This window comes from Paenibacillus sp. FSL E2-0201 (genome assembly GCF_037963325.1).
Classification (GTDB): Bacteria; Bacillota; Bacilli; order Paenibacillales; family Paenibacillaceae; genus Paenibacillus_AQ.
Window position 1 is genome coordinate 4,151,954 of sequence record NZ_CP150154.1, and the last position, 115,343, is coordinate 4,267,296.

Below are 115,343 nucleotides of genomic sequence, written 5' to 3' on the forward strand. Positions count from 1 at the left end.
GGATTAAAGGCTGAGGTTTGTCCATATACTTTAGCGCATTTCCAATTACGTTCAGTAATACCCGTTTTAATTTATCCAAATCTGCAAGAACCTCAATACGTTCGGAGGTGTGATTGTCTAGCTGAAATGAAACTCCTTTATTTTCGTTATTGTAGCGCATCTCTTCGATACAGTCCTCAAGGAATGCAGTAATATCAACAGCTTCGAACGAAAATGGAACCTGATTCAAATCCAGTTTGGAATATAAGAACAATTCATCAACCAATTTATCCATTCCAATAGTCTTGTTATAAATAATGTCGACGTACATGTCCATCTTCTCAGGTGTATTGGCGACGCCATCTCTTATGCCCTCAATAAAGCCTTTAATATTTGTGATCGGAGTCCGCAAATCATGTGAAATATTTGAGATTAACTCTTTTCGATTCTCCTCATATTGCAGACGAAGGTTCACTGACTCTTGTAACCTCTGTCTCATCATTTCGAACGCTTTATTTAACTCCCCTATCTCATCTTTGGATTGCAGGTTAAGCTCAAATTGAAGGTCACCCTCTTGAATTCGTTCTGCGGAGTCCCTTAACTTGTTCAGTGGTTTAATAACACTTCGTGTAATCCAGCGATATAATAGCAGATTCGCAACTACAAGCACGCCAATTAATATCAATGAAAAGATTGGTAGCAGCCTCCGTGTGAGTTCCGCAAATGGACTATGCTCTTTGATGACGAAAACACTGCCTTTCGCCCCATCTGAATATTTAAAGTCAAATTTGGCATAGCCATAAAATCTTTCTTTAATATTAAATGTGTTACGAATCTGATAGTTATTCAGATCGTAAGGTGGTAAAGCATCCTTTAATTCAGGTTGATTGAAGGTGCGTGATTCAAAAACGGGGTCATTCACTCGCCTTACAAATAGTCCTGCTTTCTCGGTCTTTAGCTTAAAATCATACTCCAGTAACAAATCCTTGTTCTGCAATTCATCGGGGTCATGCTTTGCTAAATACTTTAATTCTAAAAAAATCGATTCTTCTTGCTCTGACAACGGATTTAATTGATAGTGCACTTTATAAAAATCCCGAAGACTGTGAACATCTCCTGTAGAAGCAATTGTAAATAAAGCTGCCGTCATTACGATCATAAGTAAACTAACGACTAGCATTCCCGTATAAGATAACAGTAGTTTTATCCGAATTGACACGACTTCTCCCCTCTCACTAACAATGGAGCCGCTAAATAATCATCTCTGTATTTTAGTGAAATACTATCACATGGGGAGAGCGTTTGCTAACAGAAAAAAACTTCTACCAACACTTCGGCAGAAGTTTTTATAGAACTTAATTTACGCGAGATCATCAAATGATATATAGATTGATCTGATGATTTTCCTATTTCGGGTTGGTCGTGACTCCAGAGAATGTTTGGAATTCCAGCACTTTTCCCTTTTTTGAATATTTTCAAGTTTAATCTATATTGATACGTTTTCCAGTGATGAGAATACTTTATCGAAGCCTGCTTTAGAACGAGAAAATAATTCAGATGAACTTTGCGCGGAAGCCGGCGCCAGAACTTCTTGGGCGATCACACCGGTATACCCCATCTTTTTCAGGCTTACCAAGAATCCTGTGAGATCAATAGAACCTTCTCCTGGATACAATCGATCGAAATCTAACAATTCCTCTATCGGTAGAGGTTTAGCATCATTAATATGGACATATGCAATTTGATGCGGTTGTAATTTCAGCAGATCCTCACTCGTTAATCCATTCGTATGCCAATGGTAAGAATCCAATAACAATCCGATGTTCCTTACTTGAATCGTCTCCATCCAGCTCAACGTATCTTGCATCGTCCAAATCAGTGGATTTGCCCATTGTGTACGTAAGTGATGAGGGCCTACGAACTCTAATGCTAATGTAATTCCATAAGCGCCTAATATTTCCGCGCATAGTCTTAAACGTCTTGTGGCTGCAATCATAAAAGCTGCGACCGGAAGATCTGTTGAAGGTAAAATATATGTACAACATGTCGTACAATTTAATGCAGCAGCGGCCTCAGCCATTTGGGTAAGCGATTTCAACCCTTCCCTGAAGCTATCCTCTGTCGTGCGCCAATCTACCACTAAACCAAATGATCCTAGCATGATTCCATGGCTTTCTAGCAATTGAACAGCCCCATCCTTACCATACTGCTGCACTAACTCCAATGGATTTGCGTCTATCGACTGAAAGCCGAATTGGCTCGCAAGTCTGATATATTCTTCATTAGAACTGAGTTCACCCAAGCCTGCTGTTGTTAATCCTCTTATCATCGTCGTTCTCCTCCTTTATGACTAATTATCAAAATAGACAATAATTCTAGAAATATTATATTATGTCCAATAATTAATAGCGGTCTACTCGCTAAAGTATGATGAACATTAAGGTGATAAATATATAGGATATACCACATAAGCTGGTCGCGGAATATCCCGGTTGTTAATTTGATCAAACTTGCTGATTTAAATCAATTGCTCAATAAGAGTTTGCCTTGTTACCGCACCACAACTAACAGTACAATAATTCCGAGCCAAAACAGCCAGCTTACTGGGTGACCGAAATTTAATCCCCAGCCGACTCCGAGCCTTTTCTTGACGATTAGGTTTGGATCTTTGCTATTGAAATAAATCATACCTAATAACCATTTATCATCATCATGGACAGGTCTGACATTGGAGCTATCGGCAGATCTCTCCAAGCGGCTTTCGCTCTGACCAGCCCAGAACGTTAAGGCGAAGGCGTATAGGATGATAAGGGCTATTATGATTAGGATAATAGGGATAGCGAAATTCATGTTGAGCAGAGATATCATGTTTAGTTGCACGACGGAAAACAGGATAACTATTAAGAAGCTTGCTGTAATCATAAAATATGACCAAGTACGGCGGTAAGTTACGTCTTGTCTGATGGAACGATTAGGATCAGTGGGTTGAACCTGCTGCTTCACTCTGCGAATACTCCAATTCTCAAATATAAACAAAAGTGTTACCAACACTTGCATTATCGTAGGCATAAACACAGAACTATAAGATTTAGCTACATAGCCGTCTACGTTCCAACTGCTGTCGTAATGGATCGGAATCTGATCAGGAATCAGATCGTAGTTACGTAGCACAGTTACAATAGTAACACCAATAATTAAAACATGAATGAAGAACCAATTACTAGACAAGCCTATGTTTCTTTTCCGAAATTCAGTGTCCACTGCCATGATCGATGGTTCCAGAGCAATAGGCAGCATAGGTAGTAAACTTTTCATTTTGAAATGATAGCTAATGTTTATGACTAGGGAGATTACGACCATGGCGAGTGAATAAGTGACAATGATCCAACTTTGTTGCATGGAATGTTCGTCACCGTATATTAGACAGATGATACAAACAATGAATAGGATAGTATGCAAGGTAGTACTAATCCAAGCATATGACTTCCGCATCTGGCGCAGAGGCTCACTATGGAATTGTACAGGGCTGACGGTGACCCCAAAATTAATCGTCTCTCTTGATAAATAAGGCATGCTTACCATGAGTACAATGGCAGGTACAAATACAAAGATCATTACTATAACAGGCATTATCGTCATATCATTCGCCTCCTCTCATGCATAAGTATGTATTTGAAAACTCTATAGCATATCCTATTAACTTAGGATAGTTAATCGACTTGAACATAAATTTAATTATAATCGATTTTAGTGATTATAGGGCTTAAATTAACAATTTATCCAGTTTTTTTGCTATGCAGAGCTACTCATCTGACAACTGAATTATGGCAAGTACATCTATTTGAAATTCTGTGAGAAGGTAATGGACAGGTTTTCGGATGAAGGGTGGGATAACCAGCAGTAGCAAAATTGGGCGAAATGCTCGCCTCGGATCTGAATGGTGCGGATTGCTGCGTCAGAGTATAAATAAGTTCTTCCATGCATGTTTTATTGCATCAATTGGAAGATTATTAAGATTGCTAACTATACTTAAAAACAAAAAAATCCCACCAATATTTATATTAGCAGGAGTTTTATAAATTGATTCACGCGAACATCCCATCAATGGGAGGTACGTGTGGGTCAATAAGTAGCGACATTTAATAGATATGAGCAGGTTGTGGGATTGTTTACAAGAGCTGCTTCTGAACAAGGGATCAGTTCACCGGTTTATGTATGTTTTACACAGATATGTTGACTTATCCTTAATTAATTTATTGGTATCTTCGAGTTATTATGGAAATTTACACCTTTTCAACTTGTTGAATTATGCATTATTTTACAATAGTGCATGGGCCACTACCTTTTTCATTCGTTTTCCTCCCTTCAACGAAAAAAAGCCGATTGCGCTATAATTCAGGCATTCGGCTTTTAAAGAATATTTATTAGGAAAGAGAGCATTCGTTGAAGGACACTCTCTTGGACAAGTATTTTTTTCTTTCAAAAAATAGATTAATATCATCTTTGTATAAGATCTCTTGATTCCTCTAGTTTACAAAACGATCTGAAATATTGTGCACAAGAAAATCCAACCGAAACATCATCAATAAAAGCCAAAGCTACCAGTTCATTCGATGATGGAAGATTATCTTCACTTCATCTATGGTAATTCCTACTCCGTTAAAAGCATCATTGAGTTTAACTAGATCTTCTGCATCAGTTGTATTCGCCCATCGGATTTTGATTGTCTTATCATTCATGGTACGAACCCCCAGTAATACTAAAGATTAAAGTTTACAATATCTTTAGTGTATTTTCGTTAATTTCGTATAACGTTGTTGATTTCACGACAGACGTCCACCTTAGATAGCTCTTATCTTAGGTGGACGTCTGTGTTGGTGAACTTATTTCTACTGTATAATCATCTTCCAACCAAGGGCGTGTGCCCGCTGCGTGAAACTTGTGTTAGGAGATGTTATTGTCAACTTAAATTACTAATTATTTTATTTAGGTGTTGTATTATTTCATTTTTTGTATTAATTCTGTAATTATCTTAGGAATTCTTTTATAAGATTGCGGTAATCCATTTTTAGATATTCCACTTAACGCTTTCATTAGTATATTAATATCTTTGATTTTTTCTGAATTTTCTAACAAAAGCTTATTGGTTGTTCTTTCTTTTGAAGATATGTTTAATTCTTCCCAATATTGAGCTTTTCCTTGAGAAGTTGAAATAAGATCACACTCTAGATTATATTTCATGCACACAATATTATAATCTTCTAGAAAATTAAGAATTTCGGTATGTTTATTGTTTGATAAATAATCTTCAAATTTTACAACTGACGATTCTTTCTTTGTTAAGTTTTTTAGAAATTTCTTCTTATTCAAATTGCCCTTGTATTCAGGAAAACCATTTACATCTCTACTCTGATCTAATGAGTTATTCTTATAATTTGTAAAAAAATCTTTATCAACTACCATCATCCTTGGGATTTTTAATTGTTCTAATAGATAATAAGGATATCTAAAGTTTTTAACTCCTTCTAAGTTAAGAATTGAAATCCCATTTTTTATTGTGTCAATGTTATACCTCGCTAGTAGATGATCTATAACTTGTGCATCATTTTTACTTTCTGCTAATATAACAATTTTCGAAAAAAAGAACTCACTGTTTCTATAATTAAAAAACTGGTAGTAACTAAACTCTTTTATCCCGTTGTCTTCAAAAAAGCTTTTAGAAAGTTGATATAAATTACTTTGAACATTTTTTTTATTATCATACTCTCTTTTCACCAATATTACCTTATGATGATCTAATTGATCAATAATTATTGGAGAATGAGTTGTTAATAATAGCTGATTAATTTTCGAATTTTCTTTCATATTCAATATTAGTTCTTTCTGTGCTTGAGGATGTAAATTAATTTCTGGTTCCTCAATTCCAAAGACTACATTAGAATGCCTTAATTCTGCTAAAATTAAATGCATAGAAATGATTGACATACTTATTACGCCACTTCCGCAATCTTTTAGATTAAAGTCTCTGTTAAGATCGTTAATCTTCAATTCAATATCATTTAAAATAATAGAATAATCTATATTCCCTTTAAACTGCACCTTAAAAGTAAAATTATGGGTTAGTAAATAATATTTATCAATATTACTTGCTATATTTTTTAATATTCTTGATTCTATTACTCCTAATTCGTTTTTAAGTCTCGGTGAAATACTATCTCTACTTTCAGTTTTTGCTTTTAATGTTTCCTCTATTACTTTTTTAAATAAACTTTCTGTAGCAAAATCGACATCATCTATAGTTCGTTCTACTGGTATATATACGAATTGTATATATTTATCTATATAAATTAGAACTTCATGATTTTCCGACAAATTTTCAAAAGTTATACCTGATTTATAGCTGTATGTACGTTTTTTTGTTTTATAACTGTAGCGAAATCTAATTGTTAAATTAGAATTATTTATATAATCAGCAAACATTTCCTTGGTCTTGCCGCTAATTATACTAAACGTTATTATAATATCAGTATATTGAGTCTTTGATGCATGCCTATGATCCTCATCTTCAAATGCTTTCCTCTCGTCTTCGAAATTAAAGAAAGAATTTATAGCTCTTAAGAGTGCCGATTTACCCACATTGTTTTCTCCTACTAAAGCGACAATGTCCTCTACACTAACATGAGCTTCTTTAATAGACCTAAAATTTCTCACAATGATGTTATTAATTTTCATGAAATCCTCCATTCTATTGTCAAGCTCTTAATTTCGTCAAAAGTGTCTTCTGACCAAGAGAACCATTTGTGATGTGCGTGTTTCAGCAGATACGGTGACTTTTTCTTTGGCTAATCTATTGGGTAAATTTTCAGTTGTCATGGGACATCACTTGGTACACACCCTGATAAAAAGATAAAACTAATATACCTCACTGTAACAAAGCCATGCCTAAATAAAATATAAAATCAATTTTTAAGAATAAGTGATTTTGATTTTTTTAAGAGCTGCATTTATGATGTAAAGCTCATCATCTTGACTCACATTAAATAACGCAAAATTAACAATTTTTCTTGCATTCGCTTATATTGTCAAATTAGGCTCTTCCTTGAGCAACTTGGAATAATAAATTAGAGCGGCAAATGATTTGTAAATGTTTTTCTCTCAATGTGTTCATTGTATATTCCTTTTTGAGAACTTGATAAACAGTCCCATATGGTTTTTACTCTCCAGTCCTCCATATCAAACAATTGCTGCTTATCCCTATTTCTTTTCATAGTCATTTTAAAATGACTTTTCTTGAACTTAATACTGTATTTCTCTAGCCTCCAAATAAGAGTAGTTAGTTGTTTTGGAGTAAATGCACTATTTTCTTTAAAATATTTGATGAAATTCTCAATGTCAAAATCTTCATCCACTTTTGACAACTGAACAAGAGAATTAATTAAATCTCGTTTTTTTGCATCTGTCACCAGCTTATTTCTATCTTGATTAACTTTTTTCTTTGCGTCTTTATTAGTCAGCTTTTTACCTGATTGATCAAGAACACTAATTTCAAACTTGTTTACGCACTCAGAACCGATCTGTAATGTATTTTGATTATGAATATTAATAATTTCAAATTGGTATCGAATATTAGGATGATCACATAATTCACACACTTCATCAGGTGTTTCAACATCGTACATGTTCCCTTTATAAACCCACTCATCTAAAGCTCTACGAACATTATTTTTTTCCTTGCTAACAGGAAATATATTATTTTTCACTCTTTCTGTCCAACCCACGAACATCACCTTGCCCTCTGTGATTTCTTAAGGATTTTAGATTTATTGAAATAAAATTATTCTTAAATTCTCAACCTCTATGAATACCATTCTTCCGGTATTAACTTTTTTCCATTTCTCCATTCAACCACTTCATGAATACCTTCAATATCACCATAAATGTCACTATCTGCATGATCAAGAATGATGCACTGCCAGGCTCCCTTTTTAGACACAACCGATTCAGCGATGGTTTTGAACATACTCTTCACCGCACTAATATCCTCGTTATCATATTCAGGATCATAATCAACATCAGGATCAATTCTCTTTAATTTTGGAAAATAGACTTGACTTGGTTGATCAAATATTACAAAGCTAGGAACACAAGATGGTTCATGCTCTAGAAAGTATTCTTGCAAAGAACACATTAAGGCAATATGAAAAGAGACCCAATTTGATGCGCTACCAACTTCAGCAAGAAAATGCCAATGTTCATCATTACTCAAAACAGATATATTAAGATCCTTGACGCTAAATTTTGGAGCAATCTTTCGATATTTATCCTCTACATCAAGAGTCTTCAAGTGTTCCAAAATACGTTGAGATATAATTGCAGTTGCATTATCAATTCTTTGTAAGACTTTACCATGATCTACCTTCTTAATTAACTCACTATATTCTGTTTCGAGAATAGAAATTTGCTCCTGCAAATCTCCTCCATCAACAAGTCTTTCAAATGTTTCAATCGATGCTTTTAGATGACCTAGAAATAAAAACATATTTTTTTTGCGTTGGAATTCTTCCTGTGCACTTTTATCTCGAGCTATCAGCAAATCAAATCGTCTTTGTAATTTCTCTTTTTCATCTAGAAGGTTCTGTAAATCTAATTTGATTCTTTCCTCTTCCCTTGAAAATGAAGTAGGAATTTCTGCAACACTTCTAGATTGATCTTCATACTTTTTAAATGCAGCAATAACCTTCGGTAGCTCTGACCTGGATTTCGGATGTTCAGAACTTCCACATGCTGGACATGCCTGAGAATCTATTGCCACACTTTCTAACCATTGTGAAATATGAAGTCTATCTGCTCTTTTTCGCTGAGAATCTCCATAGCCAAGGAATCCTGATTTCAAACGTTTAACATCATTCAACCTTTTTTTCATTAAACCTATCTCAATACTAATTCGTTCCTCTTCAATCTCAAGCTCAACAACTTCTTTATTTGCTGTTTCGATATTATCAAGTTTGGTATTTGAATATTCAGGTATATTTTCAAATATTTGCTTAGCCGTAACTAACAAGTCATCCGGATCCGTCTCATCTGAAACTTCTTCTACTAAAATTCCGTATTCATGTGCTATTTTCAAATGACCAAGCATATTAGCCATCCATGAAGCTGAAACATTCTTGACTTTATCAAATTCTTTTTTTAGTTGATTTAATCTTTTTTCTACATACTGAAGGCGTTGCCTTGCTGTTAAAACGTCGATATTTTCAGCTCCCAATATAAATGGAAACCAATTTCTAAGTCTTTCTCGATGTTCATGAGCGTGTGTCTTATAAAATAAGATGTTTTGATTAGCCACAATGTCTTGGTTTTGAAAAACTAATGCCATCAAGTCTCGAAATCCGAGACGAGCTTGATAACTTTCTTTTTCATCCTCCCCTCCATTCAAACTGAAATATGGTACAGATGCAATTACATTTAAAATATGCTTTATACCATCAGATTTTTCATTTGGCTCCTCAATTATAGGGGGAATACTTACAACTGAACCTCTAGAGAGATAAAATTCATTTGACACCCTGTTCCCATTTGGAACTTTTCTTGAAATCAAAACTTGTTCATGTTCCGTTTGAATAAGGACACCATACCAAGATACATAATCACGTATTGTATCTATTGGAATAAAACAATCACTTGATGCAAGACAATAATCAATAATAGGTATAATGGCAGATTTCCCTGTACGAGATGCTCCTGTAATTACATTTACTTTCCCTAATTCAAAAGGTACTATTTGAGGAGCAAACCCCTGTGATTTTGGCCAAATAATTAATTTTAATATTTGAAATTTCATTAGAACACCACCTTAAGATATGCCTCGATAGCATGAAGATCATGTTTAGAAAACCATTTCCCCAATATCTCGGCTTTCTCTCCTTCTCGCTTTATTGTAGTTTTCAATGCTTTTCCACGACCAGGTTTATTTAAATTGCGAGGGTACAATTTCCCGCTTTCCATGTCCCACATTACCATTCCTTCCGCAATAGCAACATCAATTGCAGCAAGTGTATACTCTCTTTTATCTCTTATTCTTTGTTGAATAGATAATAATATATCGGAGTCTTTTGTATTTTCAAAACTCCTAACATACGATTGTAGATCTGCTCTTTGATTACTGATAGGTTTGAGTAAATCTTTGTTTGTTAAAATAGCAATGGCAACAAAATGTAGAAGACCAATAGGAGCATCTCCATGTGGGTGACCATCGCAATATCCTCGAGTGAATTTCCAAATAAAATAAGCTCCAATAATTGGTGTGTTCCAAAGTTTCACTTCTTCAACCAATTTTCCCAAGATCAAATCCCCTCTTCCTTAGGAAATATTTTATCCCAATTTGGATGCCAACCTAAAATTGAATCATCAGCTAATGCGTGATAAGCACCAGGGATCGTTGAAGGAGGTGGGGTCATATCTCTAATTGTTTCTGCTCTTGATTTGCAGTCAACTGAGTCTGTAAAATATATTGTGTAAACTCTCAAACCCATTAAAATGGAAGTAAGAGAAAGGTTGGGGAGAACACATGGGACTTTGGACAAAACAGCAGTTACGGGAATTTATTAAGGAAAACAATTTGGTAAGCGCACAGGATGCGCAGAATGCTCTAAAAGAGCTGTTTGCGGAGACGATTCAGGAGATGCTGGAAGCCGAAATGGATACTCATTTGGGCTATGGAAAGCATGAGGTGAAAGCGAAGCTCACGCCAAACAGCCGTAACGGAAAGAGCCGTAAAACCGTAGTCAGTGAGTATGGTGAGCAGGAAATCGCTATTCCTCGGGATCGGTTGGGCGAGTTTGAGCCCTTGGTCGTCAAGAAGCATCAGTCGAATGTAACGGGCATCGAAGAACAAATTATTGCGCTGTATGCGAAAGGGATTAGCACCCGAGAAATTCAGGACCATTTAGGGCAGATGTATGGTATTGAGGTATCTCCAACGCTCATTTCCAATGTCACGAACAAGATTGTGCCTCTCATTAAAGAATGGCAGAACCGGCCTCTGCAAGGGGTCTATGCCGTCGTCTATTTGGATGCGATCCACTTCAAAGTCAAGCAAGATGGGGCCATTATCAATAAGGCTGCCTACATGGTCATTGGCATTGATCTGGACGGAAACAAAGACGTGCTGGGGATGTGGATTGGTGAGAATGAGTCCTCCAAGTTCTGGCTGAGTGTGCTGAATGAACTGAAGAATCGCGGGGTTCAGGACATTCTCATTATCTGCGTGGATAACCTGTCCGGATTCTCTCAAGCGATTGCCGCCTGCTATCCTCAAACGGAAATCCAGAAGTGTATTATTCACCAAATCCGCAGCTCCACACGGTACGTGTCGTACAAGGATATTAAGAAGGTAACAGCCGACTTAAAGCCTATTTACAAGGCAGCTACCGAGGAAGGTGCCTTGCTTGAACTCGACCGTTTCGAGGAAGTTTGGGGAGCGAAATATCCCCTCATTATCCGTTCCTGGCGGACCAATTGGGACGAACTCGCTACCTTTTTCAAGTACCCGCCTGAGATCCGCAAACTGATTTACACCACCAATATGATTGAGAGTTACCACCGTCAGCTTCGTAAAGTGACGAAGGGAAAAAGCATCTTTCCCACAGATGAGGCGCTACTAAAAATGCTCTATCTGGCCACCGTCGACGTCACTCGGAAATGGACAGGACGTGTCCAAAACTGGGGGCAAATGCTGCTCCAGCTGTCGGTCTTTTTCCCCGATCGGGTCGGTCAACACTTGCGTTAAATTCGCGACTTCCCCCTCGGGGGAATCTGTGCTTAAAAGAGTTTACACAAAATTATTGACAGACCCAGTCAACTAGCAGTAATTGGCCTCGCTCGAAATCACCTAATTTCTTCTCTGTAATTTCTATTCTTTTTCTTTGATTTCCCCAAAATTTTGTCAATCTATCTTCAAAATCAAGAGCAATTTCATCGTCGATGATTTCATTCGCTATCCACTTCTCAAAGTTTATATCTGCTCTCAAATAATCGGAAATAGCATCAAGTATTTCATTTTCATCCAATTCAATTGACTCAAGTTGTCTTAAATATATTGGGCGGTTTTTAACATGTTTTTGAACATTATCGTGCTCTTTAGAATAATGCATCGTAAAATCAATAAGTTCTCTGCAACGAGAACGATCAAATATCACCTTAAACTGCCGGTCAAATTCTTCCCAACTAATGGTTGCGCATTTATGAGCCACTATCTTTTCTGTTATTACTTTTTGTACCCACCCACTAAGATTCTCCATGAGAAACTCAATTTGACCCTCTGGAACATGCTTTCTTTGGATCTCAATCCTCACTTCTTCATAGCCTGCACCATTTCCAATTTGCAGTTCAAATCGTTGAATTATTTTAAATAACAATGCCTCATTTCTATTCACTACAAAATCATAATAGGTCCATATATCATGATCTGATTTTATATCACCAAGCTTTTTCTTCGTGTATTCAAGAGCACTCTGAATGTCCGAGCGATATTCTGCAGAACTAAACTTATTAACAATACCTTCTCTTCCAGACCGATTAGTATATAGAAGAAATTTAGTTTTCTCTACATCAATGAACCCATCTTTTATTGCTTCTATCCAATTTGAAAATGTTTTCCACAAATCAGTTGATTTGTCTGTTAACGGATTACCTACTATTGAAGATTTATCTTCTTCGGCAAGCAGTTCTCCATCTGATTTCAAAGTTGCCACATCTCCTAATACTTCAACACAAACAACATCTTTAGGAGCACTCCTGAGTAGATGATAAAGTGCACGCGGATACTGCATAGAAAACCCTAATAACTGACCAGGTGCATTTGATTTCATATATATAAACCCCCATCAACTGATAATTATCTGGTTCCACCTAATTATTCCCACATTATACATTCTACAAAATAAGACTATTTCCTCTACAAAATTTAACGACTTCTATTCTATAGGTCATTTGATCTATGCATGTAAAATAGCGAACCTCTGGAGAAAATTCCAGAGACTCGCTATTTCTAACTATTCTCTACACATCCTTTACATATCACCTATAACAAACCGTCAACTCCACCCGATTCCCTTCCCTATCATACACAATCCGCTCCACTAGCTTCTTCAACGCCCTATTCTTCTCTTCACTTGTCACCGCAGCGCTCCACAACTCCCTAAACTCACCTATCCGATCATATATCTGCTCCACAGTCGGATAATTCCCTTCATCTACTACTACCTTCCGCAAATCCTTCAACTCTTCCTCCAGCTTCTGTATCTGCCTTAACCGGATAGCTTTACGCTCCAAAAACACTTGCTTCGTAAGCATATCCTCTTCATACGATTCATACAGCTTGTCCAATGCCCGCTTATGCTTTTTCAACTCCTGCTCTTTGACCTCAATGATCGTCTGCGTATCATTATAACGACTTCCATACAATTCAATCTCCCGTAAAATGTTTGGGTCTACATGAATAATCCGATCAAACAGAGCATTAAAAAAATCAGCATCCATTACCTTCCCGCGCTGATCGCATTTGCTGCCATCTTTGTACTGGTGATAGCACAATGCACTCCAGTGCTGTCCCTGCTTCTTGTTCTCACCTACTCTAAATCTCATCCGAGAACCGTATTTCTCACAATACAGCAAGCCTGACAAAGGAAAAATGTTACGCCTTGAATTGGGGTTCAGCATTCTGTTCTTAAGCAGCCGCTCCATAATCGCTTCATGTTCTTCCGGCGTTTTCAGCTTTTCATGTGTTCCCATGACTTTAATCCGCTCTTCTTCGGGTACAAGCTCCAGCTGACCACGCTTGGAACGGGTTTTTCCATAAGTAATGTAACCCAAATGGATTTCGCTTGCCAGCAACCGTTGAACCGTAATATTTGACCAGCCCTTGTTCTTTCCATCAGGCTTAATGTTGTATGGCGTGGGTATCTTGTTATCCGTCAACCAAATGGCGATATGACCAAGGTATGTTCCATTCAAATCCTTTCAACAATCGCTCGATAAATCGGACGCTTTGTTTCATCCACCAATACCGACCTTGTGTTCTTATCGTAGTAGTAAGGAAACGGCGGATTTCCGTTTGTCCACATGCCTTTCTTAGCTCCTACCTCTTTCCCCTGCTTCATTCTTCGCTTAATCGTTTTGTACTCTATTCGGGCAAAAATAGACATGAAATCAAAGGATACATCGTCATTGTCTATTTCCAGATCGTATATCTTGTTTGGTGTGATAATGACCGTTTCTGAGTTTAAGAATGTATCTTTAATGAGTGCCCAATCCTTGTTTTCTCCACGCCCTAAACGGTCAATATCCATGACCACTACTCCATAATAGAGCTTGTCTTCAACATGCCGAAGTAACTTCTGCATTTCCTTACGGGACTCGATCTTTTCCCCAGAGGCCAGTTCTTGTATAGCCTATAGGTCCAGTTTCGATTCTCGACCAATGTACCTGATGCTCAATGCTTGACTGCTCATTTTCACTTAAAAGCTGTTCTGGCATTGTTGTTCACCTTTCAGTCTAACCTGATTGCTTCCATGGATATTTCTGCTTGTAATCCTAATCTATTTTGCCATGAAATAAACCCCAAAAAAACCGAAGCGTATTTACACCCCGGTTCCTTTACTGACTTATTATATGCCATCATAAATAGAATCTTTATCACCACTAAATACATCAATCATCATTAATGCTCCTATTTTATAACCTTGGATAAAAGATAATGCTGAATGCAAAGAGCTTGAGTCACTCTGTAAATCGAATAACTTTTCGACTTGGTCAAAATCTTCCTCGGATAACCTCTCTTTGAGCATCTCCAAAAAATTAATGATTTTCTGATTAATCTTCTGCAATTCCGGATCACTTGGCTTAATTAACTCATTTGGACTCAATCTTCCATAATAAAAATCCTCCAAAATGATCACCATCATGCCTCCTTCCGCAACTAATACTCCTAACACGTATAAATTTTATGCGAAAATCGCATAAATAACAATATGCAATTTTCGCATAAAGTAAACTTGGCTTGGGTGATGAGCATTGTACACAAGAATCCGCGACTTACGCGAAGATAAAGATCTGACACAGCAGCAAATGGCTGAGCTTTTACATATTACACAAGCCACCTACTCCCGTTACGAGAATGGAAATCTGGATGTTCCGAGCGCCGTTTTAATTACGCTAGCTAATTTCCATAAAGTAAGCATCGACTATATTTTAGGTCAGACAGATAACCCTAAGCGCAATCCCAGCAAAAAATAATAATCCGCAGCACAAACAAGCTTCTGTGATATTCACAGGAGCTTGTTCACGTCTAGGCTAAAGCATAAATAATTACTTCAATGCTACAAACAAATCAATCTCATTCTCTAGACTTTCTGGTTTATATCTCTCATCCCAAATTTCAAAATCATAATCCTTTGGTTCATTTCCAGTTTCTCTAATCCATTGTCCATATACATAGTCATATGAACGACTGAGTTCGGATTCAAGTCCCTTATGTGTGTAAGTAACATACTTACTCTCACCGACAGCATGACCTATCATATCTAACGGAACATCTCCTTGTTTACTTACTTCGTAACAAAGAATATGTGTAAACTTATCGACCTGAGGATTAAAATCGGAATTCATAGGATAAATCTGCATTAAAATCACATTCTCATTTTTCTTGTTTTGAATTTCGTCTTTTCTTTCCATTAGACAATGATAAATGCTCTTACCAAGACCAGACTCAAACGCTTTAATATCTGCTTCAATTTCGTAACCTACAACATGAAAAGTGGGTAGTGTTACTACTTTAGCTTCCAGAAAATCTCCTCCATTCAATGAGTAGGATTATCACAACATTAATCATACAAAACTTCAATCATTTTTCTTGTCTTACATAAATAACTTCTGCCTGCTCAATAGATTGTGCGTCCAGTTGACTGGCCGTATTCTGAAAGGTCAGTATGGTGTTCGAGAGCAATTTATCAATGATAGAATGCACAGATTCATTGGATTCAACATCCAAATAGCCAACATGCGGCGTATTTTCTGCTTCCGCTGATAAACGGATTTTCAGTGCAGGGAAACCATCTATTCCTAGCGACCTGCAAAAACGAACAACCGCCGCACTGCTTGCCTCCGCTTTCGTTGCTAAATCATGTATGGTCCTTTAGCATTTGCAAGAATGTACTCCACTACTTTTTTCTCTGATTCTGGCAATTCAATTAAGTCGGTTTATCATTCTTCTTTTTAAGCTGCGCCTTCATTTGTGCGCTTTGTGCTTGTAATTGCTCAGCCGAAGTCGCTATTTTCCTAATCCTCATTTAGACTATATTGAGCAATCTAAATTTTGTATCACTTCTATGATTCCACACGTTCCTTTTATTGACGAATTTTTCTTTCAATATTAAACTGTAAATAAGAAATTAAATTCCAAAAAATCGTTTTTTTCATTTATTAAATTTATCCCAACATTACGGCGCAGGAGGAAATGAAAGATGACGACGACACCAAACATCATCGTAATGAACCATCCAACTAGAGAGCAGCTTGAAAATATTTACGATATTTTAGATGAATGCTTTTCCGTAGGCCGTGCTTTTTTCCAAGAAAGATTAGACCTAGACACCACATATGATCCAGATACAACATGGTTTGCGATGGTTGACGATAAGATTGCATCTAATGTACAAATTTTCCCGTTTCATATTAGAGTCGGTCAAGCGATCTTGAAAACGGGTGCAATGGGGAGTGTCGGTACAGATCTAAATTACCGCGGGCTGGGGCTTGCACATAAAATTCTTCATGCGCAGACCAACTATATGAAAGAAACCGATTATGATATAAGTTTGCTTTTGGCTAGCAAGCATGCGTTTTATGAAAAGGCTGGCTGGAGACTTATTCCGGAGACTGCTTTCGCAATTGAAAAACCTGCAAGTTTGGAGCAGCAGCAAAACAGTGATGAAATCATTCCTTTTGAAACATGTTATCTCGATGATATCCGTTTCATTTATGAACAATTCAATAAGAATCGTACCTACACCGTGATCCGAAGTAGAACGTATTGGAATGATTTATTGACCTGGCCGGAATGGAAGAAAGTTGACTGCTTGCTCCTTCGCAGAAATGGAAAAATCGTCGCTTATGGCATCATTGAAAAGAAAGATACTGAACAAGTATTTATTAATGAATTATTGTATTTGAACGAAGCCGAAAACGGCGTTGAAGCTTTGTTTCATGCCTTATGTCAGCTGCGCCAAAATGCAAAACAAATATTAGCGATGCTCCCAGAGGACCATAAGCTATATTCCTATTACCAACAGCATCAAGCAAATTCAATTCAAATCAATATGGCGATGTGGAAAATGATCAATCTCAGTTCAACTTTCCATAAGCTTCAGCCTGAATTAGAAGATCGCCTAAACCGTAGCAACATAATTGCAGACCAGGAGCTGCATATTGCACTTCGCAGCAATGAGGACTGTATCTACTTGGATTATAAGCAAAAGCGGCTTTCTGTTTCCGATGCTACTAATCATACCAATCCCTATACTTCAATAGAAGTAGATGAACGCGAGCTAATGACTTATATCATGTTCGGCTATAATGAAGCAGGCGCAGCAAAGGACAGTACTGAGCACGCTAACATCCTTCAAGCTCTATTTCCGAAACAACAAGCCGTGTTTTATTTGACAGATAAATTTTAAGCCATTTTTGATTCCTACCATTTTAAAATAAGGGTGTGTCGCAAGTCCAACTGCTCGGACTTATGACACACCCTTATTTTTGCTTAGCGACAAAAACTAGTCGTTGTTCATTTTTGATCTTCCTAACAGGACAGCACCGTAGGCTGCATCCTTAATCGGCAAAATCAGCTTTGTTTGCGGGTAGCTCTGTGCGAGCTTTCGCTCCAAGGCTTCTTTCACAAAGCGAGACTTTTGCAGCACACTTCCTGCAATCGCAATCGGACTTTTATATAGCTTAAGCCGTTCAATAACAGGCACAACAAGCTCATATAGATTGGCTGCACATTTCTCCGCTAACGCTATTGCATGTGCATCGTCCTTCTCGCATGCGGTCGTCATAATCGGTGCGAGCTGCGCAATATCTTTTTTCGTCGTATTTTTATCATAAACAAAGCCAATGATCTCTTTCACAGTGCTTAATCCAAGCTGCTCATATACCATCGCTGGGATGACCGTATCGGTTATTCTTCCGTCCTCCACTTGAACTAATACGGATAATAGATCGCGCCCAATGCTATAACCGCTTCCCTCGTCATCAATCAGATGACCAAAGCCTCCTGTGCGATGCTGCTCTCCTTTTTCATTGACCCCAAAGCAAATCGATCCTGTACCGGCAATGAGAATGATGCCTTGCATCGCATTTTGTGCCCCGTATAATGCGGCTTCTTGATCGCCTGTAATCGTTAATGGCCCGATATAACCGTTATTTCTCACATGCTGCTCCAAAAAATTAATGACCAGCGGATTACTTATTCCTGCCGCACCTATACATATATGAGCAATTTCTTGTAAATTACCGCAGTAGAGCTTCATTTGACTAAAAATTTCCTCAAAGGAGGCGGCAATAGCATCAGCATCACCACCGTTATAATTAATAGGCCCTACAGTAAAGGTGAATAAAGCGTCTTCCTGGTCATGCGTAATGGTGACAGCTGTTTTCGTGCCACCCCCATCAATTCCAACGATAAATGCCATACCTATGTCCCCTTGTTGTACTTTTTTCAAAGATAAGAATTTATATGTTTAACGCGATATATTATCCTTATTTTTCTCGCAGAAACGCTTGCCGTCCTTGAAAGGACGCCGAAGGCTTTTATGCTTGTCTACATCTGTATCGTAATATTGGCGGTGGGTACAACCTCACCATTTAGGATTGGAAGGAGTGATTTGAATGCATCAAGTGTATACTCAAATGCCGCAATTCCGCAAAACTCGCCTTCGATTAACGGTAAATCATACGGGCGACCTAATGTAATGGCCGTTACTTTGCAGCCTGCTGCCAGCAGCTTCTGAACAAGCGCAAGCTGACCTTTGTTTTCACGCGCATTGAACAAGCCGATTACAATATGCTTGTAGCCTTGTACCTTTGGCAGCGCAGCGTTGATTTGCTCCTCGCTCGGGTCAATGTCGATAATCTCATAAGCTGTATTAAAATGCTCCCCCATATATTGCGGAAAGCTAAGAGCCTGATTCAAGCTGCTGGACGCAAGATCGGTGCGGTATGAATAGGAACCCATAAATAACACTTGCTCGTCACCGGTATGAACGGGCTGGAGCTCACCTTTAATGAGGCAGATCGTTTCCGTACGCATTAGCTCATTTGCTCGGCGATGTACATCGCAGCCAACTAGTTCATAATCTAGCTCCTCAATCGTCGCATATTGTGCTTTATAAGCTAAAATTTTTGTAACAGCTGCATCAATTAGCGCTTCATCCAAATCACCGGTGGCTATAGCTTCTTCAATCAAATGAACTGCTTCCTTCACTGTCTCAGGAGTATGACTAATGAATACCAAGTCAATACCTGCTTTAACAGCTCCTAACGCTCCTTTTGCTGTACCATAGTATCGTTTGATCGCGTCCATTTCTAAACAATCCGATACAACTAACCCTTTATATCCTAATTTTCCTTTTAATATCTCTGTAATAATGGTATGAGACATAGTTCCGGGCACACCGGATTTTTCAATTTTCGGAAATAAAATATGTGCACTCATAATTGCTTGAGCGCCTTGCTCAATTGCGGCCTTAAACGGCAGCAGCTCAAGCTGCTCTAATTCCTCAAGTGTTTTTTCAATGGTAGGCAAGCCAATATGTGAATCGACATTTGTATCACCATGACCTGGAAAATGCTTAAGCGAGGACATGACGCCTCCATCGAGCAACCCCTTCATCATTTGAATTCCATACTGGGATACTGTTGCAACAGAATCACCATAGGAACGAACATTTATGACTGGATTCAATGCATTATTGTTAACGTCCATAACTGGAGCTAGATTAAAATTAATACCTAATGCTTTCAATTCTCTGGCAGTCATTCTGCCTGCTGCATACGAATTTTCAGGTCGTCCTGAAGAAGCAATTGCCATGGCTCCAGCAACATTGGTCGCGTCTTTAGGCATACGAGTGACTCGACCACCTTCTTGGTCGATCGTAATAAAACCTGGGATACCAGTATGTGTCGTGTACCATTGCTGCAGCTCAGTAACAAGCTCGCCTAATTGATATTTATTTTCGATATTATGTGAGAATAAAATAATATTGCCGACTTTATAATGCTCAATAACTTCCTTCAGCTCAGGAGTGATCTTGGTTGAAGGGAAGCCTGTTACGAACATTTGTCCAATCTTTTCGCGCAAGCTCATATGTTCTATTGTTCTCATCAATTTTTCACCTTCCTCTAGCGATATAAATGATACTGCTGTGTTATTTCTGCAAAATGCTTGCTTTCCGCTGCAAACTGTTCAAGCAGCTGCTTGGCTTGCATATTTTCCGTACGATACATGTTGTCTCCCCCCAGCAAATCGATAAATGGACGAGAGCCCTCCTTCACAGGAGGCAGGAATGAAAATTGCTGGTACAAATCTCTTATCGTAAATAATAAGGTTACCCCAACTTCTAAAGGCCTCAGCACTTGGAGATCTGTAATGTAAATTTGTACCCCGCCGCATAGCTCGCCACAATGTTTAGATGACGTTGGCTTGAAATGAACTGGATGAAAAAGCACACCTGGGATACCTTTTGCATTCATCTCATCTGCCAATTGCTGCGCTTGAATGAACGGAGCACCAATCATTTCAAACGGGAACGTTGTGCCTCTTCCTTCCGAGCAGTTCGTGCCTTCAAATAAACATGTTCCTGTATATAATAACGCTGTTTCATATCGTGGCATTCCAAGTGAAGGATGAACCCAAGTTAATCCTGTATCCGGGAAGGACATGCTCCGTTCCCAGCCTTCCAAACGAACGACATGCAGCGATGCATTCCAATTCATTTGATCATTTGCCATCGTTGCTACCTCACCTGCTGTTAAGCCGTATCGCACGGCTAGCTCGTAATTTCCAACAAATGATTTGAAGCCGGGCTTCAAGACATTCCCTTCTACCGTTACCCCGTTAAGCGGATTAACACGATCAAGAACAACAAATTCTACACCTGCATTTGCACAATCTTCAAGTGCATACAGCATCGTATAAATAAATGTGTAATAGCGTACACCAACATCTTGAATATCGTATACAATGATGTCTACTTCATTCAGCATTTCTTTTGTTAAACGCTTGGAGTCTTTACGGTACAAGCTATAGACTGGAACATTCGTAAAAGGATCCATGTAAGTGTCTACTACTGCCCCTGCATCCAAATCTCCGCGAACGCCATGCTCAGGTGAAAACATCGCAGCAAGATTAAAATTTTCATGTAATATAGTAATCGTTGATGCAAAATCCTTCGTAAGACCTGTCGGCGCTGTAATCAATCCTACGCGCTTACCTTCGAACAAATAACGATAATTCGTTATAGAATCAATCCCATTTAACACCATATGAAGCTGCCTCCTAGCTGCTTTTTTTGCATAAATGGATAGAACAAGGGAATGTTTCCTGCTATACATAGAAACACTCCCTCTTAGCTAGTTGAATAGTTACCAAAGACTAGACTGCCTAACCTTCACCGTTTCAGCAGGCACCATAAATGCTTCTGCATATGTCTTTCTTGCTTCACAGCCGCGAACAACTGCTAGTGCTTTATAGTAATCCATGTATTTGAAAGATTTGCTATTTGTCACAAACCAATGCTTGCTTAAAGCATCTATCCATAGATCAAATGCCGCTTGATCGAAATCCACATATACGTAAGGGACATAATCAACCGCATCCTCCCAGTTTTCGGAGTAATATAATCTTACTGCAAAGTGCGCGGGGAGCGCTCGTTCAAAGGATGATAGACTTGCGAAGAAACGGGCATCATTTACGATATGATGCGTTAGCGCATGGTCCTTATGCATACTGTTTTTCCAGTGTGTAATAATAATGTTAGGCTTCACGCGACGAATTACATCACAAACCTCCATACGAATTTCTTGATTGTCAGGCAACTCTCCGTCACAATAATCATCGAATACAATGGCTTCACCGCCTAGCATATCCGCAAAAACCTGTGCCTCTTTCACTTTTTGCTGACGATAATCCTTCATATCCTGTCCTGCCGGAACCCCTCGTTCACCCGCAGTTAACGCTAGTGTCACAATGCGATCTCCCTTTAAACTATGACTAGCGAGCACACCACCAGAAGCTAGTTCCACATCACCAACATGCGCTCCAATTGCTAATACTGTGAATTTTTCGCTCATCTTTAAAGTTCCCTCCGCAATATAGAAAATTGTTTTTCAATAGTAAAGCCCGCTTTTTGATAGATTCGAAGAGCCGGATTATTAATTCCAGTGAATAGAGAGATATATTGACAGCCCACATTTTGAAAAGCTTCAACCATTCTGAAAAATAATACACTGCCAAGGCCATGACCCTCATGCTCTGGGTGCACTCCGATACCGCAAAAAAATGCTCTTCCATCAGGCTGCGAAATAATTGGACCTGCAAAGCCCACAACCTCGTTGCCGTACACAGCTACTACAAGTGGTGCGCCAACCTTCACATAAGTAACAATATCCTTCTTCCACTGCGGATTTTGCAGGGCAGCAAGCGTTGCTTCAAGCCCTGTATGTAAATCAGGGACATAGGACGTAATGTAATAGTCCTTGCTATTTGCATTGGTTTCCTTATCTAAAATATCTTCGGGAACTATAAAGCTTCCGAGTTTTAAATACATGCCGCATTGCGTCGCTCGATCTTCGTAGCCTCTAGCCATTAAAGCTTCATATAATGGCTGGTCCTTACTGATGCCCGGGGCATTATTATGCTCATGCTGAGGTGCACTTGGTATACTCCACTTCAGCTTAACAGGGTTGAAAAACAATACATCCGCTTGTCTTTTCCCAAGTTCTTGGAATCTTTTTTCTAAACGCAATAGAAAAGCATCGTAAAGCTCCAGAGAAGCCACATGGGTATCTATAATAACACTCGTAATATAACCGGCCACATCTCCAAGAGGGAGATCGTCACCGCAGCAGCCAGCTGCAAAACCAACAATCCCTTTTTCGTCACAGCCTACCCATATACAGTCAGCGTCAAAATAAGGATGGTCGATGAATGTATCTTGAAACTCTCGCTCTGTAAATGGCTTATAATCATATTTTGTAGCCTCACGATTCCAAAGCTCTACAACTGCAGAGTGATCTTCAATTGAAAAGGTTCTGATTTGCATCATTTAAGCCTCCTGTGAACGTCCAATATAGGGCCAGGAAATTTTGCCCATTACTACTGGCTGTGAAGCTCCAGTTACTAGCGGGATATTGTTTGGTAAGCGCTCCATCGTGTAATACGCTAGCAGAGCAAAAGCAATTGCTTCCTTAGCATCACTATTACCACCAATATCCTCCTGCGTCAGCACCTGCACGTTATGCGGTGCAAATAAGTGCTGTAAATCACGCAAAAGCGTCTTGTTATAGCTTCCACCGCCGCCAATTAACAATTGCTCAGCCTGATGCTGTGGTGCAATATACCGTTCATAGCTATCGACGATGCTCCAGGCAGTTAAAAACGTAGCTGTCGCAACAACATCTTCTGCTTTCCAGTGATTAACATTCATCAATTCAATGATTTGTGCCACGTATTGTTGGCCAAACCGTTCTCTGCCTGTCGATTTTGGTAACGGCATCGTATAATATTTATCCTGCTGCATCCATTTCAATAGCTCATCAATCACTTGACCGCCCGCACCAATTTCGCCATCAACATCTATTGTCATTGGTGCAAATAATTGCGATACAAGGCCATCGATAATCATATTTCCAGGACCCGTATCAAAAGCAAATACCTCATCCGGTGAGGCATTTACAGGCAAAACAGTCACATTGCCTATTCCGCCAATATTTTGCATCAGAAGTGTTTTCTCTGGATTGTTAAACAATAAGTATTCGGTAAATGGTACTAACGGAGCTCCTTGTCCACCCATTGCCATGTCAGCAACTCGAAAGTCTGATATGCAAGGAATTCCTGTTCGATTCGCTATAACTGCACCATCCCCTATCTGAACGGTACAATGCAGATTATAGCCGCCCATAACCTTCTCTTCCGGAGCATGGTATATCGTTTGACCATGCGATCCTACTGCGAATATTTGCGAAGGCGAAAGGCCACATTTCCCTATAACGGATAATGTGGCTTGGGCGTATAATTCGCCAAGCCACATATTCATTGCGCCAACCTTATCAATCGTAGCGCTAGCGGGATCAAAAAGCTCAAATATGGAGTTTCTAACTTGCACCTCAAAAGGTGTGTTTTCAAAAGCCAGTAATTCAATCTCTACTCCACGCTCTTTTTCGGCTGATGGAAAAAGCTTAACTACTGCTGCATCAATACCATCTACTGATGTACCGGACATCAAGCCAACTAAGTATGTTGCATCAACTTTTGATTGTTTGTCCATTAACCTTTCACCGCTCCAACTGTTACCCCTTCAAGGAAGTATTTTTGTAAACTGAAGAACAAAATAAACATTGGCACTGCTGAAATGGTTGCCCCCGCCATCATCGGTGCAAAGTAAGTTGTATTCGCAAAGCGAAAGTTTTTCAAGCCAACCTGAATGGTTTGCATATCCATTGTATTCGTTACTAGGAAAGGCCAGAAAAAGTCATTCCATGCCGCCATGAACGTTAGGATTGCTAGTACTGCCATAATTGTTTTAGATAAAGGCATAATGATATACCAGAAGATTTTAGGCTGGGAACAACCTTCGATTTTAGCAGATTCAATAATTTCAACTGGAATGGAGGACATGAACTGCTTAACCAAGAAGATGTTGTATACCGTTACTATGCTCGGCATAATCAACGCCGTGTACGTATTTTGTAATTCAAAAATATTTACGATCAAAATATATAGTGGAACCTGTGTGACTTGAACAGGAATCATCATAGATCCCAGCAAAATAGCGAACAAAATGTTTTTTCCTTTAAATTTCATTTTTGCAAAAGCATATCCAGCGAGTGTAGCAAAAAATACGTTAGATACCGTAATACACGCTGCCACTATAAAGGAGTTCAATAACCAGTCCCATGTATGTGGGCTGAAGTTAAAGAAGAATTTATAGGAATCAAATGAAATCTTCGATGGTAAGATAGAATAGCTCATTGCACCAGCTTCTACCGGATCACCGAACGAGGAGATGACCATAAAGTATATCGGGAATATGGTAGCTGCGGCAAATAGGATAAGGAACGTAATGTTTGCGCCATTACGTATGAACAGATACCCTTTGCTTCTTAAGCTGTTGTTGTACAAATTCATAGTATTCTGCTCCTTTTCCTAGTATTCTACATCTTTACCTAAAAATTTGAATTGAAGGAATGATATAAATCCGATAATCGCCGCTAGTACTAATGATTGTGCCGCTGCCTCACCAAACTCAAAATATGTGAACGCATTGTTAAAGATTAACAAACCTACCATTGTTGTTGCATGGTCTGGTCCACCGCCTGTCATAAGATAAGCGTTTTGGAATACTTGGAAGGAACCGATAACACCAGTAACAAGTAGGAATAGCGTTGTTGGCTTAAGGAAAGGGACAACGATAAACCAAAGCTTTTGCAGGAAAGACGCGCCATCAATTTCAGCTGCTTCATAATAGCTGTTATCAATAGCGAGTAATGCGGCTATATAAATAATAATTGCTGTACCATGACTTGATAACCATGACATTAACACAAGTGAGAACATTGCAGTTGCACTGGAACCAAGCCAGTTTTGATTTTCAATACCTAAAAAACTCACGAGCTTATTGGCAATACCTGATTTTAACGGATCGAAGATCCACAGCCACACAACAGAAAGCGCTACACCAGATGCTACGGCTGGCAAGTAATATAGTGCTTTAAAGATCGTTTGTGTTTTTTTCTTGAAAGGAATAATCAAAATTGAAATTAAAAATGATAGAAGAATATTAAATGGAACAGTTAATAGCGTATATACTAACGTGTTTTTCAGCGCTTTCCAGAAAAGTTCATCTGAAAACGAGTTAACGAAGTTATCCATGCCGACAAAAGTGGATCCTAATGGACCATATTTTTGTAAGCTGATAATAAAAGCATTGATGACTGGATATGCGGTAAATAAAGAAAACGCAATAAGTGCTACTGCGATAAACGCGTATCCCCAACCTGAGTCACTTTCGAGTTTCAATTTTTTTCTTTTAGTCAACGTTTGATTCATTGGGTTGCACCTCTCTTCTAAAAACAGTACAAGCTCTAGCTAATTTAGAAGGAAAGCTGTACGTTCTAGCTACGCACAGCTTTCACATGTCAGCCTACGACAGACTAGTCAACTACAATACCATCTTTACCGAAAGATTTAATTGCAGCTGCTTTAACTGCATCATACATTTCTTGTGGAGCAATCTCATTTGCAAGTAAGGCTTGTAGTTTAGGAATAATAACTTCTGTTTCAATTTTTAATGCTTCAGCAGCCAGATCAGTAGGAATATCTGTACGAGCCGGAAGCGCTTTTGCCATCATAGCTTTACCTGCAGCAACGTTATCTTCGTTACGAGGGAATTTTTCAAGTACTTCTGCATTACGTGCAGATTCAGTAATTGGTGATAAGAACAGCTCATTACTGTAGTTAGCAGCAATTGAACCAGAAGACAAGAAATTCGTTGCTAGGGCAATATTTTTGATGTGCTCTTCAGATGGAGCTTTTTTACCACGAAGTGCGATATAACCATCAACGATTGAAGTAGGGACATAATCGGCACCGTTGAATGTTGGGACTGGAAGTGAAATATAATCAACTTCAATAGAATCTGCAACAGCTGAACCATCGTTCGCTTTAATCTTCTCATTGTTTAGACGAGCAGAGTTTTCAAATGCAGATAAACCTTTACCTGTGATCATCGTTTGACCTGTTAGGAACATGTTCCACCGTTTACCAGCATCGATAGAGCTTAGCTCTTTAGGCATAGAACCATCGTTGATCATTTCGCGAATAGATGTAAGTAGCCCCAAGAAGTTTTTGCTTGTATACGTATATTTAAGATCTTTATCGAAGTAATCTGGTAAACCTGCAGTTTTAGCAAGAATAGCCAGATAGTCTTTAGATGCTACACCAGATGTTGCGAACACGAAACCATAACGAGTAGTTTCACCTTTATCATTTTTCACTACACCTTTAGAAATTGCATTACGAAACTCTTCATAAGTCCAACCGTTTTGTTGAACGCTTTTCCAATCAATTCCGGCTTCTTCAAGGAATTGTTTGTTACCACCGATAGTGTGGATTTCCATATATGCTGGTAGACCGTATTGAGCGTCACCTAGTTGGAAATATTTCAATGGAACTTCGTCATAATCTGCCTTGGCTTCATCAGAAAGGGCACCGTTAAGGTCGATTAATACATTAAGTGCTGCATATTTCGAAATTCCTGAAGCACCGATAAAAGCAATATCTGGAGGAGAACCTGCATTTACTTGAGTATCAAGTTTTTGCGTCATATCTTCCCAGCTCGCTGGCTCGATTTTCAAAGTCAAGTTAGGATGTAGTGTATTAAATTCTTTTTCCATATCAGCAAAACGTGTTTGATAGTTCGCTGATATCGGAGGTAAAAGTGCTGTAATCGTATCCTTTTTAGGCTCAGAACCACCGTTACTAGTTCCTGTGTTACCGGAATCTGTAGAAGCTGGAGCGTTATTTCCGTTTCCTCCGCAAGCCGATAATAGTGATACCATCATGATTCCTGACAAAAACAGAGTTAATCCACGTGATCTTTTTTTCATCGAAAACAGCCTCCTCAATTATTAATAGCATCCATCCTGTTATTCCACTTTTCACACCTAAACCAATGATGCGATTGCCTGTTTCAAGCGTCCTCCGTTTGTGTTAAGTACTTGTTCTGCTTCTTTTGCATCTAACCCCGATTTAATCATCATAATTGCCAGCTTACAGTTCATAGATGCTTTTTCAAGTGTTTCTGCGGCGGTTGATGTATCTACACCAGTCGTGTTCATGATGATACGAATCGAGCGATCTACGAGCTTAAAATTACTAGCCTTCAGATCAACCATCAAGTTGTTGTACGTTTTTCCTAACTTGACCATTGTGCATGTTGTCAGCATATTAAGCACCAACTTCTGAGCAGTTCCCGCCTTTAATCGAGTCGAACCGCTAATGACCTCAGGTCCTACAACAGGTGTTATACAAACATCTACAATGGGTTCGAACTTTGAGCCTCTGTTGTTACAAACACCGATAGTGGCTACTCCAAGTTCCTTTGCTTTCGCTAAAGCTGCAATAACGTAGTTTGCACTACCGCTTGCCGAAATCCCAATAAGTACATCTTTGTTTGTTACACCAATGCTTTCGATTAATGCGATCCCTTCATCCATATCGTCTTCACAGCCTTCAACCGCAGTACGCAAAGCAATATCACCACCAGCAATATAGCCCTGCACCAAGGAAGGATCTGTACCAAAGGTAGGAGGACATTCGGAAGCATCCAGAACACCTAATCTTCCTGATGAGCCAGCTCCTATGTAAAACATTCTTCCACCATTAGACAACCTATGATGTAGAATATCTACCGCCTTTGCAATCTGCGGAATCTCCTCAGCTATAGCTCTGGGGACCAGTGCATCTTGTTGATTCATTAACTGGATCATTTCTTCCGTAGTACATTCATCAATCATTAATGTGTCTGGATTCACAGCCTCTGTTGTCAATCCCGCAAGGTAGTCATTCATAGCCATCCTCCTTCTTCCTAGCCTTAATCTGTCATGAAATTAACAAAACGCGTTAGATTAACTTACAATTATTATGTTCTTATACTAATACAACACCATCGCTTCGTCAATAGATTTTGAAATATAATTTCATAAAGAAATTATATTCTGATGTTTTATTTCATTCCTTACACACTATGTTATACCACATTTATAAAGCGCTTACAAGATACAATTTAAATTTTTACAAATTGCTTTGATCGCTATGGCTCTAAGGTTAAAGCGATTTAAAAAAAATGTATTATTTGCTGATTATCGCTCCAAACGAAACATAAAGTTACATCATCCGTGTTCAACCGGATGATGTTTCATCTTCAATTCCATTCATTTTCTTCCTCATAATTGTGTGCCAAGCTATTAATTATTGAATTAAACTACTTATTATATTCATTAGATCAACGTATTCATCATGTAGATAATCTGACATGGATTGATAAGTAGTACATTTTAGTACACGAATAAGTGAATGAAATACAAAAAAAAAGAAAGCATTGATCCATGATCAATGCTTTCCTCCACATTCATTCTATCAGAACCTAATTTCTAAGTTTTTTCTTTAATATATTATGCGTTTTTGTTAAGTAGGTTTTTACTTCTTCATATTCTGCACTTGCCACACCAGCAAATAATATGTCGATGATCGTAAGCATCGCAATACGCGAGCCCATAGCCCCACTGCGGATTGTTATTTCAGGTGTGGATATGCTCAGTACAATATCCGCCCGCTCCGCAAGCTCACTTTTATTGTACTTCGTAATCGCAATACATTTCGCTCTATTCTTTTGGGCAATTTCCAGTGCATCAATAATATCACTAGTTGCTCCAGAGTTAGAAATGAAAATGGCAACATCATCTTTCTCAAGTAAAGTTGCTGCCGTGAGCTGACTATGACCATCTGTATAGGCATGACACATCTTATTAATTCGCGAGAACTTCTGTTCCCCATCCATACAAACGAGTCCCGAAGCACCTATTCCAAAGAAAACAATTCGCTTACTATGACATAGTAATTCTACAGCTCTTGTAATTTCTTTTCGATCAATAACACTAAGCGTATCCTCAATGGACTTGCAATTATTCAATGAAATATTTGATATAATTGTCGAGAGATCATCACCTGGCTGAATATCTGTATATTGAGCCTTTGAATCCTCATCACGAGAACCCAAAGATGCCGATATACTCACAATAAAATTGCGGTATCCGCTGTAACCCATCGTCTTACAGAAACGAAGGACAGATGCATCGCTTGTCTTACTCGATTGAGCCAATTCCTTAATCGACAAATGAGGGATCTCTTCCGTATTTTCTAAAATGTAATCTCCGACCAATCGTTCAACTGGTGTAAAACTCTCTCGCATATCACGAATTTTAATTAATACGTTGTCATTTAGACTCATAATCTACCTACTCTAGATTTAATTAACACCTTTAATATTATCATAAACAATATAAACAACCTATTTCAATAACAAAATACGTTTTGGCATATCAAAAGCTAATATTAATTAATCTATTAAAATCATCCTACTCTTAGGTCATCTGGTGACTTTACGTTGATTATAGCGTAATAAAGTTGTAAGGTATAGTCGATAATTATATACTTTCTCAACTACATTCTTTGATGTAGCACCGTTGCTTGAACCATTTAATTTGCTAGCAAGCTGCTTTAATGCAGTCAAGAACACCGGCATGGCCGCTACACTTAGTAATAATAGTGCAATGATTAATACGAATGCTACCTGTATAAGTGTCATTACGCCCGAAGGAATCAACGCGGCGCAGGTGCCTCCTAGAATAAAGGCAGCAGACAATACTACACCAACCATATAACGTGATGCCACTCAATTCTTGATCCAACATCCCTTCAAGCTCGTTATACCGCATCATCAGGAATATGTTGTAATCAACGCCCAGGGCTGCAATCATAATGAAGCTGAAAAATGGAACGATCCAGCTCAAGATTTCACTGATTCCAAGAGAAGTAATTACACTAGCACCAAGGAAGCAATAATGAACAGAGAACTGGATACAGAGCGCGTAATGACTATTAGCACAATTATGATTCCGACCAGCATAATCACGGCTGTACGTACAAAGTCATCCTGTGAAATATTCTGCAAATCAGCATTGGTTGCAGTTGTTCCTGTTAAGTCTGCTTGCACTCCTGGCAAGTCGCTGCCATTTAACGTAAGCTCTACTTGCTTGTCCTTGTTTAGATTCATACTTATCATTTATTTCCAATAAACTCACATGGATAGCAAAATAGGATCTCCCTATCGTCAGAAGTGATATTACTGGAATAACCGGAGAGCGGAATATAATCATTCACCGAATATTGCTTTGCTATGTTCGTCTAAGTAATACCCATCTTCATGCAAGCCTTTCTTTTGCTTTTTTGCGAAAGAATTAAAGTACTTTATAATGTAGATAATGTTGTGTTATGGAGGGAAACAAATGGCAAGTCATAAATGGGTATTAATCATAGACGATGAAGATGATTTAGCGCGTCTGATGAAGGCAGTTTTACATAAAGAAGGTATTCCGGACGTTGTAACCGCCGGGACAGTTGCAGAGGGATGGGACAAGTTTCAGGAGTATAATCCTGAACTGATCTTGCTAGATATTATGCTGCCAGATGGAGAAGGCTATGACTTATGCAGAAAAATTCGGGAAACATCAAATGCTCCGATCTTATTTATGTCTGCAAAGGACGAGGAAATTAACAAGCTTTTAGGGCTGGCGATAGGTGGCGATGATTATATTACTAAACCATTCAGTCCAAAAGAAGTCGCTTATCGGGTAAAGGCACAACTAAGAAGAGCTGGCTTTACAGAGGAAAAAAAGGCTCCGAAGAGCTTGCAGGTTGGCCCCTTTGAGCTTAGTGCCAATGAGACAGAATTAAAAAAGGATGGCGAACTCCTTGTGCTTACCGCCAAAGAAGTCGGTTTAATGAGCTGTTTCATGCATCATCCGAATCAGATCATAAGTAAAGAGACCTTGTTTGAACAGGTATGGGGTGAAGATTTTTTTGGCTCCTATAATACAGTGATGGTACATATTCGGCGCTTACGCGAAAAAATTGAGGTAGACCCTTCAAAGCCTGCCTTTATATTAACGGTTAAAGGGCTAGGTTATAAATTACATACCAAGGGGTGAGACAAGTTGAAATGGAAATTAACACTCCGATTTTTAAGGTCGGTTATGACTATTGTTGTAATCGTTGGTATCGTAAACGCGATTTTGTTCCTTTCCCTCTTCTTTATACAGCTAAAGAATAATAATTTCGGCACTGAAGAAGCGTCTGCAGAAACCTTTAGCCGGACCTTTTCTCAATATGTAGAACTACAATCTGGCAAACCTGTTGTAAACGAAGAAGGCCTCAAAAAACTACAAGAAATGAGCGCCTGGGTACAATTTCTGAATGAACATGGGGAGCAAGTATCAGCATTTAATACCCCTGAAGAGTTGCAAACAGAGTATACCCCGATTGAGATTGTACAAATGTATAAATATAAAGAATTAGATGCAAGCACGACAGTTTTTGTCAGCACAGCTCAAAATTTCAGCTACTTCTTAGGGATTCAAAATCCTAAAATAGGCCGCTACGTATTGACCTATGATTACGCTAAAATTTTCAAGGATGTTAATGTTTTTCTTTCCATTTTTTTAATCGTGGATGTGCTTATTGTAATTATCATTGGATTTCTATTTGGGAAAAAGTTAACTGCACCCCTTCATACCTTAATAGATGGCATTCAACAGCTCAGGGAACGACGGTTTAAGAAAATGCCTGCTCCCAAAGGCGTTTATGAAGATGTTTTTCGTAATATGAATGAACTATCTGAAAAGCTTGATCGGCATGAAGAGGAACGTAAACGCCTAGATCAAATGCGTGAGGAATGGATTAGCAATGTTTCGCATGACATGAAAACACCACTGGCTTCTATTCAAGGTTATGCAGAATTTATAAACGACAGTGCCACAGATTTAACAGCCCAAGAATTACAGGAATACACAGCAATTATCAAGAGTAAATCGATGTATATGAAAGATTTGTTAGATGACCTCAATTTAACGACGCGTTTGCGTAATCACCAGCTATCCCTGCAATTTGAAGAGGTGAATCTCGTTCAGTTTCTACGAGAAATAACAATTGAACTTTTAAATGACCCAACCTTTGGTGAAAGGCAGATCGAATTTGAGGCAGATGAGGTTAAAGCAGTACATAAAGTGGATAAAAAATTACTAAAACGTGCAATCCTTAACTTTATCTACAATGCGCTGGTGCACAACGATGAAAATGTCGTGGTGAAGATTCGAGTGGAGACCATTAATCCGCATACCCAAATTACAATTTCTGATAATGGCCAGGGTATTCCGGCTAAAGATCTGGAACAGGTTTTCGAACGCTACTATCGGGGTACAAACACAACAAGCAAGCATGGGACTGGGTTAGGAATGGCCATCGCAAGAGACATTATTTGGGCTCATGAGGGGAAACTCGATTTGACGAGCGTTGAAAATACCGGAACCACCATTACTATTCTTTTATAATATAATTACCTTACTTACTCATTAGACAGAGAAAAGGGCTGTGCTCCATTTACTTTTTTGGAGACAGCCCTTCTTCAATTTATTAGTTTTTTATTGCTTTTAGCGGAATATCCTCTAATTTCACTTCATCATATGAGGAGACTTGATCGCCTTTTTTTACATACATTTTCAAGTAGGCGCCTTTACGAAGGTTTTTCTGTGCATTAAATTCCAGTGGAATGGTATTACCTTTGGCATTTGTAGCCTCTAGTGTATAAGAATAAGAGGTCATGACTGAACCATCGCTCAGTTTATATTCATGGGGTTCCCCATCCTCTGTGATTTGTAAGTAGTAATTTTCGGCATTGAAGCGATTGAAATCAATCTTCGCTATAGCAAAGACCCCTACAACTCCAATAACAAACAAAATACCAATAGTAATTAGAAATTTTTTCATCTCAATCATCCTTCTGTTCTATTATTTAGTGTAATAATACGATTGTAAGAGGCTACGGTTAAGAAATAATACAACCCGTAAATTACGGTATAAGCAATCATCCAGAGCAACACAGGTTTTGCTAAATCTATCATCAGTAGACTAGAAAATGCTTTTAAAGCCACTACACTATGCAATAACCCTACAATAAGCGGTACAACAAAGATAACGAATACCTGTGACGCAATGGATTTTCGCATTTCTTTTGCACTGACACCCATTTTATGCAGCATATTGTACTGTGATTTATCCTCTTCTGCCTCTGTTAAAACTTTAAAGTAAATGATACTGCCTGTTGCAGCCAGAAATACGAGCCCAAGGAAACTTCCGATAAACAGTAGAGAACCCACACCTTCCAAACTTGTTTGGTAATCTTGTGGACCACTTGAAAATATCGCTTCTTCAGGTAATTGGTTTGCAATTTTTTTAGATAAATCCACAGACGCATCATCTACCCCAAGAACACGATAGTGCAGCACTTCCCCATCATTATGCAACACTTTATACTGGTCCTCCGAGACTACCACGGTTATACCTGCTGTGCCTGCATTCAATACGCTTTGTGTTTTAAAGCTTTGGAATGTGAGAGGATGGCCGTTTCCCGTTGTTATCGTTTTCCCTGTATATATAGGTGAGAACCTTTTGTCATATCCGATATCTAAAATAACCGCGTAGCTGTCCTTTACAGCTAATTTTTCTTTATGTTGTAGACTTGCTAATTGGTTGTATGTTTTTTCATCGATAACTGTATATTCTCTTTTATCAGAGCTATCGAACGTTGATGGCGAGTTTAACTCTTTCGTATGAAATGTAATGGATAGTGCTTCAATATTTTTATCGTATTTTGTATCTGGTAACACAGCACTCACTTGCTTATCCATTTCTGCATCTGTTGATTGATACATAAAGGTATTCGGATTAATTGTTTTCGCCGAGTCATTCGTATTGTAATAAAGGCCATACACCGCTCCACCGGCTGTTACTGTCGTAGCACTTAACACAGCAATCACAGTTAATGTACGTGCATTTCCACGGATACGATAAAGCAATTGTGAAATGGTTATTACATGAAGGCCTTTCCACAGCCACTTTTCATTCTTCTTAATCATTGCTAACACAAAGCCAGTCACACTATGGAACAATAAAAATGTACCCATAATAACCGTAGTTAAAATAATTAATACAGTCATGAGAAATCCGATTTTTTCCCATACCTTAGAAGTGAAAAGGTCCTGCATCGCGAGCCAATAGCCCAAGACAATGAGCAGCACTCCAAGAACAGCTACTATCATAGATGGTTTAGGTGCCGCTTCTCCCTTTTTAGAAGCATGAAATAAATCAATCAGCTTAAATTGATAGATCAAGCGATAGCCCTGAAACGATGTCACTAAGAATATAACTAGAAATACGATAGCCGTGTTCATCGCTGCCGCCGCTGAAAATGTAAAGGGTGCTACAACGTCATAACCCATTAAATGAATCAAAATCGTCATAAATCCTTTAGAACATAGGAACCCAAGTACAATCCCTACTACTAAAGAGATTAATCCTAATAAGAGATTTTCAAAAAAGAGCATAAAACCTATTTGTCGATTACGTACCCCTAGCAACGCATACAGTGCGACTTCTTTTTTACGTTTTTTCATAAAAAACGAATTGGAATAAGCTATAAATATGAATACGAAAAAGATAAGAATGACTGCCGCTCCACTCATTAGTGAACCAAGTTTTTGGGATGAAGCTGTCTGTTCTGCTATCGTATCGCTATATTTTAAGGTCACAAATGTAAAGTAAATGATGATACTAAACACCATCGATGCAATGTATAAGAAATATTGAGAGAAGTTTCGTGCTATATTTTTTCTTGCTAGACTAAATAACGTCATCAACCTCACCCCCAATGGCCGCATGAACATCTAAGATCTCTTGGAAGAAGGCTTTGCGTGTCTGATCACGACGATAGATTTCTGTTGAGAATGAACCATCCTTGATGAAAATAATCCGGCGGCAGAAGCTTGCGGCAAAGGCATCATGGGTCACCATCATAATGGTCGAATTATTATTTTCATTTAAAGAACTTAAGCTTTCCAATAAATCTGTTGCTGATTTGGAGTCAAGGGCACCAGTTGGTTCATCAGCCAATATCAGCGCAGGCTCTGTCACAAGCGCTCTAGCCGCAGCGGTTCTTTGCTTTTGACCACCAGAGATTTGGTACGGATATTTGGTCAGTAAATCTTCAATACCAAATACTTTGGAGATCTGAGTCACGAGGTGATTGATTTTCTTCGCTGGAATTTTAGCAATCGCCAGAGGAAGCAATATGTTCTCCTTTACAGTTAAGGAATCGAGTAAATTGTAATCTTGGAAGATGAAACCGAGATTTTCACGTCGGAAGTCTGACAAAGCTGCTTCCTTCATATCATGAATACTCTTGTTCTTCATATAAATTTTCCCTTCAGTTGGAGAATCAATGGTTGCTAACAAATTTAGCAAGGTTGATTTTCCAGCGCCGGAAGGTCCCATAATCCCTACAAACTCACCTGCTTGAATATCAAAAGACACGTTTTCTAACGCTGTGTAAGCAGCACTTAACTTCCCGTACACTTTTTTTATGTTTTCTACTTTTAATAATGGTTCCATACATTTCACCTCATAATTTGCTGATACTTTTACTATAGGCTGCGAACCTTACAGCAAATTCATGCCAACCTTACAACAAGCTTAAATCTACCAAGAAGAAACGAGTTGTCTTCCTTTAAAGAAGACAATGTTTCTCGAAGAAATATAAGGATAATTTATAACATGGAACATATAAATTCTTATATTTAAAAAAGGGATACCCTGTAGCCATTTAAGACTACGGAGTATCCCTTTGCTATTGAAAAGAATTCATTTTCTTCTGGTTGTATACAAATCAGAAGCTTCATCAAAGTAAAAGCGGCGTTTTTGTTTGCCAAACACGACTAAGATCACATGGATGAACAACACGATCGTTAAAATGATAGAGGTCAATCCAGCACCTAGTGTTAAGAATATAGATGCCTTATAAAATGGTGAGTCCATTGATAGCTTCACGTTATTCAAGGTTTTCGCAATGACCGTTATGAAGTACATCGCGTAAATCGCACCAAAGCGTTTAAATAATCGCTTGTTAGTTTCCCCTCGACTTATTTTACTGTCATAGCGATAACGCATTATTTTCGTACCGATTGTCGATCCGTTCCAAATCCATGGAATAATAAAGAAGGTTACAAAAAGCGTAATTGTACTCGCAATAAATTCACTAACCATATTAACGTTGGTCATACTCAACACAATTTTAACTACCATGTTGCTGATCAATAGATCAATAATAACTGCCAACAACACAGACATCCCTCTTACTTCATCAAGAGCTAATAATCTTTCTGCTTTCTCATTAATTTTCTTTTTTGATGGGAATAACGCTAATACAGCTGGAGCAATAAAGAAGCCCAGCACCCCCCCAGCAGTATTCAACAATAAATCATCCACATCAAAAATGCGATAAGGGCAATTATAAATCCCATAAATGCCGGTTACCTGTGTTACCTCATAAAATAATGTTAATAAGAACGTGATTGCTAGCGCTTTTTTCCAGTATTTCTTCTCTTGAAAAAAATATCGCAAATAAACACCAAAAGGTAATAATAGCAAGAAATTAAAAAATGCTTGATAGAATGAAGGTTGGCTAAATAACAGTCTATAAGTTGAAGGCTGTGATAACACGATACCACTATTCCCAAAGGTGCTCACAATAAATTGAAATGGCATAAGTGAATAATGCTGTGTACCCGGTTTTTGAAGAGAACAAGTGTTGCGTACCTCTGGCAACGGTAACAATACTAAAAATAACGCTGCTAGAAAGTAAAAGATAAACGAAAATGAAATTAAAGTAGTAGAAAATGGCAGGTAATTGTATTTTCTATACGTATAAATGAGCCATGGAATAAATAAAGCAAATGCTAAAACAACAAAAAAGATTCCAGCCACAAAGATTGGCTGAGTATATGCTGACATTTCTAGTTCACACCCCAAAATGATTTAGTATTTATATTAACCATATAACGGATTCTAATTCAACTGGAAATGGAACATTTTATCATATTTAAGGATTCTGTAATGTTGGCATCAAATTAATGTAAGGTTCGCAACTTATACTGACTCCTAGATAATTAATTTTTTTTCAAAGGAGAACCATTCATGAATCCCTCCATTTCACAAAAAGAAAGAATTATTTCACTCGATATCATTCGCGGGCTTGCTCTTTTTGGCATACTGCTTATAAATGTCGGGGCCTTTAAAGTTATTATTGAAGGAGATCCCTTACCAGACTATAGCGGCATTAATGGAATCATCAATAGTTTGATAATCATGTTCGTACAGAAAAAGTTCTTTTCTATTTTTTCATTCCTATTTGGAGTAGGTCTATTCATCTTCGCCTCAAGAGCCGAAAGCCGGGGAGATAAACCAAGATGGCGTATGGCTAGACGATTACTTACCCTCTTACTGCTGGGAATCGTGCATGTGTTTATCTTTTGGGGAACCATTCTACCCGTATATGCCGTCATCGGATTGTTTCTGATCCCTTTTTATCACACAACGGTTTCTACACTTAAAAAGTGGCTTATTAGTGTGACATCCATATACATCATTTCCTTGACGGTAAAAATATTTTCACCATCGCTAGGGACAATCTCATCTATCCTTGATATTTTTTCTAATGACGCTATGCTAATCTTTATTATGTTTTTAGCTGGTTTTTCAACTGCAAAGTCAGGTTGGCTAACACATATACAGGAATTATCAAAACCAATTAGATGGATTCAAATGGCATCATTTCTTGTGTTCGTTGGTTTCTCATTATGGATTTGGAACGCTACTCAAAGCGGGAGCAGCAATGTGGATTCAGTTACGGGCTTAGGATCACTTCCAACCACTTTGTTTTACTTAACAACATTATTTCTACTATTAGAAAACAAACAAATGGTGAAATTCCTGACGCCTATATCCCGGGTGGGTCAAATGGCATTTACAAATTATGTAGCTCAAAGCATTATTGGGACGGCAATCATTTCGATTATAGGTCTCGAAGTCGTTTCACCAAAAGATATTCTCTACATCGCAGTTCTGATTTATATGATTCAAATCATTTTTAGCACCATCTGGTTCAAGTTCTTTTCCATGGGACCTTTAGAAAAGGTCTGGCGACTGATGACCTATGGAACAAAGCATGGAGCAAAAAGATAAAAACAAAGCTTCATAGGGTTGGAGAATTGCTTAAGTCTTATACCTCTGAGTATAAAAAGCAAAAAAAAGAGTCTGAGTAATACGGATATCTCCCTTATCACTTAGACTCTTTATCTAATCATATAGCTATAAGATAGCTTTCACTATCATTCCAAACTACCCAACTCCACCACATCTCCGCTAGTGGCCTTCACGGCATAATTACAATCCAGCTTCCCGCACAGCACATACTTCTTCTGCCCAGAATCATACACATAGACGGGTGTTAATTCGAGCCATCCTTTGAGCTTGTTATAGGCTTCGTTATGACTTACAGTAATCTCTCCTTCGCTCTGGAACTCATCAAACGTATCGAGCAGAGATTTGTTATCCATATAGTTTATAACCTTATAAAGGTTCGCATCGATGAACAGGAGGAGCTTACGCTGGAATATACGATTACTTGGTGCATTCATCCTCAATGTCGCTTGAATATGTCCTCTTTCCCGATGTAACGTCTTCAGTATCCATTGTCCGGATTCATCCGGATAGAGCTGGCTTAGACCAGCTTCGACTCCGGCTATACACTTGAATAATTCTGCGTCTGTGATAGGAAATGAGTCTGGGTGCGGTTCACGAGCTATTGCCTGTTCGATTGTAACCACTTCTTGCAGACGTATCTCCGTCCTTACAAACGGTTCTGTATTCGCTTGCTCCCAATGGATTACTTGATCTATATTCAGTTGTGCTCTCGTGCCTGAAATAATCTCAAATGGGATGGTGGTTCCATCATTTGTAATGTAAATTTCTTCAATCCCATAGATCGGCAGGAATTGCTTCATCTCGTAAACCGGATATTCTATAAGTTGTAGCTGTTTTTTGGCTTGCGGCTCTACCGCTTGAAGCGTGAGTGAATAGTTCTCTTTTTGCACAAGGGATCTAGAAGGAAACTGGACATGCACACTGTAAAAAATAAGCCTCCCCTCTGCATCAAAGCGGAGCTCCATCCGCCCACCGGGGGAGACCGGCACGCCGTCTATAGATTCGGCAAAATGATATTCACCTACCTGTTCCTTTATTAGGTGGAATCCTTTACCGTACACGATCCCCGCCTCGGCTTCCATCCACTGGATAACGCCGTTTAAATCAATATTTTGAAATGGTGCCCCATTCGCATATGATTTCCCACCCACAAAAATCACACTTTTATAGTTGCGGGATTGCAGGTCTATAGTGATGACAGCCGTTCCTTCCGGATTGTAATCCTCCTTCCACTCTGTAATATGTGAAGGAAACCATTCCATACTAAGCAAATAGTCGGTCTTTCCCAGTATCGAAACTTCGCGATAAAGTTCATGTGTATGTAAGTAGTAGTTGTCCAATCCGTACGTTTCCTGTGCAGCATTAACTAGTTCTTTAATTCGGATATCCATATCAGTGTCCCCCGCAAAATTGATGCCTCCATCATAACATTTCTGTTACATATTCCACGAGCTTATGCTATGGACTTTGCTGGTGTTCAGAAAATGATCAGTAGCATGGGGTTTAATAATGTTTAAGGGCTTCAGACCCTCTAAAGGAGGAATAGGATGACTCCAATTAGGCTGCATCCTCTAACTACTCCTTCATCAGAATACTAGAAGTGTTATAGTGACCATATTTTTTATTGGGGGTAAATCATCATGAATGACATCATCAAAGGAAACGGGGAATTAATACAATTCTTCCCGATTCCACCGCATCTTTATAGTAAGGATATTGCTTGTCTTGTAGCTGTGGCTTATGTAGAAGAACAGGGAGCAAATTTAACGGGCCTCATAAATGCTCTATACGCCAAGGGATATACAAACCTGGATCATTTACTAAATTCCACATGGAAAGAACTATACCAGGTTCGGGGGTTGGGCTACAATAGACTGAAGCTTCTGCTTCGTTTACTAGAACGAATTTCTGCAGATCCCAAGACCATAGAAAACTACAACATCGTCCCTCGTGTAACAATCCACAGTAAAAAGGAAATGAAAGAATTAACTTTAAAAAAGATTATTAAGAAGTATAACGAAACATCAGTGGAGTTATTGACTAAAGCTGCCGAAAAAGAAGCTCGTTTAAAGAAAATTAAAGATAGACTCCGTGAAATGGGGATGATCCTTTAACAAAACCCCGCCAGTATAATGAACTGACCCCAAAAACTTGGATATTTAGTGTATTAAGCTGCCTCCAAGGACTGTAGCCGGTATTCTACCGGAGACAGTCCTTGGAGCTTTTCTTTGGTTCTTCGGTGGTTGTAATAATGCATGTATTCATGAAGTTGCTCGATGAAGTCTTCCATAGACTCGAAAGTTTGAATATATAAAAGCTCTGTTTTTAGGATTCCGAAGAAGTTTTCTATGACGGAATTATCCAGACAGTTCCCCTTTCGGGACATGCTTTGAGCGATCCCGTTTTTCGCAAGGCGGTGCTGGTACTGCTTCTGTTGGTATTGCCATCCTTGATCAGAATGAAGGATGAGCTCATGTACCTCTGGGAGCGTCTTGCACGCCTCTCCGAGCATATCCATAACCATGGAAAAGGTTGGCCTAGGGGAGAGAGTGTAGCTGATGATTTCCCGGTTATACAGGTCCATGATGGGCGAAAGGTATAGTTTCCTGCCGAAGAGATGGAACTCAGTTACATCCGTTACCCACTTCTGATTTGGAGCATCTGCCTTAAAATTTCTTTTCAAGAGATTTGGTGCAATCTTTCCGGGTTCCCCTTTATACGAACGATACTTTTTCCTACGAACCATACAATGAAGTCCAAGTTCCTTCATTAACCGCTGGACGGTTTTATGATTGACACGGATTGTTTTACGGACTTCTCGGGTCAACGTGCGATAACCGGCTCGGCGTTTTAGTTCACCATTAAATAGACGTTCCATCTCCGCCTTAACTTCACTGTATTTGTCTGGCTTCTCCCACGTCTTAACATGATAGTAATAGGTACTGCGGGGAATCCCTGCGATTTTGACAAGCTCTTTCACGTTGTATTCCTGCCTTAGCTCGTATATTACATGAGCTTTGTCGTCGTTCGTGATGCGTTTTTCTCCTGAACTAAGGCATTCAATTTTTTTAGGTAAGCGAGCTCCATTCGCAGGGTTTGATTCTCCTTGATTAACGCTTCTATGGACCCTGTAGGGGGTTCTATTTCTATCTGAACCTCTTTATTGGCAACACGACCTCGACGCTCCACATAGAGCCCAGGAGCCCCCTCTTTCAGATATATCTGTTCCCACTTACGGACGGATCTGTCTGGTACGTCATGCTTCTTAGCGGCTGCCTTATAACTCAAACGGTTATTGCGCATGTCTTCGACGATGCTTTGCTTCTGCTCTCCAGAGTAGGTCCTCTTGGTATTTTTTACAGCTATCCCCTCAGCACCATGCTTGGAGTATGCAGCAACCCATTCATTTACTGTGGTGTGACTCATTCCATGTTTACGCGCTGCCTCATTCTCTGATAGCCCATTTTCCAGCACATCCTTGACCACTTTCAACCTTGTATTTCCATTAAATTTCACCATATAAAAAGAACTGCCCCCGTTTCAACTGGACTATTATAACATGTGTCCAAGTTTTGGGGAGCAGTTCATAATCACTGACGGGGTCTTTTTATCTTTCTATCAATGCGTCCCTCTCTACAAATTCAGTTTTCCAAATTTATTAAATTTTTTTGAGCTCTTTTGCTGGTACTCCTGCAACGACAGAATTCTCTTGAACATCTTTAGTGACAACTGCTCCTGCCGCAATAACAGAGTTATCTCCAATCGTCACCCCGGGCAGTATGGTTGCGTTTGACCCAATCCATACATTTTTTCCAATGATAACTGGAGAGGGGTAGGTTACATTTCTCGTTTCTAAAGGTAATCCATGATTAAGTGTAGCAATCGTAACATTCATACCAATCATTGTACCGTCCCCTATTCTGATTCCTCCTCGATCTTGGAAGGAACAGCCTGTGTTGAAAAACACATTCTTTCCTATAGTAATATTTTTTCCAAAGTCTGTATAAAAAGGCGGAAAACACATAAAAGACGAATCAACTTCAGTGCCCGTAAGTTCACTAAAAATCTCCACTATTTCTTCTTTTGAATGATAGGATGAATTCAATTCCATCGTGACCTTTTGGGCTTGATAACTGCATTGAGTTAATAATTCATGTAATTCTTTATCCTCACCCGAAATTGGATTTCCTTTCTTACAAAAATCCATAAAATCATTCATATCCATTTTTAAAAATCACCACCCAAATTTATTTATACTTCTGATAATTCGATTCATATGTCTTGTCTTAATCCTTCCATAATGGCACGAACTGCAAACTTTGTTCCACAGTACACGCCTGAATTAGGGTATACTACATGTCCTGCCACAGAATCTGTTGCAATAATATGCCCTGATTTTTGTTTTTCCATAATTGGCAACACCGCAGCGATTCCGTTCAAAACACCCATGATATTGATATCAATCATATGCTTCCACTCTTCACGACGCCCTTCCACGATTGATGCTGTTGGCATTATACCCGCATTGTTATAGAGAACATCGATACTGCCATATGTGTCTAATGCGAGTTTAGCGACCTTGTTCACATCATCATAGTTTGTCACATCCGCTTGTTGAATGAGAATATTTGATTTAGGAAATTCTTCTTTAATAGCTTCGAGACGATCCAAGCGGCGTGCAGCCAAGAGCTACTTCGCATCACTTTTTGCAAGTAACTTTGCAGTTGCTTCACCGATTCCACTTGAAGCACCCATAATAATAATCACTTTATCTTTTATAGCCATCTATAAACCCTCCTTTAAAGTTAAACCTTTTCTTTCACATCATAAGTTGATATGATTCGAATAACTAATACTTATATTAAATACTCTCTTATGCCTTTTAAGCATAGATAAATAAGGAGACTGTTATGGAAATTCGAGTATTACGCTATTTCATTGCTGTAGCGAATGAAGAGAATATATCGTCGGCTTCAAAACAGCTGCATTTGTCTCAACCTACATTATCAAGACAATTAAAAGACCTTGAAACGGAATTAGGAGCCATTCTATTTGAAAGAGGAAATCGAAAAATCACTTTAACAGATGAAGGGAAATACTTATTTAAAAAAGCGAAGGAAATCGTTGAGCTAGTAGATAAAACTGAAGCAAATTTTAAAGAATCAAAAGAATTGATTAGCGGAGAAATTTACATAGGCGGTGGTGAAACTGAAGCTATGAATTTTATTGCCAGAGCATCAAAAGAATTACTTGAACAGTATCCAAGTATTCGATTTGATTTATACAGTGGTAATGCTGACGATATTACTAACAAGCTAGACAGTGGATTATTGGACTTTGGCATTGTCATAGAACCCACAGATAAACAAAAATATGATTACATAAAATTACCCGCTACTGATGTTTGGGGTGTTTTAATGCGCAAAGATAGTCCTTTAGCGTACAAGCAGTTCATTCAGCCAATAGATTTAATAGATAAACCACTTTTGATTTCACGTCAAACTGCTGTCAGTAACGAATTCACAGGATGGTTTGAAGCGAATATTGAGGATCTCAATATTGTCGCAACCTACAATCTGCTGTACAATGCTGCACGAATGGTCGAAGAAAATATTGGATATGCATTATGCTTGGATAAACTTATTAATACATCAGGAGATAGCAAGCTTTGCTTTAAACCTTTAACCCCCAAATTAGAGGCTAATTTAAATATTATCTGGAAAAAACATCAGGTGTTTTCTAATGCAGCAAATAAATTTTTAGATCAACTTCGCAACAATATAAAAATACACAATTCATATCTGTAGAAAATAACCCTATATAAGCGACAAGACACAAGAAAAGCCCAAGCTTTATCCTCAGCTTGAGCTTAGTCTTGCAATATTAAATGTAATGCCCTTATTACCTTACGACAAAGCCAACATCGCGTTCATATCTTCCTCGGCAGTGGTAATCAGCTTCAATCCAAAAAGTTCAACTAGCACATCCAACACACCATCCGAGATGAACTCCGGCGGCTTCGGCCCGATGCGAATGTCTTGAATACCTAGGCTGAATAAGCCCAGCAGAATGGCTACCGCTTTTTGCTCGAACCATGACAGCACGATGCTTACAGGCAGCTCGTTCACCGTACAATCAAATGCTTCAGCCAAAGCCAAGGCAATCTTCACCGTAGAACCGGAATTATTGCATTGTCCAAGGTCAATGTAACGCGGAATGCCCGTATCTCCAACGGTTCCATAATCCACATCATTAAAGCGGAATTTCCCGCAGGAAGTGGTTAAAATGACGGTATCGTTCGGTAAGGAAGTCGCCAACTCGCGGTAGTAATTCCCACCTTTACCTGGCGCGTCACAGCCTGCAATAACGAAGAACCGGCGGATATGCCCGTCTTTAACAGCCTGAATGATCTCTGGTGCCAACCCGATTACTGTTTCGTGATGGTATCCTGTCGTGAGTACCAAGTCTGATTCTACATCAGCCGCAGGTAATGACAACGCACGATTAATCAGAGGAGAGAAATCGTCATTCGTGATTTTTGCAACACCTTCCAGCCCCGCCACTTCATATGAGAAAAAGCGGTCTGCATACGTGCCTTTAATCGGCATCACGCAGTTTGTAGTTGCAAGAATCGCACCGGGAAACTGCTCGAAAAGTCTGCGTTGATCGTACCATGCTTTGCCGATATTGCCTTTCAGATGTTTATACTTCTTAAGCGCCGGATAACCATGGGCAGGTAACATTTCCGAGTGAGTATAGATGTTGATGCCCTTTCCTTCCGTCTGCCGCAGCAATTCCTCCAGTGCATACAAATTATGCCCTGTCACCACAATACATTGACCTTCTATTTTGTTCTGGCTGACTGTAATGGGTTGTGGAATCCCAAAGCGATCCGTATGCGCACGATCTAATAGATCCATGACGCGAACCGCCGCATCCCCGACCTTCATCGCCATCTCCAAATGCTCCTGCGTATTAAAGTTAGAATTGGTCAAGGTCATATACAAAGCTTCGTGGGTAATACGGTCCACCTCGGGATCACTATATCCTAGCTGCCGAGCATGTGTCGCATAGGCTGCAATTCCTTTTAGAGCAAAAATCATCGTATCCTGCAAACTCGCGATGGTTTCATTTTTGCCGCATACTCCCACAACGGTGCAACCGCCAGTTGGTGTCTGTTCACATTGGTAACAAAACATATCGTTATCCTCCATATCGAGATAATCTTTCGTTACTCACAACGTAACAGAACACCAAACCTTGAGTTGTGATTACACACACATTTTTTTATATCAAAGAGATTTTAATGTCCGTCTATTAATAACAATCATCAATATAATAACGCCTATACAAATAACAATATTAATCCCAAAAACCATTTTGAACGCCTGAATCGAATTCCTCTGCCCTATCTCCCCGCTCACCATCCCTAGCCCTAGCCCAAGCGCTGAGCCAAAGACCATACCCGCATTTCGTGTTAAGGCAATTAATCCTCCAATTGAACCTACGTGTTCCCTGGGCGTCTGCTTCATAATATAACTATTATTCGGTGAAGCAATAAGCCCCATCCCGAGTCCAATAAGACATAGAATCGCAGCGATTCCATACACCGGTATATTCTCCAAAAATATTAGCAACAGGATGAACCCGCTTCCCATGCAGCTCAGCCCCATTAACATCAGCCGACGAGAACCATAACGATCGGACCAGTAACCGGCAAGAGGACCTGAAAATGCTAATGCAATGGGATAAGCTGCCATAATGTAGCCTGTCTTAGATGAAGTGAATCCAGCCGCTGTTCCCATTAAATAAAATGGAATAAGGACGAGCACGGTATTAGAAAGGATAAAAGAGGCACAGCTAACGATCAAGCCACCCGCTACAGCAGGAATTTTCAACGCCCGAAGAGGTAGAAAAGGTGTCTTTTGCCTCCGTTCCCATAATAGATACGTAATCAACAGCAGGAAAAATCCCATCAAACTAGCCATCGTCCGCGTGGACACCCAACCCCATTTGCTCCCATTTGTAATAACGAGAAGTAGCAAGGTAAACCACGCCATGAACAAGCCCGCGCCCGCGATACTTACAGTTCCCGACTTGCGCTCATGCACACGGCTCGGAATGTACCGATAGGCCATAACTGTAGCCACAATTGCCACAGGAACATGGATCAAAAATAGCCATTGCCAACTGAGCCACTCCGCAATCAGACCTCCTGCAATAGGGCTGGTCATCCCGCCCAGTGCGACAGCAGTACTTAGAATTCCGAGTGCCCGTCCCCTCTGTTCTTTCGGCATATGAACGCTGATAAGCGCAATATTCGTTGCTTGAAACATCGCAGCTCCTATCCCCTGCACAACTCTAAGTACAAGTAATATTGGCAGATTAGGTGAAAAAGCGACCATGATCGAACCAACCGTAAAAATCACATATCCGAGATTGTGAATACGGCGAAAACCATAACGATCACCCAATTTCCCCATCACAGGGAGAAGCGCAGTAATCACAAGTAGATACCCCGTTGTGATCCATAATCCTTTTGCAAGCTCAGTTTGAAAATGACTTATAAAAAAAGGAAGCGATACATTCATAATTCCGGCAGTAAAATGAGAAATAAAAGCCCCCATACAAATAGCCGCCATCATACCCAACCGCTGCCTGCGCGTACCTGTTAGCTCTGTATTTTTTGCAATACTCATGCTGATCCCGCCCCCACTCATCATTGTCTAAGAATTACTAACAATTATAAGTAGATCCCTTACAAGGACAATCCCATAAAGATGGGATAGAGAGGGGGCCTGTTATCTTATTAGTTCTAAAAAGACAATGAAGCCGCTTATTCTCCGTAATTGGAGAACAAGCGGCTTCGTATTTCGGATCATGCATTGAATGAAAAAAAGTCCATTTTATAATCCAAGGATTTGCTTTTTCTTGGCTTCAAATTCTTCTGGAGTTATGATACCAGAATCCTTAAGTTCTGCTAGCTGTCTCAAATCATCGATCGACCCAACAGGAGCTGGAGGATTAGGACGATTGTGTTTTTCTGATTTATATACTGCTATGTAATCACGAATTTTTTCGGCGATTTTCATTTTTCCCGGTTGAATAAGAACAACGTTAGCACTCGCTCCTTTTAAATTATCCTTTTTCGATGTTTGAAGGTTGGCTGTAATTACTTGTAAATAAGGAACTTTCAAAAAGGGCTTAACTATGCTGATCGTAATGACAGAATCCAAGGGAATCGTTTGAGTCTGTCCTCCCAATTTTTGAACATTACTAGGCTTAATTACTAGGTAATCCTCGTATAGTTCAAGAGATGATGTACCGCCGCTGATCTCGTGTATCATATTATCCACCTCATTCATAAGATACCCCTATCTTATCATATATTTACAGATTTCTTCTATATTTATCCTCTACTTCATAATAAAATCAAAAGAATGAAAATGCCGCAAAATAAATTTCATAGATTTCAATCACTCAATCCCCGCTGAATAAATTCCTAAATCAGGGAGAAGATAAAAACTTGTTTTTTGCTTTGTAATGTCGCAGGAATTGTCATCGAGATTGGTCACTTTTATTCGATACCACATGAAAAAGCATAAGAATCAACAGTTCTAATCCAATTTTAAGTCACAGTCAAATATTATATCTGCTTCAGCTTACCCTTTTCGCAATTCGGAGAGTAGCTATTTCGCCTTCCTCGGCATGCTGTAACGCGATGGCTCCAATGGGTTGGATAAGCCAGCCCTTCTATACGCTTCAAAAGAGAAAGCAAGCTTCTCAATGTGCAGATTTCAGCTTCTTCTTCTCTTGAATCCAGCCCACTAACAGTAGTATAAGCGGGATTATAAACAGCATCGGAATCTGGACATAGAACCGGACGACACGTAATCCTGTATAGATAAATTCTACATAGTTTCCTGCCATCGCAATGGAACAAATAAACATAACCATAGTCACGGGGATCATTAATTTGCGATAAGAGGGAATACCGAACAATGTTGCCGCACCGATTAGCGTCGCATATAAATAAATGCCGATCCGGAAAAAACCACCGACAATAGCCGTGACGAGAAACAATACATCCAATCGTTCTAGTAAAGCTCTTCCCTCAATCAACTCCGAGGTGGTCAGCAATGGGTATTGTGTTCTTGTAAATAGATCCGCACCGAGGACAGACACATTTAGCATCGTAACAAACGCGATAAAAGATCCGCTGATCAATAATCCTGTAATCACTGTTTTCTTCACTTGTTGCGGTTTATTCACATAGGGAAACAACATCAAGAACACTATAATCTCTCCAAAAGGAAATACAACGGTGCTTGGAATCGATTGCCTCAGTACGGTTAACCATCCCTCTTCAAGTACAGGTCTTAAATTTTGAACATTTACATTCCCAGATGTAAGGATTAAGATTAACCCGGTAGTAGAAACAAGAAATAACACAGCAAAAAAAAGTTCCGCAGTCCTCGACAATACCTCAATCCCTTTTCCAATTACATACATAACCGTAACTAGCATCAAAGCAATAATAACAAGAAAGGGTGTCTGTACAAACACAAAGGATACCGCCATTGAAGCAAAATCACGGATTACAAAACTCCCATTAAACAAGAAATAGACGACATATAACAATGCTATGACACGGCCAACAACTGGGCCTAATATTTTCTTTGCACATTCCGTGAGCGGAAGATCCGGATAAAATAAAGATAATCGATGATAGATTAGAAATAAGCAAATTCCCCCGAGCATCCCTAGGATTGCGGTAATCCATGCATCTTGTTTGGCTTCCGCACCAAATCCGGAGATAATCGCGCTCACGATTTCAAATATTAATACAAGGATAAGCAATTGACGGGGACTAATCTTTGCTCTTTCCAAAGTCATTCCTCCTCTCTTATGAAGAATTCATTCATCCACCAATCTCGATGCTTTCCAGTATGGTTCTATTACGCAATCCAGTATTACGCAAATAAGCCTCCACTTTCACCTTTACCTCAATCATGGGGAAGGTCACCTCATTCCAATCCCGCTTCAATGTTCTCCATTGCTTAGGATGATCACGATGCACCACTTCACCGAATCCGAAAATGTCCGACTTTTGCTGTTGCATTAATTTGATAGTGGCTAGCGCCTCATCGTGAACAGCTTGTGTATAAAGGCGTTCAATTTGCAAGAAAACCTTCGGATTAGTTACATCTATGGGCACATCAACCTCTCCAATATTCGCATCCACACCAATCTTCACCTCAATCATTGGTGTACCTGATTTATCAATGCTTGAATGAAATGATGATTTTGTTCGTATATTCTCGATCCCTATTGTATGTGACTGACCGTTCCAATCCATGGTTAACAATGTCGAACGAACCCTACCTAGAACCCATAAGAACCCCCGACCTTCTTTCCCGTCTAACCACTTCAATAATTTCCCATCTTTAAAAGTAGCAATCCCATTAGCCATAAGTTTATCTTCTTTATTTGAAGAATCGATTTGAACGCCAGTGATGGTCGGTTCTTTACCAGATGAAACAATGGCTTGAATCACTTGGTATATTTTCTCATCTATATTTTCACCCCATGCCTTCTCCGTGTCGGATACCATTTTCTTGATTTTAATGGCAGGCGAGTTATCAATACTTGTCGGTTGTTTAATAATCTCTTCTCCCGTCGTTCCTCTCGCAATAACCATTGTAGCAGAAGGTCGAAATTCACTATCCCGCTCAATACCGTCAAATATTTTCTTAATCCCTTGTGTTGTGGCTAATTCTTCACCTACCAAGAGAACAACCGCATGACCATAATGTAACTCCCTAGAAAGTTTCTTAGAAAGCACGCGAGTGGCCTCAAATACATTATTTCCTTCTGCTGAATATGTTGTAGGAGGTATGGGCGCAGGACTGCTTCCCCCTTGTGTACTTGAATTATTTGCCGGATTAACGATCTGAACTGTAACCCGAATGTTCTTCTTTTCCCCTTTATCAATCGCCATCGCAACGACAAAACCAATATCCGTTAGCTCTTTACTATCCCAACAACCCGTAATCAGAACAATCATAACCATCGACAACCAAAGTCCTGCTAGTCTACGTGCCATCTTGATCACCCAATTGCTCAGTTGTAGGTCGCTTCATTAATTTGGGAACCAGATGTCTCATCCAAATTGGAAAAGCGCTTGAACCTGATCATTTTTTGCATGCATGACTGGGCTGTAAGGAGACATATAAGGAATACCAAATGAACGTAAACTACACATATGTGCAATAATCATAATCAAGGTAAGAATCATTCCAAAAAAACCGAACGTTGCTGCACTGATCATGAGGAGAAACCGTAACAATCTTGCTGATACAGCAATCGAGAAAACAGGTGTTGCTAGACTAGAGATAGCCGTAAGTGAAACGACAATAACCATAGCCGTTGACACTAATCCTGCTTGTACAGCGGCTTGTCCAATAACTAGTGCTCCAACGATCGATACAGCTGATCCGATAGCTTTGGGCATACGGACACCCGCTTCACGCAGAATCTCAAAAATTATTTCCATTAATAACGCCTCAACAAACGCAGTAAACGGCGTTGCTTCTAACTGTGAAACAAGCGATATCACTAACTGCGTCGGAATCATTTCTTGGTGGAACGTAGTTGCTGCAATGTAGAAAGAAGGTCCGATCATCGAAATGATAAACATTATGATACGTAATAACCGCAACGCGATACTAATGTCATACCGATGATAAGAATCTTCTGTAATTTGAAAAAATTGATTAAAAACGTCTGGGATGATTAACATAAAAGGAGTTCCATCCACCATAATTGCAATTTTACCTTCTAAGAGATTGGCTGCAACGGTATCTGGACGTTCTGTAGGTAAGATCGTTGGGAATGGGGTGAATTTCTGATCTTCAATCATTTTCTCAATATATCCTGATTCCAGAATACCATCCAATTTGATCTTACCGAGACGACGTTTAGCCTCTTCAACAATAGAATCATCCGCAATCCCTTTTATGTACATAATCCCTATTCTAGTATGCGTAACTTGTCCTAACGTCATCGATTCCAGCCATAAATTAGGATTTCGGATGCGACGCCGAACCATCGATATATTCGTCGTTAAGCTTTCAACAAACCCTTCACGAGATCCCCTGATTGAATTATCCGTACCAGGCTCTTCTATGGAACGAACTTCACCACCTGATGTGGCAATCGCCAGGGCTTCATCTGATCCATCAATCAACAGGATGGTCTGTCCCAGCAGCAGAGCATCATACAGTTCATCCCATTGAACAAGAGTCTTCAGACCTCCGATAGGAACAATTTTATCTGTAATCACTTGGACCAGATCCTTTAATGTCCTTTGCTCACTGCTCAGCACGACGTTCAGCAAGACTTCCATAACAAATTGATTAATGGTTGTATTGTTAACTATGCCATCCACATAAATGATTGCGGCTTGAAGCGCCTTCTCCGAGCCTATCGTAAATTCACGAATGATTATATCTCCACTATTCCCTGTCTTTTGGCGAATCTGCTCTAAATTGACTCTTAATTCTGTTGAATCAATCGGAATTGAAGGGACGGTCCATTGTGGATTGCTTCCAGCACTTTTGCTACTTGCATTGCCATCCTTTGTCATGCCCCTTCACCTTTCTCTCCATTATTTGCTGCTCTTTGCGTGATTATTCTACCCATTAACAGCAAATATTATTGGAAGATTAACAATGAAGGCAGGGAAGTGGTATGAAAATATTCGTCGCAACTGTTCTATTATTAATCTTAGTAATAGCACTAATATTTCTGCTTGATATCATTTCCCTCTTTAGCATACAAGAATCATTTCGTAATTTAATCGCATCGTTTCGCGTCATGAGTCTTTCTGAAATCATCATCTTTAATTTCATGATTGTGGGCACAATAACTTATTTATTGTGGCCACTGATACAACAGCGGCTGCCCCAGCAGTCTCCATCATCGAAGAAACATCCATCTAAACACGCTGACAATAACCCGACCAAATAGACTCTTGATATCGGTATCGTTCTTCCATTCACGCTTAAAGCGAATGCCTGCATTTCAATACATCAACGGATACCTGTTCAGTCCTAGCCTAATTCAAAAATAAAAAGCAAAAAATCCACTTGCAACATTGTTGCTGTGGACTTTTTGTAGGCTTATTATGTATGTTGTATTTGCTCAGGTTTATTGATTGATATTAAAGGCCAAGGCCGGTATTCTTGTTCACATAGAGTTCACTAGGTAGAACTCTATGTTGACCGGTTTTCAGCAGCTTTGGTAAACGCCCCATCCGCTCCGCTAAAGTAGAAAGCTTTTGCTCATGAAAATTAGATAGTCCCGTATGAATCCGGTCTTGAAAAGGCTCAAGCCATCTAGATTCCAAACTATCTGGACCGAAATAAACCCCGAGCAGTGAGCCAGCCGTTGCCCCGAAGCTATCCGTATCGTTGCCTTGCATTACCTGCTTGCATATCCCATCACCAACATTGTCTGCAAACCGCAGGGTATTAATTAAGGTTCCTACTTCTTGATAAACCTGACAGTGGCAATAAGTCTCATACTTTTGGTTAATACTCTGATATGCTTCCAGCCAGTCATCTGCATTCGCTACCATTTCAAGACAATCCTGAGTAATCTCATAGAACCGGCTTCTTTGAGGGATGAATTGCAGTGCAGTTTTGATTATTTCAATGGGATCACGCAGCACGTGAGCAGCAGCAATCGCAGCAGCAATGAACATCGTGGCGTAAATGCCGGTCCGGCGATGTGTAAAGCTTGCATCCCGCCAAGCTAGCTCAGCAGCCAGAGCAGGCTGACCAGGACAGGCATAGCCGTAGGCATCTGCACGAATCGCCGCCCCGCATAGCTCTGTACCCTGTACCATAAAATCAGGCCAAGCCTCTATTTCAGAATGATTGAATAATTCCTTATCATGTTCCAAATAGCTAATCCCTGATCGTAGTAAAATAGCCCTTTCCGGACCCCAAGTTGTACTTATCGGAAGGTGATTTAACCATAAATTCCTTAAATCTCTTTTCGTAAAACCTTCACCGAATTGTTCTAGCACCATCATTCCCATTAATGTGTAATTGATATCATCATCAGGTGCTACATAACGAATTCGCCCTCGTGTAGTCTCAAACCAAGACCAATGACGACGATTCAGCGCATGGAGAATTTCTTCAGAAATATAATCATTCAGTGGCCATTCCCCTACAGAAGTTAACGCTTGACGTAATTCCGACAAGCTGGGGTTTACCTCTATTGTTTTGCCCAGCATAGAACCGCAGACTGAAGCGAGGAAACCAGCCTCCACACGCTTGGAGCTATCCTTCAGATTCAAAATTCCGATCTGCCCGAGAGGTCGAGCCGGATCGCTTTCCCGCCATATCTCATCTAAATCGTTCGGCTCATAGTAAGGCCAATTATCCCTCATTGGAATGACAGCCAAGCTATGGGCGAATTCAAGATAGGCATCATAGCTTGCGGGAAGCTGTTCCAGCTTGGCTAAATAACCGGAGGTTTGATGTCCCTGCTCAAATTTATTACGCAGAATCCCTTCCAATTGAAGTTTAAGAAATGTGAGTGATGGTAGCATACTGTATCTCCCTTATACGATTATTAATCTACATGAAATAAAAATGCATACTCAAATTCTTAATACCAAATTTCAAATTACTCCATACCTCCCTTACAACTTACTTTCACACAAAATGACCAATAACAAATAGAAAAGCAACCATATCTATCCACAATCCACAATACATCAATATCACAAGCTTTAGTAGTAAAAGATGACTTGATTCGGTAGATAAGCATGTAAGCTGACTTCATTGTATCTAATCATAATAAAAACCCATGTCAGATGACATGGGCTTGATATTAGCTGTTTATCAACCTTATTGCTTTATTGATTTTTTACAAACCAATAAATTCTTGAACCCATTCAGTGTTATATGAAGCAATCCCAATTTCAGTGAAGCTGCTATTCAGAATGTTCGCGCGATGACCAGGACTGTTCATCCATTGATTCATTACTTCCTCCGCGCTCTTCTGGCCTTTGGCAATGTTTTCTCCTGCTGAGCTATAGCTAATTCCGAATGCCTTCATCATATCAAACGGAGAACCATAAGTCGGTGACTGATGATCAAAATAATTGTTGTCATACATATCCTTTGCTTTTGCCATAGCCATTTTTGAAAGCTCACTATTCAGACTTAGTGCTTTCAAGCCTGCATTTGTACGTTCCTTATTCACCAAATTCAACACTTGCTGAACGGAATCAGATGTATTGGCAGGCTGCTGCGGATTGACGGACGGTTGTGGATTGGCAGATTGTTGTGGATAAGCCGAATATTGTGGTTTCGCGGACGGTTGCGGATAAGTCGTCTGATCCGCTGTGCTACCTGTAGGTGGTGAAGTACGAATAAACCCATCCAGCCATTTTGATACATCTCCGCCAGGTACTTGTTTAGCCTTAATCGTTGAATTTCCTGCATTCTCTGTGGAAATAGAAGACGCTTGCGTTAAGGTTGACGTTGCAGCCATTTTGCCAGCAGGATGTCCAACCTTCGTTTGTTGAGTAGTCATTTGATTGTTGGCTGAGTGATTACCCGAACAAGCTGTAACGAGTAACAACGCAACTATTACGATAAATGGTTTAATAACGCCCCCTCCTGATTTGGTAAAGTAATGACGAATCGAATAAAGTTTTTGTTAAGCACGATTGAATTATTCATCTCTAATTCAAAAAATAAAAACAAAAAAAGCCATCCTTTAGATATCCTAAGGGATGGCTTGTTCGTAATGCTTAGAGCGCCGCAATCCGCTGCTGAATGCGTGGAAATAAGGCGAAGGCGTTCTCGTAAAATACTTTCTCATGGTGCTGCTCAGGGACGAGTCGGCGGACAAATTCCGCATACAGGTCAATAGGCGCGAGTGGCCAATCCGTGCCGAACAACATTTTCTCATAATGATCGGAGTACACCAGCGCCCGTCGAAAATGATCCATGAACAGTGGTTCATTCATGAACCGTTCAAAATGAGGCCGGTCACCGACCACAAGGCCGGACAAATCGGCATAGACGTTTGGATTTTTGGCCACCACTTCGGCGGCGTCCATCACCCAGGGATCGCCAAGATGGCAGATCATAAAATTCACATCACGCCGTTGGAACGCTAATTCATCCACGGTAAGAGGATGAGCATACTTAAGCAATCCATTCATCGAGTACGTATCACCGGTATGAATGACGACAGGCGTACCATACTTAGCCGCCAACTCATAAATCGGCGAATAAATTTTGTCGTAAACGTAATGATGATAGTACCCGGCATAGAGCTTAATGCCTGCTACCTCGGGCGCTTGCAGCCGTGCCTCAATTCGGTCCAGCTCCTCTTGAGCATCCTTACCTCCGAGCATGTTCGGATTGATCCCCACGCATTCCATTAAGAAAGGCGGCACAGTGTCTTCCAAGTCAAGGCCCATCGGATTAGGGGAAGTGGAGTCAGGGAAAGCTCCCTTCGTCTGCTCCGTGACCCCCATTCCAATACCAAGAACAACATCGTTCTTATCAAACTCTGCTTTGAGCCCGGCAGCAGTGTAATCGACTTTGGAGAGATCCAGTGCTGTTTGATGAAAGCTGTCGATGTCCGACAGATGAATGTGAATATCAATGATCGGCATTTGAGATCTCCTTTTCGTCAGTAGGTCTAGCAAAGGTCAGCTTCAAAAGACTGCGGACATCCTCTGAGTTCAGAGCGAGTTCTCCCATGATCAGGAAGGTCGGCTGTGTCCAAACAGTTTCTCCATTCAGAAGTGGAAGGTGATGATGCACCCCGTGATTAAATACTTTATTGTTCACATACGCCGAGGCACTCTGATTCGGATGATTGCTCACCAAATGCAGCATATCCTTACGCGAAGATGCACCAATTCGCAATAGTCCCTTGGCCTCCAGATAGGTTTCAACCGTTCCTAATAAGAACTTACCCTCCTTGGAGAATTCCATCCATCCTTCGGCATAGACTGGCGAAGGTTGGATATAATTTTCCTCCGACAACGAATAATTCGGCAGGGTCATTCCGCTGTCATTGGTCACCGAATGCAACACACAGAGCACAGAGACACCTGGGAGCATAAGGTAATGCTGATTAACAACAATTCCTCGGTTCTTTTCCTGCTTCTCGATCGAAGTAGTGATACGTAATCCTTTCCATACATTACCCTGAGCATCCATTTGCTCGGTCCAAGCTGCGCTCCTTGGCTCCTCCAACCGACTAAATCCACCTATGCCTGAAATACCCACACCGAGTCCACCGTGCCAAGGATTCCACCAGGAACGTGGTGCTGCTTCCGGATAGGAGCTATCCAGCCATTCTTCTCCATGATGCTTCAGGGAATGTACAACACTGCCGAACTCAGGAGCAGCTGCAATAGAAAGAACTCCGTTGCTCACAGTGTATATAGTACCCGCTGGTCCCTCTTCTGTGTCACAGACAACGGCTGCTGTTTCCGTTTGAGGGAACCAGAGGCCTGTTCGCTCTTGAATACGATCCTCTCCACGATAGACGACTCGAACCTTCTGTCCTGATTGGCTGTGTTCTGAAGAAGTCTCCGCTTCCTCAGATGAGAGCTCAAAGCCCGCGGAGTGCAGATTCTGCTCTCTTTTCAGTTCCATCTCAGCGACTTTCTGCTCCTCTCCTCTATCCGTTTGTACATACAGCTCGAGGCTCCCATTAAGTGAAGTCATCTTTCGTTCGAGTAACTCCGCATGAAGCGCCCCCGCCGCAAACAGGTTTCCACCGCCAAGCGTTAATTCAAGATGATCATCCATCACCGGTGTGATCGGATCCGGCTGCTTCCGTGCAAAGGTGCGGAAATCCGACCACTTCAGGAAGGTGTTTAAAGCGAACACCAGCGTCTTTGTTCGTACGACATCTCCAGCAGGGATTTGACCAAGATTATGCTCCAGTCCAAGTGGATACTCCGGACGAAGCAGCTTCAACGAAGGGTCCCAGCAAACGCCGCATGTGACGTTTTCTTCCTTGCTGAACAACCAATTTTCCGTAATTTGAGCGCTGTCCCAATTACCCGGATCGCCTGAGTAAGCATCGCCCATATCTACGTAACGACCCTGATAGGGCAGGATGAGGCGTTTACCAAAAAATCCGAAATTCGTTAGTAGATACATATCCTCTTCCAACGTTTGGTTACTAGTATTGCGTACCTCGCTATAAAACTCAGCGATTCCGTTCGCAAAGAGCTTAGCCACTCTTTTTATCTCCAGACCCGGGAATTCATCTGATTCATAAAGGGTCTCTAGAACTTGGCCCTCTCCTTCGGAATAGATCTTTACTGTTTTAGCCTGTTTCTTCGAGAATTCTTCGGCGAATGGTTTACCTAACTTCGGATGGGTCAACCAGAAATTATGGCTCGAGCCGGGATATTCAATCCACATCCCATTGTCGTTATTATTAAGATGTACGGAGTAGGCGCCGTTTACAGCCACCCACTGATCCCCGTTTTCCCCGCCAAAGCGGCCATGTGTTCCTTTCATTAGCACAGATAATTTGCTGATGAAGGACACTGCCTTCTCTCCAGCCGGAACGGCTGTCACATCAATATCCTGTGAATAAAGGCCATATGAATTTAGGGTAAAGGGTACTCGGACGGAAGCCTTACTTTTAGCTGGAACCGAGAAGCTTACTGCCCGATCCGCCCACGTCAAAAACTCTTCCTCTGGCAAATTAAAAGAAAATTCCGCTTCCGCTGCAAAATTATTCTCAACATTTAAGTATAGCTCAGCGGGAAGACCCGGATACAGCTCACGTGTTGGCAACTCCATCCTCATTTTCAGTGGGAATTTAGGAGCAATACCTATACGAAACTCAGCGCGCTTGCCACCGATGATCCATTTGCTCATAACCACAGGGTGAGTCTTCTTGTCGTTTTGCTCTTCACGAATCGGATCAAGCTCGAACTCACCTTCTACGATAACTGTTTCTCCTGGTGCGAGTGTTGGTGCAGCAGACAAGGCAAACCGAATATTTTTGTCATTTTGGCCTTTGATCTCAATGGCCAGATCAGACGCCGAACGATTCTTGATGTGATAACGAATCTTATATGTGGAACCGAAGACAAGATCGTGATCGTCAATCTCCGTGGAGATTTCATAGTCAGGTGTATCCAGAGCCGTCAGGCCGCGACCGGTCTTCTCGAATTCTGCGCGTAAGGAGAGTTCTCCCTTTTGCCAAGTGTAATCGAAGAAATCAAAACCACGCTCCCGGCGACCATCTGGCTGAATGGGCAGTTCACGGGTACTATCTGCATACCAATCCAGCTGCTCAAAATAAGGAGCAAGTGCTTCCGTTTGCAGAACCGTTGGAATAAAGTTCATTAGATGTACGTAATCCTCATTTTTTTCCCAAAAGAATCCACATTTCTTATACATCGGTACAGCCTTCGTATTGCCTGCCCAAGTAAACAGATCAAGACGCGGCCAGCCCGCTTCAATTGTTTTGCGAACAGCGTTCAAAATCAGGTTACGACCTACCTTGTATCCGTGATAATCAGGTCTCACATTCAACAGCGGTACATACAAAGCCCCTTCGTCTTGACGGTAATGGGCAAAACTACAGAAGCCTACCACTTCCTCGCCATCAACGGCGAGAAACACATTTAGATTGGACGAGATCTCCATCTCGCGGCGCACTGTAGCCTCTGTTCTCTGATTGGTGCCTCCACCCCAGCTTTCATTGCTACGGTTCCACATTTCTGCTACCGCCCTAGCATAAGAAGGATCATATTCGATAATGCGGATTTGTTCCGCTGTAGTCTTTACAGTCATGCTCTCATCTCCTTATTCCTCAATTATGAGTATGTATACAACTTTTTTCAAATAACTCCTACGAGTTCTTATTATACTATTAATTGGAAGGCAGTTACGAGGTAAAAAACTCTTTCTCCTTATTCTCTACATAAAGCCACTGCCAGCAGAAAGCTGCAGAATAAAAAGCTGTCGAGACTTCCTCGACAGCTTCGAATCTACTCTATGAGCAGCATTTCTTTTTAACAACTCTCCACACGATCCGCTGATCTTTTTTTCAAATTCGCGATACCTACAATACTAATCAATAGTACGCAGAGAGCATACGGAAGTGCCATATTTGCGGTGTATAAAGCTGTTCCTATAACTGGACCTATGAATGATCCGCCCCCTTGCAGGGCCGCAATAAAGGAAGCAACGCTTCTTTGCTCGTGATCTTGAACCGCCATTGAAGCACCCGCACTGTAGCCAAGCAATGTAAAGCCGATGCCAATTCCCAAAAATGTAAAGTCTACATAAGCAAATCTGATAAACAATAACAAGCCTAGCAGCCCCAAAGCCACAAATAATAGCCCTACTAGCAGCACCTTTTTAGGATGCCATTTGAGATATTTACTGATCACAATTTGCGAGAGTACCACCATTATTCCCGAGATAGCCAGACCTGTTCCAATTAACTGAGTAGCTTGCTGGGTACTATATCCAAGGCTATCCTGCACAAAAAATCCGATAGTAACCTGCACGATATTCAGAGCAAACGATAGCAATAGTCCAATCCATAAATAGAGGCGTATCCGTTTGTCGTTGGGTGAAAGTGAAATCGCCTGCCGTTCGATCTCGATATTCTTTTCTTTAGGAATAAACACTAGAAATAAAATAGCCAAGGTGAATAAACATATCGCTGCGGCGTACATTGGTGAGGTGAGTCCCAGCGAAGCCATTCCTCCGCTCATTGCAGGTCCTACTACGAAGCCAAGTCCATTGGCTGCACCGAATAATGCCATTCCCTGTGTACGGGTCTCTTTTGTACTCCAGCCCATAACATAAGCTTGTGCTAATGCCGGAATACCTCCAAAGAAAAAGCCGGCGATTGCACGAAGTATAAAGAAACTCCAAAATAGGCTAGTTTTACTCTCAGCATGTACTGCATAATCAGCCAACAGTGCAAAAATGACTAGTGTTGCCATATAGACGAACATAATCGAAGAGAGCAGCCATTTTCGGCTCATGAACGTTTGTTTTTCCCAGAAATAACCTCCAAGCAGCCAGCAAAGTCCCGCAACTGATACCAAACATCCTGATTGAAAATCACTAAGTCCCAGATTTCGAGCAAGCGGACCGATAATCGGATTAAATGCAGCTATTGATATCATCCCTGTAAGTACGATTAGAAACATAATACTCAATCTGTATTTCATGAAATCCCCTTCTCCTCCCAACAAAACCAAAACAATATACGATTCATAATCGCTGTGTTCATGGTACTATGTCTGGAAGCCGGGCCTCTACCCCTTAGCGGATAACTTTAACGGTTATCGGGATTAATAGAAGAGCACGCAAAAAACTGCTCCTAAGAGCAGTTTATAGAACAACATTTTATTGAAACAATTTTCGAATAGGAATGGGAATGGGAATGGGAAGACTCTCTGCAAACTTGATGTTAATCTACCGTCCCAATATTCTCCAAATGTAATGAGCTTTCGGTGCTAACGCCCGCTTCCGTACTCAGAGTAGTAAGCGCTTGTTTAAGATCCTCTTTATTCACATACACGTATGGACTCTTCCAAAGCGATTCCACATGTAAGGAATTAATATGGTCTGGTTTTAGTTTCGGAAAGTTCAACAACCATTGCTGGAGATCCGCTTGAGGAATATCTGTCTTCACATTATCACCAATGATATCCAATACATTTCCCCACTGGGACACGCCTTGGAAATTCCCTAGCTTATCCAGAATTTGTTTAATTACTTGCTGCTGTCGATCATTGCGCTGAAAATCAGAGGATTCAGCCGTTCCTTGATTCGATTTCCGGTAACGCACAAAATCAAGTACTTGTTTGCCGTCCAGCTTCTGCAAGCCCTTCTTTAAGTCGATGTTCGTCCCATCTGCCGAATCGGTATATTTCATATCCATATCGACATCAATGGTTAGTCCGCCAAGCAAGTCCACCGTCTCCTGCAACACATCAAAATTCACCACAACCATGTGATCAATCGGCAGACCCAGTAAATTACTGAAAAACTCTTTTGTATTAGGAATAGCCTCTGTTTTGTCTTTTATGTAATGGTAAGCATAATAATAATTGGCTTTTCGGGAAGGTAACGATTTAGGTTTTAACAACAAATCCCGCGGTATAGATAAGAAACTCGTCGACTTGGTATCCGGATTGAAGCTGACAAGCATCAGCACATCGGTATTCATTACCCCGCCACCGCCGTCCCGGCTATCTACCCCGGCAAGCAGAACAATCATTGGTTCAACCGATACCGATTCTTTTTTTTCCGCTGGATCAGCTGTTGGCTGGACGGTGACTGGAGCAGCCATACGCTGAATCGCATCATCCGTCTTTTTGTACAAATACCCTGCATACCCCCCAATCCCTATTATAGTCGCTCCTATGACAAGACCAATGCTAATCAGAATTTTACGGGTTGTTGTCCACTTGCGTTTGTTAGACATAATTTCCTCCACTCAGTTCCAGTAGCTGTTTCAATCCGTGCTTTCATCTTTATGAACTTTGACACTTAGCACTATGCCAATCGCAATCATATTAGTGAGCAATGAGCTGCCTCCATAGCTAATAAAAGGCAATGATATCCCCGTCAGGGGCAGCAACCCCATATGCATTCCAAGGTTAACAGAAACTTGAAAGATGATCATGGCGATAAATCCGGTGACAACGTATGCCCCCGCACGATCCCTGCTTTCGAGCGCAATAAAGATCATGCGATACACGAGCAATAAATAAAGCATTAGCAACACGGATGAACCTATAAAACCGTATTTTGCACCGATAACTACATAGATCGAATCGGAATACGCGTAAGGAATATATCCTTTTCGCAAAAAAATACCTTCACTGCCTGATAATCCTCCGGAACCTATGGCTATCATCGCGTTTTTAACATGCCAAGATTTATCAGGATCACTCTGCGGGTCTAAAAAGGCTTGGATTCGTGACAGTTGATGGGGCTCGACAATCTTGGATAACAAGTCGAAGTTGGCATAATACAGCCATAGTATCGTGCCGATCGAAATAATCACAACACCGAGGATCAGGAGCATATAAAGCGCACGGATGTTACCAATCCAAAGCATACTTAGCAATATGCCAGCAAAAACAAGTGCTGTACCCAGGTCAGGTTGGTCCATGATCAAAATAAAAGGAATACAAAAAACGAAACAAACCGGCACTAAATCTTGAAAAAAACGTAGCTGCTGCCCCTCTCGTTTACCCAATAGATAAGCAATGAGCAGCACTGTACATATTTTAGCCAGCTCCGAGGGCTGAAGCTGAAAGCTTCCAATACTTAACCAGCGTACGGCACCGTTGAGGTTTTCTCCAACCAACTTAACCAGCACAAGAAGACCTACACCCACACCATATAAGAGATACGCTAACCTACCCAATAGAATCTGATAATCTACCAACGCAATGAATAACATGGGTATGCAAAATATAGCAAATAAATACAAAGAACTAATGTAAAGACCGTCTAACCGTGTATCCGTAGTCGCTCCATAAATAGCAACAGTACCAATACCAACTAGGCATGTTACGAGAAAAAGTACGGATCTGTCCAGCTTTGCAATTTTGGTGGAGATAATCATGAACCAACCTCTATTTAATTTCTGTATTTTTCTTGTTGTGTACGGGATACATGCATGAAAATGAGCAGCATAAATAATCCGCTGAGTACATACACCTTCTTTGAAGATGAAGCTGAAGTGCTACGGATTATTTGGTTGAATGATTATCTCAGATCAAATTTGCCCTGATACGCCTTCTTCGATAACAGCTTTAATTGATCTTCACTCAGCGTATAAATATCCAGGCCGTTCCCTGCCTCACCCAATGACCAGCCCAGCGCGAGCTCGTTATGCCCATCATCATCGACATCATAGAATCCGGCATAATCCAGGCCATACCCAAACCCCTCAACCTCCGAAATCTTTTGCCATGCTTCATTTTCCTGCCTAAGCAGCATTGCTTTTATAGAAGAACCTTTGTTTTTGCTGTACTCATATACAACTACAGCTTCGTCGATACCGTCACCATCCATATCCCCAAAGGAGATCGCATTATCCTCTTGTCCATCCAACGGAGTTATCAATTGAGCTTTGTCGGGAAGCCATTTGATAAATTCCTGGCTCGTTTTGTCTCGCTGCAGGCTTGCTTCCGATGATGGAGGCTTAATCAGCTCTCCGGGTGTCGCTGGGACTCCGCATCCTCCGAGCAAAAATAACGTTGTTAACATAGCACCTATTTTTATGAATTTGCTCGGCATTTGGATCATCGACTCCTTGCTTATCCGCATATATAGTATTTTATCTGTGAAAGAGATGAAAGTGGTTATGAAATAGTTAAATTTGAGTTCTTATTTTCTCGGTAAGTCAAATTGGACAATCGTTCCCTTGCCTAAAGTACTGCTTATTCGCAGCTCACCTTGATGCAATGTAATGATTTGTTCGGAGATGGACAAGCCCAAACCGCTGCCTGACGCTTGTTGATCCCCTTTGTAGAATTTTTGCCGCACATTCTCTAAATCCGTTTCTGCGATGCCTGAACCAGTATCCTCAACCGTAATTACAACTTTCCCTGGAACCGTATGGGCGCTGATAAGGATTCGACCTGAGGAACTAGTAAATTTAAGCGAATTATCGATGAGATTAATCATGACTTGCTTCACACGATTCTCGTCAGCTTGAATGACCGGCAGATTCTCTTCTATTTTCACTTCGAGTGAAATGCCTTGCCGGGTTGCTCTAGGTGTGAGTTGTCTCCCAATATGCTGCAACAGCTCCGTTAGATCCACAGATGTGAGATGAATAGCGATTCTTCCGTTATCCATTTTGGAGAAATCGAGCAGTTCATCGACCATATGAGTTAATCTGTCACTTTCAGATTCAATGATATCTAACCCATCATGAAACAGAGCTTGGTTACTTCCTTCAGCCGCCTTTAAAGTTATTACCCAGCCTTTGATCGAGGTCAGAGGCGTACGCAGTTCATGGGATACGGATGTGATAAAGTCATTCTTAAGTTGCTCACTTTTCGAGATTCGACTGGCCATCATATTTAACGTATCCGCCAAGGAACCAAGCTCGTCTTGGTATCGCTTTTGTACTCTTATGCTGAAATCTCCTTCGGACATTTGGTCTGCTGCCAGTTTTAGATCTTTAATAGATCTCGTTATAGTCCACGACAGTAATAATCCAAGCAGGGTGACAATACCAATCACTAGCAAACCTACCCCGATCAGCAAAACTGCAATTTGATTAACTGTATGTATCGTTTCCGTTAAGGACGTAATAAATCTGACTTCCCCTACAATATTCCCTTTGGCTTGTAAAGGATAGGATACCGCAAAAATAGCTTCCTCAGTTACAGGGTCCTCCCCCTTCCAACTGCCAGGCTGCCCTTTCATCGCTTCTTGCACATCCATGTAATCTGTCATGGTAAAATCGCCTTGGATTCCATTTGAATCCTGCAACAGCCGACCTTCAGCATTAATAATCTGTACCTGTGCATCGGAATGGCTGGCAAAACCCTTTAACAATCTATCCGATTGTTCCTCTAAATCCTCGTCGCCAAAATATTGCTGATAAAAAGAAGCCGACAGCTCTGCTTGATTCATCAGGGTTTGCTCAATATTATGGAAATAATAATATCGTACAGAAATATTAAGAATAACTTCAAGAATGAGCACAGTAAGACAGATCACTACAAAATAGCTTCCCACTAATCTTTTCTGAATCCCCATTCTTCAACCATCCTTTCTAAAGCGGTATCCGAGCCCCCATACAGTCTCAATCCAATGCGGGTTTGAAGCATCCTCTTCAATCTTCTCTCTTAGCTTACGCACGTGAACATCCACCGTCTTTGGATCGCCAATATAATCCTCACCCCAAACCAAATTCATTAATTCATTCCTAGAGAGTGCTGTATCCGGATGCTCCAGAAAGGTCTTCATCAATTGAAACTCCTTCGGAGTTAATTCAATAATATCATCCTGCTTAAACATCTTGTTCGAGTTCAGATCCAGGCGAATCGGTCCAGATTGAAGTATAGTTCTTTGCGGTTTTAGAGCTGTTTCTGTACGACGCAATATCGCTTTAATCCGTGCCACCAGTTCTAATGGATTAAAAGGCTTCACAATGTAATCGTCGGCACCAATTTCAAGGCCATTGATTTTATCCAAGTCCTGTCCACGTGCGGTTAAAAAAATGATGATGACCCCGGGGTCCTGCTCTCTGATCTTGCGACAAATCTCAAACCCATTCGAATCCGGCAGCATGATGTCCAGAACAATAGCGTCTGGCCGGTTCGCATTAAAGCTCTGCAATGCTTGTTCACCAAAAGCAGCCTCACTAACCACAAACCCATTATTCGTTAGATTAATAGATATAAACCGTCTAATATTATCGTCATCTTCCACAATAAGCACATGATTGCGTTCTTCAGTATCCATGATTATCCCCCTATTCCTCCATACTCAACAAGAAAAAAAAGCAAAAAGACTCTCCCTGTAAAGAGAGAGTCTTGTCTCAAATCCTTATCATTAAATCACAAGTGGATATTACTCTAAATCGTTGTGCTTGTCAAAATCTAATCTAAATACACGGCCTTTCCTGTTTGTGCAGATTCATATATTGCTTCTAATATTTGCGAAACAACATAAGCTTGTTCAGGTGTTACAACCGGGTCTTTATCCTGTTCAATAGCTTCGATCCACTTTCTTAATTCGATGTCAGGCGCACTTTCTGCTTTACCTTCATAGTAGGCTACACCGCCTGCACCAAGCTCGATTTCATTGGTGTACAGCTTACTGAATTTCTCTCCATTAATTCTAAGTCCGTCCTTCATATCGGCGCCAGCTTCCGTCCCGCTTAAGCTGCACTTCGCTTCATGTACGTCCAGTGAATTAAGTGCCCAGCTCGCTTCCAGCATAATCGTAGCGCCGTTCTCCATCACGATCATTCCAAAGGCTGAATCTTCTACAGTGAATTTCTTCGGATCCCATGGTCCCCAAGCGTTTGCAGCTTCTTCTTTTTGAGACAGTTCATGATATTTGGTACCCAGCACGACTTTCGGCTTATAGTTATCCATCATCCACAGCGTTAGATCCAGCGCATGGGTTCCGATATCAATTAGTGGCCCGCCCCCTTGCTTCTCTTCATCGAGGAAAACTCCCCATGTCGGTACGGCTCTCCGTCTGATGGCATGTGCTTTTGCAAAATAGATATGACCAAGCTCCCCGGACTCACATGCTTTTTTCAAATACAGGCTATCTTCTCTGTAGCGGTTGTCATATCCAATGGTTAGCTTTTTACCTGTACGTTTTGCTGCTTCAACCATTCGTTTGGCATCTGCCGCCGTCTTAGCCATTGGCTTTTCACACATGACGTGTTTTCCTGCTTCTAAAGCCGCAATTGAGATCTCTGCATGAGCATCATTCGGCGTAAGTACATGAATAATATCGATAGATTGATCTTTCAACAATTCTGTATAATCCGTATAGACAACAGCTTCAGCACTTCCGTATTTCTCCGCCGCTTCTTCAGCACGTTCTTTTATAATGTCACAGAAGGCAACGATCTCAACCTTACTTTGTCTGCTCAAACTTGGAAGATGCTTGCCATTTGCAATTCCACCACATCCAATAATTCCTACGCGAAACACTTTACTCATATCTTTCACCCTCACTTCTAATTGGTTTGTTTTGCATTTCGATAAGTTGCCGGAGTTATGCCTAAACGCTTGCGGAATACGATATGCAAATACGTTGCATTCGTAAATCCTTCCGACTTAGCAATTTGTTCTATCGGATAATTGCTTTCTTCAAGCTTTCGGCAGACCGCTTGTAATCGAATATCCTCAAGCGATCGACTAAAAGATTTGTCAGCATCCACTTGCTTAAACACTCGTTGCAGCTGCCTAGCGCTAATATTCAATTTTTCTGCAACATTCTCCAAGGTAACGGCTCCTGAATAATTAGCTTCCATATATTGAATGGCATAGTGATACCGATAAGTTAACATATCCCTAACAGGCGCTTCTGTTCGAATTCCACCTGAATCATACGTTCTTACTGCTTTTAATAAAATGCTGATAACAAGATGTTTAATGGAAGTATAATATCCCGTCAGTTTACCTTCACAAGCTTCATAGGCTTCGAGAAAACATTTCATAGCGCCGTGATAATCTTGTGCCGGAACTAGTGGCAGCTCCTTTAGCTTCTGAACACAGGTCTCTGCCTCCGCAACCTCCCAAGGATCTGCATCCTCTCTGAACTTCTCTTTGATGTCCACATGCAGACACAGTTCCTCCATGGATTCTTCTGGGTCCGCCTCTTGGCGATGCATCACACCCGGTCCGGTTAAATAGAGCATTCCCTCAGACAAGGGGTATTTTAGATCGCCTAGAATAACTTCTCCTTTTCCTCGTGGGATAAAATGAAATTCGAATTCAGAATGATTATGGAAATCTATGACTCTTCCCGGCGGAAAAGAGATCAAATGAAATCTAAGCACTGTAATCTCGTAATGTCCCCATTGAATAGAAATATCCAATCTCTCGAGCATATCATGCTTCTCAAACATCATCTCATAGGGAAAGTTACTCAATGTTAAATCCTCCTAACAGGTGGAGAGCAATTAAGCGTCCAAATCTGCTAACCGAATCATACGAGCTTCTTTAGCAGAACGATTCGCCGCTTCCATTAATCTCGTAAGCTCCACAGCGGTTTGAACATTCTGTGTGGCGAAAGTATCCTTTTGGATATGATTAACCCATTGATGGAATGCGCTTTCACGATTAGCGTGCAACGCTACTTCTTTCCATCCTTCCTCTTTGTCAGCAGATTTGTTACTTCTAAGTAGAAGCTTATCCTCTGGTGTTCCGTAAAGAAGCGTACCTTCGGTTCCATGCACCTCGATCGTAAACGGCGAATGACTATTCACAAACCCAGCCTCGACCACACCAATAGCTCCGGAATTCGTATATAACGTCACCACTGCATTATCTTCTACTTCCTTGCCCGTAACATAACCAAAATTAGCACTTACACCGGTCACGTCTTGACCTAAGAAAAGCTTCGTCAAATACATCGGATGACAGCCAAGATCAATCAAAGCACCGCCACCGCATTGTTCCAAACTGAAGAAATGATCAGGAAGCCAGTTTTCTGTAGCTCCATTATGGGATAAACGAACTCTAACGTAAGTGATCTCTCCGAGCAGCTCTTGACTCAGAACCTCTTGGATCGTTAATGTATATCCATCATTTAGACGTGGCAAAGAGACGGTCAACTTCACCTCATTCTCTTCAACTGCGCTAATGATTTCTTCGACTTCTTTATGAGTTGGGGCAATTACTTTTTCCGTAAATATATGTTTACCCGCTTTAGCCGCAGCAATGATTACATCTCTATGCACATTGGTAGGTGCATCCACAATGACGGCATCTATATCCTCCTGCGCAAGCAGGTCATCCAGTGATTCGAAAAAAGGAACATTCAAGCTTTCGGCAGCTTTTTTCCCTCGCTCAGCATCTTCATCCCAAACCGCAGCTAATACAGTATCCTCATGCTCTTGAGCTTGCTTCGTATAGTCCCAAGCATGAACATGCCAATAGCTAATCTTACCTATTCTAATCGTCATTTGCTTGTGCCTCCCGTATATATGTTATTCTGACATCTATTAATAAAATAGCATATTATAAAGCGCTTTATTAGTAGGTAAATGCGACATCTAATATATAATATTACGACACATTCATTCCATATGACATACAATTTCCATTTTATCACTGGAGTGCTCATTCATAAAAAAGAAACCTCTACTATAAAAGCTAAAGGCTTCAATTTTTAAAAGCTTAGTTCAAATGATCACTCACATTACACAACCAAACCATATGAGCGGAATCGGGTCCCCAATAGTCTTTTACCACCTTATAAGGCTTCCCAAATTTACGCTGCCACTTGATTTGTGCGCGTTGATATCCACTGTCCAAGCAAAATTGCTCAATTCCTTGTTCGTTTAGAAATGTCATCATTTCCTTAATTAATGCTGAGCCAATCCCTTGACCCTGAAAGCGTGGTACCACGTATAAACTACCCAGTTCCCCCAAATGATCCAACTGATGCTCTGCACAGATTTGAATTGCCTCACCGCAGAGACCATAGGAAATCGTACCCACAACCGTCCCATTGATTTTAGCGATAAAGAAACACGTATCCGAGTTTGCCTGATCCAGGGAGGAAAGTGCCTTTTTCTTTTTATCGTCAATTTCACTTTGTATATCCTCTTGTAAGTGACCTATTCCCTCTTTATTAAAAGCATCTGATATCGATTCTTCAAACATCTGGCATGTAGTTTCATAATCAGCCATGGTGAGAACAGCTATGGTACATTGATTTGTCTCGTTCATTCTATTGATCACCTCTGCAATAATATACTATAACCATTCTAGCTGGGAGGTTTATATTCATAAGACTACTTTTACTGGAGGTCATCATGAATATAATTTCCTTTTTAATCTACTGCATCGTCGTTACATTTACGCCTGGCCCAACCAATATTGTTATTCTTTCTTCTGTGCAGCGTTCAGGGGCCAAAAAAACTATGAACTATGTATATGGAGCTACGGTGGCTTTTGGACTACTGCTTATCCTTTCAACCTTGCTTAACCGTGTTCTTGTTGAGGTCATCCCAAATATTCTGATCTTTATGCAAATCATTGGGAGCTTATATATGCTTTATCTTGCTTATAAAATCTTTAAAATGGGTTCAATGGAAGAACAGTCTAACTCAAATGCCGATTTTTGGCCAGGCTTTCTTATGCAGCTAGTGAATCCGAAAGTTCTCTTATTTACACTAACCGTCATTCCCAGCTACGTTATGCCATTCTACACTTCATCCATTACCTTGACCCTATTTGTTATAATTGTAACTGTAATCGGATTTCTTGGCTTCATAACATGGATTATTTTTGGCGCGATCTTCAGAAGCTTTCTGCAACATCATCAAAAAGTTCTAAATACCCTGATGGCACTCTTTTTAGTATACTCGGCCATTTTGATATCGGGAATCCTATAAAGGCATGGAGGATAAGAACGTGGAAACATTCAACTATAAAAAATCGGCAGATATCCTAACCTTGTCAGCTAGCATGACTGATTTCACTTATAAAAAACATTGCCACGAGGAATATGCACTCGGTGTAACGCTTCGCGGCATTCAGCAATATAACCTCGACGGTAGCTTGCAATCCTCCCATAAAAATGGGGTTATGCTGTTCAATCCAGAGCAGACACATGACGGCAGATCGTTTGACAAAGCAGGCATTGATTATGTCATGCTTTATATCAAGCCCACCATTATACAAGATATACTAGGAAAAAAAGAACTGCGGTTCACCTCTCCTATCCTATACGACAACAAATTGGCACAGTGCATATTGGCGCTAAGTCATGCCATACAGCATGGCAAAGAGGAGTCCTTGTGCAGTGAGCTATTGTTAACTCTGCTCGATTTAGTATCCCATACTGAAATAGATACCGACCGCAGAACAAATAGTAACCTCGTCAAAAAAGCGAAGGAAATGATGTACTGCAGTTTAGACCACGTGCTGAAGCTAGACGACCTCTGCAAAGAATTTGATCTATCCAAATATCAATTTATCCGAGCGTTTAAAATGCACACAGGAATATCCCCTTATCAATTCTTCTTAAATTGCAAAGTAGAGCATGCCAAACAGTCCATTGAGAAAACCAAGGATATCTATGCAGCTGTGGCAGAGTGCGGATTTGTGGATCTAACTCATTTGAACCGGCATTTTAAAAGCGTGTTTGGCATAACCGCACATGAATACAGGTTACAGCTGCATTGAGCAGAAGTAACCTGTATTCATCGTGATTTATAAAATTTGACCATCCACCATTGTCCAGAGCACTTTAAATTCATCATCCAAGAGGACCAGGTCAGCATCAAAACCAGCTGTTATCGTCCCCTTCTGTTGAAGCTCCAGAATATTGGCCGGCGTAGTTGAAGCCATCTGTACAGCATCGATCAATGGAATTCCAGTTTCAACAGTATAACGTAAGGCTTCATTCATAGTCACGGTGCTTGAAGCTAATGTTCCATCCTTCAGTCTCGCTACCCCCTCGGATACCGTAACATGATGGCCTCCAAACATATAATTCCCATCACCTAATCCCATAGCTTGCAGTGCATCTGTAATCAAGACCATTCCTTCCGGTCCTTTCAAGGTATGCATTAATCGAATAATTGCAGGATGCAGATGGACATTGTCCACAATCGCTTGAAGGCTTACATGCTTCTCTTCAAAAGCAGCCACAATTACCCCTGGATCTCGATGATGAATAGGCCGCATGCCATTAAAACAATGCGTAACATGACTTGCCCCCGACGCAAAGGCTTGTTTAGCCTCTTCATAAGTGGCATCCGAATGAGCGATGGCTATTACTACGCCCTTTTCTTTCAAAAAGGAAATAAGCTCCATCCCGCCCGGCAACTCCGGAGCAATTGTAACCATCTTAATGAGTGAACCCGCTTCTTCAAAAATTAGGTTCATTTCCTCTAAGTTGGGATGACGCAGAAACTTTTCGTTCTGCATACCTTTTCGCTTCGGGTTCAGGTAAGGTCCCTCTAAATGAATGCCTGCGATCTTTGCACCCACTTCATGTCCTATCACACGCTTGACACTACGAATCATTTCTAAAAGATCTTCTAGCGTAGAACTGACAGATGTAGCCAGAAATGAGGTGCAACCAGACGCAGCACAAGCCTTTGATACTTCTTGAATGCTCTCTTCCGTACCATCCATCATATCAAAACCATTAGCGCCATGAATATGAACATCTATCATTCCGGGTACTAACAAATGGCCACCGCCATCTATCCGTTCATAATCTCCCTCTGGAATCGAAAGGGCCTCTGCATCTATCTTTATGATTTCCCCTTCAAAAATCCACACATTAGCTGCTGGAACAATACGATCCTGAAGCACCAATTGCACATTTTGTAAAATACAATTCATAAATATCCTTCTCCTTTATGTCATCAGTCTTGTGATTGAACCTCTTCCGTCTCTTCTGAACACTCAATAACTGTGATGTTCTTCTGATCTAGAACTTCTCTAATCTGACTTGGGAGTTCTCGATTGGTAATTAAAATATCAACGAAATCAAAGTCTAGCCGATAAAAGGATTTGGCATTAAATTTGCTGTGATCCGCCACTAAAATCACTTGATCCGATCTTCGCGCCATTTCTCTTTTTACCCTCGCATCTTCTTCATAAGGATAGTAGAGTCCATCAGCACCGATCGCGGATGCTCCAATAAAGGCTTTATCTGCACGGATTTCACTAAGTTTATCGATAATGGAAGGACCATATAACAAGCGGTTTTTCACATTCAAGTAACCGCCAAGAACATAAATTTGCAGATCTTCCCGTTTGGACAAGATCCCTACGTTATCAATCGAGTGTGTAACAACCGTAATATCCTTCGCGGTAATTTGTTCTGCAACAAACTGTACAGTGGTGGATACATCTAAAATCACAGTCTCATGATCTTGAATAAGCTGAGCTGCAGTCTTCCCTATTCTCTGCTTACTCTCAGATTTATCGATCAATCGATCCTGATAAGATAACAATTCTTTTTGTAACTCAGGTAACGATACCCCTCCATGCGTTCGGATCACAACACCTTCCTGTACTAATCTAACAATATCCCTACGTGCGGTATCTCTGGATACATCAAATTGAGTACAGATCTCTTGAACACTCATCGATTGGTGTTGTTTCAAATATTCGAGTATCTTCAACAATCTCTCCTCTTGAAACATCTTGTATGCACCTCCTAAAGTCATCATAAGTCATTCAATAAGCATTTACAAGCATTAAATATAATTATGTAAGTATTTATAAGTAATACTCTATAACTTATCCTCATTGATATTCACAAAAAAAGACGTTATCCAGATGGCTATACATCCGTTAACGTCCTTCAATTCACTTCACATTACGATTCCAACTCTTTTGGATCTTCCGAATAAAAACAATCTGCCCCACGTGATAAGCATTATGTGTCGTCACATTACCTAATACTTCCCACCACTGACTGTCTTGGAACCCTTGAACATCAGCTTCCAATTCGTCCTTCGTAATCAGTTCCTGCCAACGTAGAAGAACTTCTAAAAGTTGTTGTTGAAGCTCTTGGAACGTTACTCCTTCTGCAACAACAAAGGTATCATTGTTATCTACAGAAGGAACCGCATGGACGCTCTTTTCTTTATACCTTGTTTGCCAAGCCTCATTCCAGTAGAGCAGATGCTGCGCAATCTCAATAATACTATTGCTTTCTTCTGTTACTTTCCAAGATGCTTCCTCTTCGCTTAAGTCTTTTACGGCTACCTCAAAGGGCACATACCAACTTGGATCATTCGCATTCGCTAGCAACTGGTTAGCCAGAACATCATATGCATGAAACATTCTTACTTCACCTCATTATTTAGATCATTATTTGCAAATCAAGTGCCGCAGAAGGTTCGATAGGGTCTTGCTGATTCCTCAGGAAGTGTCGAATATTCATCTTGTTCAGGGGTATACGCGTAAGGATTGGAAAGAGCTTCAAGCAACCGCTCCATCACACTGTAATCTCCCTGTTGCACTGCCGCTTGGAGTGCTTCCTCTACCCTGTGGTTTCGCGGAATGATCGCAGGATTACTATTGCGCATTAGCTGCTGTGAAACCTCTTTCGATTGCTGCTGTCTGCTAAGTCTAGCCTGCCATAACTCATGCCACTTGGTAAATTCCGCTGCACTAAACAGAACGGTTTCTTCCAGCTTCTCCAAAGTTAGGGCACGGAAGGTATTGGTATAGTCCGCCCGGTATTTCTGCATCAAATCTAGCAGGTCTTCAATTAGCGCAACATCCTCTACCTCTTCGTTGAAGATTCCGAGCTTCGCTCTCATTCCTGAGAGCCAATGATGATAAGACCGCTCTTTAAAATCTGCAATCTCCTCTTCAGCGAGCTGAATCGCCTGTTCTTGATCATCAGCCACCAATGGCAGGAGAGTCTCCGCGAATCTTGCGAGATTCCAAGAGGCAATCCCCGGCTGATTGCCATAGGCATATCGACCCTGCTGGTCTATGGAACTGAATACGGTCTCCGGATTATACATATCCATGAATGCGCATGGACCATAATCAATCGTTTCTCCGCTAAGTGCCATGTTGTCCGTATTCATCACTCCATGAATAAATCCTACAAGCTGCCATTTGGCAATCAGTTCAGCCTGACGTCCAATCACTTCCCGAAGCAGGAAAAGATATCGGTTCTCTTCCATAGGCACTTCGGGATAGTGTCTTTGCAGCGTGTAATCAGCCAGAATACGGAGATCATCTGCATTCCCCCATGCTGCAACATATTGAAAAGTACCCACCCGTAGATGACTGGCTGCAACACGGGTAAGAACAGCACCGGGCTGCTCTGTTTCTCGAATGATCGTTTCTCCTGTAGTGACCACCGACAAGCTGCGAGTGGTAGGAATACCAAGGCCATGCATGGCTTCACTGATGATATATTCACGCAGCATCGGGCCAAGTCCGGCTCGGCCATCCCCACCACGAGAATATGGCGTTCTTCCCGCGCCTTTAAGCTGAATGTCTACGCGTTCACCTTGGGGAGTGACCTGTTCACCCAGCAGCACAGCTCGGCCGTCACCTAACATGGTAAAATGTCCAAATTGATGCCCAGCATAGGCTTGAGCAAGCGACTCAGTACCTTTAGGAACTTCATTGCCCGCAAAAATCTGTACACCATCCTTACTATGTAGTGCTGTGCTATTCAGCCCTAAAGTAGCAGCCAACGGTTCATTTAAAATAACTAACTCCGGCTTTCGCACAGGAGTAGGTTTGATCCTTGTAAACATGGATTCCGGCAGATGAGCATAACTGTTCTCAAAGTTCCATCCTATATCTATCTTCTCCGTCATAATATCTCCTTTTTATACCATCAGTCTATGCCTTTATGATCTCAGAATAAGTTATGTTAAAATTTAATGCAAATCCTCTTATAAACCTATGACCTTGCCGCAGAATTACAAAGACCGCCCGGCCTCCTGCCATTTTAAGCAGGGAACCGGGCGGTCATAATTCATGATCTCTTATTTTGTATCTAAGTTACTATAAGGTTACTTCGCTCCACCTTTGGAGAGCATGATATTTAGAATGGTCTTGTCAGTATCCGCCAGACCTTCTTGAACCAGTCGCTCCATGTTGCGAATAGTGTCTTCCACCTCTTCGAAAATAACTCCATCCTTGGTCGTAGGAGCAATATTATTCATCGCCAATGTGGCTGCCTGAATCGCTGTATTGGTGGAGGTGGAAATCTTCAGTGCACAGGTTGAATTCGCACCGTCGCAGATCATGCCTGACAAAGAAGCTATTGTATTCTGTATCCCATGCTTAATTTGCTCAAGACTACCGCCCATGAGATAAATGATCCCGCTATTCGCTCCTACCCCGCCAGCAATCCCTGAACCGCATAAAGGCGACAACCGCCCGATATAATGCTTGATATGCACAGTGACCAGATTGCTCAGTGCAAGCGCCCGAGCCAGCGTCTCTTCATCCTTGCCGAGCAATTCCGCCAATGATATAACGGGAAGCGTACAGGCGATGCCTTGATTACCGCTGCCCGCTGTTGTCATCACAGGCATTGCACTGCCATCCATGCGAGCATCTGAAGCCGCGGCAGTGGCCGCTATAATTTTGTTCGCCACATCATTGCCGAATAAATTCATCGCAGATTGCTGGTTCATCTTCTTTCCTACTTGCAAGCCATAATCGCCTCGGAGTCCCTCATCGGAGATCGCTTTGTTCATCCGAGCACCTTCCAAGAGGAAGCTAAGGTCTGAAAATGGAGCCGTACTTATAAACTCGAAAATCCGATCTACAGAGCCTTCATAAGCTTCGGTATCGGACAGACCGGGCTTTCCACAGTCAGCTTTAGACTTCTTAGGTGTCACTTTTTTTCCGTCTAGAGCTAGGTATTCAATATTAGTGTGTTCCTTAGCAAGGATGGCAATCGCCGTATGGTTCTCTGTCTTCACCTGTGCTTCAATATATAACTTCTCAGGAGTGTCCATTATCTCCACTTGCAGCAGCTTTCGCTCAAGCAGATCATTAGCCAGCTTTAGCTCATCCGGAGTCAGACCTGACAGAATTTCCAGCTCCTTGTGCGAACGTCCGACCACCGCTCCAAGGGCTGCTGCGATAGGCAGACCTGTCTGGCCTGTCCCAGGGATGCCCACTCCCATTGCATTTTTGATAATATTACCGCTGAGATGCAGCTGAATCCCCGTTATTTCTCCTTCGAGAAGTTCTGCCGCCAAGGAGACGGCATACGCAACTGCGATCGGCTCTGTACAGCCTTCAGCCGGTACGACTTCCTTGTGTAAAATATCCAATAAGTTGCCCATGTATGCTTTTCCCCCTACTTTCTCCTCTTGGTGTCATTTCTATATAGTAACTCAGAGTGAAGCATCAGGGAATCCTTTTTCCTTTTTCTTCTCTAGAAGCTTCTGCTAGATCAACATCTTACATGCTTGCGTTTAAAACCAAGCTGAGCTTTGTCGACTGCTTTTTGAATATTTGCGTACGCGTGAATCAATTTACTTTTTGCCTTATCCTTGTTGACTTCAACTGGACCTACAGTCCTTGCAGTCTCGCTAGCCTTATCATGTAGTGGCGAATAAGATACGGCTACTGTGTATAAAAAGTTATTCATTGAATATTGGGTACGTTCTGGAGAATCATGAATCGTATTTTCCACCATCTCAAGCATACCAGCAAGCTTGCTTTCGGAAAACTCAACATCCGGCCGACTGCCAAGCAGCCAGCAATAACAGCTCCAGCCCGCTGACATTCTCAGCTCTTCACCGCTCGCGATCCATTTATCGGCCACTTGTTGTGCAATATCCGCTTCTGCCAAGGTTACTGCCACTACAAAGTCGGACAGCATATAAAAATAAGCCGCATCCATCCATCGGTCATAATCCGCTTCCGTCATTGCATTGGGATCAGCAATGATGCCGGCAAAATACATGGCGTCGTAGTTCCCTGTCGCGTAAAGCTCCTCAGCCAATGGCTGATTTATTTTTGTTTTCTTGAAGATTGGCTTCATTGCTCCGGTAGCCACGCCAAATAGTGGTTCCTTTGCTCCATTGGACATATATATTTTCTTGGTTCGTTCCTTGCCGAGCGCTTCCAGCTCCTGCATGACCATCTCTAAATCCACTATTTAACACTTCCTTTTTCAAAGTTCTTTCCCAAGCTATCTTAGGTTTGTACTAGTTAAAGAAAGTGTACTGTATGGGTTTCCTTGTAGCAAGTTAAGTTTCCGAAGGAATCCTTATGGGTGGGCAGTAACACCAGAAGTGATTTAGGGAGCACTTAGCTTCGATCGCTTCATTTGATTTATGGTAAGCTAGAAAACCGTAGGCACAAAGTGGAATCATAGCAAAAAGAAGAAATGAAATCATTAAGTGCCGCTGAACCTTCGACTTTCGAAGTAAAATCATTTGAAGTAACAATTTAACTATGTAAAATTTAGATATTTCTAATTAGTACAAGGCCTCCTATGATATTGGAATCTCTCTCTCGTCCCCCTAATATAGTTTAGGAAGAAGGGCGGGATGCACATGGGTACCAAAAATGATCAAGAGCAAAGGGCTATCTTTCTAGCTGCCATCTGCGGACAGACCTATGCGCAGTTCTCAAATACAGAAGGTTTGTTCGTCGTTCCATTAGATTATCAGATCGTGGATACAATTGAAGCAAGATCCATCAGCGAGGTATGGGAACGCTTCGGATTTATTCTGGAATCTCCACAAGAGATTATTGTGGCCTTCCGGGGAACCAGCTCCACAACCGATTGGATGTCTAACGTTATGGCCTCACAGGAGAGATTCAAATACATTAAAGAAGACACCCTTACCCACCGTGGTTTCACGAATATCTACGCCTCAGCTCGCGATGGGATTATCTCTACACTTGCTAAGCTATCTCCCGATAAAACCTTATACATTACTGGTCACAGCCTAGGTGGAGCACTCGCCACTTTATGTGCTATAGATATTGCGGCCAACACCTCGCACATCTCACCTAATCTGTTCACCTATGGCTCACCACGTGTAGGCGATCCAAACTTCGTTAATGTTTTTAAACCATATGTCCGGAAGAGTTACCGTTATGCTAATCTTTTTGATGTTGTTACGTACGCTCCTCCACATGTATATAAGCTGCCTAAACGGGAAACGAAGTACTATTACAGTCATGTCCATACCTTCGTATCACTTTCTTTCCAGAATGGATCTGCAAGTGGCAATCATATGATCGGCAACTATTTCACTGAGCTTTCCAAGGTCCAACCGCAGTACTCCGAAGAACTATGTTTAACTAACCCTGGATTCTGTCCAGTTGTAAGTACCCCCGTCACAAGCGCATCAACTCCACCAGTTGAACCCCATGTACCAAAAAGGTCGTGAAATTAATAAGCCTGATCCCTTATGTACGCTGACAGGAGATTAGGCTTTAATCGTTCAATCGATTAGAAAAAGAAATAAACTAACACCACACCTTCGACTAACAAAATCAGTGAAACGATATGTTGTTTCGTATGCTTTAAAAATTTCCAATCAATATATGACTGAAATCCTACGGCAATAATTATGAATACAATCCAAAACCACTTCATTCCTATCCCCTGTACGCCATCAGCTATCATTATGACAATTGCCGAAATTAATCCAATAAGTCCGAGTATTAATTTACCTTTTATATTTAGCTCATTACCGTCGTCAGAAATTTTTTCTTTATCCGGGCCAACAATCCATACCCTTAGAAAAAAACCAGAAAAAGCAAGAATTAATACTAAAAATGGAATGGCCAATCCTGTTGCCCTCCTTCTAAGAAGTTATTCGTATTTATTTCTTATCATTAGTTCTTTGATTTCTCTTAACTCATTTAATATTTCCTTTGATATTTGCGTACTTCTAGAGTTATCGATGCCTAATTTAATCACGGTTACTCCAAGCAAAAAATAGATGACTAGCATTACGATGATACTCAACTTATCTCCACACCCCTTTTTATTGTAATTTCTTTAAAGATATAGCTAACAATAGATCAATTATTCCTATGATACCATAATAAGGATGTAGAATTAGTACATAAGAACTTGCTGTTAAGTTGACAAAAGATCGCTATTTTCGATAATACATATATTATCTCGATAATAAAGATATTAGATTTAAAAGGATATTTTGAAACTGAACCATTTAAACTGAAAAGAGGGACCACAATGGCAGTACTTATTCTATATGCAACAAAATCAGGAGCAACAGAGCAATGCGCAAAGGTATTATCAGAAGAGATTCCTCAGAGTAAGATCTGTAATATTGAAATAGACAAACCAAATCTTGAGGAATTTGATAGCATTATTTTAGGTGCCGGAGTAAGAGATGAGAAAATATACAAAGCGATTCGTGATTTTATCAAAAAAAATAAAGATGAGTTACTAAATAAGAAGATGGGCTACTATATTTGTAACGAGAAACCGAAAACAACTGAGGAATTAATAGAGAAGAATTTTCCGGATGATCTAAAAAAATCTGCAATATGCATCGAATCCTTTGGTGGTTACAAAGCCTATAAAGCTCCTAAGGAAGGAACGGATCAGCTTAAGGGAATTTTTGTAGATAAAATAAAAGAGTTTTCAAAGAATTTCAAATAGGAAGATAGAATTTCAACTAGCATAATTGCCCTCTGAGTCCCTATAAGGACGGGAAGCGTTTATATATAAAAAATCCTGTTACCAAGATAAAATAATCTGGATAACAGGATTCTTTTTTTATAAAAAAAATTAAATTGATTATTACTACTTGATTGTCAATTCAAACTTCGCACCCACATCGCTTACAAATACAATTTTCCCGTTACTCGGAAGTTTAACTTGCGTAAGACCGCTGATCGTAGAGAAATTTACACACCTACCATTCTCATCATAAACAGCAAAGGAACCTTTAGCTGGTAGCTCTACTGTCATCAACTTTCCTGATGCTGTCTCAGGTATTTCATACCATCTCGCATATCCATCTGCTTGGATGGTTACCAATGATTGCGGGCCGGCATAGATAGGTTTAATGGCATCCTGTGATATAAAATATTGGTTTCCAACCTTAAGGTACTCCACACCCTCTTTATTTTCAAAAACAAGATCCGCAAGATCGCGCCCACCTAAAGTTGGAATTTGCACAGTCATTTCAGCTTTATTCGGGCCAGTTATTTTATTCGAGCCCATATAGCCCGGTGCATCAGGGAACATAGCAATACCAGCTACTGGCATACTCATGTAAAATTGTGAGCTATACTTCTCGCTGACATCAAAATACATTTTTCCTTGACGCTGCTGCCATGCTGACAAAACCTCATTGGATAAAGAATTCGCCTCTAGCTTTTCTGCTGCATATTGAGTACTGGCAGTCTCACCAAGCCCTGGAATAACTCCGTACCCTTGACTCCAAAGATAGATACGACCATTGCCCTCCTTCACAAAGCTAACTTTACTCGTACCCACTGCATCTAAGAATTCACCATTCGTATGATACGAAAATTTCTGAGCTGGCATTGTAGGTGCCATGATCGAAGAGATACTCAATTCCCCAGCTTTACTAATTTCTATCTTCATTAGCTGCGTAGAATCAGCATAAACACCTGCATAACTTAACAAATCCTCTGGCATCTTCTCTTTGTTCGTGGCTTTAAATGTAGTCGTAGCTTTCAGTTCCTTGATAACTCCCTTTTCTTGTAGAGCACTGAGCAAAATTTCGTTAGCAAGCATCTGATCGGTTGTGCTCGATCCTCCAGAAGATACCACAGCTGCTGCCATCCGCTGTTCTGGCAACACGACAAGTGAAGTATGATACAGACTTGTATCCCCGCCCTTAGTCAGAGCTTTGATCTCGTATTGATTGAATGGATATAAATTCACACTGTCCCAGCCCAATCCATATGCGAACGAATTATCGATTCCTTTTGGCCACATTCCACGTTTATATTCCTCTTGCTCCATCGCTTTTACTGATTTTTCTGACAGAATCCCTTTCGATCCTCCAGTGAAAATAGTTGCAAAGCGCACCAAATCTTCAGCCGTGGAATAGATGCCCCCTGTTCCAATTACGTTAATGGTCTCTTTGGGTAAAGCGGCTGGGTAGGTAGCATTGTATACACTTGCCAACTGGCTGGAATCCACAGAATCTACTGGCGTTTTCGTATGCTGAAGCCCTAAAGGACCTGTAAAATTTTGATGAATGAATGTAGTGAAGTCCATGCCACTGACTTTCTCAACAATCAACTCCGCCAGCGTAAATCCATCATTACAATATACAGAGTACGCACCTGGATCTGCCTTTAGTCGTTGTGTTGACAAAGTCGCTAGCAAATTATCTTTGGCGATAGAATCAGAATCATTAAATAAGAAAGAATTTGATAAGTTCGAACCCCCAAGACCTGATGAGTGATTCAACAGCATACGTACGGTGATTTGCTTATAACGTGAATCTTCCATCGTAAAATTATTCAAATAAGTTACAATGGGAGCCTCTAAATCAACTTTCCCTTGTTCTACGAGCTTCATAATAGAAGCTGCCGTATAAACCTTACTCGTCGAGCCAATTCCATACATCGTTGTAACGCTTGGTGCCGTCTTGCTCTCCACATGGCTATATCCTGCTTGGCCGCTCACAACGATTGTATCCCCATCCATCAGAGCATATTGGAGACTCGTCGTTCCTATCTTTTCCGTTAAGAATGCTGCCTTCTCAGCCGCCACCTTCTGAGTGTTCACGTACGTTTGCGTTTTTCCACTATCCGCTGCAAAAGCATTCGTAGGAATATACACGACTAAAAGCAGAAATACCATCAACAGGGATATTATTTTCTTCTTCATACATTCCCTCCCTCTATGAATTTGTCATTCCTTTTAAGGGTAATTTATCCATATGAGAATGTAAAGTAAGTTTATATCATACGCTAATCCATTAATTCTACTTTGTCTCCGATTCTGATTTCCCCTGTCTTAACTACAGAAGCATACACACCGAAGTGTAGTTCAAACTCTTGGTTCAGTTTTTTCAATAGTTTAGGGTCTCTTTCCAGACTATCCGGGTCCATCGTGATAACCATACATCTCTCACAAAAACTATCTACCTGTAGCTGCACTTCTCCAATGGAGAGCTGCCGACCGATCCAATCCCCTTCAAAAAGCGATTCATCATTTAAAGCGATAACAAAGTTCCCACGAAAACGTCGCTGATCTAAGGAATTTCCCCATGATGCCTCAAGCTTCTTTAAGCTGGCATCCGTAATGAGTAAGATACTAGCGCCATCCACTGATAACAGTTGTGGATGCTCCGGTTGTGGATGCGAAGCTTTTATAGTAGACATGGAGATTTGTGTTTTAGTTTGGCTTTGAATCTCTTCCAACAAACGCTCGTCCCACCCAAAGGTTCGTCCATCCGAAGCTCTTACATGAATATCTCCATTGATAAATTGGGCTTGATAGGTAAGCATTTTAGGATTATTTCTAGCCGTAAAATAACGCCACCATCCCTCTTTTGACTCATCATAAAAGGCACAGAAACGATCCCCAAGCATTCCATATGGTTCTATCATACAGGTTTCCAATCGTTCACCTGCGAATGACTTGACTGGATAGCGGTTAATTTCTCGGATTTCACCAACGATTGATTGCACAGTACAACCCCTCCACTTTCTATAAATGCACGTATTCTCTAATATTACCTGAAACCGCTTGACTCTTGCACCCTTATTTTCACAACAACACATAGCTTCGAATGGTTCTTGTTTACATAAAAATTTATATATTTTAATAGAATATATGTTTTATACTAAGACTATTACATATGGTGGAAAGAATATGAGAGGTGAATAGCAGTGCGGCCCTATGAATTGCACAGTTTCGATTTTGCTTTTACACATGCTGTAATTGGAATGGCGCTTGTTTCGTTTGATGGAACGCTCTTGAAATGGAATTCCGCCTTAAGTGCCCTTTTGGGATATGATCATAGCGAGTTACTAACATCCTCTTCATCTGTTCGTACGCTTCTAAGTCAGATCCGTGAAATTGCTGAGCTTGAAGAGTCTTTTTCCTCGTTTAACATCCATCCGCATCGTTACCAACAGGATTACTTCAAACCAACTGGACAACTATTATGCCTAGAGATCTCCATCTCTATCATTTCAGATACCAATGGTGCCCCCCAATATTATTTCATTCAATTCGAAAATAAGACGATCATCAAGCAGATAGAAACGCAGCTGCAGGAAGTAGAAACTAATCTGTTGGAGAAAGATGATTCTTTCTTACAGCTGCTAGAGGAATTACCTCTGACCGTGGTGATTACAATAAACGGGATTGTTCAGTATGCGAATTCAGCGGGTTTACAATTAATCCATGCGGAAAGCCTTGATCAAGTATTAGGTTCATCTACTACTAGTATTGTAGACCTTTCCAATTATCAAATTCTTCAAGAACGAAGGGAAAGATATCACAGCGGTAATACGTCAGGCTCCGTTTGCTACTTAATTAATTGCTTAAATGGTCAGCAGAAATATGTGGATGGGTTCACGCTACCGATAATCTTCAATGGAAGCAAAGCATTTATTGGAATTTTTAAAGATATCTCACAGCAAATGCTGGAAGAAGAACGGCTAATCCAATCCGAGAAATTATCCACCGCAGGGCAATTAGCAGCTGGAATTGCTCATGAAATCAGAAATCCGCTTACAGCCATTAACGGCTTTATGAAGCTGCTTCGCTCTTCCGAGCGCATGAATGATAAATATTTTTTCATTATAGAGTCCGAATTGAAACGCATCGAGTTTATCGTCAACGAACTGCTCGTCTTATCCAAACCACAAACGACGCATATCAGTAAGCCTGTCGATTTATTATCTTTGCTCGAGCAAGTTACTACATTAATGAATGGTCAAGCTGCACTAAGAAACCTTAAGATTCTCCCTGTCTGTGCAGATCAATCCATTTGGATTCATGGAGAGGCTTATCAGCTTAAGCAGGTGTTTATTAATTTACTTAAAAATGCGATGGAAGCAATGAATAATGGAGGAAACATATATATTCATGTGCATACAACTGAAAGTGAATCCCGAATTAGTGTACAGGATGAAGGTTGCGGGATGTCAGAGGAACAGATCAAAGCACTTGGCAAACCATTTTATACGACAAAAGAATCAGGAACTGGCCTTGGGTTTATGATCACACAAAATATTGTACATAATCATGGCGGAGCTATAACAGTAGAAAGTATTCCTGAGCAAGGTACCACTTTTACAGTAACCCTTCCAATGATATTAGAGCCTGAGGAAGCTGCGATCTAGCATTTGATGAACCACAATGAATGATCCTTATTCATACTAGTATCCATACCTTCGTAGTGAGGTTCCGCTTAACGGACCGTATTGCACTTATTCCCTATTAACAAGTCCATTCCCGGGTAATTTGGGGAGAATAACGGTGCTGGCTCGTTTATGTTAGCGTCAGCACATTGTATTCAGTTTTTCGCATACATTTGGCTCGTTTATGTTAGCATCAGCACATTGTATTCGGTTTTTCGCATACATTTGGCTCGTTTATGTTAGCGTCAGCACATTGTATTCGGTTTTTCGCATACATTTGGCTCGTTTATGTTACCGTCAGCACATTGTATTCGGTTTTTCGCATACATTTGGCTCGTTTATGTTACCGTTAGCACATTGTATTCGGTTTTTCGCATACATTTGGCTCCTTTAAGTTACCGTTAGCACATTGTATTCGGTTTTTCGCATACATTTGGCTCCTTTAAGTTACCGTTAGCACATTGTATTCGGTTTTTCGCATACATTTGGCTCCTTTAAGTTACCGTTAGCACATTGTATTCGGTTTTTCGCATACATTTGGCTCGTTTATGTTAGTGGCGGCACATTGTATTCGATTTTTCGCATACATTTGACTCGTTTAGTTAGCGGCGGCACATTGCATTCGGTTTTTCGCATACATTTCTCCACAATCTCGAAATTTTATAATTCTATTATAGTAAGCATATACGCCTTCGGCCTCCTTTAAAGCTGGTAAGCGTTATAAGTGAGAATGATAAGGATAATGTATAACGAAAAAGAAGCTCCAGTATGGTCATAGCCCCGTCAAGTAGACAGTAAAAAAGAAGCCTTCTAAGCGGCGATCTGGTTCCGGTACTCTTCCGGAGACAGGTCGCCGAGTTTTTTTTGGAAACGTTCCTTGTTGTAATAAAGAATGTATTCCCTAACCAAATGTTCAGCATTTTCTAAATTCTTGGGCTTCTCCAAATACAATTTCTCGGTCTTCAGGTGAGAAAAAAATGACTCTATACAAGCATTGTCATAACAGTTCCCCCGGCGAGAGTGGCTACCGACCAAACCCTTGTCCTCTAAAACCTGGGCATACGTCCGAGTCGTGTACTGAAAGCCCTGGTCAGAGTGTAGGAGAGCCTTTGAGTCTTGGAGAGATTTCACAGTATCTATCACAAGCTTTAAGTCATTACGGACAGAGATTCTCCAAGCCACAACCTCGTTATTGTATAGATCCATCACTACAGATAAGTAGACAAATTCGTGGCCTGTACGGATATAGGTAATATCCGTGACTAACTTTTGCTGAAGAGCGTGGGCTGTGAATTCCTGGTTGAGTACGTTTGGAAATAAGACAGAAGGCTTACGTCCGGCAAACGGGCGTTTCTTGCGAATCACCGATTGGATGCCTAGCTCTCTCATCAACCTGCGAACTTTCTTATGGTTTACGGGGAATCCCTCTTTGCGAAGCGCTGTACGCATTCGCTTATAGCCATAGGCAGGACGTAGCCGATGAATGGCTAAGATATGTTCCTTAAGGTTCGCATCCTTCTCTTGGCGTTCTTCCCGCAGGTCAGAGGTCTTTTTCCATTTGTAGTATGCAGCCCGGGACAATTCAGCCAGTTTGCACAGCCAAACAATCGGGTATCGCTTGCTCATTTCTTGAATGGATTGGCACCGGATATTTGTATCCAACTTCCCTCCCCATGTAGATTGGGATTGAGCTTTTTTAAGTATTCGACCTGTGCCTTCAAATACGCAATTTCTTCGTCTTTACTGTCAAAATGTTTCCTTCCACCTTTACCGCGTCGGTCCTCAAAGGACTCCCCACTTTTAAACTTACGTATCCATCTCACCAACTGAGCATCGCTCTTGATGTCGAGTTTTTCTAGAATCTGTGAATAGCTCATATGTTCCTCTAAGTGAAGACGAACCGCCTCTTTCTTCAACTCTTCTGAATACTTCGTAAACGTCTGCCCTTTTTTAGCCATGAAAAATCCCCTCCGGTCGACTGTGTTAAACACATGATACCATGTGCTCTTTTTTCACTGTCAACCATGAGGGGATAATACCAGTAGCATTAGCTGCTGGAACTTCTTTCATTATGGTGCAAGTGATCAAAAAAGCGAAACAGGAATGAGCTTTCTTCCTCCCTTGACTAGAGTGGATTCTAGCATGTCCCCTTTCATACCTCCGAAATAGAGCTGCCAGTATACACCAAAGCGAACGCTGACGTCATTCTTCACAAGCTCCGGCGGCGTAACAATCAGCCATTGAAATTTGAGAGCCTTAGAAATTTCAAACACGGGATCAAGTACGTTATTAGAAACCATTTCTCCAAAAGGATTGTCATATAAAAAGACCGTCCATCCTTTGTTCTCACGATTCACACGTTTATGCGTCATGATCATCATGGCTACCAGCAGCTGTACAGATTGACGCTGTCCACCACTGCCGACAGCCTCATCCAGCGCACCGCGATTGATGACCTCCCAGTCGGAATAATGATAGTCTTCCGGAGCGGCATAGAGGAAGTAATTCTCCGTTACCGGTTTATATACCTGAAGAATCGGGAAGCGATTCTGAAGTGCCGCATAGACGATTCGTCCATCATTAATAACCTCTTTGATTACCACCGCTGGCACTTGTTCAATCTTTGGATATTTTGCAAGCAGTTCCTGGATACATCGATTGAAATAGTCGCTCACCATCGGCTCTACTTCATCGCTTGCTCTCGGTACATTGATATTCTTATAATTCAGTCGTACCAGCGGGAAGGCATAATTATTCTCATTATGAATAATCATCCGTCGTTCCATTCGCTTCATAATATCAATGATTTGTACTACACGATAAGAAGCCCGAGCTACCCACATCTTACGGGAATGATCCATATCTTCCTTATCGTTTTGAATGCTCTCAATCTGATCACGCGAACTACGTAACATCGAATCTAGGACTTGCTGAGCAATAGCGAAGTTATCCCAATGTACCGTATTTAAACGATCCAGAATCTTGGTCTCCAGTTCAGAATTCCGTTCATTCTTGGCAAGTTTTCCGGTTAATGAGTTTTTCTCTTCCTTCACTTTCCTGGAGACCTCATCCCGTCTAACCCGGCTATCCTTAATCCGAAGAAGCCAGTCAGCAACGAGAGACTCGCAGCTTTCTCTTACACTCAGCATTAATTCTTCTGGCACAGTCCGTAAATTAACCCGCTCCTCAATATGTGCATTCATGATTTTGATTTGATTGGATAACGTCTGAATGAATGCATCCATTCGTTCCAAAGATCGCTTACACTGATTAAGCATGTGCTCATTCTCTTGGAAACGCTCTTGAATGTCAGTCTCTTTTTGCTCGAGTGGCTCATTCCAAATCTCTACGGCACGCTCGTGTTTCTCTTTGATTCCTTTTTCTACCTTGCGCAGTTCCTTCTGCAAATTGTCCAACTCGGTCTGGCAACGGATGAAAGAGTCGTGAACCATCTGATAGTCTTCTTCTAACGAAGAGGTTTCCGACTTTTGACGGTTTCTTGCAGCCATAATGGATTCGGTAGATTCAGCAGGTTCTGCCACCTTCCGCCAATCCACATCAACTTGGTTCAGGCTGACTTCAAGCTCTGTTAGATTCTCGCTGGCCGCTTTGATCTGGGCGGCTCTTGTTCGAATTTCAAGCTCATTCTCCGTCAACGATTGCTGCAGACTTTCAACGGTACTGAGCTGCTGCAACAGAAGATTCTGTTCTACTGGATCAATTGGTGTGGTTTCGATATCATCTGAAAGCTGGTGATATGCCGGAAATACAATCTCAGGAAACCAATGCTGCAGTCTAGGAAATAGAGCATACTTGGCATCTCCCATCCACTTCTCGCGCTCTCCGCCAAGGCTTACCATTTGCGCTTCAAGATGCTCGAGCTGCTGGTCTTTATTCGCCATTTCCTTGCTAACCAGACCCTTACGATCTGTATAATTTTTCTTCTCCTTTTGAGCCTGCTCATGCTTCTTCGTACGTTCAATCCAGGCTTGTAATGCTATAGCTCTCTGCTCATGCTCTGCACTAAGTGACTTATACTCGGAGATTTCCCGACAGATCCGAGTAAGCGTGCCCTCGTTCTCATCCATCTCGTTGCTCAGACTGATAATGCGCTGCTGAAGTTCACTCTGCAGTTTCAAAAGGGCATTGCGTTTAACTGTAATCGTCACGGTGTTCTCTGTTTGGTATAACCGCTCGTATTCGTGACGCACAGATTTCAACTTCGATAAATAAGCCTCTGCGTCCTGAAGCACCTGTTCTTGTTCCTTAAGCTTCGCCTGGATCCCGCTCTTAAAGTTTAAGAAACGATCTGGTTCAAGTACCATCTGTGGTCCTTGGTTAGCTAAAAGCTTAAAAGAAACTTGATCTAGAGCTGCCATTTCTTCACGAATAAAGATAGGCACCGCTGATTTTAGTAGTGTGTCCTTCAGCAAATCCGGTTTAATTTTATCAGCTTCACGCCGGGTTACAATCAGACTATAAGGTAAAAGCGGATGACGCTCTAGCTCTTCCTCACGTTCAAGATATGGACGATCGTTTAAATAGGAACTGCCCGGTGTGGATTGAATTTTAAGCGAATCGAGTGTATCCTTAACCGCCAAAATATCTGAATTCGGCAGCCAGTAGGATTGATTTTGAAGTTCCACATCCATGAGCTGATTGTAGTAATCCCGTCTAGAACGTTTAGTCTGCTGCTCCACCTCATCTATTTTGCGGATAAATCGTAGTTGAATCGTATCCTTCTCTTCAAAAAGACCAGTAGCTCCCAAACGATTATGTTCATCAAACATTTCCAGCAGCACAACGATTTGTGACCATAACTGTGATTCTTTATAAGTCTGAGAATCGAGCTGTACCCCAAGCTCATCAATCTCTCGTTCATAAGAGCGATGTTTCTCACTGAGCTCGGCATGATTCTTATGCAGCACCAGCTTTCGGTTCTCAGCCTCTTTATGCTGTTCCTCTAACGCTTCCATATCCAGAAGTATCGTTTTGGCAGCAGAAATCGTACGTTGAAGCGCCGCCACCGGAGTATGGGCAGCTTCTTGACCATGCTGGGCTGCGAATGTGCCAAGCTCTTCTGTATATTGCCGGATAGATAACGTCAATTCATTAATCTGAATATCCAGACCTGCTAACTCCAGCAGAAAGCTCTCCCGCTCCTTGCGCAGACCTTTTTCTTCACTCGTCAGAGCCCGCTCCGCGGTTCCAAACCCACTGATCGTTTGTTGCCAGAGGTTAAACACCACATCCCACTGTTTCCGAAGCTTTTCTTTAGCCGCCAGAATGACCTCTTGACGTTCTTTCATCTCTAAGGAACCTTCGATGGCTTGAATTTCTTTCTGCCACTGCTCTATTTGTCGTGTGTGGAGCATACGTTTGGCCAAGAAATGAGCCACTTCTAGCTTTTTCTCCTGAGCCTTGGAATGGTCCAACCGCCCACGTGCACGTCCCTGATCATCACTGAGCTTTTTGAACTCTTCCTGTTTTAGCTCCAGTTCTTCCTTGCTGCGCAAATACTTGAGATTGTCTGTCTCAAATCGTAATTGCTTCGCTTCCTGATAACGCCCAGCCAGTTCATTAGCAACCTTACTTCGCTCTTCTTCTGCATTTTTCTGCTCTTCATAGATAACCGTATAGATCTGACGTCCACGCAGTTCAGTTTCTTGAACGGCGTTCTCTGCTTCAACTCCTAGCTTCACCAGCTCATATAATGGCGCAGCCATTCCAAGAAACTCTGTGTAGACTTGTTCCCGTTGTTCAAGCATCGGTAGGCGTTGAGCTACTGTCGCCGTGTCAATAAACATCCGCTGCAGCGTATTGTCTTCTTCTTTTGGTCCCTCATTCAGACTGGAGCCGATTTCAGGGATAATTAGCTTTTCGAATAAGTTATGGTTGGTAAAGGCATCATTCTTTTTAAAATAACCTTTAATACCGCCCTCTTCTCCATTGATTCGCCGCATATTACGCCACTCGGCGATATGAATATCCCGAGTAGCCAGGAAATCATAATATCTTTTTAAATCCGAGCTGTGGCTACCGAAAGGTACAATTTCTCCCCGCCGATCTCGTATAAATTGCTGTATCGTTTCAAAACTCGTAGGTTCAGCAGACTCTTCATCAAAGAGCGGCAACGTAGAAAGGGTAAGTTCAGACGCTTCACCGTAATCTGTAAGTGCGTACAGTAAGTAATCTACTTTTATGTCCTGCTGATCCAGCGAATTATGTGCTGTCATGGCAATACCAGTCGTCATGTACTCATTACGCTCACTGTTGTCGAGATGCCATTCGATAGCTACGTGAAAGGTGTAAGGTTTAAGTTGTTTTTTATGGTTATGAAAAAATGCTTCAACCTGGTTCTCACTGTCTTTTCCCCATGGCGTTTTGGGCATTAATAACTGAAATATGGATTGCAGCAGTACGCCCTTCCCGCCGCCATTCATAAGCGTTATAAGGGTATTGGCCGGCCCCTCTTCGTTGCAGAGGTCCAGAATCATATCATCATATTTCTTGAGCATTTTCTCGTATTTAAGTCCTGTAATTCGTATGCGTTCAATCCGCGGCATTAGTAGCACCGTCTTTCTCAGCTAAAGTTCGTCCAATGAGTTTCTTTAATTCCTGATACCGGTCAACATCATGATATAAATACCGCATTCTCTCATAAAGCTCTTCCCGCGGGAATATGCGCTTCTCTGACTCTGAGATGAACACGAGCTTCTCCTCTTCCAGGAGCTTCATACCTTCATGAATCAGCCCAATTCGTGAGCCTGCGCCTCTTGTCAGAAGATCGCTCTCTTCCTGACTCTTAGTTTGCATATAGAGGTTAGCCCACACCTTCGACATCGCTTGGATATCCAACCGCCACTGCTGGCTAAACTGACCTTCATCATCCATCTGTATCCAAGCTTGAAAAAGTGAAGACACCTGATCGGATATCTGTATATAGGACATACTGTCCTGTCCGGACTTAAAATGAGTCTCGTCCTGGTCCATCTCGGCCAGAAAAACAAGGATGATAATATTAATGATATGTAAATGAGTTTTGCGCTCAATTCGTGAGTATTTATTCTTCAACTGGGTAAAGTTGGTGGCGAACACTGACCCGAGTGGATTGACGAGCAGATGGAGACGTTGTCCGGAATTCATCACTCGGCAGCCTGCCTCCTTGGCAACATATTGAAGCGCATCATATGTTCCAGCGTCCTGCAGGCATTCTGCCGCCGCAGGATCATCGAGAGGAATTACTTTTTTACGAAGTAATTCAAAAAATAGCCGTGAAGCTTGCTGTACCTGTTCTAATGTATAACTCATGCTTGTAACCTCTCACCTCTCCACGATCTTAATAATATATGGACTCATGTCCAGACCAGACCAGCGTACCCTCGAGTATGGTTCTGGAGCAATGCTCGTCCGCAGCAGCTTGCCGCGCAAGCTCTCCAGTTGAGGATCATCCTCTAGTACATACCGGATTAGCAACTGGCATTCATCGGATCCGTTGCTGTTCTCTGGAGCTTGTTCTTGTACTGTAATTTCAGAATGAAAAAACTGCACCCATAGATCTATAGCATCCGGTGTACGTGCCCAACGTGTTAATTCCTCCGAGGTAAAAGCTTCCTCAGTAAACGTAAAGCTTCCACACTCGGCTAAAGCATTGAACACAGGCTTCCACAGTTCAACGACTTCCGTCCAAGGAATCCCCTTAGGAATATATTGAACGGTCTCCGCATCTATCTCATCATCAAGTTCATCCATCACAAATTCGGGAATAAAACCAACCTCTTGCTCCTCCCAAGCCCAGGGAAGCGGATAAACAAAATCCTGATTCGGAGCAAACAAACCGCCAAGAAGCAGTTCAAGGCTGTCGCCGCTTGGAAGCCCCTCTTCTTTAACCCATTCCTCCCAGATATGAGTACGGAAGTTAAATCCGGCTGCTCCCCAGAATAATTCAGGGAAGTTCAATCTTAAATTAGTCTCCACCTCAAAAATGTTCAAGACTATCTCGGCCAGTTCATCGTGTACTCGCCTAGAGAGCTCCACTCGTTCTGAAAGAATACGAATCTCGTTAAAGTCGATCACATCTTTCTCGTCATTGGCAAGCCGGGCCAGAGAACGATGAATATTATCAAAATGCTTGCGTTCTTCCTCGAACTGCTGATGAATTTCTTCGAGTCGCTGATGCCGAGCCACTCCAAATTCACTGAAAATATGCTTCGGGTTACGGCGCAATGCATTCCTGTATTCCTGCTGCTCATGGGTCATCTTCCGAACCCGGGAGATAAGCTCATTCACATCCTGAAGTGCCCTTGTTACACGTCCATGCTTAATATGCATTTGAATCTCAAGCAGCTTGATGCTGATCTGGAACTCTTCAATAATCTCATGACTCATAAAAATAAGCTCCATTGCGTATTCGGAGAGTCGATAGATTGTTCTGCCGTTCTCTTCCCAGCTACTGCGGGTCGCATCCTCGTCCACCATGAAATACTTATATTTCTGCACAGCCATTTGCTGAGCTGCATCATCATAATAGTAGGATTCGAAATCTCCGCCATTTCCGCTCCAGAGCAGGCCGTCCACTAAACGTTCTACGGATTCGGTAGTCCCGAGATTCGCAATATTAAAGCGTTCCAGTGCAGTCCAAGCCAGCGCTATAATATCTTCCTTGGATCTTCTCTCATTGGACTCTAGCTCCAAATAATAGACCTGCAACAAGATGCTTAAAGACACCATTTCTTTGTAAGGTTGGATTTCGCCAAGGTTCATCCCAGCCCCCAGATTCCATAGGGGATTTAATCGTTTGTTTCGTTCGCCAAAATCCGACCAATTCATCTTTCTGCCAACCTCGCCATCAGTTCTAGTTTGCTACTAAACAAAAATAAAACCCGTATACATCCGTATAGGGTTCTGAAGTACGCGAATATATGTTTCTATTATATCAATTCATCGAAGGTTGTGCTATTTATTGTTAAACAAAATCTTATAAGGACGGAGACAATTAAATGCCCCCGTCCCTACTATATCATTTTGTTGCTACTTCACAGATCCGAGCATCCCTTGTACAAATTGTTTCTGCAGCAAGAAGAAGATTAATACTGTCGGCAATGTAGTGATAACTATGGAAACCATAATCATTCCATAATCTGGATTATAAGACGAAGCTAACGATGACACGATCAAAGGCAGTGTTTTCTTATCCTGACTTTGGAGTGCAATCAACGGCCACAGGAAGTTATTCCAATTACTCATGAATGTAATAATCGCTGCTGCCGCATAGGTTGGTTTCATGGTTGGCATATACACTTTTGTGAATAATCTCAATTCACCCAGCCCATCCACACGACCTGCTTGCAGCAATTCTCGCGGGAAGGATTTGGTATTCTGCATAAAAAAGAAAATCATAAACGCGGTTGTAATGGTAGGCAGAATAACTGCTACAGGCGTGTTTAAAATTCCAAATTTACTGAACATCCGGAACAGTGGAATCATGATCGCTGCAAACGGCATCATCATGGAGAGCATTAGAATACCAAACAGGCGATCTTTACCTTTCGTCCGATAAATCTCAAATCCATACCCTGCGATCGAGCTAAGCAGCAATGTTAGGAGGGAACCCACGACCGCGATCAGAGCAGAATTCCAGAACGCCTGGCCAAGGTTGGTCGAGCCGAATAAATGATTTACATTATCGGAAAGGCTTGAGCCAAACGAGAATTTTCCTTTTACTATATCCGAAGAAGTATTCGTCATCCCAATAAGCATCCATACAAAAGGAAATAGAGAAATGACAGACGCTATGATTAAAAAGAAATGAATGATTGATTTATTTAACTTGCTCAATCTTTTTCGCCTCCCACCTTAAGTTGAAGAAATGCCAACACAGCTACCATGATTACAATGGCATAGGAGACTGTAGCCGCATAACCAAAGTTAGGAGTATATACGAACGATAGGTTATAGATATAATTCGATATCGTCATTGTCGAGTTACCCGGCCCACCATTGGTAATATTAACGACCTCATCAAATAATTGCAGCGTACCATTCGTTGAGATAATTGCTGTAAACAAAATAATTGGTTTCAACATTGGTGTAGTGATACTGAAGAACTGCCGAGTCTTAGAAGCTCCATCAATAGAAGCCGCCTCATACACACTAGGATCAATATTTTGCATAGCAGATAAATAGAAAATCATGTTATAACCCGTCCAACGCCATGTGATTGCTAGAATAATAACAATACGTGCCCAAAGGGGATCAGTGAGCCATCCAACAGGCTCACTCACTAAATGAATGGACATAAGCATACGGTTGAGAATACCGTCTACAGAGAATATGCTTTTGAACAAGACTGCATAAGACACCAATGAGGTTACACACGGGAGAAAAATCGCCGTACGATAAAACCCCTTAAAGCGCAAACCAGGCATATTAAGAAAATAAGCAATGATTAAGCCCAAGAACAACATAATCGGCACCTGAATAACCAGGTATAATAAAGTGTTCGAGACCGCTTGTCTAAACATAGGGTCGGAGAATAGACGCACATAGTTTTTGAGTCCTACAAAACTGTACACAGTCCCTTTCCCTGATTGAAATGATAACAGTAATGATTGAATCATGGGATAGAAGCTAAACAGCATTATGATCAGTGAAGGCCATAATACGAACTGCCATCCCGCGATAGTAGATTTATTCCACTTTTTCTCCATATCCTATCCCCACCTGCTAACTTTATATTTATTGCACCTGTTGTTCGAACAATTTTTGGATGTTAGCTAAGCTTTGCGTCAAATCCGCGCCATTCAGAATGTTTGGCAATTCATTTTTAAGTGCATCTTTTGCTTCCTGTGTATACATTCCCAGAGAAATCCCCGGAACTTCTGTAGACCATTTCGTGAAATCGCTGTAGATAGCTTGACCACCAAAGAACTCTGAGGTTTGACCATAAGCCTCACTGGAGAATGCCGGAATAAAGGAACCCACACCGCCATTTTCCGTCAAGAATCGCTCGTAGAATTCACTGCTGGAGCCCACTGTTTTGGACAGGAAATCAATCGCAAGATCTTTATTAGCTGAGCCATCAAGCACGAACCAGCTGGAACCGCCTTCATTCGATGCATTAACACCACCATCAATTCCTAATCTTGGCGTTGGCGCTACTTTCCATTTACCACTTTGATCTTTAGCGTCCATGATAGATGATACCTGCCACACTCCCGATACTACTGTAGCTACATCACCAGCATTAAAGCTGCCTACAAATTCACTCCAGCCTGTAACAGGCTTAGCAATCCCGGAATCAGATATCGCTTTGTATACACGAAGGGTCTCTGTCATTACAGGGTTATTAACAAAGTTTCCTTTATTGTCAGGTGTAATGTACCACGATCCACCCGATTGCAGAAGAATGGAGGTTAAGGCTTCATCATTGGGATTAATGGTCGCCATGTATTTGCCCGTCTTTTCTTTTACAATTTTACCGATTTCAATATAACGATCCCAAGTGATATTCTGTAAGTCTGCATCCGTAAAACCTGCTTCCTCCAGATAATCCGAGCGGTAGAACATACCTGTTGAACCAATATCAAAAGGAACACCATACATTTTACCGTCTACCTTAAGTGCATCGACCTTGTATGGAGAGAATTGAGTGTAATCAATCTTGTCACCAAAATCTGCGAAGGTATTTGGATATGAGTTTACATATTTTTGAATATTAGGATCATTTACCAGAATAATATCTGGAAGACCGTCTTTAACATCTGCTGCCAGATTAGTATTCAGCTTTTGTTCCAAGTCCGTTTTGGCCATTTCAACAACCTCTAGCTCAAAATCAGGATTTTCTTTTTTGTAAAGATCTTCAGCGATCTTTAAAGCTGCACCATTAAAGGAAGGGTCCCAGGCCCAAGCGATCACTTTTTTCTTAGTAGTACCGCTTTCATTTTTCTCCGCTGAATTTGATGACCCGCAAGCAGCGAGTACTGTTGCTGTCAATGATACTAAGAGCAATACTGATAACCATTTTTTCAATTTCTGCAACCCCTTTTGACTTTGAATGTAAGCGGTTCATTCTTTAACGCTTGAACCTAATTTTAGAGAATTCAAAATAATAAGTATAATAATCATTCGTTCTTTCTTAGTATTAATTATTGTTTATTTAATAAATGTTATTTTTTACCTAGTAAAAATTATGGTCGATAGCACTTTTTATTTGTATATAGCTTTTCAAACCAGATCCCTACCGTAATATGAAAGATTGTTATATGATGAGAAAAATACAACAAGAGAAATAACGGGGTGTCCTACTATGAACAATAACGTTTCAACCTATCGGGTGATGATCGTAGACGATGAAGCCATCCTTCGGACGGGGATTATGCATTTATGTAACTGGAGCAATTATGGAATTGAAATCGTTTCCCAGGTCTCAAATGGCCAAGAAGCGCTCGACCATATCGAATCCACTCGTCCACATGTCGTCATCACCGATATTGTGATGCCAGTTATGGATGGAATAGAATTCTCAAAGATCATGAAAGTGAAATATCCGGAAATTAAAATTATCGTATTAAGCAGCTACAGTGAATACGATTATGTTCGGGAAGTCTTTAAATACGGCGTTACTGATTATTTACTCAAGCCGAAAGTCTCTTCTGCTGAGCTTATAACTTTAATCCAGACATTGTGTGGTTCAGTGGACTTACATACATCCGGTAATATTCGTCCTAATCTGGACATTTCGTTGATCCTTGCCCAATGGTTTGAACATGATGCGTTACCAAATGAAGAATCTAAAGACTTGCTCACAAAATATTTCCGAGGAAATTGCTTTATGCTGGCAAAAGCCAGCAACAGCTTACTTCTGTCCAGAACAGAGTGGAGTCAAAACCAAATGGAGGAGTTCCTTCTTTCATTGGCGAAGCAACATTTATCTAACAACTTAACCTATTCTTTTATATTCCTTAAGACTGAATTTCTAATTCTCTTAAACTATGAAGAGACTGCAGCTCAAAATATAACGACATCCATTCAATCATTAGCTGAGGCCGTGAAAGAAAAACTTCTGTATATCTCATTTATTCTTTCCAATCCATTTTCCGGTTTAGAACAGATTAAGGAAGCCCATTTGCGATTAACACCGTACCTTGGCAAACTGATCTATTTCCCAACACAAGTAGTAGTTCCGGAAAATGCAATTCTCATTCCTACCGAAAAGGTATCTTTCGACCTGAACCAGTTTACTTCATTGTTACGGATTTTGGCTATAGATGACGCCAGAGAACAATTGAAAGCGTTTTTCCTGAAAATCTTATCTACACAGGACTATGACGAATATAGCTTGAAACGTTTATGTCAAAATCTCATCTATACGGCAATGAGTACACTTGAGCATATTAAGCAGCCCATTTCTGAGCTTGGTTCGTCCAGACTAAAGTTATTTAAAACCATTGATTTAGCCTATAGTATCAATGAATTAGAGAGTATTTTGATACAATTCCTAGATGCACTAAAATCCAGTATGAAACAATCAGATCAACAATCGATGATTCTGCACCAGATTTATGAATACGTCAACAAACATTATGCTAATGAAATCTCATTATCAGAAATGGCAAATACCTTGCATCTTAACTATAGTTACCTCTCCTCTTATTTCAAACAGCGAACGCAAGAGAATTTAACTACTTATATCAGCAGGGTGCGAATAGATAAAGCGAAAGAACTGCTGCTGGACCCTAATTTAACCGTATCAGAAATCAGTCGTTTAACCGGATTCTCAGAACATAATTATTTCTCGAAGGTATTCAAAAAAATGACTGGAAAGACTCCTGTGGAGTTCCGTACTCAAATCTCCCAGTAAAGACAGGTGAACGGCTTGCTACGTAAGAATAGTATCTTTATCAAAATTCTAACCCTTATGTTAATGGGGATTCTTGTAATCTCCTTCATCCTTACCATGGCCTCCTCGAAAATTTCAGAGCGGATTCTACTAAATCAAGTCGTGCAGAATTCATCCGCCAATATGAATTTGGTAAAGAATGATTTACTGCGATACAATGACCAGGTTGTGAATACGATGCTGCAGATAAACAGTAGTGTTGAATTTAAAAATTATATTACCAAGCCGGCTCTGACCTCACTTGAGCATACCAATCTGGTCATGAGTCTTGGAAGATATATTGATATCTACAAAGATTACCTCAGTCCCGATAACTCCCATATCATTGTTTCGGCAATGCCGGGAAAAGGAGGACGCCATTATTCAAGCAATAACTTGAAATGGGATAAAATACCTGATGAAATCGTATCGGATTATATGACGATTAATGGAGTTATCCCCAATCGAATTCAATATCATAGCAGTTCAGATCTTTTCAAAGAAACAGTACCCTATAAAAACTATATTTTTGCTACGAAACCTTTGGTAGATAGTGCTTCCGGTTCAATGTACGGATATACAGCCGTTGTTATGGACGAGCTTAACATCTATCTTAAATACAGCCCCTACATTTCGGAAGGCATTCATATCTCGCTTATCTCAGCAGAGGGTACGATTCTCTCCAGCAGCAATAAGGATTCCATAAGCACGTATAATTCCGTTCTTCTATTGAATGCCATGAACGCTGTGGAGCAAGGAGGTATCGTCACAAATTCAGAAAATAAACAAACCTATATTTCGTATTTCCTTCCGGAGTTTAATGCCTACATTATAGAGGAGGTTGATCAATTAACTGCATTTGCGCCGCTATATACAATCTCAAACGAAATCATCAAGGTAGTTAGCATTGTACTGGTGATTAGCATGTTGTTTGTCTATTGGCTTAGTAAACGAATCATTCAGCCCCTGAATCAGTTAGTCAATACGATGAAAACGTCCAAAGGGGACAGTCTGAAATTGCATCCCTTGCAGGAAGATGGCAGCTACGAGACTAATGTATTAACCAAAGCCTACAATCATCTGATTAGAGAAATTGACCGGTATACCGAAAGAGTCGTCTACGAACAGCAGGAACGCCGGAAGGCAGATCTCAATGCTCTGCAAATGCAAATTAACCCTCACTTCCTGTATAATACGCTGAGTTCGATCAAATATTTAGCCAACATGCATCGGACCCAACAGGTGGATCAAACGATCGATAGTCTCATCTCCATGCTTCAGAATACCTTAGGATCTACTGAGGATATGATTACTGTAAAACAGGAGATAGAGACTTTAAAGCATTATGTATTTATCAATCAGATCAGATACGGTGATCAAATCGGTGTCCACTTTGAGATTTCTGAAGACAGTACGGAGCTGTTGGTCCCCAAGCTGATCATCCAGCCTTTTGTGGAAAACGCGTTTTTCCATGCTTTCCCTGGATACGTCAGCGGCAATATTCAAATCTTCATCTCCCAGCGGGATGAGCATTTAATCATCGAAATTATGGACGATGGTATAGGGATGCCGAACGCTCTTGAGCAGGTGAATGTAAGCAAAAAACATCATTTATCAGGGATTGGCATCCAGAATGTTCATGATCGAATTCAGCTGCTCTTTGGATCACCTTATGGTATCCACATTGAAAGCGAGCCAGGTTATGGCACAGCCATAAAAATAATCATCCCTGCTGCGAAATATAGTTCATGATCAAAAAAAGGCAGCTAAATTATAGGGAGGTTTTCCCTCTTCCCCTTGTAGAGTACGCAAAAAAAGGGCTGCCCCAAAAGCCATGAAATGGCTGAATGGGACGCCCCGTTTTAATAACTACTCAGTAACACTTGGAGCACATGCCATACAATACTGCTCTAGTGTACTGTTTGGTAAGGGGATTATTTTGACCGTGCGGAACTGAAAGTGCTTATAAATGGGTAAATTGCTTGGTGTCTGTGTCTCTAACGTACATAATGCGTTCTTCTCACGGCATTCGGCGAGCAGCGGCTTCATGATTTTTGATACATAGCCTTGTCCACGGTAACGTTCTTGCACTGCAAGCATATCTAAATGCAAATACTTCTGATCCCCAAACATAGATAACCATAAGGAACTCATACTGCGCAATATGGATAACCCTCGAAAAAATCCTCGCACACCAATCATTCGGCAAATCGGTAAACACTTAATAATCGCAAGCCCAATTTGTTTCGTATAGTTAAGGTTCGCAATCAACGTCCCCGTTTGACGCTCCGAATGAAACACTAAGGCGACAGCTTCATAATTAGTTGACGTCGTTAATAAATCCGAATATGGATACAGCATTTCAATATAACGATGAAAAAAAATATTTAATACGCGGAGCCTGGTTGTTTCATCTGGCAAAATATGCTGATACAACGGATCATCCTTTGCGAAGGCTTCTGCCAGCACACTGGCGGCTTTCGGAATGTCCTGCCGATGAATTTTGAGTAATGTACTACAAATAATTCCACCTCATTTAATAGTCTTATGAATTAGTATAACTCCTTTAACTGAATATGGCACGATGGTTCTATTGTCATTTCTTTTTAGAATGCGATATGATGAGTAAGATTACAAAAATACTGGGAGGTAAAATGGAAGATATTATACTGTGGCTTAAATACTTGTTACTAGGGTTTGTTCAAGGGGCAACTGAGCCAATCCCCGTCTCCTCGAGCGGCCATTTGATCATTGCACAGAAATTACTAGGTTTAAAACAGAATGGGCTATCCTTTGAAATCTTAACAAATACAGCTTCACTAATTGCGATTTGTTTTATTTTCCGAAAAGATATTGGAAGATTAATCACTGGATTCATTCAATTTATTCTGACCCGCAAAGAGGAATATAAGTCGGATTTTCTATTCTCTTTGTACATCATCATTGGCACCTTGCCTGCTGTAATTGTTGCACTACTCTTTAAGGATCAGATTGAGGATATCTTCTCATCAGTTCATACCGTATCCATCGCCTTGCTTGTTACAGGGGTAGCTTTATGGTTGATCCGTAACCTGCGTGGCCGTAAACAAGATGGTGACTTAAAGGCGAAGGATGCAGTTATCGTCGGACTTGCCCAAGCAGTCGCTCTTATTCCCGGAATAAGTCGCTCTGGTGCAACTGTCATCTCTTCCATCGCTGTGGGAATGAAACAAGAAACTGCTTTACGCTTTTCTTTTATGCTTTATATTCCTGTCAGTTTGGGCGGACTTGTCATGGGCGTATCTGATATTGCCCACGATCCTAACCGCTCGCAGCTGGCGATTCCATACTTGATTGCGTTTATTACTACACTAATCGTCACCTATTTCTCTATGCGCTGGTTTATGGGGATTATGGCTAAGGGTAATTTGAAGTATTTTTCTTATTACTGCTTCTTGGCGGGAATCCTACTCCTCATCTTTATGTAAGTATACAATTCCCACAAAAAAAACCTCATGATTACTCTGTTATCGCAGAGATTGTCATGAGGGTTATTTATACTATTTCAACATGGAAATTACTTCATCGCTCGACCGAATCTTACCCATACGGGGAAAAATAGTTTTACACACATACTCATGCTCCTCTTTAGTAGAGGCAGTCATGGCATCCTCCACAAAAAATTGATTGTAACCAAGCTGATAAGCTTCTCTAGCTGTCGTATCCACACCGATGGATGTAGATATACCACACAATACGATCGTATCTATACCGCGGCGACGTAACTGCAAATCAAGATCTGTTCCGAAGAATGCACCCCACTGACGTTTAGATATCACATGTGCATTTTTGAAACTGGCTAATTCAGGCACAAGAGTATCCCAGCCTTCCGGAAAAGCTGCTGCACTCATCTTCAAATCTGTTTGAGGTCTTAACATATCATATCCATCTAACGATGATACTCTAACAAGTACAACAAATGCCCCCTTTTCAGTGAAGGCTTGAACTAAACTACTGCCTTTCTGAACCACCTGCTCACCTGTATGCGGTGCCTTATTAGGCATGTTAACAATTCCATTTTGCAAATCGATTACGACCAGTGCCGTTTTTTTTGCATCTATACATTCAGTTTCTGAGCTCTTTAATTCTTCCATTGTTTTCTCTCCTATTTATACTAAGTTTTTTATACACATTAAAATATACCCAACCTGCATTTATCAACAACAACGCACTCGTAATAAAGAATACATCCCGGATCTCAAACCAAGCTGCCACTTGCCCACCTAATACCGAACCCGCAAATGTGCCTAGATAACCTGCCGACATGTTAAGTCCAAATACTCTGCCTGTAAGAGCATCCGGCGTAATTTTCTTAACAAGGATATTAACAGAAGGCACTAAACCACCTGCCGCTAAACCTAGTAGAAAACGAAGACCCATTAACTGCCAAGGATTCTGCACAAACGCTTGTGGAATGAACAGAAGCCCTGCGGCTATAAGCGCTACTAGAATGACCTTTTGAGCACCTATTCGATCAGACAGCTTACCAAGTTTTGGAGCAGCTATGATGTTAGCCAGCCCTGAAGCTGAGAAGGTCATCCCTGCAAGCAGAGCCACATGGTTAGCACTCTTGGATAGCTGAGTCACATATACCGTAATAATCGGCTCTACAGAGTATAAAGCAACCGTTAGAATAAAGAAGGTCACGAACAAAGTGAGCGTTAGACTCTTCTCTGGAACACTGCTCCAGACTTCCTTGATACTAAGCGTTTTTTTAACTTCACGATGAAAAGACTCCTTCACAAACAAAGCAGTTGTAATGAAGGCAACGAGCATCAGTCCACCAGTAACAAAAAATGAACTTTGTAAACCCATGTTCTCTGCAATAAAACCGCCAATCGTAGGACCTAGCAAAGCACCTGCAATACTAGCCGTTGAAAGTGTTCCTAAAGCATAACCTGCATGTTCCTTATCCGTCTGAGTAGCGATTAATGTAGTACAAGCCGTACTATACCCTGTAATTGTGCCCTGAAGTAATCGAAGAGCAATTAATACATACACATTAGGCGCAAAACCCATACAGCTTATAACGATCGCCATCCCAAGACTCGCACGTAAAAGCATGGGTTTACGCCCGAACCTATCTGCCGCCTGCCCCCAAATGGGTGAGAAAATAGCTGAAACAATAAAGGTAATCCCAAACGCAAGGCCAGAAAACTGAGCAATGGAATCAGCATTATCTACGCCAAGATGCTTAATGAAAAGTGGCAAGACTGGCGCAATCTGACTCATACCCACACCTGTTACAAACATACCGAACCAGCAAACAATTAAGTTCCTTTTCCACATGGGCATAAAAAAAAGCCTTCTTTCTGCTAACAATAACAACCTCATATTAACAGTCAGATTGGCTATATACCATGCATTATTCTAAACTCCATGGACATTTTTGCTGTGAAATTCCGAGGGGCTGATGCCCGTCATTCTTTTGAAAATTCTGCTGAAATAAAATTCATCCGTAAAACCAAGGGTTTGCGCAACCTCTTTGATTTTCATGTCTCCTTCGAGAATCAGCTCTTTCGCTTTATCAATTTTCATTTTATTAAAGAACTCTATAATCGAATAACCTGTGATTTCTTTGAACGCTCTCGACAAATAAGCAGGTGACAGCTGTACTAATTCTGACAATTCACTCAAACTCACTTTATGATTGAGCTTTTGATGCATATAGTTAATGATTTTTTCCACCTTTAAGGAAGTGGAATAATTTTGACTTTGTTTTTGTGTATTTTGAGCAATCGCGATGATAAGCTGCTGTAACAAAGTCTTCGCTACAAATTCATATCCCGGCAGCTTGGTATTCCAGCTTTGAATCATTGTTCCGAAGATATCTTCTACCTGATAATAATCCTTCAATTCATTTACCGGTTGAAGATGGAGCGTTCCTACATGACCATTAATTCCCCATTCCTCTTCGTTCATGCTCACCTTCGCATAGTTGAAATGAACGGACAGAAAGCATAAGGGATCTTCAGCATCGATCTCTATTGAATGCTTAACCCCTGGAGAAATGTAGAATAACATACCCGCTTTAAACGAATACCTTTTGTGTTCGATCATAAAGCTGCCCTTCCCTCCAGTCACTAAGAGAAGTTCATGATGCTGAAGGGTTCTGACAAGCTTGCTCCAATTTCTCTTGGGGTCATTGAAGTATCTATAATTACAATACAGAATGTGAAAAAAAAGATTACTTAGATTCATAAAATCCCCCATATGTATCGTCTTGGAGTAACCCGCTTTAATCATTGTATTATTTAGTTCTAGAAATCGCAAAAAAGAGTTTTACTAAGGTCCTACACATAAAAGAACCCACCCTGTAATTGAACTTCACCTCTATGGTAGAACACCGTTCGAGGCGCATTTCATTAAAGAGCGGATTCTCAGAACAATCCTTATGGTTTCTGGATAAACAATTGTGTCCAATAATGTTGATATTGGCTAGTAGCTGTTCCCCCTACATAACCAACCCCAATATCCGTAAAGCGAGGATCTAAAATATTTGCTCTATGACCAGCACTATTCATCCATGATCTCATTACTGCTTCAGGTGTTGCTTGTCCCTCCGCAATATTTTCTCCATAAGCACGCCAAGCCACTCCAAATCGATCTAACATCTGTGAAGGAGTACCGTAAGTTGGAGAAGTATGACTAAAATAATTATTATCCCTCATATCTCTTGATTTCAAAACTGCAAGATCGGTGAGCCGAGAATTAAGAGTTAATGCAGCAATTCCTCTACTCGTCCGTTCTTCGTTAACTAATCGAAAGACTTGAAGTTCAAATGCATTGGCTTGTCTGATATGAATCCTTGATTGCCCTACTCTTTTCGTTGTTTTACTCGAAGTACGTTTCACTGTTGAGCCTTTGGAAATAGAACTTTTCACTCTTCTTATTGATGATATTCTTTTTCTCATAATTTCCCCTCCAGCAATGTATTTATAACAATATATTGTGGAAGAGGTTTTCACGCTTGTACTTAAGTCTATAATACTACTATAAATTTACTTGACTTGTATTAGTTACTTTATGTTAATATAAACAAAACCATAACGTTGATATATCATCTATATTTGAATTAGGAGAGATCATATGGATTCCAAAGACCCGCTTGGTTTAGTTATTCGAGATTTGCATTTAGAAATAGCCAATTATTTGACCAAATTGCTTGCCCCTGTTCGACTTGCTCCTGAACAACATTTACTTATGGCTTTGCTGCTGGAGAAAGAAGGTTTATCTCAGAACGAGATTGCTTATAAGCTTGGGAAGGACAAAGCCAGTGTTGCCCGAATGATCGCTAGCTTAGAGAACAAGGGTTACATTCATAAAGTAACAAGTACGCAAGATCGTCGTTCGGTAAATGTTTTTGTAACAGACGAAGGTAGACAATTAGAAACTAAGATAAATGAGGTGACTATCCAATTAAACGAAATTATTGCAACAGGATTATCTCCTGCGGAATATTCAACACTAAAAACTTTATTAACGCGTGTACAGAATAATGTAAGAGATGCATAAATGATTTTCGCTGTCCTATAGTTGACATATCATCTATTCTATATAAAAAATGAATCTATTTCTGAAAAGAGGTTTCTTCCTATCATGGAATCAACAGCAGCTGTTCAAGTTAAACGTCCCGCCCTTATGGCCTTTTCACTTATGCTTGGTGCATTCGTCGGGCTATTTAGTGAAACCGCCTTAAATATGGCTTTTACCAACTTAATGGATGAGTTCTCAATCAGTGCCTCAACGGTTCAATGGCTAACCACCGGATATTTACTTGTATTGGGAATCCTCGTTCCAATATCCGCCCTATTAATGCAGTGGTTTACCACTAGACAATTATTCACTGCTTCTTTGCTATTATCTATCGTAGGTACATTAATTGCTGCCCTCTCCCCAAATTTCACCTCGTTATTAATTGCGCGTTTAGTGCAAGCCTTGGGAACTGGTTTATTACTCCCCCTAATGACGAACATTATTCTAATTATTTTCCCTGCACATAAACGCGGAACCGTCATGGGGATGATGGGACTAGTGATTATGTGTGCACCAGCCATCGGCCCAACTTTATCCGGTTTGATTGTGGATCATTTGGGTTGGGCGTTTATCTTTTGGATAAGCTTACCTTTATTATTATTTACATTTGGATTTGGATTAACCTTCATCAAGAATGTAGCCAACATTACTAAGCCAAAAATAGATAGTTTATCCATCCTTCTTTCTACTTTCGGATTTGGAGGCATCGTATTTGGATTTAGCAACATCGCTGATCATGCTTTAAGTGAAATCATTGTCTATCTGCCTCTTATCGTTGGTCTCATCAGCTTAATCCTGTTTGTATTAAGACAGTTTAAGTTGGAAACGCCGATGCTAAATTTACGAGTTTTTAAATATCCAATGTTTACAATAGGTCTGGTGATGGTCTTTTTAGGAATGATGATCATTTTATCCTCTGCCATTTTATTGCCCTTATATTTAAAAGGAGGGTTATTATTATCAGCTACAGCTGCAGGAGTTCTACTCCTTCCAGGCAGTGTGATTAACGGAGCTATGGCTCCAGTTACTGGGAGAATATTCGATAAGTTCGGTCCGAAATTTTTGCTGCCGCTTGGGTTTTCCATTGCAACAATTGCTGGTTTTCTATTTACAGGCAACTCTACTGAAACTAGTAGCCTAACCTTTATTCTCATACACTGCGCAATGTTTATCGGATTAGCCATGGTCATTATGCCCGCTCAAACCAATGGTTTAAATCAATTACCTGTGAAATACTATCCGGATGGGGCTGCGGTTATGAATACACTTCAGCAAATCGCAGGAGCCCTCGGTACAACTTTTGCTGTTACACTAATGTCTAGCGGACAAACGCGGTTTGCGAACACAAATCCAACAGCAACACAGCCTGAAATTTTAACCGCTGGAATTACACATGCATACTTATTTATCGCAGCAATTGCAGGAATCGGATTGATTTTATCGTTTTTTGTGAAGCGTATTAGAGTTTACTAATTGTAATCAAAAAAGACAGTGGACATGAGTGGTCAAGCCCCCATTTTATAGACACTGAAAAAAGACCCTAGGCAATAAGCTGTTTCCGGTACTCTACCGGAGGCAGCTTATTTAACCTTCGTTGTGGCCGATGTTGGTTATAAAATCGAATGTAATCTTCAATTTTCCTTTGTGCCTCATCCATATTTCGGATATCATAAGGATAGAGTCCTTCCGTTTTGAGATGCGAGAAGAAGCTCTCCATAGAGGCGTTGTCATAACAATTGCCTCGGCGAGACATGCTGATTCGGGCCCCAACCTTTGGCAGCATGTCGTGGTATGCATGAGACGTGTATTGGAATCCCTGATCGCTGTGAACGATCAGTCCAGTCACGTCTTTTTGCTGACTCCACGCCTGCTCAAAGGTCCGGAGAACCAGTTCGTTGTCGTTCCTAGCGCTCATTTGATAAGCGATAATTTCGTTATTGAATAAATCTTTAATCGCAGAAAGATAGAGCCACTTTTCGCCTACACGATATTGCGTAATGTCTGTCACCCATTTTTGGTTGGGAGCATCCGCTTTGAAATCCCGTTTCAAAATATTTTTCGCCACACGGTCTCCTTCAGAAGTAGCATAATTACAACGATGTTTTCGGCGGATCCTCGAACGAATGCCTAAATCCTGCATAATTCTGAGTACCTTCTTATGATTCATCCAAACCCCGTGGTCTTGTAGCAAGAACAATTGAATTTGGCGATAACCGTAGACTCCTTCATACCTTTCATAGACCTTCTGAATGAGCGCCTTTGCTTCCTGATCCCGATCTGTTCCTTTGCGCTTCATGAAAGCGTAGTATCCACTTCTAGAGACCCTAAAGAGTTTACACAGGTTGCTAACGGCATACTCTTTTGCAGCGTTCTCAATGACTCTATATTTGTGCGTTTCACCTCCTGCATCCAGATTTCCAAACACTTTTTTAGCATTTCATTTTCCCGTTTGAGCTTTTGAACATACCTATCTTGATCGATATATTCAATACGACGCCCCCGTTGATCTAGTAGCCCAAATTCCCCTAGCTCTCGGTATTTCTTCATCCATCTCTTTACCCGTCCTTGATCTTGTATCTCAAAATGCTCCGTAATTTTCCGATAAGTCCATCTTTCCTCCACATGTAAACGAATGGCCTCTTTTTTAATCTCATCTGAGTAATTTTTAAACTTCTGTCCTTTAATCGCCATAAAAATGCACCCCCTAGAATTTCATCGGATAAACCAGGGGTTTTTTCCAATGTCTATTCTAAGGGGTGCACTTCATGAGATGTCCGCTGTCTTTTTTTTTAATCCATAAGTTTCTCATAAAATACTAAAGTTAATTTATCGTTTATTACCTTTGTTTCTTCCGTTCGTTTATACCCTACCTTTTCATATAAATAGCAGTTCCTCTGCTCTTGTTCAATACTATCCAGCTCCCACTTTTTTACATCGCTATATCTATGTTCAATGATTGCAAAAACCTGCTGGGCAATCCCCATTCCCTGGTATTCTGGCATAATAAATATGGGGCTGACACGATAAGTCTTATTCTCCTTTTTAACGATTCGGACCCCGCCCACAGCAATATCAGAATTCTTAATCATAAAATAATCTGTAAAAGGCTGATTAATTCGATCTATCATTTTTTCTACGGACTCATTGGCTGGGCTCGTTTCATAATCCTTATATTTCTCCAGTAATGGCATAAAGGCTTTGACTTGCATTTGATGAATAAATTCTGCATCACTTACGCCTGCTTTACATAAAGAAATTCCCATGAAATTTGTCCCCTTCAAATATTTCCTAATATAAAGACCATCAGATATTCTTTTTATCACCCGATTTAGAGGAATCTCTAAAAGAGCCCGAAATGCCCGTAAAAAGTCCAATTATACCAATAAACATTCCTATCCCGCGACCGTCCTCATAGGCTAATATCACAACTGCTCCAAATAATGTGGTGTGAAGGCCAAAAAGTTGAGTTTGTAGCACACTAGGTCGGATAAAATCTAATAATGCTCCTGCGTGAAACATTACCGTAACTAACACAACTAGGGCGGTTAAAATCAATAATCCTAAATTTAGCATGATAACCTCCGTTAGAATATTATTAACAACAAGGTTTATCGTTTGTTTTTAGGTATGATATAGAGCGACCCGTCTTCCTTGTATTCAGCATAAGCAATATCCTCAATGCGTTTATAACCTTGCTCCTCGATCCATTCGTGGATCAGCATCTTATTCATCGGTCTGCCACGCATGGAATCTTCCAGTAGCCTGCCCTTATCTATAATTGTAATAGAAAAATCAGAAGACTGCTCCGGCTGCCCATCTTCAGACTTGCGCATAACCGACAAAGAACCGTTCGTTTCAAGCAAAGCATACTTTACTTCACTTAGAGAAAATATATTTTGCTGCCGCAGCATAAACAGCAGTTGGGTAAACTCGATATCATATTTCTCCATCAAATCCTGATTTACTTTACCATCGTCGATTAGCAACACTGTCCGACCTTCCGCCATGTTCCCGAACTTCACAAAATGGGTAGTCGCCTTTTCAAACAAATAAGACAAAGCGGTCCAGACGAATAGAGCAAACAGCAGCTGCCAGATCTTCACCTCATCATCGTATATCGTATTACCTACAATCTCACTTAAAATCAATGATGACAGGAAATCGAGTGGTGTCAATTGGCTAAGCGTCTTGCGGCCAGTAATAAAGGTAATAATCCACAAACCAAAGAAGCTGATGATCAGTTTGACACCTATAGTTATAAAAACCTCCATAGCCGCACCTCCTGATGGATTAATACAGGCTCGTAGCCTTTTTACACAAAATCCATTCATGAGAGGTATTACACTTTCCTAATAAAGGATAAACAGTCCGATTAAGTTGGGATAGTGATAAGAAACGTTGTTCCTTTGCCTTTTTCGCTATCGACTTCAATATTTCCTTTTACCTTATCAATGGTACTGTAGACCATTAGCATTCCCAGTCCTGTTCCTTCTGCTTTGGTAGAATAATACGGCTTACCTAGACGTGATATTTCTTCCTTAGTCATTCCAATGCCAGTATCTCGAATACTGATGATAATATTTTGTTTTTTTTCCGAAATATCAATGAACAGGGTGCCGCCTTCTTTTTCTTTCATGGCTTCAATTCCGTTTTTATAAAGATTAATTAGACATTGCTGTATTTGGTTCCGATCATAGTTTTTTTTTAACGAATTATTAAAACTAAATTTGACCTCTACTTTGTGCATAGTGGCATAAGGCATGATGATATTTTTAGTATATTCAGACTCCGCCTTCATATTAGAATAAACCATATTTTCGGACTGTGGCTTGGCAAAAGAGAGATAATCACTCACGATTTTTTCAGCCCTCTGTAGTTCTAGCAGAGATAGTTCTACGTATTGTTTTTCCTCTCGGGTGATCGAATTAGATTTATTCAACAGTTGTAAAAAACCGCTGGTCACTGTAAGTGGATTTCTTATTTCATGTGATACACTAGCCGCTAGCTCGCTGACGACATTTAATCTTTCAGAATGCATAATTCGGTCGCGATTCTTAATATTAGTAATTATCTTTTCTATTAGAATCATATTGATACTCATCACCCCGGCATGCGTCGTAAAGGCATTTAAGGTGAGAATCCAGAATTCCCTATTTAAACTTCCCTGTGTTAAACCTAATGTAATTAGGTAAAATCCCATCGTCAGAAAAGAGATGCTCGTTGCCGCGATGATGCGACCTTTCGACTCTAATTTTAAGAACCTTTTACTATATAGTGGGACCAGGATCAGGATTGTGGTGGCAAAAAGAAAGGATTGTAACGTCCCCTCTCCCCCCACATAGAATCGATAGATATTTAAAAGGATATATAGCGGCAGAACGTTCTTGTACCCGCCAAAAAGAGCCACAATAATAAATGGGACATATCTCAAATCAAAAATAAAGCCAATATCGAGTTTAAACGGTTTAGCAATACAAAGACACATGGTCACTGCCGACAATAGAACTAGAATCTTACTATTATAAGCAAAAGCTCGATTCTCAAAGAAAATTAGAAACATTAAGATTGGAAACAATAAAAACAAGAAATTCAAAAGCAAAGTCTCAAACAAAGGATAACTTCCTTTCAGGCTAGTGTTGCTTAAAATAAAGGATAGGACAGCGTGCTGGAAAAATACGCTAAAGTAATATTATAAGTTAAAGTTCCTCCTATTAACTATGTATTTCTCAACCATTTTTAAAATAATAAAAAAAACACCTGACGGCGTCCTTAGAGGTAAAGTTACAAGCTGAGTACATCCGTAATTCCATACTCGTATCCGTGTGAGGTTCTGCTTACCAACCGTATAGCCTTTATTTCGATGAAAAAAGCACATATATTAGGGACGGACCACATTGCACTTATTCCCTAATAACAAGCCCATTCCGGATGAATCAGGGCGCTGGCTCGTTTACGTTACCGGTGGCACATTGTATTCGGTTTTTCGCATACATTTGGCTCGTTTGCGTTACCGGCGGCACATTGTATTCGGTTTTTCGCATACATTTGGCTCGTTTACGGTACCGGCGGCACATTGTATTCGGTTTTTCGCATACATTTGGCTCGTTACGTTACTGTCGGCACATTTGTATTCGATTTCTCGCATACATTTAGATCGTTTATGTTTCCGGCGGCACATTGTATTCGATTTCTCGCATACATTTAGATCGTTTATGTTTCCGGCGGCACATTGTATTCGGTTTTTCGCATACATTTAGATCGTTTACGTTACTGTCGGCACATTGTATTCGGTTTTTCGCATACATTTAGATCGTTACGTTACCGCCGGCTCATTGTATTCGATTTTTCGCATACATTTGGCTCGTTTACGTTACCGGTGGCACATTGTATTCGATTTCTCGCATACATTTGGCTCGTTTACGATACTGTCGGCTCATTGTATTCGATTTTTCGCATACATTTAGCTCGTTACGTTACCGACGGCACATTGTATTCGGTTTTCCGCATACATTTGGCTCGTTTACGATACTGTCGGCACATTGTATTCGATTTTTCGCATACATTTCGCTCGTTTACGATACTGTCGGCTCATTGTATTCAATTTCTCGCATACATTTGGCTCGTTACGTTACCGGCGGCACATTGTATTCGATTTTTCGCATACATTTGTCCGTAAGCTCGACTAAAACATGCATTTCGGAGGATATAAGGTCCACTCGGTCCGTTCTACATCCCAAAGAGGCGTGTGCTTAATAAAAAATAGAGCTCCCCATGGCCAGCAGTTGAATATAGGACCATCCATTGAATTTGTTTCACATTTCTCCGCAAGCTCAAAATTTTACAAATTCTTTTATTGCAAAAAACATTCAACGGATGCTTTAATGATGCGATGATATTCTTACTCGTAATTTATTTAACGAATCGAATTATGATTATTTTGTCTTTTGTAAACCTCTCATTATGATCGATACAAGCAATATTCCTAAGCATCCCCCTGTAATAGGCGAAACCACAAGAATACCAATTATATTCTTGCTCGAACTAAAAAGTATCTTCATACTGGTTACCGCTATCGCAACAACAACTACTAATGCCCAGAAAATAATCTTTTGTTTCGTAGATACCTCTGGGATTGTCTTTACCGTTTCATAGTGTCGATACAAAGAACTAATTATCATCCAGGTTAACATGAGTAATCCGAATACCGAAAAAGAATGCTGCAGTATTTTATAAAGAGGGAAGTTAAAAATCGTTAGATCTCTTAGTGGGGGATATTGACCTACAAAGTAACCATTGAGATGTGTAAATCCATCGATGAACACATGAGTTAAAAAACCGATAATCACAGATAAGATAAACGCTGTCCAGCCTGTAGAATTCAATCCCCGCTTGCTCAAGATATTGTATGCTCGTTGATCTATATTATAGTATGAAGGAAGATGCAATACTAAACTCTCTTTAACTATTCTATGGAAAATCACTGCAAGGATCACACAAAGAGGAATCGCCTGCAATATTAATCCTTTTATAGAATGCCCTATACTTTGATAAGGCTCAAGCATAATAAAATATTCAAAATCAGGCGACATACTTCCTAATATTAGGCCGGTAGCACTAAAGTATTTTGGTTTCAAATATTTAAAAGGAAGGCCAAAAATAGGATGAGCAAAAGTAAAAGGCATAACCATCTCCAATTGTTAATTATAATTTTTTAGCCACAAAGGTTATACAATCTGTTGTTAGTTTTACGGGCTCTCCGTTTCTATCAATTTTATATTCTAATGATTTTACAAATCGTTGTCGAACTTCCCATCCCGCGTACTGATCAACTAATAATTCTATCATTCTTTCTGTAGAGATATTCACTTCAAACATTGGATCTAGTTCTTGTCCATTTTCAAGGTTTACCTCTTGTATGTTCGATCCGATAATAATACAATTAACTCCATTTATTTTTGTCCCGCAGATCATTTCATTAAGTTTTCTTTCCAGTGCCTTTTCCGAACTTACATGTTCCAAGGAAGAAACTGCTAAAATAATGTCATACT

Annotated in this window: 99 protein-coding genes and 3 pseudogenes (2 of these 102 running past the window's edge); 18 read left to right on the forward strand and 84 right to left on the reverse strand. The window is 40.6% G+C overall.

Annotated elements, in window-relative coordinates:
- From NSU15_RS18895 to NSU15_RS18930, 8 genes are all read right to left on the reverse strand, one after another.
- On the reverse strand, positions 1–1,198 hold the 5' portion of the coding sequence (locus NSU15_RS18895; RefSeq protein WP_339287237.1) for a HAMP domain-containing sensor histidine kinase. The gene continues 302 nt to the left of window position 1, outside the view; 1,198 of the gene's 1,500 nt are visible here — the first part of the coding sequence; the start codon lies at positions 1,196–1,198; the stop codon falls past the left edge of the window.
- A gap of 267 nt (positions 1,199–1,465) precedes the next feature.
- On the reverse strand, positions 1,466–2,308 hold the full coding sequence (locus tag NSU15_RS18900; protein ID WP_339287239.1) for a sugar phosphate isomerase/epimerase: 843 nt from the start codon (positions 2,306–2,308) through the stop codon (positions 1,466–1,468).
- Between the two features lie 221 nt (positions 2,309–2,529).
- Complete coding sequence (locus NSU15_RS18905; protein WP_339287241.1) at positions 2,530–3,618, reverse strand: DUF1648 domain-containing protein; 1,089 nt, start codon at positions 3,616–3,618, stop codon at positions 2,530–2,532.
- Positions 3,619–4,577: 959 nt separating this feature from the next.
- Positions 4,578–4,718, reverse strand: coding sequence for a hypothetical protein (locus NSU15_RS18910; RefSeq protein WP_339287243.1), 141 nt, complete (start codon positions 4,716–4,718; stop codon positions 4,578–4,580).
- A 259-nt stretch (positions 4,719–4,977) separates the two neighbouring features.
- Positions 4,978–6,711 (reverse strand): AAA family ATPase, encoded by a 1,734-nt coding sequence (locus NSU15_RS18915; protein ID WP_339287245.1) that lies wholly within the window; start codon positions 6,709–6,711, stop codon positions 4,978–4,980.
- A 389-nt stretch (positions 6,712–7,100) separates the two neighbouring features.
- Positions 7,101–7,757 (reverse strand): hypothetical protein, encoded by a 657-nt coding sequence (locus NSU15_RS18920; protein ID WP_339287246.1) that lies wholly within the window; start codon positions 7,755–7,757, stop codon positions 7,101–7,103.
- 77 nt (positions 7,758–7,834) lie between these two features.
- Positions 7,835–9,820, reverse strand: a complete 1,986-nt coding sequence (locus NSU15_RS18925) for a DUF3732 domain-containing protein (RefSeq protein WP_339287248.1) — start codon at positions 9,818–9,820, stop codon at positions 7,835–7,837.
- On the reverse strand, positions 9,820–10,320 hold the full coding sequence (locus NSU15_RS18930) for a three component ABC system middle component (protein ID WP_339287250.1): 501 nt from the start codon (positions 10,318–10,320) through the stop codon (positions 9,820–9,822). Before NSU15_RS18930 ends, NSU15_RS18925 begins: the two co-directional genes overlap by 1 nt.
- 226 nt (positions 10,321–10,546) lie before the next feature.
- Between NSU15_RS18930 and NSU15_RS18935 the strand changes: the two genes are divergently transcribed.
- A complete protein-coding gene (locus NSU15_RS18935; protein WP_076119303.1) occupies positions 10,547–11,767 on the forward strand; it encodes an IS256 family transposase in 1,221 nt (406 codons plus the stop codon).
- Positions 11,768–11,819: 52 nt separating this feature from the next.
- On the opposite strand, the gene NSU15_RS18940 is transcribed toward NSU15_RS18935, so the two are convergent.
- The 4 genes from NSU15_RS18940 to NSU15_RS18955 all read right to left on the reverse strand — a co-directional run bounded on the left by NSU15_RS18940 (position 11,820) and on the right by NSU15_RS18955 (position 14,942).
- A complete protein-coding gene (locus NSU15_RS18940; RefSeq protein WP_339287251.1) occupies positions 11,820–12,848 on the reverse strand; it encodes an ABC-three component system protein in 1,029 nt (342 codons plus the stop codon).
- A 208-nt stretch (positions 12,849–13,056) separates the two neighbouring features.
- On the reverse strand, positions 13,057–13,992 hold the full coding sequence (locus NSU15_RS18945) for a recombinase family protein (RefSeq protein WP_339287253.1): 936 nt from the start codon (positions 13,990–13,992) through the stop codon (positions 13,057–13,059).
- The gene (locus tag NSU15_RS18950; RefSeq protein ID WP_339291397.1) at positions 13,989–14,426 is read right to left on the reverse strand and encodes a recombinase family protein; all 438 of its coding nucleotides are present in this window, start codon (positions 14,424–14,426) and stop codon (positions 13,989–13,991) included. The genes NSU15_RS18945 and NSU15_RS18950 overlap by 4 nt, the downstream gene beginning before the upstream one ends.
- Before the next feature lie 219 nt (positions 14,427–14,645).
- On the reverse strand, positions 14,646–14,942 hold the full coding sequence (locus NSU15_RS18955; protein WP_256721703.1) for a DUF6809 family protein: 297 nt from the start codon (positions 14,940–14,942) through the stop codon (positions 14,646–14,648).
- 109 nt (positions 14,943–15,051) lie between these two features.
- Between NSU15_RS18955 and NSU15_RS18960 the strand changes: the two genes are divergently transcribed.
- Entirely contained in the window at positions 15,052–15,273 is a 222-nt protein-coding gene (locus NSU15_RS18960) for a helix-turn-helix transcriptional regulator (RefSeq protein ID WP_076285355.1), read from the forward strand.
- Positions 15,274–15,345: 72 nt separating this feature from the next.
- On the opposite strand, the gene NSU15_RS18965 is transcribed toward NSU15_RS18960, so the two are convergent.
- From NSU15_RS18965 to NSU15_RS18975, 3 genes and pseudogenes are all read right to left on the reverse strand, one after another.
- Positions 15,346–15,840, reverse strand: a complete 495-nt coding sequence (locus NSU15_RS18965) for an effector binding domain-containing protein (protein WP_339287256.1) — start codon at positions 15,838–15,840, stop codon at positions 15,346–15,348.
- Positions 15,841–15,880: 40 nt separating this feature from the next.
- Entirely contained in the window at positions 15,881–16,027 is a 147-nt protein-coding gene (locus NSU15_RS18970) for a hypothetical protein (RefSeq protein WP_339287258.1), read from the reverse strand.
- 78 nt (positions 16,028–16,105) lie between these two features.
- Positions 16,106–16,165, reverse strand: a pseudogene (locus tag NSU15_RS18975) (hypothetical protein); the annotation flags it as partial.
- A 334-nt stretch (positions 16,166–16,499) separates the two neighbouring features.
- Between NSU15_RS18975 and NSU15_RS18980 the strand changes: the two are divergent.
- Positions 16,500–17,708: a GNAT family N-acetyltransferase gene (locus NSU15_RS18980; protein WP_339287260.1), complete on the forward strand. Its 1,209-nt coding sequence runs from the start codon at positions 16,500–16,502 to the stop codon at positions 17,706–17,708.
- Positions 17,709–17,804: 96 nt separating this feature from the next.
- Here the strand turns inward: NSU15_RS18980 and NSU15_RS18985 are convergent, their stop codons facing one another.
- The 12 genes and pseudogenes from NSU15_RS18985 to NSU15_RS19040 form a co-directional block, all read right to left on the reverse strand.
- Complete coding sequence (locus NSU15_RS18985; RefSeq protein WP_339287262.1) at positions 17,805–18,722, reverse strand: BadF/BadG/BcrA/BcrD ATPase family protein; 918 nt, start codon at positions 18,720–18,722, stop codon at positions 17,805–17,807.
- Positions 18,723–18,850: 128 nt separating this feature from the next.
- Positions 18,851–20,413, reverse strand: coding sequence for a glycoside hydrolase family 3 protein (locus NSU15_RS18990; protein WP_339287264.1), 1,563 nt, complete (start codon positions 20,411–20,413; stop codon positions 18,851–18,853).
- Between the two features lie 17 nt (positions 20,414–20,430).
- On the reverse strand, positions 20,431–21,573 hold the full coding sequence (locus NSU15_RS18995) for a DUF1343 domain-containing protein (protein ID WP_042129097.1): 1,143 nt from the start codon (positions 21,571–21,573) through the stop codon (positions 20,431–20,433).
- A gap of 99 nt (positions 21,574–21,672) precedes the next feature.
- Complete coding sequence (locus NSU15_RS19000) at positions 21,673–22,380, reverse strand: PIG-L family deacetylase (protein WP_339287266.1); 708 nt, start codon at positions 22,378–22,380, stop codon at positions 21,673–21,675.
- A gap of 2 nt (positions 22,381–22,382) precedes the next feature.
- Positions 22,383–23,354 carry a GNAT family N-acetyltransferase gene (locus NSU15_RS19005; protein ID WP_231573817.1) on the reverse strand — a complete coding sequence of 324 codons (972 nt, stop codon included), beginning with the start codon at positions 23,352–23,354 and terminating at the stop codon, positions 22,383–22,385.
- The gene (locus NSU15_RS19010; protein ID WP_042129102.1) at positions 23,355–24,575 is read right to left on the reverse strand and encodes an anhydro-N-acetylmuramic acid kinase; all 1,221 of its coding nucleotides are present in this window, start codon (positions 24,573–24,575) and stop codon (positions 23,355–23,357) included.
- Positions 24,575–25,435: a carbohydrate ABC transporter permease gene (locus NSU15_RS19015; protein ID WP_339287268.1), complete on the reverse strand. Its 861-nt coding sequence runs from the start codon at positions 25,433–25,435 to the stop codon at positions 24,575–24,577. The genes NSU15_RS19010 and NSU15_RS19015 overlap by 1 nt, the downstream gene beginning before the upstream one ends.
- Before the next feature lie 18 nt (positions 25,436–25,453).
- Positions 25,454–26,356 carry a sugar ABC transporter permease gene (locus NSU15_RS19020; RefSeq protein WP_042189608.1) on the reverse strand — a complete coding sequence of 301 codons (903 nt, stop codon included), beginning with the start codon at positions 26,354–26,356 and terminating at the stop codon, positions 25,454–25,456.
- A gap of 104 nt (positions 26,357–26,460) precedes the next feature.
- Complete coding sequence (locus NSU15_RS19025) at positions 26,461–27,915, reverse strand: extracellular solute-binding protein (protein WP_042129109.1); 1,455 nt, start codon at positions 27,913–27,915, stop codon at positions 26,461–26,463.
- 57 nt (positions 27,916–27,972) lie between these two features.
- Complete coding sequence (gene murQ, locus NSU15_RS19030) at positions 27,973–28,878, reverse strand: N-acetylmuramic acid 6-phosphate etherase (protein WP_339287270.1); 906 nt, start codon at positions 28,876–28,878, stop codon at positions 27,973–27,975.
- Positions 28,879–29,453: 575 nt separating this feature from the next.
- A complete protein-coding gene (locus NSU15_RS19035; protein ID WP_042129113.1) occupies positions 29,454–30,317 on the reverse strand; it encodes a MurR/RpiR family transcriptional regulator in 864 nt (287 codons plus the stop codon).
- 249 nt (positions 30,318–30,566) lie between these two features.
- Positions 30,567–31,127 (reverse strand): annotated as a pseudogene (locus tag NSU15_RS19040) (MMPL family transporter); the annotation flags it as partial.
- Between the two features lie 247 nt (positions 31,128–31,374).
- Here NSU15_RS19040 and NSU15_RS19045 point away from each other — a divergent pair.
- Both NSU15_RS19045 and NSU15_RS19050 read left to right on the forward strand, forming a co-directional pair.
- Positions 31,375–32,076, forward strand: a complete 702-nt coding sequence (locus NSU15_RS19045; RefSeq protein ID WP_339287272.1) for a response regulator transcription factor — start codon at positions 31,375–31,377, stop codon at positions 32,074–32,076.
- 45 nt (positions 32,077–32,121) lie between these two features.
- On the forward strand, positions 32,122–33,474 hold the full coding sequence (locus NSU15_RS19050) for a HAMP domain-containing sensor histidine kinase (RefSeq protein ID WP_139328619.1): 1,353 nt from the start codon (positions 32,122–32,124) through the stop codon (positions 33,472–33,474).
- Between the two features lie 82 nt (positions 33,475–33,556).
- On the opposite strand, the gene NSU15_RS19055 is transcribed toward NSU15_RS19050, so the two are convergent.
- From NSU15_RS19055 to NSU15_RS19070, 4 genes are all read right to left on the reverse strand, one after another.
- A complete protein-coding gene (locus tag NSU15_RS19055) occupies positions 33,557–33,910 on the reverse strand; it encodes a YxeA family protein (RefSeq protein WP_076121081.1) in 354 nt (117 codons plus the stop codon).
- Between the two features lie 5 nt (positions 33,911–33,915).
- Entirely contained in the window at positions 33,916–35,835 is a 1,920-nt protein-coding gene (locus tag NSU15_RS19060; RefSeq protein ID WP_339287274.1) for an ABC transporter permease, read from the reverse strand.
- Entirely contained in the window at positions 35,822–36,589 is a 768-nt protein-coding gene (locus NSU15_RS19065) for an ABC transporter ATP-binding protein (RefSeq protein ID WP_339287275.1), read from the reverse strand. Before NSU15_RS19065 ends, NSU15_RS19060 begins: the two co-directional genes overlap by 14 nt.
- 249 nt (positions 36,590–36,838) lie before the next feature.
- Complete coding sequence (locus tag NSU15_RS19070) at positions 36,839–37,960, reverse strand: VanZ family protein (RefSeq protein WP_339287276.1); 1,122 nt, start codon at positions 37,958–37,960, stop codon at positions 36,839–36,841.
- A gap of 210 nt (positions 37,961–38,170) precedes the next feature.
- Between NSU15_RS19070 and NSU15_RS19075 the strand changes: the two genes are divergently transcribed.
- Positions 38,171–39,217: a DUF418 domain-containing protein gene (locus NSU15_RS19075; protein ID WP_339287278.1), complete on the forward strand. Its 1,047-nt coding sequence runs from the start codon at positions 38,171–38,173 to the stop codon at positions 39,215–39,217.
- A 146-nt stretch (positions 39,218–39,363) separates the two neighbouring features.
- Here the strand turns inward: NSU15_RS19075 and NSU15_RS19080 are convergent, their stop codons facing one another.
- Complete coding sequence (locus NSU15_RS19080; protein WP_076121037.1) at positions 39,364–40,629, reverse strand: hypothetical protein; 1,266 nt, start codon at positions 40,627–40,629, stop codon at positions 39,364–39,366.
- A gap of 249 nt (positions 40,630–40,878) precedes the next feature.
- On the opposite strand from NSU15_RS19080, the gene NSU15_RS19085 reads away from it, so the two are divergent.
- Positions 40,879–41,352 carry a hypothetical protein gene (locus tag NSU15_RS19085; protein ID WP_042129133.1) on the forward strand — a complete coding sequence of 158 codons (474 nt, stop codon included), beginning with the start codon at positions 40,879–40,881 and terminating at the stop codon, positions 41,350–41,352.
- 53 nt (positions 41,353–41,405) lie between these two features.
- On the opposite strand, the gene NSU15_RS19090 is transcribed toward NSU15_RS19085, so the two are convergent.
- From NSU15_RS19090 to NSU15_RS19100, 3 genes are all read right to left on the reverse strand, one after another.
- A protein-coding gene (locus NSU15_RS19090; protein ID WP_339287280.1) for an IS3 family transposase occupies positions 41,406–42,757 on the reverse strand; the annotation gives its coding sequence in 2 pieces (ribosomal slippage) (positions 41,406–42,301 and positions 42,301–42,757; 1,353 coding nt in all).
- A gap of 139 nt (positions 42,758–42,896) precedes the next feature.
- Positions 42,897–43,463, reverse strand: a complete 567-nt coding sequence (locus NSU15_RS19095) for a sugar O-acetyltransferase (RefSeq protein ID WP_042129136.1) — start codon at positions 43,461–43,463, stop codon at positions 42,897–42,899.
- A gap of 47 nt (positions 43,464–43,510) precedes the next feature.
- On the reverse strand, positions 43,511–43,924 hold the full coding sequence (locus tag NSU15_RS19100; protein WP_249923641.1) for an SDR family oxidoreductase: 414 nt from the start codon (positions 43,922–43,924) through the stop codon (positions 43,511–43,513).
- Between the two features lie 224 nt (positions 43,925–44,148).
- On the opposite strand from NSU15_RS19100, the gene NSU15_RS19105 reads away from it, so the two are divergent.
- Positions 44,149–45,045, forward strand: a complete 897-nt coding sequence (locus NSU15_RS19105; RefSeq protein ID WP_042129138.1) for a LysR family transcriptional regulator — start codon at positions 44,149–44,151, stop codon at positions 45,043–45,045.
- A gap of 99 nt (positions 45,046–45,144) precedes the next feature.
- Here NSU15_RS19105 and hcp read toward each other — a convergent pair whose 3' ends face one another.
- The 20 genes from hcp to NSU15_RS19205 form a co-directional block, all read right to left on the reverse strand.
- Complete coding sequence (gene hcp, locus NSU15_RS19110) at positions 45,145–46,437, reverse strand: hydroxylamine reductase (RefSeq protein WP_339287282.1); 1,293 nt, start codon at positions 46,435–46,437, stop codon at positions 45,145–45,147.
- A gap of 93 nt (positions 46,438–46,530) precedes the next feature.
- Positions 46,531–47,937: an MFS transporter gene (locus tag NSU15_RS19115; protein WP_156114827.1), complete on the reverse strand. Its 1,407-nt coding sequence runs from the start codon at positions 47,935–47,937 to the stop codon at positions 46,531–46,533.
- 207 nt (positions 47,938–48,144) lie between these two features.
- Positions 48,145–48,603: an SHOCT domain-containing protein gene (locus NSU15_RS19120; RefSeq protein WP_052414648.1), complete on the reverse strand. Its 459-nt coding sequence runs from the start codon at positions 48,601–48,603 to the stop codon at positions 48,145–48,147.
- Between the two features lie 418 nt (positions 48,604–49,021).
- The gene (locus NSU15_RS19125; RefSeq protein ID WP_339287285.1) at positions 49,022–50,128 is read right to left on the reverse strand and encodes an endospore germination permease; all 1,107 of its coding nucleotides are present in this window, start codon (positions 50,126–50,128) and stop codon (positions 49,022–49,024) included.
- Between the two features lie 31 nt (positions 50,129–50,159).
- Positions 50,160–51,344, reverse strand: a complete 1,185-nt coding sequence (locus NSU15_RS19130) for a Ger(x)C family spore germination protein (RefSeq protein WP_339287287.1) — start codon at positions 51,342–51,344, stop codon at positions 50,160–50,162.
- Positions 51,345–51,401: 57 nt separating this feature from the next.
- A complete protein-coding gene (locus tag NSU15_RS19135; protein ID WP_339287289.1) occupies positions 51,402–52,886 on the reverse strand; it encodes a spore germination protein in 1,485 nt (494 codons plus the stop codon).
- Positions 52,887–53,462: 576 nt separating this feature from the next.
- Complete coding sequence (locus NSU15_RS19140) at positions 53,463–54,863, reverse strand: ADP-ribosylglycohydrolase family protein (RefSeq protein ID WP_339287291.1); 1,401 nt, start codon at positions 54,861–54,863, stop codon at positions 53,463–53,465.
- A 320-nt stretch (positions 54,864–55,183) separates the two neighbouring features.
- Positions 55,184–55,855 carry a CAP domain-containing protein gene (locus tag NSU15_RS19145; RefSeq protein WP_081390041.1) on the reverse strand — a complete coding sequence of 224 codons (672 nt, stop codon included), beginning with the start codon at positions 55,853–55,855 and terminating at the stop codon, positions 55,184–55,186.
- A gap of 220 nt (positions 55,856–56,075) precedes the next feature.
- A complete protein-coding gene (locus NSU15_RS19150) occupies positions 56,076–56,951 on the reverse strand; it encodes a TatD family hydrolase (RefSeq protein WP_042129146.1) in 876 nt (291 codons plus the stop codon).
- The gene (locus NSU15_RS19155; RefSeq protein WP_339287292.1) at positions 56,938–60,114 is read right to left on the reverse strand and encodes a GNAT family N-acetyltransferase; all 3,177 of its coding nucleotides are present in this window, start codon (positions 60,112–60,114) and stop codon (positions 56,938–56,940) included. The genes NSU15_RS19150 and NSU15_RS19155 overlap by 14 nt, the downstream gene beginning before the upstream one ends.
- A gap of 221 nt (positions 60,115–60,335) precedes the next feature.
- The gene (locus tag NSU15_RS19160) at positions 60,336–61,511 is read right to left on the reverse strand and encodes an MFS transporter (RefSeq protein WP_339287294.1); all 1,176 of its coding nucleotides are present in this window, start codon (positions 61,509–61,511) and stop codon (positions 60,336–60,338) included.
- 242 nt (positions 61,512–61,753) lie between these two features.
- The gene (locus NSU15_RS19165; protein ID WP_339287296.1) at positions 61,754–62,773 is read right to left on the reverse strand and encodes an LCP family protein; all 1,020 of its coding nucleotides are present in this window, start codon (positions 62,771–62,773) and stop codon (positions 61,754–61,756) included.
- Positions 62,774–62,803: 30 nt separating this feature from the next.
- Positions 62,804–63,925: an FtsW/RodA/SpoVE family cell cycle protein gene (locus NSU15_RS19170; protein WP_339287297.1), complete on the reverse strand. Its 1,122-nt coding sequence runs from the start codon at positions 63,923–63,925 to the stop codon at positions 62,804–62,806.
- A 143-nt stretch (positions 63,926–64,068) separates the two neighbouring features.
- A complete protein-coding gene (locus tag NSU15_RS19175) occupies positions 64,069–64,602 on the reverse strand; it encodes a hypothetical protein (protein ID WP_076121127.1) in 534 nt (177 codons plus the stop codon).
- A gap of 90 nt (positions 64,603–64,692) precedes the next feature.
- A complete protein-coding gene (locus NSU15_RS19180; RefSeq protein ID WP_339287298.1) occupies positions 64,693–66,078 on the reverse strand; it encodes a HAMP domain-containing sensor histidine kinase in 1,386 nt (461 codons plus the stop codon).
- Between the two features lie 3 nt (positions 66,079–66,081).
- The gene (locus NSU15_RS19185) at positions 66,082–66,786 is read right to left on the reverse strand and encodes a response regulator transcription factor (RefSeq protein ID WP_339287300.1); all 705 of its coding nucleotides are present in this window, start codon (positions 66,784–66,786) and stop codon (positions 66,082–66,084) included.
- A 137-nt stretch (positions 66,787–66,923) separates the two neighbouring features.
- Positions 66,924–68,006 (reverse strand): Gfo/Idh/MocA family oxidoreductase, encoded by a 1,083-nt coding sequence (locus tag NSU15_RS19190; RefSeq protein WP_042129159.1) that lies wholly within the window; start codon positions 68,004–68,006, stop codon positions 66,924–66,926.
- A 17-nt stretch (positions 68,007–68,023) separates the two neighbouring features.
- Complete coding sequence (locus NSU15_RS19195; protein WP_231573819.1) at positions 68,024–68,941, reverse strand: helix-turn-helix domain-containing protein; 918 nt, start codon at positions 68,939–68,941, stop codon at positions 68,024–68,026.
- Between the two features lie 30 nt (positions 68,942–68,971).
- A complete protein-coding gene (locus tag NSU15_RS19200; protein WP_042129161.1) occupies positions 68,972–69,976 on the reverse strand; it encodes a Gfo/Idh/MocA family oxidoreductase in 1,005 nt (334 codons plus the stop codon).
- A gap of 214 nt (positions 69,977–70,190) precedes the next feature.
- A complete protein-coding gene (locus NSU15_RS19205; RefSeq protein WP_339287303.1) occupies positions 70,191–70,745 on the reverse strand; it encodes a GNAT family N-acetyltransferase in 555 nt (184 codons plus the stop codon).
- 86 nt (positions 70,746–70,831) lie between these two features.
- Between NSU15_RS19205 and NSU15_RS19210 the strand changes: the two genes are divergently transcribed.
- Both NSU15_RS19210 and NSU15_RS19215 read left to right on the forward strand, forming a co-directional pair.
- Positions 70,832–71,413, forward strand: a complete 582-nt coding sequence (locus tag NSU15_RS19210; protein WP_042129163.1) for a LysE family transporter — start codon at positions 70,832–70,834, stop codon at positions 71,411–71,413.
- Between the two features lie 19 nt (positions 71,414–71,432).
- On the forward strand, positions 71,433–72,206 hold the full coding sequence (locus NSU15_RS19215; protein WP_076121133.1) for an AraC family transcriptional regulator: 774 nt from the start codon (positions 71,433–71,435) through the stop codon (positions 72,204–72,206).
- Positions 72,207–72,233: 27 nt separating this feature from the next.
- Here NSU15_RS19215 and nagA read toward each other — a convergent pair whose 3' ends face one another.
- The 6 genes from nagA to NSU15_RS19245 form a co-directional block, all read right to left on the reverse strand.
- On the reverse strand, positions 72,234–73,376 hold the full coding sequence (gene nagA / locus NSU15_RS19220) for an N-acetylglucosamine-6-phosphate deacetylase (protein ID WP_042129167.1): 1,143 nt from the start codon (positions 73,374–73,376) through the stop codon (positions 72,234–72,236).
- A gap of 23 nt (positions 73,377–73,399) precedes the next feature.
- Positions 73,400–74,185 carry a DeoR/GlpR family DNA-binding transcription regulator gene (locus tag NSU15_RS19225; protein WP_042129169.1) on the reverse strand — a complete coding sequence of 262 codons (786 nt, stop codon included), beginning with the start codon at positions 74,183–74,185 and terminating at the stop codon, positions 73,400–73,402.
- 166 nt (positions 74,186–74,351) lie between these two features.
- Complete coding sequence (locus NSU15_RS19230; protein WP_339287305.1) at positions 74,352–74,831, reverse strand: DinB family protein; 480 nt, start codon at positions 74,829–74,831, stop codon at positions 74,352–74,354.
- A gap of 38 nt (positions 74,832–74,869) precedes the next feature.
- Complete coding sequence (locus NSU15_RS19235) at positions 74,870–76,336, reverse strand: YdiU family protein (RefSeq protein WP_339287307.1); 1,467 nt, start codon at positions 76,334–76,336, stop codon at positions 74,870–74,872.
- Between the two features lie 198 nt (positions 76,337–76,534).
- Complete coding sequence (locus NSU15_RS19240; protein WP_339287309.1) at positions 76,535–77,824, reverse strand: L-serine ammonia-lyase, iron-sulfur-dependent, subunit alpha; 1,290 nt, start codon at positions 77,822–77,824, stop codon at positions 76,535–76,537.
- Positions 77,825–77,934: 110 nt separating this feature from the next.
- On the reverse strand, positions 77,935–78,642 hold the full coding sequence (locus NSU15_RS19245) for a DNA alkylation repair protein (RefSeq protein WP_042129176.1): 708 nt from the start codon (positions 78,640–78,642) through the stop codon (positions 77,935–77,937).
- Positions 78,643–79,045: 403 nt separating this feature from the next.
- Here NSU15_RS19245 and NSU15_RS19250 point away from each other — a divergent pair, with 403 nt between their 5' ends.
- On the forward strand, positions 79,046–79,891 hold the full coding sequence (locus NSU15_RS19250; protein WP_339287310.1) for a lipase family protein: 846 nt from the start codon (positions 79,046–79,048) through the stop codon (positions 79,889–79,891).
- A gap of 62 nt (positions 79,892–79,953) precedes the next feature.
- On the opposite strand, the gene NSU15_RS19255 is transcribed toward NSU15_RS19250, so the two are convergent.
- The gene (locus tag NSU15_RS19255) at positions 79,954–80,295 is read right to left on the reverse strand and encodes a DUF4181 domain-containing protein (protein ID WP_076121141.1); all 342 of its coding nucleotides are present in this window, start codon (positions 80,293–80,295) and stop codon (positions 79,954–79,956) included.
- A gap of 411 nt (positions 80,296–80,706) precedes the next feature.
- On the opposite strand from NSU15_RS19255, the gene NSU15_RS19260 reads away from it, so the two are divergent.
- Positions 80,707–81,138: a flavodoxin domain-containing protein gene (locus NSU15_RS19260; protein ID WP_042129180.1), complete on the forward strand. Its 432-nt coding sequence runs from the start codon at positions 80,707–80,709 to the stop codon at positions 81,136–81,138.
- Positions 81,139–81,282: 144 nt separating this feature from the next.
- On the opposite strand, the gene NSU15_RS19265 is transcribed toward NSU15_RS19260, so the two are convergent.
- Together NSU15_RS19265 and NSU15_RS19270 are read right to left on the reverse strand one after the other, a co-directional pair.
- The gene (locus tag NSU15_RS19265; RefSeq protein WP_339287311.1) at positions 81,283–83,352 is read right to left on the reverse strand and encodes a serine hydrolase domain-containing protein; all 2,070 of its coding nucleotides are present in this window, start codon (positions 83,350–83,352) and stop codon (positions 81,283–81,285) included.
- An 83-nt stretch (positions 83,353–83,435) separates the two neighbouring features.
- Positions 83,436–84,158 carry an MOSC domain-containing protein gene (locus NSU15_RS19270; RefSeq protein ID WP_339287312.1) on the reverse strand — a complete coding sequence of 241 codons (723 nt, stop codon included), beginning with the start codon at positions 84,156–84,158 and terminating at the stop codon, positions 83,436–83,438.
- A 216-nt stretch (positions 84,159–84,374) separates the two neighbouring features.
- Here NSU15_RS19270 and NSU15_RS19275 point away from each other — a divergent pair, with 216 nt between their 5' ends.
- Positions 84,375–85,823 carry an ATP-binding protein gene (locus NSU15_RS19275; protein ID WP_339287313.1) on the forward strand — a complete coding sequence of 483 codons (1,449 nt, stop codon included), beginning with the start codon at positions 84,375–84,377 and terminating at the stop codon, positions 85,821–85,823.
- 828 nt (positions 85,824–86,651) lie between these two features.
- On the opposite strand, the pseudogene NSU15_RS19280 reads toward NSU15_RS19275, so the two are convergent.
- The 7 genes and pseudogenes from NSU15_RS19280 to NSU15_RS19310 all read right to left on the reverse strand — a co-directional run bounded on the left by NSU15_RS19280 (position 86,652) and on the right by NSU15_RS19310 (position 97,871).
- Positions 86,652–87,799 (reverse strand): annotated as a pseudogene (locus tag NSU15_RS19280) (IS3 family transposase).
- Between the two features lie 126 nt (positions 87,800–87,925).
- The gene (locus NSU15_RS19285) at positions 87,926–92,407 is read right to left on the reverse strand and encodes a hypothetical protein (protein ID WP_076121145.1); all 4,482 of its coding nucleotides are present in this window, start codon (positions 92,405–92,407) and stop codon (positions 87,926–87,928) included.
- Positions 92,394–93,152 carry a DUF6063 family protein gene (locus NSU15_RS19290; protein ID WP_076121146.1) on the reverse strand — a complete coding sequence of 253 codons (759 nt, stop codon included), beginning with the start codon at positions 93,150–93,152 and terminating at the stop codon, positions 92,394–92,396. Before NSU15_RS19290 ends, NSU15_RS19285 begins: the two co-directional genes overlap by 14 nt.
- A 12-nt stretch (positions 93,153–93,164) precedes the next feature.
- Entirely contained in the window at positions 93,165–94,670 is a 1,506-nt protein-coding gene (locus tag NSU15_RS19295) for a hypothetical protein (RefSeq protein WP_139328626.1), read from the reverse strand.
- 201 nt (positions 94,671–94,871) lie between these two features.
- Positions 94,872–95,678 (reverse strand): carbohydrate ABC transporter permease, encoded by an 807-nt coding sequence (locus NSU15_RS19300; RefSeq protein ID WP_339287314.1) that lies wholly within the window; start codon positions 95,676–95,678, stop codon positions 94,872–94,874.
- Positions 95,675–96,550: a sugar ABC transporter permease gene (locus tag NSU15_RS19305; RefSeq protein WP_076121149.1), complete on the reverse strand. Its 876-nt coding sequence runs from the start codon at positions 96,548–96,550 to the stop codon at positions 95,675–95,677. The genes NSU15_RS19300 and NSU15_RS19305 overlap by 4 nt, the downstream gene beginning before the upstream one ends.
- Positions 96,551–96,578: 28 nt before the next feature.
- Positions 96,579–97,871, reverse strand: coding sequence for an ABC transporter substrate-binding protein (locus tag NSU15_RS19310; RefSeq protein ID WP_076121150.1), 1,293 nt, complete (start codon positions 97,869–97,871; stop codon positions 96,579–96,581).
- Positions 97,872–98,148: 277 nt separating this feature from the next.
- Here NSU15_RS19310 and NSU15_RS19315 point away from each other — a divergent pair, with 277 nt between their 5' ends.
- Complete coding sequence (locus tag NSU15_RS19315) at positions 98,149–99,702, forward strand: response regulator (protein ID WP_339287315.1); 1,554 nt, start codon at positions 98,149–98,151, stop codon at positions 99,700–99,702.
- 96 nt (positions 99,703–99,798) lie between these two features.
- Positions 99,799–101,472: a sensor histidine kinase gene (locus tag NSU15_RS19320; RefSeq protein ID WP_170880369.1), complete on the forward strand. Its 1,674-nt coding sequence runs from the start codon at positions 99,799–99,801 to the stop codon at positions 101,470–101,472.
- A 117-nt stretch (positions 101,473–101,589) separates the two neighbouring features.
- On the opposite strand, the gene NSU15_RS19325 is transcribed toward NSU15_RS19320, so the two are convergent.
- Entirely contained in the window at positions 101,590–102,189 is a 600-nt protein-coding gene (locus NSU15_RS19325) for a GNAT family N-acetyltransferase (RefSeq protein ID WP_249923644.1), read from the reverse strand.
- Between the two features lie 185 nt (positions 102,190–102,374).
- On the opposite strand from NSU15_RS19325, the gene NSU15_RS19330 reads away from it, so the two are divergent.
- Positions 102,375–103,187, forward strand: coding sequence for an undecaprenyl-diphosphate phosphatase (locus tag NSU15_RS19330; protein ID WP_076121153.1), 813 nt, complete (start codon positions 102,375–102,377; stop codon positions 103,185–103,187).
- 72 nt (positions 103,188–103,259) lie between these two features.
- On the opposite strand, the gene NSU15_RS19335 is transcribed toward NSU15_RS19330, so the two are convergent.
- From NSU15_RS19335 to NSU15_RS19350, 4 genes are all read right to left on the reverse strand, one after another.
- The gene (locus NSU15_RS19335) at positions 103,260–103,853 is read right to left on the reverse strand and encodes a hydrolase (protein WP_339287316.1); all 594 of its coding nucleotides are present in this window, start codon (positions 103,851–103,853) and stop codon (positions 103,260–103,262) included.
- Complete coding sequence (locus NSU15_RS19340; RefSeq protein ID WP_076121154.1) at positions 103,825–105,054, reverse strand: multidrug efflux MFS transporter; 1,230 nt, start codon at positions 105,052–105,054, stop codon at positions 103,825–103,827. The genes NSU15_RS19335 and NSU15_RS19340 overlap by 29 nt, the downstream gene beginning before the upstream one ends.
- Before the next feature lie 75 nt (positions 105,055–105,129).
- A complete protein-coding gene (locus NSU15_RS19345; RefSeq protein ID WP_339287317.1) occupies positions 105,130–106,005 on the reverse strand; it encodes an AraC family transcriptional regulator in 876 nt (291 codons plus the stop codon).
- A 146-nt stretch (positions 106,006–106,151) separates the two neighbouring features.
- Entirely contained in the window at positions 106,152–106,673 is a 522-nt protein-coding gene (locus NSU15_RS19350) for a CAP domain-containing protein (protein WP_076121156.1), read from the reverse strand.
- A gap of 175 nt (positions 106,674–106,848) precedes the next feature.
- Here NSU15_RS19350 and NSU15_RS19355 point away from each other — a divergent pair, with 175 nt between their 5' ends.
- Both NSU15_RS19355 and NSU15_RS19360 read left to right on the forward strand, forming a co-directional pair.
- Complete coding sequence (locus NSU15_RS19355; RefSeq protein WP_076121157.1) at positions 106,849–107,274, forward strand: MarR family transcriptional regulator; 426 nt, start codon at positions 106,849–106,851, stop codon at positions 107,272–107,274.
- 84 nt (positions 107,275–107,358) lie between these two features.
- Positions 107,359–108,768, forward strand: coding sequence for an MDR family MFS transporter (locus tag NSU15_RS19360; RefSeq protein WP_076121158.1), 1,410 nt, complete (start codon positions 107,359–107,361; stop codon positions 108,766–108,768).
- A gap of 67 nt (positions 108,769–108,835) precedes the next feature.
- Here the strand turns inward: NSU15_RS19360 and NSU15_RS19365 are convergent, their stop codons facing one another.
- The 8 genes from NSU15_RS19365 to NSU15_RS19400 form a co-directional block, all read right to left on the reverse strand.
- Positions 108,836–109,672: an IS3 family transposase gene (locus NSU15_RS19365; RefSeq protein WP_339291227.1), complete on the reverse strand. Its 837-nt coding sequence runs from the start codon at positions 109,670–109,672 to the stop codon at positions 108,836–108,838.
- Positions 109,588–109,986: a helix-turn-helix domain-containing protein gene (locus NSU15_RS19370; RefSeq protein ID WP_042123336.1), complete on the reverse strand. Its 399-nt coding sequence runs from the start codon at positions 109,984–109,986 to the stop codon at positions 109,588–109,590. The genes NSU15_RS19365 and NSU15_RS19370 overlap by 85 nt, the downstream gene beginning before the upstream one ends.
- A gap of 98 nt (positions 109,987–110,084) precedes the next feature.
- The gene (locus tag NSU15_RS19375) at positions 110,085–110,558 is read right to left on the reverse strand and encodes a GNAT family N-acetyltransferase (RefSeq protein ID WP_339287318.1); all 474 of its coding nucleotides are present in this window, start codon (positions 110,556–110,558) and stop codon (positions 110,085–110,087) included.
- 40 nt (positions 110,559–110,598) lie between these two features.
- Positions 110,599–110,868, reverse strand: a complete 270-nt coding sequence (locus NSU15_RS19380) for a hypothetical protein (RefSeq protein WP_042129211.1) — start codon at positions 110,866–110,868, stop codon at positions 110,599–110,601.
- Positions 110,869–110,903: 35 nt separating this feature from the next.
- On the reverse strand, positions 110,904–111,566 hold the full coding sequence (locus NSU15_RS19385; protein ID WP_042129213.1) for a DUF421 domain-containing protein: 663 nt from the start codon (positions 111,564–111,566) through the stop codon (positions 110,904–110,906).
- Between the two features lie 101 nt (positions 111,567–111,667).
- Positions 111,668–112,906, reverse strand: coding sequence for an ATP-binding protein (locus NSU15_RS19390; protein ID WP_042129216.1), 1,239 nt, complete (start codon positions 112,904–112,906; stop codon positions 111,668–111,670).
- A gap of 1,321 nt (positions 112,907–114,227) precedes the next feature.
- Positions 114,228–114,977: a DUF4184 family protein gene (locus tag NSU15_RS19395; RefSeq protein ID WP_339287319.1), complete on the reverse strand. Its 750-nt coding sequence runs from the start codon at positions 114,975–114,977 to the stop codon at positions 114,228–114,230.
- Positions 114,978–114,996: 19 nt separating this feature from the next.
- On the reverse strand, positions 114,997–115,343 hold the final stretch of the coding sequence (locus tag NSU15_RS19400) for a methyltransferase domain-containing protein (protein ID WP_339287320.1). It continues 358 nt past the right edge of the window; the window shows 347 of its 705 coding nt (coding positions 359–705); the start codon falls outside the window, past its right edge — the gene reads right to left on this strand; the stop codon is at positions 114,997–114,999.

Coding starts and splice junctions, on each gene's coding strand:
- NSU15_RS18900 (WP_339287239.1), bottom strand. CDS start 2,308: ATGATAAGAGGATTAACAACAGCAGGCTTGGGTGAACTCAGTTCTAAT.
- NSU15_RS18905 (WP_339287241.1), bottom strand. CDS start 3,618: ATGACGATAATGCCTGTTATAGTAATGATCTTTGTATTTGTACCTGCC.
- NSU15_RS18910 (WP_339287243.1), bottom strand. CDS start 4,718: ATGAATGATAAGACAATCAAAATCCGATGGGCGAATACAACTGATGCA.
- NSU15_RS18915 (WP_339287245.1), bottom strand. CDS start 6,711: ATGAAAATTAATAACATCATTGTGAGAAATTTTAGGTCTATTAAAGAA.
- NSU15_RS18925 (WP_339287248.1), bottom strand. CDS start 9,820: ATGAAATTTCAAATATTAAAATTAATTATTTGGCCAAAATCACAGGGG.
- NSU15_RS18935 (WP_076119303.1), top strand. CDS start 10,547: ATGGGACTTTGGACAAAACAGCAGTTACGGGAATTTATTAAGGAAAAC.
- NSU15_RS18940 (WP_339287251.1), bottom strand. CDS start 12,848: ATGAAATCAAATGCACCTGGTCAGTTATTAGGGTTTTCTATGCAGTAT.
- NSU15_RS18955 (WP_256721703.1), bottom strand. CDS start 14,942: ATGATGGTGATCATTTTGGAGGATTTTTATTATGGAAGATTGAGTCCA.
- NSU15_RS18980 (WP_339287260.1), top strand. CDS start 16,500: ATGACGACGACACCAAACATCATCGTAATGAACCATCCAACTAGAGAG.
- NSU15_RS18985 (WP_339287262.1), bottom strand. CDS start 18,722: ATGGCATTTATCGTTGGAATTGATGGGGGTGGCACGAAAACAGCTGTC.
- NSU15_RS18990 (WP_339287264.1), bottom strand. CDS start 20,413: ATGAGAACAATAGAACATATGAGCTTGCGCGAAAAGATTGGACAAATG.
- NSU15_RS18995 (WP_042129097.1), bottom strand. CDS start 21,573: ATGGTGTTAAATGGGATTGATTCTATAACGAATTATCGTTATTTGTTC.
- NSU15_RS19000 (WP_339287266.1), bottom strand. CDS start 22,380: ATGAGCGAAAAATTCACAGTATTAGCAATTGGAGCGCATGTTGGTGAT.
- NSU15_RS19005 (WP_231573817.1), bottom strand. CDS start 23,354: ATGATGCAAATCAGAACCTTTTCAATTGAAGATCACTCTGCAGTTGTA.
- NSU15_RS19010 (WP_042129102.1), bottom strand. CDS start 24,575: ATGGACAAACAATCAAAAGTTGATGCAACATACTTAGTTGGCTTGATG.
- NSU15_RS19015 (WP_339287268.1), bottom strand. CDS start 25,435: ATGAATTTGTACAACAACAGCTTAAGAAGCAAAGGGTATCTGTTCATA.
- NSU15_RS19020 (WP_042189608.1), bottom strand. CDS start 26,356: ATGAATCAAACGTTGACTAAAAGAAAAAAATTGAAACTCGAAAGTGAC.
- NSU15_RS19025 (WP_042129109.1), bottom strand. CDS start 27,915: ATGAAAAAAAGATCACGTGGATTAACTCTGTTTTTGTCAGGAATCATG.
- murQ (WP_339287270.1), bottom strand. CDS start 28,878: ATGAATGACTACCTTGCGGGATTGACAACAGAGGCTGTGAATCCAGAC.
- NSU15_RS19035 (WP_042129113.1), bottom strand. CDS start 30,317: ATGAGTCTAAATGACAACGTATTAATTAAAATTCGTGATATGCGAGAG.
- NSU15_RS19045 (WP_339287272.1), top strand. CDS start 31,375: ATGGCAAGTCATAAATGGGTATTAATCATAGACGATGAAGATGATTTA.
- NSU15_RS19050 (WP_139328619.1), top strand. CDS start 32,122: ATGACTATTGTTGTAATCGTTGGTATCGTAAACGCGATTTTGTTCCTT.
- NSU15_RS19055 (WP_076121081.1), bottom strand. CDS start 33,910: ATGAAAAAATTTCTAATTACTATTGGTATTTTGTTTGTTATTGGAGTT.
- NSU15_RS19060 (WP_339287274.1), bottom strand. CDS start 35,835: ATGACGTTATTTAGTCTAGCAAGAAAAAATATAGCACGAAACTTCTCT.
- NSU15_RS19065 (WP_339287275.1), bottom strand. CDS start 36,589: ATGGAACCATTATTAAAAGTAGAAAACATAAAAAAAGTGTACGGGAAG.
- NSU15_RS19075 (WP_339287278.1), top strand. CDS start 38,171: ATGAATCCCTCCATTTCACAAAAAGAAAGAATTATTTCACTCGATATC.
- NSU15_RS19080 (WP_076121037.1), bottom strand. CDS start 40,629: ATGGATATCCGAATTAAAGAACTAGTTAATGCTGCACAGGAAACGTAC.
- NSU15_RS19085 (WP_042129133.1), top strand. CDS start 40,879: ATGAATGACATCATCAAAGGAAACGGGGAATTAATACAATTCTTCCCG.
- NSU15_RS19095 (WP_042129136.1), bottom strand. CDS start 43,463: ATGGATATGAATGATTTTATGGATTTTTGTAAGAAAGGAAATCCAATT.
- NSU15_RS19105 (WP_042129138.1), top strand. CDS start 44,149: ATGGAAATTCGAGTATTACGCTATTTCATTGCTGTAGCGAATGAAGAG.
- hcp (WP_339287282.1), bottom strand. CDS start 46,437: ATGTTTTGTTACCAATGTGAACAGACACCAACTGGCGGTTGCACCGTT.
- NSU15_RS19115 (WP_156114827.1), bottom strand. CDS start 47,937: ATGAGTATTGCAAAAAATACAGAGCTAACAGGTACGCGCAGGCAGCGG.
- NSU15_RS19120 (WP_052414648.1), bottom strand. CDS start 48,603: ATGAATGAGGTGGATAATATGATACACGAGATCAGCGGCGGTACATCA.
- NSU15_RS19130 (WP_339287287.1), bottom strand. CDS start 51,344: ATGGCACGTAGACTAGCAGGACTTTGGTTGTCGATGGTTATGATTGTT.
- NSU15_RS19135 (WP_339287289.1), bottom strand. CDS start 52,886: ATGACAAAGGATGGCAATGCAAGTAGCAAAAGTGCTGGAAGCAATCCA.
- NSU15_RS19140 (WP_339287291.1), bottom strand. CDS start 54,863: ATGCTACCATCACTCACATTTCTTAAACTTCAATTGGAAGGGATTCTG.
- NSU15_RS19145 (WP_081390041.1), bottom strand. CDS start 55,855: ATGACTACTCAACAAACGAAGGTTGGACATCCTGCTGGCAAAATGGCT.
- NSU15_RS19150 (WP_042129146.1), bottom strand. CDS start 56,951: ATGCCGATCATTGATATTCACATTCATCTGTCGGACATCGACAGCTTT.
- NSU15_RS19155 (WP_339287292.1), bottom strand. CDS start 60,114: ATGACTGTAAAGACTACAGCGGAACAAATCCGCATTATCGAATATGAT.
- NSU15_RS19160 (WP_339287294.1), bottom strand. CDS start 61,511: ATGAAATACAGATTGAGTATTATGTTTCTAATCGTACTTACAGGGATG.
- NSU15_RS19165 (WP_339287296.1), bottom strand. CDS start 62,773: ATGTCTAACAAACGCAAGTGGACAACAACCCGTAAAATTCTGATTAGC.
- NSU15_RS19170 (WP_339287297.1), bottom strand. CDS start 63,925: ATGATTATCTCCACCAAAATTGCAAAGCTGGACAGATCCGTACTTTTT.
- NSU15_RS19175 (WP_076121127.1), bottom strand. CDS start 64,602: ATGCCGAGCAAATTCATAAAAATAGGTGCTATGTTAACAACGTTATTT.
- NSU15_RS19180 (WP_339287298.1), bottom strand. CDS start 66,078: ATGGGGATTCAGAAAAGATTAGTGGGAAGCTATTTTGTAGTGATCTGT.
- NSU15_RS19185 (WP_339287300.1), bottom strand. CDS start 66,786: ATGGATACTGAAGAACGCAATCATGTGCTTATTGTGGAAGATGACGAT.
- NSU15_RS19190 (WP_042129159.1), bottom strand. CDS start 68,006: ATGAGTAAAGTGTTTCGCGTAGGAATTATTGGATGTGGTGGAATTGCA.
- NSU15_RS19200 (WP_042129161.1), bottom strand. CDS start 69,976: ATGACGATTAGAATAGGTAAGATTAGCTATTGGCATGTTCATGCTTGG.
- NSU15_RS19205 (WP_339287303.1), bottom strand. CDS start 70,745: ATGAACGAGACAAATCAATGTACCATAGCTGTTCTCACCATGGCTGAT.
- NSU15_RS19210 (WP_042129163.1), top strand. CDS start 70,832: ATGAATATAATTTCCTTTTTAATCTACTGCATCGTCGTTACATTTACG.
- nagA (WP_042129167.1), bottom strand. CDS start 73,376: ATGAATTGTATTTTACAAAATGTGCAATTGGTGCTTCAGGATCGTATT.
- NSU15_RS19225 (WP_042129169.1), bottom strand. CDS start 74,185: ATGTTTCAAGAGGAGAGATTGTTGAAGATACTCGAATATTTGAAACAA.
- NSU15_RS19230 (WP_339287305.1), bottom strand. CDS start 74,831: ATGTTTCATGCATATGATGTTCTGGCTAACCAGTTGCTAGCGAATGCG.
- NSU15_RS19235 (WP_339287307.1), bottom strand. CDS start 76,336: ATGACGGAGAAGATAGATATAGGATGGAACTTTGAGAACAGTTATGCT.
- NSU15_RS19240 (WP_339287309.1), bottom strand. CDS start 77,824: ATGGGCAACTTATTGGATATTTTACACAAGGAAGTCGTACCGGCTGAA.
- NSU15_RS19250 (WP_339287310.1), top strand. CDS start 79,046: ATGGGTACCAAAAATGATCAAGAGCAAAGGGCTATCTTTCTAGCTGCC.
- NSU15_RS19260 (WP_042129180.1), top strand. CDS start 80,707: ATGGCAGTACTTATTCTATATGCAACAAAATCAGGAGCAACAGAGCAA.
- NSU15_RS19265 (WP_339287311.1), bottom strand. CDS start 83,352: ATGAAGAAGAAAATAATATCCCTGTTGATGGTATTTCTGCTTTTAGTC.
- NSU15_RS19285 (WP_076121145.1), bottom strand. CDS start 92,407: ATGCCGCGGATTGAACGCATACGAATTACAGGACTTAAATACGAGAAA.
- NSU15_RS19290 (WP_076121146.1), bottom strand. CDS start 93,152: ATGAGTTATACATTAGAACAGGTACAGCAAGCTTCACGGCTATTTTTT.
- NSU15_RS19295 (WP_139328626.1), bottom strand. CDS start 94,670: ATGAATTGGTCGGATTTTGGCGAACGAAACAAACGATTAAATCCCCTA.
- NSU15_RS19305 (WP_076121149.1), bottom strand. CDS start 96,550: ATGGAGAAAAAGTGGAATAAATCTACTATCGCGGGATGGCAGTTCGTA.
- NSU15_RS19315 (WP_339287315.1), top strand. CDS start 98,149: ATGAACAATAACGTTTCAACCTATCGGGTGATGATCGTAGACGATGAA.
- NSU15_RS19320 (WP_170880369.1), top strand. CDS start 99,799: ATGGCCTCCTCGAAAATTTCAGAGCGGATTCTACTAAATCAAGTCGTG.
- NSU15_RS19330 (WP_076121153.1), top strand. CDS start 102,375: ATGGAAGATATTATACTGTGGCTTAAATACTTGTTACTAGGGTTTGTT.
- NSU15_RS19335 (WP_339287316.1), bottom strand. CDS start 103,853: ATGGAAGAATTAAAGAGCTCAGAAACTGAATGTATAGATGCAAAAAAA.
- NSU15_RS19340 (WP_076121154.1), bottom strand. CDS start 105,054: ATGCCCATGTGGAAAAGGAACTTAATTGTTTGCTGGTTCGGTATGTTT.
- NSU15_RS19345 (WP_339287317.1), bottom strand. CDS start 106,005: ATGATTAAAGCGGGTTACTCCAAGACGATACATATGGGGGATTTTATG.
- NSU15_RS19350 (WP_076121156.1), bottom strand. CDS start 106,673: ATGAGAAAAAGAATATCATCAATAAGAAGAGTGAAAAGTTCTATTTCC.
- NSU15_RS19355 (WP_076121157.1), top strand. CDS start 106,849: ATGGATTCCAAAGACCCGCTTGGTTTAGTTATTCGAGATTTGCATTTA.
- NSU15_RS19360 (WP_076121158.1), top strand. CDS start 107,359: ATGGAATCAACAGCAGCTGTTCAAGTTAAACGTCCCGCCCTTATGGCC.
- NSU15_RS19370 (WP_042123336.1), bottom strand. CDS start 109,986: ATGGCGATTAAAGGACAGAAGTTTAAAAATTACTCAGATGAGATTAAA.
- NSU15_RS19375 (WP_339287318.1), bottom strand. CDS start 110,558: ATGGGAATTTCTTTATGTAAAGCAGGCGTAAGTGATGCAGAATTTATT.
- NSU15_RS19380 (WP_042129211.1), bottom strand. CDS start 110,868: ATGCTAAATTTAGGATTATTGATTTTAACCGCCCTAGTTGTGTTAGTT.
- NSU15_RS19385 (WP_042129213.1), bottom strand. CDS start 111,566: ATGGAGGTTTTTATAACTATAGGTGTCAAACTGATCATCAGCTTCTTT.
- NSU15_RS19395 (WP_339287319.1), bottom strand. CDS start 114,977: ATGCCTTTTACTTTTGCTCATCCTATTTTTGGCCTTCCTTTTAAATAT.